This is a genomic window from Microbacterium sp. SORGH_AS_0421 (genome assembly GCF_030818635.1).
Taxonomy (GTDB): domain Bacteria; phylum Actinomycetota; class Actinomycetes; order Actinomycetales; family Microbacteriaceae; genus Microbacterium.
The window spans coordinates 283,079-398,421 of record NZ_JAUTAO010000001.1 but is presented as its reverse complement, the minus strand read 5'-3'; the positions used below and the strand labels follow the sequence as shown (position 1 = coordinate 398,421).

Below are 115,343 nucleotides of genomic sequence, written 5' to 3'. Positions count from 1 at the left end.
CGCGCGTGTGACCCGGGTACTGCTCGGCCACGACGAGGTCGAAGCCGCGCGCGGCCACCTCGAACAGTCCCTCCTCGGGGGCGAGCTCCGCGACCTCGATGCGCAGGTTCGGCTCGCTCCCGGCCAGGGCGTCGAGGGCTCGGGGGAGTAGGCCGTGCGCGGCGGACTGCATGACGGCCACCCGCACGGGCGCCAGCGACGGCCGCATGCGTTCCAGTTCGGCGCGGGCCGCTTCATCGGCGGCCAGCATGCGCGCGGCGTGCGCCGCGAGAGCGGCCCCTTGGGCGGTCAGACGGACGCGCCGTCCGTCCGGTTCGAGCAGCGGCACCGCGGCCTCTTTCTCGAGCAGGGCGAGCTGCTGCGAGATGGTCGACGGGCTGTACGAGAGGGCGTCGGCGACGGCCGCGAGGGTGCCGCGGACCGACAGCTCGTGCAAGAGGCGCAAACGGCGCAGGTCGAACATGGCATCCCTTCGTTTTCATCGATCAGTATGCGTCAGGAATCATCGCTTTTCCCGAACGGATGGCAGCCCCATGCTGAAAACATCCGAGGAAGGATCGCCATGTCGCTCACCGATGTCCCCGACACCACGTCCGGCACCACCCCCGCCGCACTCGTCTCTGCCCACGAGCTCGCCGACGAGGCGATCGCCCTCGTGCGCCGCTGGCTCGCCGAGAGCCGGAACGAGCCCGTCGACGCCGCAGCCCAGCGGCTGGCCGGGGTTCTGCGCGACCCGCACGGCCTCGACTTCACCGTCGGCTTCGTCGACGGCGTCGTGCGCCCCGAAGACGTGCGCGTCGCCGCGCGCAACCTCGCCGCGCTCACCCCGCTCATCCCGGGCTTCCTGCCGCTGCACCTCAAAGCCGCGATCCGCCTCGGTGCGTTCGCCGCGCCCATCCTGCCGCAGATCGTCGTGCCCGCCGCCCGTACGGCACTGCGCTCGATGGTGCGCCACCTGATCGTCGACGCCACCGACCGCAAGCTCGGCGAGGCCATCTCCTCGATCCGCGGTCGGGGAGACGGCATCCGCCTCAATGTGAACCTGCTCGGCGAGGCGATCCTCGGCAAGAAAGAGGCCGCGCGGCGCCTGGCCGGCACCCGAAAGCTCCTCTCGCGCGACGACGTCGACTACGTCTCGATCAAGGTCTCGTCGACCGTCGCCCCGCACACGCCCTGGGCCTTCGACGCCGCCGTCGCCGACGCGGTGGCGGCCCTGCGGCCCCTCTACCGTGTGGCGAAAGAGACCGGCACCTTCCTCAACCTCGACATGGAGGAGTTCAAAGACCTCGACCTCACCCTCGCCGTCTTCGAGACGCTGCTGGCCGAGCCCGAGTTCCACGGCGTCGAGGCCGGCATCGTGCTGCAGGCCTATCTGCCCGACGCGCTCGCCGCGATGATCCGCCTGCAGGAGTGGACCGCCGCGCGCGTGGCATCCGGGGGAGCCCCCATCAAGGTGCGCGTGGTCAAGGGCGCGAACCTGCCGATGGAGCGGGTGGATGCCGACGTGCACGACTGGCCGCTCGCCACCTGGCCCTCGAAGCAGGCGACCGACGCGTCGTACAAGGCCGTCCTCGACTACGCGCTGCGCCCCGAGCACACGACCAACGTGCGGATCGGCGTCGCCGGCCACAACCTGTTCGACGTCGCCCTCGCCTGGCTCCTCGCCGAGCGTCGCGGAGTCACCGGCAGCATCGACGTCGAGATGCTTCTCGGCATGGCGACCGCGCAGCAGGCCGTCGTCCGCCGCACGGTCGGTTCGATCCTGCTCTACACCCCCGTCGTGCACCCGCAGGAGTTCGACGTCGCGATCGCGTACCTGATCCGCCGCCTCGAAGAGGGCGCATCGAGCGAGAACTTCATGTCGGCGGTGTTCGACCTCGACACCCACGAGGCGCTGTTCTCTCGAGAGCGTGACCGCTTCTTGGCATCCCTCGCCGACATGCCCGAGGGCGTTCCCGCCTCGAACCGGGTGCAGGACCGCTCGGCCGAGGCCCCTCTCGCCCCCGCGCACGGCTTCCGCAACACCCCCGACTCCGACCCGGCGATCGAGGCGAACCGCGACTGGTCGCGGGCGATCGTCGCGCGCATGGAGGACTCGACGCTCGGCGCGCGGACCATCGCTGACCACACGGTCACCGACGAAGCCACGCTGAACGCACTGATCCAGGATGCCGCGACGGCTGCCGCGGGCTGGCGCGAGCTCGGAGCCGCGAAGCGCGCGGAGATCCTGCACCGCGCGGGCGACGCGCTCGAGAAGCGTCGCGCCGACCTGCTCGAGGTCATGGGCGCCGAGTGCGGCAAGGTCATCGAGCAGAGCGACCCCGAGGTGTCGGAGGCGATCGACTTCGCCCACTACTACGCCGAGCAGGCGCGCACTCTCGAGGCCGTCGACGGCGCGACCTTCACCCCGGTCGGTGTCACCGTGGTCACCCCGCCGTGGAACTTCCCCGTCGCGATCCCCGCGGGCTCGACCCTCGCCGCGCTCGCCGCCGGTTCCGCCGTGGTCATCAAGCCCGCGGGTCTCGCCGAGCGCTCCGGCGCCGTCATGGTCGAGGCGCTGTGGGAGGCGGGGGTTCCCCGTGAGGTGCTCAAGCTCGTGCAGGTGTCCGAGAACGATCTCGGTCGTCAGCTGCTCACGCACCCCGCCGTCGAGCGGGTCGTGCTCACCGGCGCCTACGAGACGGCGGAGCTCTTCCGCTCGTTCCGCCCCGACCTGCCGCTCTTGGCCGAGACGAGCGGCAAGAACGCCGTGATCGTCACGCCGAGTGCCGACCTCGACCTCGCCGCGAAAGACGTCGCGATGTCGGCCTTCGGCCACGCGGGCCAGAAGTGCTCCGCGGCATCCCTCGTCGTGCTCGTCGGATCGGTGGCGCGCTCGCGGCGCTTCCGCGACCAGCTGGTCGATGCCGTCACCTCGCTCGAGGTCGGTATGCCGTGGGACGAGGCCTCGCGCATCGGACCCCTCATCGAGCCTGCTCAGGGAAAGCTGCTGCGTGCGTTGACGTCGCTCGAGCCCGGCCAGCGCTGGGTGGTCGAGCCGAAGCGCCTCGACGACGGGGGGATGCTGTGGCGGCCCGGCATCCGCGAGGGCGTGCAGCCCGGCAGCGAGTTCCACCGCACCGAGTACTTCGGTCCCGTGCTCGGCATCATGACCGCCGAGACCCTCGACGACGCGATCGAGATCGTCAACGCCATCGAGTACGGCCTCACCTCGGGCCTGCACGCGCTGGATTCGTCCGAGATCGACACCTGGCTCGCGCGCATCGAGGCCGGCAACGTCTACGTCAACCGCGGCACCACCGGCGCCATCGTGCAGCGCCAGCCCTTCGGCGGCTGGAAGAAGTCCGCCGTCGGCGCGGGCACCAAGGCCGGCGGACCGCACTACCTGTTCGGCTTCGGAACGTGGGCGGATGCCGAGACCTCGTCGCCCCGCACGCCCGCCGCCCTCGCCGCCCCGGCGCTGGCGGCCGTGCCCGCCGCGGACCGCGAGTGGGTGGCATCCGCCCTCTCGAGCGATGCCGCCGCGTGGGCCGGGGAGTTCTCGCTCGCCCGTGACGTGACCGGCCTGGAGTCGGAGCAGAACGTGCTCCGCTACGCCGCGGTTCCGGTGACCGTGCGCGTCGAGGACGCGTCGGAGGCTGCGCTCGTGCGCGTGGTCGCCGCGGGTGTCCGCGCCGGGTCGGCCGTGACGGTGAGCACGGCTCGCGAGCTCTCGCCCGCGGTGCGTGCCTGGCTCGAGGGCGTCGGCGTCCGCGCCGCGGTCGAAGACGCCGCCGAGTGGGGTCGCCGCGCTGCGCGGCTGGCCCGGACGGGTGGCCGCATCCGCCTGCTCGGCGGATCGCCCGTGGCGGTGGCCGAGGCGACGAACGGCTCGCCCTCGGTCGCCCTCTACGCAGGCGACGTCACCCGCGCCGCGGCACGTCGAGCTGTTGCCGTTCCTGCGCGAGCAGGCCGTGTCGATCACCGCGCACCGCTTCGGGACGCCGCGCCGGTACGAGGTGCCGCCGCTGGTCGGCTGATCTCTCCCCCCCCCGACGGCGGGGCCGTTCCTTCGGGGCGGCTCCGCCTCTTCGGTGGGCCCGGGACGGTGCCGCGGGCGTACCGTCCGGCGGAGACCGGTGGCGACCCGCCGGGTCGGGGTGGTGTGGGTCGGTGTGTCGGGGTCGGAGTCCGCAGGACGGCGCGCACGACAGGCACGTCGAGGATCCGGGTGGCGGCTACGTCGTTCCCGACGCCGCGGGACCGTGGTCGCCGCGTACGAGATCTTCGCGGGGGAGGGGTACCTGTCGACCCGCCCCGGCGGCCGGTCGTGTTCGGCTACGCCGGGCCGTCGACACTGGCATTGATGGATGCCGTCGCCCAGATCGTCGAGACGCTCCGCGCCCATGGCGGACCGTCGTGCGGAGTTCGGCGGTGACACGCCGGGAACGGTGAGGGCCTGAGCGGTGTGTCGCGCAGAACCTCCGCAGGATGGTGGGAGGCCCCGGCCCCGGCCCTCACCGACCGAGGATCTCCAACGCCGCCATCGCCGCGTTCTGGCCCCCGATGCCGCTCACCGCCCCGCCGCGCTGAGCGCTCGCCCCGCACAGCAAGACCCGCGCGTGCGGCGTCGCCACTCCCCAGCGCGCGGCGGGGGAGTCGGCGGGCGCGTCGAGCCACGGCCACGACAGGGCGCCGTGGAAGATGTCGCCGCCGGCCATGTTGAGCGTGGCTTCAAGGTCGCTGGTCGTGCGGGCCTCGATGCAGAGCCGGCCGTCGGGCGCCCGCAGGATGCAGTCGCGCAGCGGCTCGGCGAGCACCGACTCCAGCGACGCCTGGGCGGCGGCCAGCAGTCGTGCTCCCGCGGCGACCGGGTCGGTGTCGGCGATGAGCCGGTGCGGCACCTGCAGGCCGAACATCGTGAGCGTCTGCGCGCCCGACGCGCGCAGCTCCTCACCGAGGATGGACGGGTCGGTGAGCGAGTGGCAGTAGATCTCGACCGGGAGAGGCTCCGGGATGAGCCCTCCGGATGCCGCCACGTGAGCGGCATCCAACTGGGTCATGGTCTCGTTGACGTGGAAGGTGCCCGAGAAGGCGGCCTCGGGGGTCACCGATTCGTCTCGGAGACGGGGCAGCCGCGAGAGCAGCATGTTGACCTTCACCTGCGCACCCTCCGGCTCCTCCGCCCCCGTCGTGGCGGCGCCGCCCGCAGTCAGCAGGCGGTCGAGGACGGCGCGGCCGACGCCGCTGAGCACGAGGTCGCCGTGGAAGACGTCGGAGCGGTCGGTCATGGTGTGCACGTCGCCGTCGGGCGAGATCGAGATCACCTCGACCCCCGTGACGATCTCGGCCCCCGCTTCGCGAGCGGCGCGTTCGAGTTCGGCCGTGACCGCGCCCATGCCACCCACGGGCACGTCCCAGTCCCCGGTCCCGCCGCCGATCACGTGGTAGAGGAAGCAGCGGTTCTGCGCGAGGGAGGGGTCGTCGGACGAGGCGAAGGTGCCGATGAGCGCGTCGGTGAGGGCGATACCGCGCACCAGATCGCTCTCGAACGAAGAGCGCAGCAGGTCGCCGAGCGGGCGGGTGGTGAGGGCCTCCCACAGCTCGTCGTCGCCCACGCGTTCGCGCAGTTCGTCCGCCGTGGGCAGCGGCTCGGTCATCGTCGGGAAGACCACCCGGGCCACCGGGGTGAGGCGCTCGCCGAACGCCGCGAAACGTTCGGCCTCGTCGGCGTCGCCGAGGGTGCGCGCGAACGAGGCGGCCGTCGCCTCGGCATCCCGCGTATCGACGAGGATCCCGCGCGTGGGATCGGCCGGGTCGGGTGTGTAGGAGGAGTAGCGGCGGCGGCGCAGGTCGACGCGCAGACCCAGGTCGTCGATGACCTTCTGCGGCAGCAGGCTCACCAGGTACGAGTAGCGCGACAGGCGCGCATCGACACCCGCCCACGGGCGCTCCGACACGGCGGCGCCGCCCACGGCATCCGATCTCTCGATCACCACCACGCTGCGCCCTGCCCGGGCGAGATAGGCCGCGGCGACGAGGGCGTTGTGCCCGCCCCCCACGATGACGACGTCGTACCGGCGAGAATCCGAAGCGGTCATGAGCCCACGCTAACGACAGCGGCGAATTCGCCGAAGGGGGTGGCGCACGTAGCCTGGATGCCATGACTTCCGCAGCCGACCTGCTCGAGATCGCCACGCGTATCGCTCGGGAGGCCGGTGAACTCGCCCACCGTCGCCGTCGCGAGGGCGTGACGGTCGCCGCGACCAAATCGGCCGCCGCCGACATCGTCACCGCCGCCGACCGCGAGGTCGAGGCCTTCATTCGCGCGGAGCTCGCGCGAGAGCGTTCGGACGACGGCTTCTTCGGCGAGGAATCCGGCGCCGAAGAGGGAACGAGCGGCATCACGTGGGTCGTCGACCCGATCGACGGCACCGTCAACTACGCCTACGGGATCCCGGCCTGGGCCGTGAGCATCGCCGCTGTCGAGGGCACCGCCGAGACCGCGTCGTGGACCGCGCTCGCCGGGGCGGTCTTCAACCCCGTGACGGGCGAGCTCTTCCGCGCCTCGCGCGGTGGGGGCGCCTGGCTCGGCGACCAGCGCCTGTCGGTCGCCGAGGTGGGCCCCGCCGGGGGACTCGTCGCCACCGGTTTCGGGTACAACCCCGAGACCCACGGTCCGGCCCTGGAGCAGCTGTCGCGTGTCATGCCGATCGCCCGTGACGTGCGCCGTATCGGCGCGGCGTCCCTCGATCTGGCCTCGGTGGCCGCCGGTCGCGTCGACGCGTATTACGAGCGCGGCACGCAGCCGTGGGATCACGCCGCCGGCGCGCTGCTGGTCGCCGAAGCGGGCGGAGTCGTCGGGGGAGCCCCCGGCGGACGCCCCGGCAACGGCATGGTGATCGCCGCGGGGCCGGAGTTCTACCGCCGTCTCGAGCCGCTCCTCGACTACGAGCGGTGACAGAGGTCGCGCCCATGGCATTCTCAGATCAGCCGAGGTAGGGTGTTTACCAGTTCGTTATCTTCCGCAACCCGAACCTGCGGAGATGGCCAAGCCCCCAAGCCCGAAGCCGTCGCGTTCGCGACACGACACGAGAGCCCTTCCGCGTTGCCGTCAGAAGCCTCTGAGACTGAGCCCGCCGTCACCCGACGGTCTCGTCGCCCCCTCCCCACGCCCGCTCCCGAGACGACCCCCCGGCTGACCCGAGCCGAGATGCGCCGTCGCTCCGCGAGCGAGACCCCCGTCGCCACGCTCGAGGCCCCCGCCGCCGAGCCGCAGGGCGCCGACCCCGCCCCGGTCGACGCCGACGCCGCCTCTCAGTCCGAGCTGATCGAGAGCGTCGCCGCTGCCGTCGTCGGCACCGTCATCGCCGCGACCATCGAGCCCACGCTGCCGCCTCGCGCCGCCGCCGCGGCTCCCGCCGAGCAGACTCCGGATGCCGCGGCCTCCGACGCCCTCGACGTCACCGTCGTCGACGAGCAGCGTCGTGCCGACGACGTCGCCGTCATCCTGCAGAGCGCGGACGGCGCCGTCGCCACCACCCCGGTGTCCCTCCCGACCTCGCCCATCACGCTTCCCGTGAGCCGTCGGTCGCGCCGTCGCCCCCAGGCGTCGGTCATCCTCGACTCGACCGCCGACGAGGCTGTAGCCGAGCCGGCCGTCGCTGCCGCCGAGCCGGCCGCGGCGCGCGCGTCGAAGCCGCTCGAACAGGCCGCTATCGAGCAGCCTGCCGCCGCCGCCGCGTTCCCCGCTGACGACACCGTGGCCGATGAATTCACCACCGCCGCGCGCCTGTTCTCGTTCACCGGCGAGACGCCCACGCAGCAGGCGGCTCCCGTCACCCCCGCTCCCGAGCCGGTGTCGGAGGGGCTGCCCGCCGCGGCCGCTCCCCGCACCCGCCGCAACGTCCGCCGCATCGCCGCGACCTCGTTCTCGGTCGGCGTCATGGGCGTTGTCGGACTCCTCACCGTGGGCATGACCATGCCGGTCAGCGCCATCGCCTCGGCGAGCGGCACCGACAGCATCACCGCTCCGGTCGCCGACACCGCGACCACGCGTCTCGCGGTCGGCGGAGACGTCGCCTCGTCCGACGGGGCGATCCAGGCGTACGTCGCCCCGGCCCAGTCGCAGGCCGCGGTCGTCGACCGCGCCGACGGCTACAGCGCCACCACGTACTCCAAGATGGCCGTCGACTCGGGCATCAAGTACCCCACCAACTTCTACGTCAACAACCCGACGTCGCCCATCCAGTGGCCCTTCGCGGTCGGCGTCTCGATCTCGTACGGCTTCGGCATGCGCGACGGCGGCTTCCACGAGGGTGCCGACTTCGTGCCCGGCGAGGGTGCGCCCGTGCAGGCGATCGCCGACGGCACCGTCCGTATCGCGACCGAGCAGGGTGGCGCCTTCGGGGTGACCGTGCTGATCGACCACGTGATCGACGGACAGCTCGTCTCGAGCCGGTACGGCCACATGCAGTACGGCTCGCTCCAGGTCACCCCGGGCGAGAAGGTGCACGTCGGCCAGTTCCTCGGACGCACCGGCAACACGGGTCGATCGTTCGGCGCGCACACGCACGTCGAGATCCTCCAGAACGGCACGACCCCGATCGACCCCATCGCGTGGCTGCGTCAGCACGCCGGCGGCTGAGGCTCGATTCGTAAGAGAGTGTCGAGGTCTGATATTCTCTTCTAGTTGCCCGGAGCGATCCGGGTACGCCCCGATAGCTCAGTGGCAGAGCACTTCCATGGTAAGGAAGGGGTCGTCAGTTCAATCCTGACTCGGGGCTCAAGGCATCCTCATCTGAATCCAGGATGCCGTGCGGCGGGGTAGCTCAGTTGGTGAGAGCGCACGACTCATAATCGTGAGGTCGCGGGTTCAAGCCCCGCTCCCGCTACATGTTCGCCGCAAAGCCGTCCTCCGGGGCGGCTTTCGCTTCTCTCCGACGCGTTCCCGCACGAGGTCCTCACGGCGCCCCGATAGGGTGAGCCGCGTGAGTGATTCGGGAGAGTTCGTCCAATCCCTCGCTCGCGGTCTTGAGGTGATCCGGGCCTTCGACGCCGAGAACCCGGCGCTGACCCTCAGCGACGTCGCCCGCCGCGCCGATCTGACCCGTGCCGCGGCCCGCCGGTTCCTCCAGACGCTCGAGACCCTGGGTTACGTGCGCGCCGACGGTCGGGTCTTCTCGCTGACGCCGCGCGTTCTCGAGCTCGGCTTCAGCTACCTCTCCGCGCTCTCGCTGCCGGTGCTGGCCCAGCCGCATCTCGAGCGTCTGTCGCGCGAGGTGGGGGAGAGCGTCTCGTCGGCCGTGCTCGACGGGGCCGACATCGTCTACGTCGCCCGCGTTCCCACGCGTCGCATCATGAGCGTCGGAATAACGATCGGCACGCGTTTCCCCGCCTACGCGACCAGCATGGGGCGCGTGCTGCTCGCGGCGCTTCCCGACGCGGACGCGCGACGGATCGTGGCCGCTTCGCAGCCCGCTTCTCTCACCCCGCGCACGCGGACGGACGTCGATGCGATCGCCGTCGAGCTCGAGGCGGTGCGTGCTCAGGGGTGGGCTCTCGTGGACGGCGAGCTCGAAGAGGGGCTGCGCTCCCTCGCGGCACCCGTCCACGACCGCTCGGGGGTGGTGGTCGCGGCGGTGAACATCTCGGCCAGTTCCCGCGGTGACGCGGACGAGTGGCGAGAGCGGTGCCTGCCGGCACTGCGGGCCGCCGCGGCCGAGATCGACGCGGACCTCCGCCTGGTCTGAATTCCGGCTGCGGGCCCACGGCGGTCCTCCCTTGCCGTCTTCGCGGTGGTCGGCGTATCCTGTTCGCAGAACGTACGCATGTACGCAGAGCGAACAAGCAAGGATGCTCCGCATGATCGACAAGACCGTCCCCGACCTCGAGGCGGCCGTCGCCGGTATCGCCGATGGCGCGACCGTGATGATCGGCGGCTTCGGCCGCGCGGGTCAGCCCGTCGAGCTGATCGACGCGCTCATCGCGCACGGCGCGCGCGATCTCACCGTCGTCAACAACAACGCGGGCAACGGCGACACCGGCTTGGCCGCCCTGCTCGCGGCCGGGCAGGTGCGCAAGATGATCTGCTCCTTCCCGCGCCAGAGTGACTCGTGGGTCTTCGACGGGCTGTACCGCGACGGCAAGGTCGAGCTCGAGCTCGTGCCGCAGGGCAATCTCGCCGAGCGCATCCGCGCCGCCGGCGCCGGCATCGGCGGGTTCTTCACCCCCACCGGCTTCGGGACGCAACTCGCCGAGGGCAAAGAGACGCGGCGCATCGACGGCCGCGACTACGTGCTCGAATACCCCATCCGTGCGGATGCCGCCCTGATCAGCGCCCGCGCCGCCGACCGCTGGGGCAACCTCGTCTATCGCGAGACCGCACGCAACTTCGGCCCCATCATGGCCGCGGCTGCGGCCACCACGATCGTTCAGGTCGACGAGATCGTCGAGCTCGGCTCGCTCGATCCCGAGTCGGTCGTCACCCCGGGTCTCTACGTCGATCGCGTGGTCGCGGTCGGGGAGCGCGCATGGCTCCGCGACGGCGCGTTCGTCGGCGGCGTCGACATCGAGGGCCGGGCTCTGGCATCCGAGGAGGAGAAATGACAACTCGCATCTCGCGGCGCGATCTCGCCGCCCGCGTGGCATCCGACATTCCCGAGGGCGCGGTCGTCAACCTCGGCATCGGTGCTCCGACCCTGGTCGCCGACTACCTGCCGGCGGGACTCGAGATCGTCCTGCACACCGAGAACGGCATGCTCGGCATGGGTCCCGCTCCCGAGCGCGGGCGCATCGACCCCGACCTCATCAACGCGGGCAAGCAGCCGGTCACCGCGCTCGCGGGGGCTGCGTACTTCCACCACGCCGACTCGTTCGCGATGATGCGCGGCGGGCACCTCGACGTGTGCGTGCTGGGGGCGTTCCAGGTGTCGGCCGGCGGCGATCTCGCCAACTGGTCGACCGGCGAGCCCGGCGCCATCCCCGCGGTGGGCGGCGCCATGGACCTCGCGATCGGCGCGAAAGACGTCTACGTCATGACCGACCTGCTCACCAAGGGCGGCGAGCCCAAGCTCGTCGCCGCCTGCAGCTATCCCCTCACGGGCGTGGGCTGCGTCTCGCGGGTCTACACCGACCACGGCGTCTTCGACGTCACCCCCGACGGCTTCCGCGTGCGGGAGCTTTTCGGCGACAACACGCACGAAGAGATCGAGTCCCTGCTCGGTCTGAGCCTGGAGGCCTGAGACATGCCCGCATCCTTCGTCTACGACGCCGTCCGCACCCCCTTCGCTCGCCACGGCAAGGCCTTCGCCGACGTGCGCCCCGACGACCTCGCGGCCACCGTCATGGCATCCGTCGTCGAGCGCACCGGTATCGACCCCGCGCGCATCGAAGACGTGATCTTCGGCGATGCGAACCAGGCGGGGGAGGACAACCGCAACGTCGCGCGTTTCGGCGCCCTCCTGGCGGGCTTTCCCTCTTCGGTGCCCGGGACGACGATCAACCGGCTGTGCGGATCGTCGCTGGATGCCGTGATCCAGGGCTCCCGCGCGATCGAGGCCGGCGATGCCGACGTCGTCCTCGCCGGCGGCGTCGAGTCGATGACCCGTGCCCCCTTCGTGGTCGAGAAGAGCCCGCGGCCCTTCCCCGCGGCGAACCAGACGATGTGGAACACCTCGATCGGCTGGCGCATGACCAACCCGCGTCTGAGGGCGGACTGGACGATCTCGAACGGCGAGAGCGCCGAGAAGCTCGCCGAGATCTACGACATCTCCCGAGAGCAGCAGGACGCTTTCGCCGCGCGCAGCCACCGTCTCGCTGCCGCGGCGTGGGCAGAGGGACGCTTCGACGATGAGATCGTGCAGGTCGAGGGGCACGCGCTCGCGCGCGACGAGGGCATCCGCGACGATTCGACCGCCGAGGTGCTCGCGGGTCTGCGACCTGCCTTCCGCAAGGACGGCACGGTCACGGCGGGGAACTCTTCGCCCATCAACGACGGGGCCTCGGCAGTGCTGCTGGGAGCGGAGGGGATCCTGGATGCCGAGCCCCTCGCGCGCATCGCGGGTCGGGCCGCATTCGGCAACGACCCCGATGTGTTCGGTGTCGCCCCGGTCGAGGCGGCCAACCGCGCCCTCGCCCGCGCCGGCAAGACCTGGGCCGACGTGTCGTTCGTCGAGCTCAACGAGGCATTCGCGTCGCAGACCCTGGCGTGCGCGAAGCTGTGGACCGAGCTCGACCCCGCCCGCCTCAACGAGAACGGGGGAGCGATCGCGATCGGCCACCCGCTGGGGGCCTCGGGCGGGCGCATCATCGCGCGCGCGGCGCACGAGCTGAAGCGCCGAGGCGGGGGTGTCGCGGTCGCCGCGATCTGCATCGGTGTCGGGCAGGGTCTCGCGGTCGTCCTGGAACGCTGAGGCCGCCGCCGCGGCATCCGCGCCACGAGAACGGGCGCTGCCCTGGGCGCAGGTGGATCCGCACGGAATCGGCCTGCTCTCGTCGCCCACCTGCTCCGGCGACGACACGCGTCGCTCGGGGCTAGGACTCGTCGGCCCAGCGGTCGCGGGGTCGGTCGTCGTCGTCGTCGCGGACGTGCCCCGGGGCGGACCACTCCAGCTGGAACCCGCACTCGCGGCACTCGTCGGCACCGCCGCCCTGCTCGAGAAGCGGGTGCATCGTCACGCCGCACGAGGGGCAGATCGGCTGCGCCGTGTCGTCGTAGGGGTCTCTGTACGTCATCGCGTTCCACTCGTCGGTCGTTGCCGAGGACAACTCCCCGCGTCGCCGCAGTGTTCCCCCGGAGAGGCCGCGGGCCCCGACGTGTCGCCTCGGGCATAGGCTCGGCCCATGCCGATCCCTCGCGTCGCCGCGGGCTCCGCTCCGGTGGCGGAGGCCGCATGACGGCATCCACCCCCGCTCCCGACCCTCGCCGCTGGAGCGCGCTGTCGGTCATGCTCATGGGGCAGTTCGCCGCCCTCCTCGACGTCAGCGTCACTAACGTCGCCCTGCCCTCGATCGGGCGCTCCACCGGGGCGGGTCCGAATGAGCTGCAGTGGATCGTGACCGGTTACGTGCTCGCCTTCGCACTGGTCCCCGTCATCGGGGGACGGCTGGGCGACCAGCGGGGTCGGCGGCGCATCTTCACGATCGCCGTGCTCGGGTTCGTGACCGCCAGTGCGGCTGTCGGTCTGGCGCCGAACGCGGGGCTCCTCATCGCGGCCCGGGTCGTCCAGGGGCTGTTCGGCGGCATGATGGGCCCGCAGGTGTCGGGCTTCATCCAGAACGCCTTCCCCGCGTGGGAGAGAGGGCGGGCCTTCGGCAGGCTCGGCCTCACCGTCGGTGCGGGGACGGCGCTCGGTCCGGTGATCGCGGGTCTGCTCATCTCGGCTGGTGGCCCCGACATCGGCTGGCGGCTGGTCTTCTTCATCAACGTGCCGGTCCGGCATCGCGGCCGTGCTGCTCGCTCGCCGGTGGGTTCCCGCCGATGAGCCGTCTCCCACGGCATCCGCTCGCCAGATCGATCTGCTCGGCGCGCTCCTGCTCGGCGCGGGTGTGCTGTGCCTGCTGTTCCCCATCGTCGAGACGGGCCAGGGTGGCGGCCCCGTGACGCTCCTGCTCCTGCTCCCCGCCGCGGGGTTCCTCTTCGCGCTCGTGCGGCATGAGGCGCGCCTGACGAAGGCGGATGCCGGGCCCCTGCTGGATCTGCGCCTGTTCCGCGTCCGCTCGTTCGTCACGGGTGTCGTCTTCGCCGTCGTCTTCTTCTGCAGCAACACCGGGATCCCCCTCGTGCTCGCGCTGTACTACCAGAACGGCCTCGGTTTCACCGCTCTGCAGTCGGGGCTGGGAGTCACGGCCTACGCCATCGGCTCGGTGGTGGGAGCCCCCGTGGCCGGGCGCTTCGTCTCGCGCGTGGGCCGCCCGCTGCTCGTCGGCGCGGTCGCGGTGTTCACCGGGGTCACGATCGTGCTGGGGCTCCTCGTGCAGTCCGGTGCCGACGCGACCGACCCGGTGGGAGTCATCCTGCGCCTGTGCGTGCCCCTGTTCGTCCTCGGGGTCGCGGGTGGGGCGATCGTCACCCCGAACCAGACGCTGACCCTCGCCGATGTCGACCCCCGCCGAGGCGGCGTCGCCGGCGGAGTCGTCCAGACGGCTCAGCGGGTGGGATCGTCCATCGGACAGACGGTGCTGGGGACGACCTTCGCGCTGGCGGTCGTGGGTGCGGCGCAGGCTACGGGCCCCGGGGATCCGGCGGGGGACCCGGGCGCTTTCGCCCGCGCGCTGACCCTCGCCCTCGCGGTGTCGGTGGTGTTCTCGGGGTCGGCCATCCTGCTCAGCGCGGTCGAGGTGCACCGGCAGCGTCGCCACTGAAGCGGGCGATACGCGCGGACGCTAGCGTCGAGGCATGCACGTCACCTCCGCCCGTCTGGGTCTCGGCCTCGCCGCCGTCGGCCGCCCGGCTTACATCACCACCGCGCGCGACAGCGACCTCGGTGACCCCGCCGAGCGCACTGTCGACGCGATGCGAGAGCGCGCGCACCTGCTGCTCGACGAGGCGTGGGCGCTCGGCATCCGATACGTCGACGCCGCCCGCTCCTACGGTCTGGCCGAGGAGTTCCTGGGATCGTGGCTCGCGGCCCACCCGGGCCGGCGTGAGCACCTCACCGTGGGGTCGAAGTGGGGCTACGCCTACGTCGGGGAATGGAAGATGGATGCCGCCGTGCACGAGCGCAAAGAGCACTCGGTCGCCATGTTCGACCGGCAGTGGCCCGAGACGCTCGAGGCCCTGGGGTCGGCCCCCGACTTCTACCTGATCCACTCCGTGACGCCCGAGAGCACGGCTCTCGCCGACACCGAGCTGCTCGATCGGCTGCGCGGGCTGCGGGCCGGCGGCGTGCGGGTCGGCCTGTCGACCAGCGGCCCGCACCAGGGCGAGGTGATCCGCACCGCCCTCGCGCTCGAGGACTCCCCGTTCTCGGTCGTGCAGTCGACGTGGAACCTCCTCGAGCCCTCGGTCGCCCCCGCGTTGCAGAACGCCCACGACGCCGGGTGGACGATCGTCGTCAAAGAGGCCCTCGCCAACGGCGAGCTCGCCCGCGCCGAATCGGGGAGTCGCCTCGAGGCCCTGGCATCCGGAATGCCGTCCGATGTCTTCGCCCTCGGTGCCGCGTTGGCGCAGCCCTGGGCCGACATCGTGCTCAGCGGTGCGACCACGCTCGCGCACCTGCGCCGAGGCGCGCGTGCACGACCGGTCGACACCGCGGGGAGGCTCGCGACCGACCCCGTCGACTACTGGCAGCGCCGATCGGAGCGCCCCTGGCGCTGACCGGGGGTCAGGGCACGCAGTTCAGCGTCGCGACCGAGCCCGAGACGTTCGCCCATGACGTGGCGATCGCGGTGGCGAGCACCGACCCCGACGAGGAACGGGCCTGCAGGTACCCGGCGGAGCGCGCGTTGGCGATCGAACGCACGGTGATGCTGGGGGAGTACGTGCCGCACGTCGAGTACGACACCCGCGTGCCCGACAGGCTCGACCCGCTGAACGCGCACACGTTCCCGGTGGCGCAGCTGCCGACGGCGTCCTCGTGGTCGGAGGGGACGTCGATGGTCATGCCCAGCTCCGGCCACTCCGCGTGATGGGAGTCGATGACGACCCCGCCGGGGATCTGGGCGAGAGCCGCGGCGATGTCGGGGTGCAGTTCGTCTGTCGAGGTCATTCGGTCTCGGCCTTTCTGTCGAGGACGTCCCAGAGGGTGTAGTCGGTGATCGAGCCCGCGGGTAGTTTGAGGTTCTCGTTGTCGGCGAGCAGTTCGGATTCGAATCCGACGATGCGGCCCGTGTCGGCGGACAGCAGCAGCGTCGCCTCGGAGGTGGTGAGCCCGGACGGTACCGCGGCGAGACCGACGACCGGGCGGCCGAGTCGGTCGAACGCCGTCCCGACGACGCGCAGCCCGGGGGCTTGAGCGACCACCTCGAGCAGAGCGGCCTGCTGGGCACCGGTGAGGGTCCACTCGCCCAGGAGCGCCCGGGCGCCGAGCATCGCGTCGCCCGCCGTCAACTGCTCGCCGGCGCCGGTCGAGGTGAGCACGAGAGCCCGCATCGCCTCGACGGTGGGCTCGGGGGCGTTGCGCGAGAGCGGCGAGAACTGGTTCTGCACGAACTGCAGGTCGCCCACCACGGTTCCGGGCGTCGGATCGCCGGTGGGGACGGTGTCGCCCGCTGCGTTGGTGGCCTCTGCGGCCGTCGTCACGACCGAGCCGGAGAGGTCCTCGTTCCACCGCACGTCGATCCACTCGCGGCGGAACACCGTCGCCTCGGCCTCGTCGGGCGAACCGCTGTAGTACCACCCGAGCGAAAGCGACCGTCGCTCGGGTGAGGAGGGGCCCGACCCGTCGGTCAACCGCTCCTGCGCCTGCGCGATCACCTGGGACGCGTCCTCCGAGATCGAGGTGAACACGAGTGGTTCCGGGGTGAGGGCGGATGCCGGGCTCCCCGGCATCCACAGGACTCCGGTGACGATCGCGAGCACGAGGACGACGACCGCAGCGGCTGAGCCCCAGGCGGCGTAGGCGGGTCGGCGGCGCGGCGGACGCGCGGTGCGGGCGAAAGCGCGAGCCCGGCGCTCGGCGTCGAGGGGGATGGGGGCGTCCAGGGGCGTGCGCGCCGGGTCGAGCCGGCGCACCGCGCGGGTGAGCTCATCGTCGTTCATCGAACACCTCCTCCGCGGACAGGGGCGCTGCGGAAAGGAGCGGGCGGAGTTTGGCGCGCACACGATTCAACCGGGTCCACACGGTACCCGCGCTCGCCCCGACGACGACACCGACGTCGGCGGCCGGCAGGTCTTCCCAGTACGTGAGCCAGAGGATCTCGCGCTCCTTCTCGGAGAGTCCTCGGATCGCGTCCACGAGCCGCTCGATCATCTCGCCCTCCGACTCGTTCGACAGGGTGCGCACCTGGTCCTCGATGTGCGTCCACAGTGCCCCCTCCCGGTCTCGTCGTCGGTACTCGTTCGCGATGAGGTTGCGCGCCGTGCGGTACAGCCACGGAAGACCGAACGGCTCGCGCGGGTCGCGCTTGCGCCACGCGATCTCGAAGCATTCCATCGTGAGGTCGTCGGCGGCCTCGCGGTCCGACACTCGCCGCTCGACGAATCGCCGAACGGCGGTGTAGTGCTCACGGAAGAGCGCCACGAAATCTGCGTCGTCCGTCACCGCTGTCTTTCCTCGTGCGTGTACCGGGGCTGTGTCGGTGAGGCGGCGAACCTTACCGAGGCGCGCGGGAGAAGAATTCTGGGTCGGTGTGTAAGGAACGGCCCACGACCGACACGACATATGCGGGGGTGGGTGCCGACTCCGGCTTCGAGAAGGCACCCATACGCCCGTCGTCCGATGTTCGGGTCTGACGGCGACGGGCGAGGGGTTGCGCCGCTTGGGGGCGGCGCAACCCCTCGGATCTTCTCCATGCGATCCACAATGGCAGAGACGGTGCGCGCCGTGAGACGACAGTCGTCGATCAGGCGGGATCGACCAGCAGGTTGGTGATCCGCGCCGTGGCGATCAGGCGGTCCTCGTCGTCGACCACGCGGACGTCGTAGGTGGCCATGCGTCGACCACGGTGGGCGGGTGTGGCCACGGCGTGGATGCGGCCGTCTTTCGCCCCGCGATGGTGCGTGATGTTCAGGTCGACACCGACGCAGACCATGCCCAGGGTCGAGGCATGGATCATGGCCGCCCACGATCCCACCGCCTCGGACAGTGCGGCCGTCGCGCCGCCGTGCAGACGACCGAGCGATTGCGTGTTTCCTCGGACGGGCATCGATGCGCAGACCCGATCCGCGGACTGTTCGGTCACGATGATGCCGAGACGTTCGTCGAGGGCGCCGGGGGTGATGGTCCAGGGCGTCATGGAGGCTCCTTCCGGCGCCCTCTTGTCGGGGGCGCATCCCTCTGACACTATTACTGAACGCTCGGTCGGTAACGGTGTCGAACGAGTTTTTCACCTGCCCCACAGAACGACGGAGTTCTCATGGCCACGCTGACCTCGGCATCCGCCCCTGCCACCGGGATGAAACGAGAGGAACGGCGTGTGCTCGCCGGGACCCTCGTGGGCACCTCGATCGAGTGGTACGACTTCTTCATCTACGCCCAGGCGGCCGGGCTCGTGCTCGCGCCCCTGTTCCTCGCGCCCCTCGCGCAGAGCGACCCCGCGATCGCCCAGGTGCTCTCGTTCGCCACGATCGGTATCTCGTTCCTCTTCCGCCCGCTCGGCGCCGTCGTCGCCGGATGGCTCGGCGACCGCCTCGGCCGGAAGAAGATGCTCGTGCTGACGCTCGTCATGATGGGCGTGTCGACGGCCCTCATCGGGGTGCTGCCGACCTACGCCGCGATCGGTGTGGCCGCCCCCGTCCTGCTCATCCTGCTGCGGGTGTTGCAGGGCTTCTCGGCCGGCGGCGAGTGGGGTGGTGCGGCGCTGCTCTCGGTCGAGCACGCCCCCGTCCACCGTCGCGGGTACTTCGGGGCGTACCCGCAGATCGGCGTCCCGGTGGGGATGATCCTGGCCACCGCGACCCTGTGGATCCTCACCTCGTCGATGTCGGCCGAGGCCTTCCTCGCCTGGGGGTGGCGTGTGCCGTTCCTGTTCTCGATCGTGCTCATCGTCGTCGGCTACCTCATCCGCCGCGCGGTGGAGGAGAGCCCGGTGTTCGAAGACCTCGTGCGCCGCCGCAAGGAGTCCTCCGCCCCGCTCGGGCAGCTTTTCCGCAAGAACTGGCGCGAGGTCGCCCTGACGGCCTTCGTGTTCATCGGCAACAACGCCGCCGGCTACCTGCTCATCGCGTTCTTCGCCACCTACTCGGTCTCGACCCTCGGGATGGAACGCCCGACCGTGCTGCTGGCGACGACCCTGGCATCCTTCGGCTGGCTCGGTTTCACCCTGTGGGGCGGCCGGCTGTCTGACCGCTTGGGGCGCATCCGCACCTTCCAGCTCGGCTACCTGCTGCTGGCGATCTGGGCCGTACCGATGTGGTTCCTCATCGACACCGCGAACATCTTCTGGTACTTCGTCGCGCTGTTCGTGATGACCCTCGGCCTCGGGCTGTCGTACGGGCCGCAGGCGGCGCTCTACGCCGAGATGTTCCCCGCGAACGTCCGCTACTCGGGCGTCTCGATCGGCTACGCGCTGGGCGCCATCATGGGTGGGGCCTTCGCGCCGATGATCGCCGAGGCGCTGCTGCGCTCCACGGGCGCCTCGTGGACGATCGGCCTCTACATCGCGGTCGCCGCACTCGTCTCTCTCGGTGCTGTCTCGCTCATCAAAGAGACGAAGGGCGTCGACCTGCGGGCGTGATCCCGGATGCCGTGACGGGGCCCTTCGCGTCGGCGAGGGGCCCCGTCACGCGCCGCCGGGAGGAGTTCGTCGGCGTCGGCCGAGGGGACGGTGCGCCGTACCGCGGACTTCGTCGCCCTCCGTCGGCATGCCGGGTCGCCGGTGGCGGCGTGCCGCCACGGTATCCGCAGGACGGACCAGGGATGTGCGCCTGCCGCGGCGCGACCCGGCGGGGCAGAGCACCGGGTCAGGCGGTGCGGAGGCCGTCGAGGGCGATGCGCACGATGTCGGCGCCGAGACGGTCGCCGTCGACGCCGCCGCCGGGGCGGTACCACTCCACGACCGAGTTGATCATGCCGAACAGCAGACGCGCGGCGACCGCCGCGTCGACATCGTCGCGCACGTCGCCCTCGGCCTGCGCTTCGGCGACCAGGGCGGTCACGCGGTGGTCGAAGAGACGCCGCCGCTCGAGGGCGGCCTGCTCGACCTCGCTGTTGCCCCGGACCCGCAGGAGCAGGGTGACCGCGGGAAGCTGCGCCACCAGGACGTCGGTCGCCCCGGTGAGCACGAAGCGGAGGCGATCGGATGCCGCGCCCTCGCGGGCGCCGGGCTCATCGAGCACGGCCTCGAGCCCGCCGAGAGCCGCCTCGAGCGCCACGGCCAGCAACTCCTCTTTCGAGGAGAAGTGATGGTACAGCGCGGACTTCGTCAGCCCGAGTCGGCGGGCGAGGTCGGACACGCTCGTCGCGTCGTACCCCTGCTCGTTGAAGAGCTGCACGGCCACGGCGAGCAGACCCTCGCGGTCGTAGCCCGGACGCCCCCGGCGCGCGGGGGCCTCGGCGGACGCGCCGGAGTCGTCGGCGGTCGCGGGCGTCGTCACGGGATCGGCGGGCACGGATTCAGTGTGTCACTCCAGCAGAGCGGGGGAGTCCGCGTGCAGCAGAGCACGCGCCGCGTTTCCGATCACGGCACTGTACGTCGGGTAGGCGAAGCGCACACCGGCGAGGGTCGAGACGTCGATGCCGGCCGCCATCGCGGTGGTCACCGATTGGATGACCTCTACGGCGTTCTCCCCCACCGCGTGAGCCCCGAGCACGAGCTCGCGGCGACGATCGGAGATGAGCATGAGGAACCCGCGTTCCCGGTCGTCGATCACCGCACGGTCGAGATCGGCGAAACGCGCAGTCGCCACGACGCACGAGGGGTCGCGGTCACGCGCCTGCTCCTCGGTGAGGCCGACGCCCGCGTAGTCGGGGTCGGTGAAACCGCCCGCGGGGAGAAGGTGGTGGGGCGTTCGCCGGTTGGCGCCGAGCACGGCGTTCTCGGCCGCCGCTTCGCCCTCGAACTGCGCCGCCTGCACGAGCATGTCGCGGCCGTTCGCGTCGCCGACGGCGAGGATGTGCGGCACGATCGTGCGGAAGTAGCGGTCGACCGGGATCGCGGAGCGCTCGACCTGGACCCCGGCGTTCTCGAGGCCGAGGTCTTCGACATCGGCGGGCCATCCGGTCGCCATGATGACGACCTCGGCATCGACGGTGCGCGATGCGCCGTCCTCGCGCCAGGCGAGGGTGAGCGAGCCGTCCTCGGCGCGGTCGATGCGCTCGACCGTCTCGATCCCCGTGCGTACGTCGACCCCGTGCTCCGTGAGCGATTCGGCGATCACGCGCGAGATGGAGGCATCGGATGCCATGAGCACCCGAGGCGCGACATCGAGCAGCGTGACCTCCGCGCCGAACGAGCGGAACACCGTCACCAGTTGTGCGCCGGTGTTGCCCGCACCGATGACCACGACGCGCCGGGGCAGCTCGGCGAGAGTGAGCACGTCTTCGGGAACCGTCGCGAGCTCGGCCCCGGGGATCGGCAGGCGACGGGAATGGCCGCCCACGCAGACGAGGATCGAGTCCGCGCGGATTCGTCGACCGCTGTCGAGGACGAGAGTGTGCTCGTCCGCGAAGCGCGCACGTCCCTCTTGCACGAGATCCACCCCGGCTTCGGCGAAGCGTTCGGCCTCTCGTTTGATCGAGCGCACGGCATCCACCCGCTCATGCACCCTGGAGACCACGGCCGACCAATCGACGCGGGGCTCTTCCACCACGATGCCGTAGTCGTCGGCGGAGCGGGGTCTCGCGCATGAGGCGCGCGGCCTTCGCGAGGACGCGCGTGGGTACGCACCCGGTGTTGACGCAGGTGCCGCCGACACGACCGGCCTCGAGGACGACGACGGATGCGCCGAGTTCTGCGGCGCGAAGGGCGGCGGCGGTCCCGGCGGGACCGGCTCCGATCACGGCGATGTCATAGCTGTCGGCGTCGTGGCTCACGGTGGTCCTCCCGGGTCGAGAGCCCCAGTCAATCCCGCGCCGACGACCTGACCTCGGGGCTTGCGCCGCGGGTCAGAACCCCTCGTAGATCTGGGTGGGCGTGAGGCCCGTGCCGCCCAGGGCGTGGACGCCGGGGGCGGGGTGCAGCTCGAAGGAGTGGCCGTCGTGCAGGAGCACGGCCGTGTAGTCCCCTCGCGTATCGAGCTTGAGCTCGAAGCGTCCCGTGTCGATGAGGCGCAGTGTGACCACGGCGCCGCTGCGCGCGACGAAGCTGACTTCTTTCTCTCGCGCGTTCGGCAGGGGGATGACCGGCTCATCCGTCGCGGGCGTCGGCGAAGAAGAGGGAGTGCGTGCGTCGGCGTCCATCCGGTGAGTCTGTCACGCGGGGAGGGGCGCGGGGCCGGGACGAGCCCGGGCGTGCGCCGTCAGCGCCCGTCTCGCCAGGAGTGCCGCGGCTCGTACCCGAGCAGCCGGCGCGCCTTGTCGATCGAGAGAAGCGTCGTGTTCTCGCCCAGGTCGCCGTGGATCGCGACCCCCGGGAACACCTCGGCCACGAGTTGGGCGTTGGGGCGCGTCATGACCGTGTCGGCCGCCGCGATGATGAAGGTGTCGAAGCCGGCCGGGGCGGTCTGGAGAGCGCTCTCCACGGCCTGCGCTCCGTCGCGGGCGTCGATATAGCCCCACAGGTTCCACTTCCGGGTGCGCGCGTCGTCGTCGAAGGGGAATTCGGCGTAGTCCTCGGTTACCATCACGTTCGAGAACCGCAGCGCCGTGATCGACAGGTCGGGGTTCCAGCGCACCAGCTCCACCGCCAAGCGTTCCTCGAGGGTCTTCACGAGGGAGTAGACCGACTCGGGCCTCGGCGCGTACTCCTCGTCGACGGGGATGTACGGAGGCGGCACGTCGAAGGGCAAGCCCAGCACGGTCTCGCTCGAGGCGTAGACGATCTTGTGGATGCCCAGACGCGTGGCCGCCCAGAAGACGTTGAAGGTGCTCGTCATGTTGTTGTGGAAAGTGGCGATGTCGGAGCGGATGCCGGGCGCCGGGATCGCAGCGAGGTGCACGAGGGCGTCGAAGCCGTCGTGCTGGTCGTTCACCGCGGTCAGGGCGTCGACGACCTGGCCGTAGTCGGTGAGGTCGACCTGGACGAAGCCCGGGCCGCGCTCGCCGCGGACATCGAGGCCGATGACGTCGTGGCCGGCGGAACGCAGCTCGCGTGCGACGACGGTGCCGAGCTTTCCGGACGAACCGGTGAGGGCGATGCGCATGAGTGTCCTTCGGGGTCGGGGTGGGATCGACGATATCGGCGCCCACCGACATCGGGCGGGTGGGTTGACCGCCCCGACCGAAGACGCCGCGCGGTCGGCGTGTACCGATCCCGCGGGCGGAACGTCCTGCCACGCGGAAGGTCCATTCGTCAAGATCCCGGCGCCGTGGGGGCCCGGGGTGTTTCGCTATGTGGACGCTGTCGATTCGTGAAATGTCACGGTCCGACGCGAACGATCGCCGACAGGAACCTCGATGCCCTCTTTGTCCTCCGCCACCGACGCGTTTCTCGCGTCGCGTGCGGCTGACGGCGACCAGATCGCCTTCGGGGTGCTGGTGAGACGGCACGCGCCGTTCCTCGTCGCGTTCGCGACCAGGCTGACCGGCTCGCGGGCCGATGCCGACGATTGCGTGCAGGAGGCGCTCATCACGGCGTGGCGACGTCTTCCGGATCTCACCGACCCCGAGAAGGTGCGAAGCTGGCTCACGACGATCGTGTCGCGCAAGGCCACCGACCGCCTCCGCTCCCGCAAGATCTCGGAGGAGATCGACGAGGAGATGGTCTCGGGTCGTGACGACCCGGAGCGCGCCGTTGTGGCATCGTCGCAGATGGACGCGCTCAAGAAGATCCTCGGAGAGCTCCCCGAGGAGCTGCGTGTGGTGTGGGTGCTCCGCGAGGTCGGCGGGCACAGCTACGACGAGATCGCCGTCGAGGTCGGCGAATCCGCCGCCACCGTGCGCGGACGCCTCGCGCGAGCCAGGAAGACGGTGTTGGAACGCATGGAGGAGTGGAGGTGACCCCAGTGAGCGAGCACAACGATGACATCGGGGGGTCGGGCTACTCCCTCGAAGACCTCTCCGCCTACCTCGATCGCGGACGCATCCCCCGCATCCCGGCGATCGAGCGCAACGCGCAGTGCCAGGCGGTTCTGGCGTCGATGGAGCGGATGGGGCGACTCTCCCGCGAGATCGTGGACGAGCAGGCGGCGGAGCCGATCTCGGAGTCCTGGTACGACAGCATCATGCGCGAGGTCATGCGCGAGTTCCGAGCGGGCCGAGACATCCCGCTTGCGCGCGCCGACGACGGCACCGAGCTGGTCGTGACCGAGGGTGCTCTCTACGAGCTCATCCGCACGGTCGGAGACGGAATCGAAGGACTGCTGATGGGACGCGTCCGACTCGATCAGCCGGAACCCGACGCTCCTCTCGACGTCCGCGTGACGGTCAGCGTGCGCTTCGGTCGCGCGATGAGCCCCGCGGTCGAGGAGATGCGCGAAGGCATCCGCTCGGCCATCCAGCGACACGGCGACCTTCGGGTCGGACGCGTGGACGTGACCGTCGGCGACGTCCACCTCGACGAGGGGGAAGATTCATGACGACCATCTCCGCAGCGGAGCTGGCGCCCCGCATCGATCTGGCCGTGACCGCCGTCGAGGGTGTGCGCGAGTGCTATTCGGCGCGTCCGGTCTTAGCCCGCGCCGTCGAGCACGTCACCGACGTCGAGGGTTCTCTCGCCGAGGTCGAGGAATCCGGCGGCACCCGTGCCATCACCGTCTGCATCGGCGTCTCCTCCGACGACGACGCTGCCGTGGTCGCGGCCGCCGTCGCCACCGCGGCGCGCGGCGCCGGCGAGGACGAGACCCCGTCTTCGATCCGGGTCCGCGTAGCGCGCCTGGTCGCCCCGCCTTCCTGAGCGGGTTCCGGCCGAGAAGCGGTCAACCGGCTTACGCTGGAGGAACCGCCCACTCGTCCCCGGAGGCCGAATGTCCACGCCGCCCGTCATCGCCGTCACCGGATCCACCGGAGCCGTAGGGGGCCGGGTCGCGCGAGACCTCGCCGCCCGCGGCATCCCTCAGCGTCTGCTCGTTCGCGACGCTTCTCGGGCTCCCTCGCTCGGAGGAGCCGAGGTGCACGTCGCCCGGTATTCGGACGCGGATGCCACCCGCGCGGCCCTGGAGGGGGTCGACACGCTCTTCATGGTGTCGGCGTCCGAGACAGCCGACCGCGTCGAGCATCACCGCACCTTCGTCGAGGCCGCCGCGGCCGCGGGCGTCCGATCGATCGTCTACACCTCGTTCTTCGCCGCCGCGCCGGACGCCGTCTTCACGCTGGGGCGCGATCACGCAGCGACCGAGGAGATCATCCGCGCCTCGGGCATGCGGCACACCTTCCTGCGCGACAACTTCTACATGGACATGATGGAGCTCTTCGCCGGTGACGACGGGGTCATCCGGGGTCCCGCCGGAGACGGGCGCTGCTCTCTCGTCTCGCGCGCCGATGTGGCGGCCACGGCGGTAGCGGTGCTGCTCGATCCCGATGCGCACGCCGACGTCACCTACGACCTGACCGGCCCCGAGGCCCTGACCCTGACCGAGGTCGCCGAGAAGATCTCGGCGGTGCGCGGTCATCGGGTGCGTTTCGTCGACGAGACGGTCGACGAGGCATATGCCTCGCGAGCGGCGTTCGGGGCCCCGCGGTGGCAGGTCGACGCGTGGGTGAGCACGTACACGTCCATCGCGAGCGGCGATCAAGCCGCCGTCTCGAACGACGTCGAGCGCGTTACCGGCCGCCCCGCGCAGAGTTTCGAGGAGTTTCTCGGCGCCGTGTCATGACCGGGTGTCCCTCGGGTATGCTGGCGGCGTGCTGACCTGTCGCTGTTGTCGCTGAACGCTCCGCGTTCTTTTCGACGACCCCGTCAGCCGCGCCCGTATCGGGTGCATCAACCTCCAGGACTCCATCGTGCGTTACGCCCAGAGCGTCGCCGACCTCGTCGGCAACACCCCCCTCGTCCGTCTTTCTCGCGTCACCGAGGGCATCGCCGCCACGGTCCTCGCGAAGATCGAGTACTTCAACCCCGGCGGCTCCGCCAAGGACCGCATCGCGGCCAACATCGTCGACGCCGCCGAGCGCGACGGCCTGCTCCAGCCGGGCGGAGTGATCGTGGAGCCCACCAGCGGCAACACCGGGGTCGGGCTCGCGCTCATCGCGCAGCAGCGCGGCTACCGCTGCGTCTTCGTGGTGCCCGACAAGGTCGCCGAGGACAAGCGAGCGGTGCTGCGCGCCTACGGCGCCGAGGTCGTCGTGACGCCGACGAACGTCGAGCCCGACGACCCGAACTCTTACTACAGCGTGTCCGACCGTCTCGTGCGTGAGATCCCGGGTGCGTTCAAGCCCAACCAATACGCCAACCCGAACGGCCCGCGCAGTCACTACGAGACCACCGGTCCCGAGATCTGGCGCGACACCGACGGTCGGCTCACGCACTTCGTCGCGGGCGTCGGCACGGGCGGCACGATCAGCGGCACCGGCCGCTACCTCCGCGAGGTCGCGGGCCCGGCCGTTCGTATCGTCGGCGTCGATCCGGTCGGCTCGATCTACTCGGGCGGCGACATCCACGGCTACGACGTCGAGGGCGTCGGCGAGGACTTCTGGCCCCCGGCCTTCGACCCGACTCTCGTGGACGGCTACGAGCGCGTCTCGGATGCCGAGTCCTTCGCCATGACCCGTCGCCTCGCCCGCGAGGAGGGCCTGCTCGTGGGCGGGTCCAGCGGAATGGCCGTCGTCGGAGCCCTCCGGGTCGCGCGGGATCTCCCGGCAGACGCCGTGGTCGTCGTCGTGCTCCCCGACCACGGTCGCGGTTATCTCAGCAAGATCTTCGACGACGACTGGATGATCGAGCGCGGCTACGACGTTGCACCCGTGGCATCCCTTCTTCCGACCCCTTCCGAGGAGCACTCCGCATGAGCACCCACGACGCCGCCCGCGGCTTCGACAGCCTCGCCGTCCACGCCGGACAGGCGCCCGACGAGACCACCGGCGCCGTGATCCCGCCGATCCACGTCTCGACGACGTATGCGCAGGACGGGATCGGCGGCCTCCGCGGCGGCTACGAGTACGGTCGCAGCGGCAATCCCACGCGCACCGCGCTCGAGACGCAGATCGCCGCTCTCGAGGGCGGCCCCCGGGCGCTGTCGTTCGCCTCCGGTCTCGCCGGTGAGGACGCCCTGCTGCGCGCCGCGCTCGTCCCGGGAGACGAGGTCCTCCTCGGCAACGACGTCTACGGCGGCACCTACCGGCTGCTGGCGCGGGTGCTCGGTCCCTGGGGGATCACCCTCCGTGTCGTCGACATGAGCGACCTGGATGCCGTGGCCGCCGCCATCGCGGAGCGCGCACCGCGGATGGTCTGGGTCGAGACCCCCAGCAACCCCATGCTGCGGATCACCGACATCGCCGGTCTCGCCCGGCTCGGGCACGAGGCCGGGGCGATCGTCGTGGTGGACAACACCTTCGCCTCGCCGGCCCTGCAGCGACCGCTGTCGCTCGGCGCCGATGTCGTGGTGCACTCGGCGACCAAGTACCTCGGCGGGCACAGCGACGTCGTGGGCGGGGCGCTGGCCTTCGCCGACGCGGAGCTCGCCGAGAAGGTGCAGTTCCTGCAGTTCGCCGCGGGAGCGGTGTCGGGTCCGTTCGACGCATACCTGACCACGCGCGGCATCAAGACGCTCGCCGTGCGCATGCAGCGCCACAGCTCGAACGCGCAGGCCGTCGCCGAGCACCTCGCCGGCCACGACCGTGTCGCGCAGGTGTACTACCCGGGTCTGCCCTCGCACCCCGGGCACGAGCTGGCGGCGCGCCAGATGAGCGGTTTCGGGGGCATCGTCTCCCTCGCTCTCGCCGACGGCCCGACCGCCCGCCGCTTCGCGGAGTCGACGCGTCTGTTCACGCTCGCCGAGTCGCTCGGCGGCGTCGAGTCGCTCGTCAACTACCCCGATGCCATGACCCACGCCTCCGTGCGCGGTACCGAACTCGCGGTGCCCGACACGATCGTGCGCCTGTCGGTGGGGATCGAGTCGGTCGACGACCTGGTCGCCGACGTCGACCAGGCGCTCGCCTCCCTCTGAGCGGGAACGCTCCAGGCGCGTCTCTTTTCACGCGCCGGCCTTCGCACGCGCCGGCCTCCGCGTGCGCCTGCCGCGGGCGCCGCGCCGGCCCGGTACTCACGCATAAACGCGATCCGCGCCCATAAACGCGTGGAGAGAGCGTTTACGGGCGCGGATCGCGTTTATGGGCGTGCCTCGTCCGGGAGGGAAGCGGGTCAGCGTTCGGCGCGCGCCAGGTTCTGCGTGAGCTCGTCGGCGTTCTGACGGACGACGTACGCCGGCTGGTCGCGCTCGACGCGCCAGCTCTCGCTGAGAGGTCCGACGTTGACGGTGTCGAAACCGAACTCGTCGTAGATGCGGGTCACGAGGGCGACGGCCTCGTCGGAGTCGCTCGAGGTGGCGAGGGCGCGACGGTTCTCGGTGCCGGCGGGGGAGCCGTCGGTGAGGATGTCGGCGGCGGGGATGTGGTTGAACGCCTTGACGACGATCGACTCGGGCAGGTGCTTCTGCAGCATTTGCGACGTGGTCGTCTTCTTCTCGTCGAGTTCGGCGATGTGTCCGTCGCGCTCGAAGTAGTAGTTGTTGGTGTCGAGAACGGTCTTGCCGGCGAGGGGAGCGGCGGGCACGGCGTCGATGGCCTTCAGCGGGACGGTGACCACGACGATGTCGCCGGCCTCCGCGGCATCCTGTGCCGTGGCGGCGCGCGCCTTGTCGCCCACTTCGGCGACGAGGTCGGCGAGGGTCTCCGGTCCACGGGAGTTCGCGATCACGACGTCGTAGCCGTTCTTCGCGAAGCCCCTGGCGAGGGCCGAGCCGATGTGTCCTGCTCCAATGATTCCTACGGTAGTCATGGAGGCTCAGAACCGATTCGGATGCCACCGCATTCCCTGGGCCTCGCTGAACATTCAGCGGCTTAAATAACTAGCAGGGCGAGTTATCAGTGTCAACCGGTCCCCGCCCGGGAACGGCGGGATTTATCGTCATCTTGTCGCACCCTCACGCGAGTGGTCGCAGTCCGGTGTTCGGGTCACCGTCCTGCTTGACCTGTGAGGGCGACGGCCCCCGGTGGACGCGGCTTCGGACCACCGGGGGCCGCTTTCTTCTCCCGCCTCGTCCGGGTGGGGGGGCGCACCGGTGGGACACTGGATGCCGGCGGGATCGGCCCCGCCCCGACCCCGAGGAATCGCTTCGTGACGACCGCCATCCGCCCGCCCCGCACCGCCCGCTTCTACGCCGTCTGCGTCGGCGTGGGTCTGCTCGCGGGACTCATGTCGGGCCTTTTCGGTGTGGGCGGCGGCACGGTCATCGTTCCTCTGCTCGTGCTCCTGCTCGGCTTCGACCAGCGCCTCGGCGCGGGAACCTCTCTCGCCGCGATCGTTCCCACGGCGTCGGTCGGTGTCATCACCTACGCCGTCGACGGGCACGTCGCATGGCTGCCGGCCCTCATCCTCGCAGCGGGGGCCGTGGGGGGAGCGCAGATCGGCACCTGGTTGCTGCCCAAGCTCTCGCAGACGGCCCTGCGCTGGGCCTTCGTGGCCTTCCTCCTCGCGGTGATCGTGAGCCTCTATTTCGTCATCCCCTCTCGCGACGCCGAGCTCGAACTCACCTGGATCACCGGCCCCGGGCTCGCGGTGCTCGGTGTGATCACCGGCATCCTCGCGGGACTCCTCGGCGTCGGCGGCGGGATCATCGTCGTCCCCGCCCTGCTGCTGTTCTTCGGAACCAGCGACCTCGTCGCCAAGGGCACCTCGCTGCTCATGATGATCCCGACCGCGGTGTCGGGGACGATCGGAAACCTCCGCCGCTCGAACGTCGATCTGCCGGCGGCGCTCTGCGTCGGGCTCGCCGCCTGCGCCACGACCGCCGTGGGCGCGCAGATCGCCAAGGCGGTCGACCCCTTCGTCGCCAACGTGCTGTTCTCGATCTTCCTCGTCTTCATCGCCTCGCAGATCGCCGTGAAGGCCGTGCGCGGCCGCCACCAGCGCTGACCCACCCCGGTCCCACGGGCCCGCTCGGTAGACTGGGGGCGTGCCCGTGAACCCCGAACTCGTCGGTCGAGTCTTCCCGCCGACCGCTCCTTACCTGGTCGGCCGCGAGAAGGTGCGCGAGTTCGCCCGCGCCGTCTTCGCCGATGCCCCGCAGCACTCGGACCCCGAGGCCGCCCGTGCCCTCGGGTACGCCGATGTGGTGGCTCCGCCGACCTTCGCGATGGTCGTCCAGGACCTCGCGCTCCAGCAACTGCTCGCCGACCCCGACTCGGGCATCGAGCTGTCGCGTCTCGTGCACGCGGAGCAGCGCTTCCGCTACACGCGACCGATCGTCGCGGGCGACGAACTCGTCGCGACGCAGTCGGTCACCGGCATCCGCACGATGGGCGGCAACGCCATGATCACGAGCGAGGCGGAGATCGTGGATGCCGACGGCGCCCACGTCGTGACCACCATCAGCGTCCTTCTCGCCGGGGAGGCCGGAGCATGAGCGCGTTCACCGTCGGAGACGTCATCGCCGAGCGTTCGGTGCACCTGACCCGTGAGTCGCTCGTTCGCTACGCGGGCGCCTCGGGCGACTTCAACCCCATCCACTACCGTGACGACGTCGCCGCAGCGGTGGGCCTGCCCGGTGTGCTCGCGCACGGCATGCTCACGATGGGGATCGCTGTGGGCACCCTCGCCGAGGCGCTGGGCGACAGCGGACGCATCGCCGAGTACGGCGTGCGTTTCACTCGCCCCGTCGTGGTCGACCCCGAGACCGGAGCCGACCTGCACGTCAGCGCCAAGGTCGCGGCCGTCGACGACGAGACCGCGCGCATCGACCTCACCGTGACGTTCGCCGAGACCACCGTGCTCGGCAAGGCGCAGGTGCGGGTGCGGTTGTCCTGATGCCCGAGGTCGCCCCCGTTCCCCTTTCGCAGTTGACCACCCTCCGCACGGGGGGTGAACCCGCCCGTCTCATCGAGGCCACGACGCCCGACGAACTGGTCGGTGCCCTTCGCGAGGTGTGGATGCAGGGCAAACCGTGGTTCGTCCTCGGCGGCGGGTCGAACCTGTTCGTGGGCGACGAGCCGTTCGAGGGCACCGTGATCCGGGTGCGGACGACCGGCATCGAAGAGCTTCCGGGGTCGAGCGCCCACACGGTGCGCCTCAGGGTGCAGGCCGGCCACGACTGGGACGCCCTGGTCGCCGAGACGGTGGAACGCGGGCTCGCGGGGATCGAGGCGATGTCGGGCATTCCCGGCACGGTCGGCGCCGCGCCCGTGCAGAACGTCGGAGCCTACGGCCAAGAGATCGTGCAGACCCTCGTCGAGGTGGAGCTGATCGACGAGTCGACGGGCGAGGTCTCGACCGTGCCGGCTACGCAGCTCGGCCTGGGTTTTCGCACCTCGGTGCTGAAGCACCACTACGGGTCGGTGCCCGAGCGGCCCGCGGTCATCCTGTCGGTGACGCTCGAGCTCGAGCGGGTCGGCGCAGAGGAGCGGCCCATCGCGGGAGACCAACTGCGCGGTGCCCTGGGCCTCGAGCCCGATCAGGCGGTGTCGCTGCGGTGGATCCGCGACCACGTGCTCGCGACCCGAGCTCGCAAGGGCATGGTGCTCGACGCCGAGGACCCCGACACTTGGAGCGCCGGCTCGTTCTTCCAGAACGCGATCGTGTCGGAGACCTTCGCGCGCACCCTTCCCGCGCAGTGCCCGAAGTGGCCCCTCGCGCCGGTGCTCGACCCGGTGACGGTCATCCCGCTCGCCGCCTTCGACGGCATCCTGCCCCCACCCCCCATCGTCACGCGCGACGTCAAGGTGAGTGCGGCGTGGCTGATCGAGAACGCCGGGCTCCACCGGGGCTTCCGGTTCCCGCGCTCGCGCGCGGGCCTGTCGACCAAGCACACGCTCGCGCTGACGAACCGCGGCGAGGCGACGGCGGCCGAGATCGCCGAGCTCGCCCGCTTCGTGCAGAACCGTGTGGCTTCGGAGTTCGGCCTCGTGCTGCAGCCCGAGCCCGTCCTGGTGAACGTCGAGCTCTAGCCCCCGACCTGCTGGCCCGGTCGTGCTGTGCCGTCCGGCGGAGTTCGTGGGTGACGCGCCGGGTCCGGATGCCGTGGGATCGGCGTGTCCGTCTCGGTCTCCGCAGCACGGTCCGGTCCGCCTCGATTCCTGCTGGCCCGGTCGTGCTGTGCCGTCGGGCGGAGTTCGTGGGTGACGTGCCGGGTCCGGATGCCGTGGGATCGGCGTGTCTGTCTCGGTCTCCGCGGAACGGTCCGGTCCGCCTCGATTCCTGCTGGCCCGGTCGTGCTGTGCCGTCGGGCGGAGTTCGTGGGTGACGTGCCGTGCCGGATGCCGTGGGATCGGTGTGTCTGTCTCGGTCTCCGCGGAACGGTCCGGTCCGCCTCGATTCCTGCTGGCCCGGTCGTGCTGTGCCGTCGGGCGGAGTTCGTGGGTGACGTGCCGTGCCGGATGCCGTGGGATCGGTGTGTCTGTCTCGGTCTCCGCGGAACGGTCCGGTCCGCCCCGGTTCCTGCTGGCCCGGTCGTGCTGTGCCGTCGGGCGGAGTTCGTGGGTGACGTGCCGGGTCCGGATGCCGTGGGATCGGCGTGTCGGCGACGATCTCCGCGCGACGGTTCGGAGTGAGAGCGCCGGCGCGGCGTCCCCCCGAACGCCGCGCGATGGTCGACGAACGGCGGTGCCGGTCACCGCGACGGGCGACCGGCACCGCCGGACGTCAGGACTCAGGCGAACAGGCGCTGGAGGCGCTGGATGCCCTCGAGGAGCTGGTCGTCACCCAGGGCGTACGACAGACGCAGGTAGCCGCTCGGGCCGAAGGCCTCGCCGGGCACCACGGCGACCTCGGCCTGCTCGAGGATGAGGTCGGCGAGCTCGAGCGAGGTGGTGGGGGTGACGCCGCCCCACGAACGGTTCAGCAGGCCGCGCACGTCGGGGTAGGCGTAGAACGCGCCGAGCGGGTTGGGCACCTCGACGCCGTCGATCTTCGCCAACTCCGACACGATCAGCTTCCGACGGCGGTCGAAGGCGAGTCGGAACTGCTCCGCCTCGTCCTGCGGTCCGTCGAGGGCGGCGGCCGCGGCGATCTGGGCGACGTTGTTGACGTTGCTCGACAGGTGCGACTGCAGGTTGCCGGCGAGCTTGATGGCATCCGCCGGTCCCACCATCCAGCCCACGCGCCATCCGGTCATGGCGTACGTCTTCGCGACGCCGTTGACGAGGATGGTCTGCTCGGCGAGCTCGGGGACGGCCTCGACGATCGAGACGGCCCGTGCGCCCTCGTAGGTGAGGTTCTGGTAGATCTCGTCGGTGATGACCCAGATGCCGTGCTCGAGAGCCCAGCGACCGATCTCGGCCGTCTCTTCGGGGGTGTAGACCGAGCCCGTGGGGTTCGAGGGCGACACGAAGACGAGCGTCGTCGTCTTGTCGGTGCGCGCGGCCTCGAGCTGGGCGACCGTGACCTTGTAGTCCTGGTCGGCACCGGCGAAGACCTCGACGGGAGTGCCCTCGGCGAGGGCGATGGCCTCGGGGTAGGTCGTCCAGTAGGGAGCCGGCAGCAGCACCTCGTCGCCGGGGTTCACCACGGTCTGGAACGCCTGGTACACCGACTGCTTGCCGCCGTTGGTGACGATGACCTGCGACGGCGCGACCTCGAGGCCCGAATCGCGCAGCGTCTTGGCGGCGATCGCCTCACGCAGCACCGGAAGACCGGCGGCCGGCGTGTACCGGTAGTTCTTGGGGTCCTGCAACGCCTTCGCCGCGGCGTCGACGATGAAGGACGGGGTGGCGAAATCGGGCTCTCCGGCCGCGTACGAGATGACCGGTCGGCCGGCGGCCTGGAGGGCCTTGGCCTTGGCATCGACCTTCAGGGTCGCGGACTCGGCGATGGCGGACAGCTTGCGGGAGAGCGGGGCGCGGGAAGTCACGGTTCCGAGCCTACTGTTCGCGCTCGCTCCCGCCGAGGGGTATGACCTCGAGCGCTGCGTGCGGAAGACGAAACACGGGTCCACTACCGTGGCGGGGTGATCGCTGAAACCCCCACGTTGTTGCCCTCTCGTCGACGAGGTCTGGGAACTCTCGTCCGCTTGGGGGTGGCGACCCTCATCGTCGGTCTGGCGACCGGTCTCGCGGTGCTGCTCCTGGTCTTCATCGTCCACTCCCTCGAACACCTCGTGTGGGGTCACGAGGAGGGCCCGTTCCTGGACGGTCTCGCATACCCCTCGGTCTGGTGGCTCCCGATCGTGACGGTCGGCGGCGCGGGTGTGGTGGCCGCGCTCGGGTGGTACCTGCTCCGTCGCTTCGGGCGCAAGCTCGCCACCGTCGAGCAGGGGGTGGACGGATCCCGGATGCCGTTCTGGGAGACACTCCTCGACACCGTCATCCAGGTCGGTTCGGTCGCGATGGGAGCCTCGATCGGCAAGGAGGTCGCCCCGCGCGAGCTCTCGGCCATGGCGGGATCGAAGATCGTCCGCTGGTTCCGCCTCGACGCGCGCTGGCGCCGCATCCTCATCGCCTCCGCCGCGGGCGCCGGTCTCGCCGCCGTCTACAACGTGCCGCTGGGGGGCGCCCTGTTCGCGGTCGAGATCCTCCTCGCCCAGTTCAGCGTGGGCGCGGCCGTCGTCGCCCTCAGCGTCAGCACGATCGCGACCCTCGTCGCCCGCCCCCTCGTCGGCGAGGAGTCGCTGTACCATGTGGCATCCCTCGGGGTGAATCCGTCCCTCCTGGTCGCAGCCCTGCTCATCGGGCCGCTGATGGGGTGGGGAGCCTCGAGCTTCGCGGCCGTGACCAAGAAGCTCTCGAGGTTCCGGCCCACGGGCTGGAAGATGCTCGTGGTGCTGCCGCTCACCTTCACCGCGGTGGGAGCACTGGGCGCGGCCTTCCCGCTCATCCTCGGCAACGGCCGGGCACTGGCGACCGCGGGTTTCGACCTGTCGCAACCGGCGCTCCTCCTGCTCGCCCTCGCTGTGCTGAAGTACGTCGCGACCACCGTCTCACTCGGCTCCGGCGCGATCGGCGGCACACTGCAGCCCTCCGTCGCGATCGGCGCGGCACTGGGGGCGGCGGCCGCCGCGGGGTGGGCGGTCATCTGGCCGGGTGCCGACGGCACGGCCCTGGCGATCGTCGCGGCGGCGGCGTTCCTGGCATCCAACATGAGAGCGCCGTTCACACCGCGATCGCGCTGATCATCGAGTTCACCGACACCGGCTTCACGCTGCTGCTGCCGATCTTCCTGGCCGTCGCGGGCTCGCTCGCCGCTTCGCGGCTCACCTCGCGCGAGAGCCTGCGCGGCTTCGCGCCGATGGATCCGGCTCGCCCCTAGAACCGGGCGCCGCGCGGCGGGGGATCGACCGGGTCCTCGCCGAACGGGTGCAGATCGTCCGGCCGTCGTCGCGCCACGCGAGCCCCCTTTTCGAAGCGGGGCGGGGGCTCGCGCGACGCGGCCGGCGTCAGTCGAGGTACTTCGCGTACGCCGGCAGGGTGAGGAACGCCGGGAATTCCGGTCGCAACGCCACCTCGCGGAACACCGCTGCGGCGTCGTCGAAGCGGTCGCCGTTCGAGCGGGGCACCTCGGCCAGCACCTCGTCGAGCAGCCCCTCGACGAACGCTCGGGTGATCGCGGTGCCCTCGGCGGTCTCGCGATCCTGGTGGATCCACTGCCAGATCTGCGAGCGCGAGATCTCGGCGGTCGCGGCATCTTCCATGAGGTCGTCGATCGCCACCGCGCCGAGCCCCCGCAGCCACGCTTCGATGTAGCGGATCGCCACCGAGACGTTGCCGCGTACACCCGCCGTGGTCACCGGCAGGCCGATGCGCAGGTCGAGCAACTGCCGGGGTTCGACCGATACGTCCTCGCGCAGGCGCTCGAGCTGGTTCTCGCGCTCGCCGAGCACCTCGTCGAACTCGGCGCGGGCCACCGGGATGAGGTCGGGGTGCGCGACCCACGTGCCGTCGAAGCCGTCGCCGGCCTCGCGCCGCTTGTCGGCGGCGACCTTCTCGAACGCGGCCTCGGTCACCTCGGGTCGGCGGCGGTTGGGGATGAACGCGCTCATACCGCCGATCGCGTACGCGCCCCGCTTGTGGCAGGTGCGCACGAGCAGCTCGGTGTAGGCCCGCATGAACGGCACCGTCATCGTCACTTCGCTCCGGTCGGGCAGGACGAACCGCGCCCCGCGCCCGCGGTAGGTCTTGATGATCGAGAAGATGTAGTCCCAGCGCCCGGCGTTCAGTCCCGCGCAGTGGTCACGCAGGGCGAAGAGGATCTCCTCCATCTCGAAGGCCGCGGGCAGCGTCTCGATGAGCACGGTCGCGCGGATCGTGCCGTGGGCGAGGCCCAGACGCTCCTCGGTGAACGAGAACACGTCGTCCCAGAGCCGAGCCTCTTCGGCCGACTCGATCTTCGGCAGGTAGAAGTACGGCCCCCGACCCGCGGCGATCAGCGCGTGGGCGTTGTGGAACGCGTACAGCCCGTAGTCGACGAGCGATCCGGATGCCGGCAGCTCGCGGCCCGCGCGATCGACGAACGTCAGATGCTTCTCGGGCAGGTGCCATCCACGCGGGCGCATCACGATGGTCGGCGTGCGCTCGGCGGTCACTTCGTAGCGCTTGCCCTCGGGGCTCGTGAACGACAGCTGCCCGCGGATCGCGTCGAACAGCGAGAGCTGACCGCCGATGACGTTGCGCCAGGTGGGGGAGGTGGCATCCTCCTGGTCGGCCAGCCACACCCGCGCGCCGGAGTTCAGCGCGTTGATGGTCATCTTCGGATCGGTGGGGCCGGTGATCTCGACGCGGCGGTCTTCCAGTCCGGGACCGGCCCCCGCCACACGCCACGACGGGTCATCGCGGATGTGCGCGGTGTCGGCGCGGAAGTGCGGGTCGTCGCCCGTGCCGATCTCGAAGCGGCGGCGCTCGCGCGCAGCGAGCCGGTCGTGCCGGCGTCGGGCGAAACGGTCGTGCAGCTCGATGAGGAAGGCGAGGGCCGCGGGCGTGAGGATCTCGCCGTCGCGCCCTTCGAGCGAGCGCTCGAGACGCAGGTGCGGGGCGGATGCCGGGGTGCTCGGCATCCGTGATCCTTCGGTGGAGGTGGGCGGGGGAGAGGTGATGAGGGTCATGGTCGTGGCTTTCTGTGCGTGGTGCCCGCTCTCCTCGCCCGCTGTCCGGTGCGACCCGTGCTGAGTGTCCAAGAAACCCGGACGAATTCTCGAAAGGTCCGGGTGTTCTGGACACTCAAGCCCGGATCGCGACCAGGGCGGGGCGGGGAAGGGGTGGGGAAGAGAAGAGAGGGTCAGTGAAACTGGGCGGTTTCCGTCGAGCCGGCCAGGGCGAGGGTGGCGCTGTCGGGATTGAGCGCGGTCGAGACGACGTCGAAGTAGCCGGTGCCCGCTTCGCGCTGGTGGCGCGTGGCGGTGTACCCGTGGACTTCGGCGGCGAACTCGGCCTCCTGCAGTTCGACGTACGCGCTCATGGCGCGTTCGGCGTAGCCGCGGGCGAGGTCGAACATCGAGTGGTTGACGGCGTGGAAACCGGCCAGCGTGATGAACTGGAAGGCGTAGCCGACAGCGGCCAGGTCGGCCTGGAACGTGGCGATCTGCTCGTCGTCGAGGTGCCGCTTCCAGTTGAAGCTCGGCGAGCAGTTGTACGCGAGCTTCTTGCCCGGGTAGCGGGCGTGGATCGCCTCGGCGAAGCGGCGGGCGAGCTCGATGTCGGGCTCGCCGGTCTCGACCCACAGCAGGTCGGCGTACGGGGCGAAGGCGAGGCCGCGCGCGATGACCGAGTCCAGCCCAGGACGAACGCGGTAGAAGCCCTCGGTCGTTCGCTCACCGGTCAGGAACTCGGCGTCGCGCGGGTCGACGTCGCTCGTGAGCAGGTCGGCGGCCAGGGCGTCGGTGCGCGCGATGACCACGGTCGGCACTCCGGCGACGTCGGCGGCCAGACGCGCGGCGTTCAGGGTGCGGATGTGCTGCTGGATCGGCACGAGCACCTTGCCGCCGAGGTGACCGCACTTCTTCTCGCTCGCGAGCTGGTCTTCCCAGTGGATGCCGGCAGCTCCCGCCTGGATCAGCGACTGCGCGAGTTCGTAGGCGTTGAGCGGCCCACCGAAGCCCGCCTCGGCGTCGGCGACGATCGGGGCGAGCCAGTCCCGCGTCATCTCGCCCTCGGCGCGCTCGATCTGGTCCTGACGCAGGAGGGCGTTGTTGATGCGGCGGACGACCGCGGGGACCGAGTTCGCGGGGTACAGGCTCTGGTCGGGGTAGGTCTGGCCGGCCAGGTTCCCGTCGGCGGCGACCTGCCAGCCCGACAGGTAGATGGCCTTCAGCCCCGCGCGCACCTGCTGCACGGCCTGGCCGCCGGTGTAGGCACCGAGTGCGCGGACGTACTCCTCGGTGTGGATGAGGTTCCACAGGTTCTCGGCCCCGCGACGGGCGAGGGTGGACTCCTCGCGGACACTGCCGCGGAGGCGGACGACGTCTTCGGCCGAGTAGGTGCGCTCGATACCGTCCCACCGCGGGTCGTTCTCCCACGCGGCACGGATCTCGTCGGCGGTCTCGGTCTGGTCGCCGGGACGCAGGGGCTGCGGGGCGGGGGTGGCCTGGATCGTCATGAGCGTTCTCCTTTCGGATGCCGGGGCGGCGGTGCCCCGTGGAGACCACTGTCGGCGAAGAACGTCGTGTCGAAACAGGATTCGTGGTGTGAAGATCGCGCGATCTTCTGTTTTCGTGAGAACGTGGCGTATGGACACCGGCGTCACCGCTTCTTCGGCATCCCTTCCCTTCGACGATGGGGAGGTGGACACGCTCACCATCGGACGACGCATCCGACAGCTGCGCACGGCGCGGGGGATGACCCTCGACGACCTCGCCGGAGCGGTCGACCGTGCCCCGAGCCAGATGTCGATGATCGAGAACGGCCGCCGCGAGGCCAAGCTCACGCTGCTGCAGGCGATCGCCCGCGCGCTGGAGTGCAAGCTCGATCAGATCCTGGATGCCGAGCCCCTCGACCCCCGCGCCGTCCTCGAGCTGTCGGTGGAGAGGGCCATGCGCGGCCAGACGTTCCAGGCGCTGGGGATCGAGCCGTTCCGTGTGGGCCGAGCGGTGCCCGACGAGGCGCTCGCGGCGATGCTCGCGCTCCAAGCCGAGATCGAACGCCTCCGAGAGGAGCGCTCGGCCACGCCCGAAGAGGCGCGGCGAGCGAACGTGGCGCTGCGACGGCTGATGCGCAGACAGGACAATCATTTCCCGGAGCTCGAGCGAGTGGCATCCGGGATCCTCGATCGGATCGAGCACCCGGGTGGACCGCTCACCCAGCGCGGGGCGAGCGACATCGCCGCCCACCTCGGTTTCACGTTGCACTACGTGCCCGACCTCCCCTCGTCGACGCGCAGCATCGCCGACGTCAAGAACGGGCGGCTGTACCTGTCGACCAAGGTCGCGAAGGGCGATCCGCGAGCGGCGGTCCTGCAGGCGCTGTCGAGTCGGATCCTGGGGCACGGCGAGCCGACGAGCTATGACGAATTCCTCCGCCAGCGGGTGGAGACGAACTACCTCACCGGGGCACTGCTCATGCCCGAGGCCCACGTCGTGTCGGCCCTGAGCGAGGCGAAGGAGCGGCGCACGCTCAGCATCGAAGATCTCCGTGACGCCTACTCGGTGTCGTACGAGACCGCGGCTCACCGCTTCACCAATCTCGCAACCGTGCACCTGGGCATCCCGGTGCACTTCCTCAAGGTGCACGAGTCGGGGACGATCACGAAGGCGTACGAGAACGACGACGTGAACTTCCCCACCGACCGCCTCGGCTCCATCGAGGGGCAGATGTGCTGCCGGCGCTGGACGAGCCGCGTCGTCTTCGACGAGGACGACCTGTTCAACCCGTACTACCAGTACACCGACACCGGGAACGGGACGTACTGGTGCACCGCCCGCGTGGAGCAGTCGAGCGAGGGGGCCCACTCGGTGAGCGTGGGCGTGCGCTTCGACGACACGAAATGGTTCCGGGGGCGAGACACGTCGAACCGCGGTATCTCTCGGCACTCCGTCGAGACGTGCTGCCGCCGCGCCCCGGCGGAGCTCGAGGCGACCTGGCGGGGGCAGGCCTGGCCGAATGTCCGCACGCCGCGGACGTTGCTTGCGACCCTGCCGACCGGGGCGTTCCCCGGGGTCGACACGACCGAGATGTACGAGTTCCTGCAGGCGCACGCGCCGGAGTGACCCCGGCCGCAGCGACCGGGCCCGGGCCCTCCGACACGCTCGGTCGGATGCCACGGAGGCGGCGAAAGCACCCGGTCCCGGTCGCGATGCCCCGGGGCCTGAACGATCAGGGGATCACGGGCGGAAACCGGCAGGGGTGCAGAGTGCACACTCGGGCGGTCAGATCGGGCGACATGCACATAGGCCGGGGTGGGCGCCGGGAATAACGTGTCCAGCACCCGCACCGTCCCTCTTCCGCAAAAGGACACTCCCATGGCACGTATGGCCCACGCCGACGACTTCGCCCTCAGCCGCGTGACACCCGACGCCCAGAAGCACTGGTTCGGCATCGCCGTGCAGCGCTTCGGTCAGGTCTCGGCCCTGTCGCAGTTCCTCCTGGGCGCCACCCTCGGCTACGCGATGACCTTCAGCGAGGCGTTCCTCGCGCTGCTGCTCGGCTCGATCATCCTCGAGGTGATCATGTGCATCGTCGGGATCATCGGACAGAAGGAGGGGCTCAACACCGCGCTGCTGGCTCGCTGGACCGGTTTCGGCGAGATCGGGGCCTCCCTGGTGGGGCTCGCGATCGGTATCAGCCTCATCGGCTGGTTCGGCATCCAGTCGGCCATCTCGGCCGAGTCGCTCGACTCGCTGCTGCCGGGCCTGATGCCGATGTGGGCGTGGAGCCTGCTGTTCGGTCTCGCCGTCACCGCGATCGTGGCCGTCGGCTTCGTCGGCATGCAGTGGCTCGCCAACATCACCGTGCCCCTGTTCCTCGTGCTCGTGGGCTGGTCGATCATCACCGAACTCAGCAACCACTCGATCGGCGACCTGCTCACCTCGCCCGCCCCCGGACCCACCATGTCGGTGTGGCAGGGAACGGCGATCGTCGCCGGAGGTCTCATCGTCGGCGCCATCATCACCGCCGACATGACCCGCTTCAACCGCTCCAAGGCCGACGTCGTCAAGCAGACCGTCGTGGGCGTCTCGCTCGGCGAGTTCGTCATCGGCCTCTCGGGAGTGCTGCTGGCCCACGCCGCGCAGACGGGCAACATCGTCGCGATCGTCACGTCGTCGGTCGGCCTCGTGGGACTCATCATCGTCATCACCGGCACGCTGAAGATCAACGACTGGAACCTGTACTCGTCGACCCTCGGCCTGGTGAACTTCATCTCCACCGCGTTCGGCAAGAACCTGAACCGCGTCAGCACCACCATCGTGCTCGGCGTCGTCGGGTCGATCCTCGCGGCCGCCGGCATCCTGTCGCAGTTCACCGGCTTCCTCATCATCCTCGGCGTCGTCTTCCCGCCCATCGCCGGAATCATGGTCGCCGAATACTTCATCGTGCGTCGCTGGCGCGGCGAGCTCGACGCCTCGCGCGCCGAGGGCCGCCTGCCGCTCACCGCTCCGCGCCTGGTTCCCGTGACCCTGGTGGTCTGGCTCGTCTCGGCCCTCGTCGGCTACTTCGTGACCTGGGGCATTCCGGCGATCTCCTCGCTCGTGCTCTCGATCGTGCTGTACACCGTCGCCGGCAAGCTCGGCTGGGTGCGCGGTGTCGGCGAGGCGACCACCGCGCAGGCTCCCGTGCGCGACGCCGCCCCCGTGGCATCCTGACCCGTCCCCTCCGAACGAAAAGAGCTCCACCCATGCACATCGGCATCGACGTCGGCGGCACCAACACCGACGCAGTGCTCATGGACGGCAAGGACACCCTCGCCGGCGTGAAGAAGTCCACCAGCCCGGATGTCACCACCGGCATCGTCGACGCGATCGCCGCCCTGCGCGCCGAACGCGACTTCGCCGGCTCCGACATCGACGCGGTCATGATCGGCACGACCCACTTCATCAACGCGCTCGTCCAGGCCCAGCGGCTCGCCCCGACCGCCGCGGTGCGGCTCGGTCTTCCCGCCACGAAGGCCCTGCCGCCGCTCGTGGACTGGCCGAGCGTCCTCACCGACGCGATCCAGGCGCGCAGCTACCTCGCCCACGGAGGGTACGAGTTCGACGGGCGGCCGATCTCCCCGCTCGATGAGGACGAGCTGCGCGGCATCGCCGACGACATGAAAGCGAACGGCGTGCGCTCCGTGGCGATCTCGTCGGTGTTCTCGCCGGTCAATCACGACCTCGAGGTGCGCGCGGCCGAGATCCTCGGCGATGTGCTGGGGCCCGACGTGGCCATCTCGCTCTCGCACGAGATCGGCCGGATCGGATTGCTCGAGCGCGAGAACGCGACGATCATCAACGCCGCGCTCCGCGAACTCGCCTCCGAGATCGTCGACGGGCTCACCGCGGCGGTGCGCGCGGAGGGGATCGAGGCCCCGATCTTCCTCAGCCAGAACGACGGCACGCTGATGGACGAGGACTACGTGCGCCTGTATCCCGTCGCCACCTTCGCATCGGGTCCCACCAACTCGATGCGCGGCGCCGCGCTCACCAGCGGCCTGCAGACGTGCGCGGTGGTCGACATCGGCGGCACGACGGCCGACATCGGTCTGCTCAACGCCGGGTTCCCCCGGGAGACGGCGAACGAGGTCAAGGTCGCCGGCATCCGCACCAACTTCCGGATGCCGGACGTGCTGTCGATCGGCATCGGCGGCGGCTCGATCGTCGATGAAGAGACCGCGGAGGTGGGGCCCGCATCCGTCGGTTACCGCCTGACCGAGGAGGCGCTGGTGTTCGGCGGCTCCACGCTCACCGCGACCGACATCGCCGTCGCGGCAGGGCGCGCGAACGTGGGCGACCCCTCGCGCGTCGCGCACCTCGACCCCCACTTCGTCCAGCGCGTGCTCGCACGCATCGCCGATCGCGTGGCCGAGGCCGTCGACCGCATGCGCACCTCGCCCGAGCCGATCCCGGTCGTCGCCGTCGGCGGCGGCAGCATCCTCCTCCCCGAGGAGCTGCCGATGTTCGGCGCTGTGCATCGCCCCCTCAACTACGCGGTCGCCAACGCCATCGGCGCGTCCATCGCCCAAGTGGGCGGCGAGATCGACAAGGTCTACGCGATCGAGCCCGGCCGCCGCGACGAAGGCATCGCCGCGATCCGCGCCGAGGCCGTCGACAAGGCCATCGCCGCGGGCGCGCGACCGTCGTCGGTGTCGATCGTCGACTTCGACGAGGTGCCGATCCCCTACCTGCCGGGTAACGCCACCCGGGTGCGCGTGAAGGCCGTGGGCGATCTCGACATGGGCGTGCGGGCGTGAGCTGGCAGCTCACCCCGTCGGTCGTGGGCGACCTCGCCCGCGGCGCCGCGGTGCTCGGCACCGGCGGCGGGGGAGACCCGTACATCGGCGCGCTGCTCGCCCGCCAGGCACTGGCCGTCCACGGGGCGGTCACGGTCGTGGGCCTCGACGAACTGCCCGACGACGCCCTCGTGCTGACCGTCGCGATGATGGGGGCCCCGACCGTCATGGTCGAGAAGCTCCCGAGCCTCGAAGAGGTCGTCGCACCCGTGCACGCGCTCGGCGCCTCGCTCGGGCGCCCCGTCACCCACATCGCGTGCGCCGAGGCCGGCGGGGTCAACTCGACCATCCCGATCGCCGCCGCAGCAGCCCTGGGCCTGCCGCTGCTCGATGCCGACGGCATGGGCCGCGCGTTTCCCGAGCTGCAGATGGTGCTCCCCACGCTCTACGGCATCACCGCATCGCCCCTCGCCTTCGCCGACGAGAAGGGCAACACCGCCGTGCTGTCCACGATCGACAACACCTGGACCGAACGCATCGCGCGCGTCGCGTGCGTCGAGATGGGGTGCTCGGTCATGCTCGCCGGTTTCGCCATGTCGGGGGCGAGCGCACGCGAGGTGCTCGTGCCCGCATCGCTGTCGGCGTGCCTGTCCATCGGACGCGGCATCGTCGCGGCGCGCGACGCGAAGACCGACCCGGTCGCCGCGGTCGTCGCCGCCCTCGGTGGGCGCGAGGTCTTCGAGGGCAAGGTCGTCGACGTCGAGCGCGGGACCACCGCGGGCTTCGCCCGCGGCAACGCCCGCATCGAGGGCCCGGGCGACACGCTGACGCTGTCGTTCCAGAACGAGCACCTCATCGCGCGCACGACCACCGGCATCCTTGTCACGACCCCCGACCTCATCATCGTGCTCGACGCCGAGAGCGCCGAGCCCATCACCACCGAGGGGCTTCGCTACGGCCAGCGCGTGCGCGTGGTCGCCGCGCCGAGCGACGAGCGCTGGCACGGTGCCGACGCCCTCGCCATGGTCGGACCCGGCTACTTCGGCTACGACCTGCCCTCCCACCGCTTCGACGGAACCATCGAGAACTCGGAGACCGCCGCATGAGCTGGACCCTGACTGCCGCCGACCTCCCCGACCTCGCCCGCGGCGCAACGTTGCTGGGAACCGGGGGCGGCGGCGACCCCTACATCGGGCAGAAGCTCGTGGAGCGCGTGCTCGGCGCGGGGAGCATCACCGTGCTCGACCCCGACGAGATCGCCGACGACCTGTTCGTGATCCCCACCGCGCAGATGGGCGCCCCGACCGTGATGGTCGAGAAGATCCCGGCCGGCACCGAGCCCACGCTTGCGCTGCGCACCCTCGAGAAGCACCTCGGACGCACCGCCGATGCGACCATGCCGATCGAGTGCGGGGGCATCAACTCGATGATCCCGCTTCTCGTCGCCGCCGAAACCGGTCTCCCGGTGGTGGATGCCGACGGCATGGGCCGCGCCTTCCCGGAACTGTCGATGGAGACCTTCGCCGTCTACGGCGTGCACGGTTCGCCCCTCGCCCTCGCGGGGGAGCGCGGCGAGACCGCCGTCATCGACACCGGCGACGACGACCGTCAGATGGAGTGGCTGGCCCGTGGAGTCACGATCCGCCTCGGCGGAGTGTCGCACATCGCCGAGTACGCCATGACCGGGGCCGACGTGCGCCGCACGGCGATCCCGCGGACGCTGTCGATGGCGCTGGCACTGGGTCGTGGCATCCGCGAGGCCCGTGAGCAGCATCGCTCGCCGTTCGAGGCCATCGCCGAGACCCTCTCGACCACCCTCTATCCGCATGTGCGGGAGCTGTTCGTGGGGAAGGTCGCCGACGTCGAGCGGCGCACCACCGACGGCTTCGCGAAGGGACGGGCGACCATCGCCGCCCTCGGGCCCGAGGACGACTCGACCCTCGAGGTGGCGTTCCAGAACGAGAACCTCGTCGCCCACCGTGACGGCGTGCTCGTGGCGATCGTGCCCGACCTCATCTGCATCACCGACATCGAGTCCGCCGAGCCCATCACGACGGAGGGCCTGCGCTACGGCCAGCGCGTGCGCGTGCTCGGCATCTCGACGCCCGACATCATGCGCACCCCCGGCGCGCTCGCCGCATTCGGCCCTTCGGCGTTCGGTCTCGCCGACGCGTTCACCCCGGTCGAGCAGCTCGAGCCGGAGGACGCCCGCGCGCTGATTACCCTGTGAGCATGAGAACCCTCGGGCCCGACCGCCTGCCGGCGCTGGCCCGGGGGTTCTCGCTGCTCGGCTCGGGCGGGGGCCGGGGCCACCACCCTGCTCGAGCTCATGGCCGCCGAACTGCTCGACGGCCCGGTCGAGGTGCATGACGTCGACGACCTCGACCCGCTCACCCCGTGCGTCGCCGTCGGATTCGCCGGGTCGACCTACCTGCTGGGCGAACGCGTGCCCGCTGAAGACGCCTTCGTGCCGCTGCTGGCTGCGGCCGAGCGCTGGACCGGGGTGGCCGCAGTGGCCGTGTGCGCGATGGAGGGGGCCGGCCTGAACGGCCTCACGCCGTTCCTCCTCGCCCGCGACTACACGCTCGTCGACGCCGATCTGATGGGTCGCGCGCTGCCCGGGATCGACCAGCTCTCCCTGGTGGTCGACGCCGTGCCCGGTGTGGTGCTGGTCGCCGACACCGGAGGGGGCGTCATGGTCGTGGAATCCACGCGGCCCGCCGACGTCGAGAGCCTCGTACGCGCGAGTCTCATCCGAGCCGGGGGTGCCGGCGCCGTTCTCGTCGCGGGCTTCACCGTCGGCGACCTGGCGACCCATGGCATCCCGGGCACCTTCGCCCGGGCGGCCGCGCTGGGCGACGCCGATGTCTTCGGCGAGAGCCTCCCCGGTGGGCGGATCCTCGCGGCGGGACGGGTGAGTGCGGTGGACGCCGTTCCCGACGACCCCTTCGTCCGATCGATCGAGCTGACCGGCGACGACGGTGCGCTGCTGCGCCTGGTCGCACGGTCGGAGTTCCTCGCGGTGACCCGCGACGGGCGGACGATCGCGGCATCCCCCGACATCCTCGTGGCGATCGACAGCGTGTCGGGCGACGTGCTCCAGGTCGACGCGGTCACGCTCGCCCGTCACGTGCGCGTGGTGTCGCTTCCGGCGCCGGCGTGGTGGACGGCCGCCGCCGGCCGCCTCGCGCACGTGATGCCCGCCGTCTATGGGTTGCCCGATCTGGAGGTGGAGTCGTGATGACCGCGCTGCGATCCTCGCCCCGCCAACCGAGGAGAGCGCCGTGACGCCCCTGGATCTGCGCGCGCTACTGGCGCACCCCGCGAACGGCCGGGTCCGTGTGCTGGTCGACGCCCCGGGCGTCGAGGCCTTCGCCGGTGTGGTGGTCGCCGCGCGCGAAGCGCTGCTGCCCGAACGGGGAGACGGCGACCTCGCCGCGCTCATCGAGCGACCGCCCTCGGCGCCGTGGCAGCAGGACGCCCTCGTGCGCCGCGTGCGCGACCGCGGCTTTCGCGGTCTCGCCCTCTCCGGGGCGGATGTGCTGGGGGCCGGCAGTCGCGGCCTCGCCGCCCGCCTGGGGCTCACCCTGCTCGCCGTCGACGACCCGATGGCCCTGGCCCGCGCCGGGTGGGAGCTCGTTCAGGGTCGTGACGCCCTGACGCTCGGGTACGTCAGGCGCGTGGCGCAGTCGATCGAGTACTCCGCCGCGCACCTGGCCGACCTGCTGCGCCACCTCTCGGCCAGCGTCGGACACGGTGTCGCGCTCATCGACGCCGAGGGCGTGCTGCTGCAAGCCGGTGGTGACCTGCCCGAGCCGGTGAGAGCGGCGATCGACTTCGGCCTCTGGCAGGACGTGGTCTCGGTCGCCGAAGGAGCGGCCGCGTCGGTGCGCGTCGACAGCCCGAGCCGCGCGGGGCTGCGGCTGGCCGTCTTCGGGACGGGGCTCAGCGCCGCGCAGCTGTCGGCCCTGGCCGTGGCGGCGGAGGTGGCGATGCCGGCGGTGGCCGCGCGCATCCTCATCGACGAGGTGGCGGACGTGAGCGATGCCGCCGTGGCATCCGGTCTGCTCCGGGAGTTCCTCGAGGCCCGCGACGCCCGCGACCCCGATGTCGAGCAGCGCATGAGCGAGCGGGGCTGGCGCACGGGTGGGTACCACCTCGCGTTCCGCATCGCCGGGCGCCGTCGGCTCGAGACACTCGAGCTGCTGCGTTTCGTTCGGCGGATCCTCGCTGCCCTCCCCGTCGACTCGCAGGCCGTGACCAGCGGCCGCGGCGTGACCGGCTGGCTGAGCTTCGCCGAGCCGCCGGCACCGGACCGCCTCGACGAGCACGTCGCCGCCGTGCGCGCCCTGCACGACCAGGTGCGACGCTCGTTCGACGTCGCAACCGGCGTCGGGTCGCTCGACAGTGGCGCGAGCGGGCTGTTGCGCAGCATCGACGGCGCGGTCGACGGCGCGCGCATCGCCGCCGGACGCGCCGCGACGGGCTGGTTCGTGCGCGTCGACGCCCTGGGCATCGAGCAGGTGCTGCTGTCGTGGGCCGGGTCCGACACCTTCGTGCCCGCCGCCGAGTCGCTCCTCGCTCCTCTCGCCTCGCAGGGCCCGGAACTGCTCGAGACGTTGACGGCTTACCTCGACCACGAGTCCGGCGTCTCGGCCACGGCGACCGCCCTGGGCCTGCATCGCAATACCGTGGCGATGCGCATCGCTCGCGCGCAGGAGTTGCTCGGCGTCGACCTCACCGACACCGACGCCCGTCTCGCCCTGCACCTCGCCTGCCGCGCGCTGCGCTGAGGCCGTCGCGGGGGCGGCTGGCGGCTGGCGGCGCGCCGTCCTGCGGAGTGTGGGCCGGACACGCCGTTCGGGATGCCGATGTATCGGCGTGTCTCGGACGAACTCCGCACGACGGTTCACGCCGCGAGCACCGACCCCGCGGGGCGACGGGGGGAGGGTTGCGTGAATACCTTTCGCGTGTAAGGTTTTAGAGCAGTGAGCTCCGTCCCCCCGGAGCGCTTTCGATGAGGAGAGCCAGTCATGAAGCACACCCTCGCGGCATCCACCGCGGTCGTCGGACTCGTCCTGGGCGGTCTCGCCGCGGCATCCCCCGCCGTCGCCGCACCGGCAGAGAAGCCCGGTCCGCCGGGGCACGCCGGTCCGCCCGCGCATGCCGGCCCCGGCGCACGTGACCTCGAGCGCTATGCCGCCGACACCTGGGCCTCGCTCGCGGCGATGGCCCACGAGAACACCGGCCTTCCCGACGACAACATCGGGGGTGCGCTGGATGAGTCCACGGCATCCGGCTACACCTCGCCGACCAACATCGGCGGGTACCTGTGGTCGACGGTGACCGCGCGCGACCTCGGCATCATCGACGCCGACGAAGCGCGGGATCGCTTGACCGCGACGGTGTCGACGCTCGAGAGGATGGAGCGCAACGACGCCAGCGGTATGTACTACAACTGGTACGCGCCCGACACCGGCGCCAAGCTCGAGATCTTCCCGACCTCGGGCGAGGTCATCCACCCGTTCCTCAGCACCGTCGACAACGGCTGGCTCGCGGCGGGGCTGAGGATCGTCCGCGAGGCCGAGCCGACCCTCGCCGATCGAGCCGACACGCTCTACCGGTCGATGGACTTCTCGGCGTTCTTCGACGCGGCGGGGGCGGCGGGACTCCCGGCCGGCACGAACCGCGGCGGCTTCTGGGAGGCCCCTCCCGGCGACGGCTGTGCGGTCGAGGCGCCGATGTACAACGGCAGCGGTGAGACCGCGTTCTACACGTGCCACCACTACGACACGACCGTGAGCGAGAGCCGCATCGCGACCTACCTCGGCATCTCGGAGGGGGCGATCCCGGCGACGGGGCTGTACGGCACCCACCGCACCATGCCCGCCGGCTGCGACTGGGCGTGGCAGGAGCAGCTGCCCACCGGCGAGACTCGCACCTATGACGGCGTCGACGTCTATGAGGGCGTGTATTCCTACGACGGCATGTCGTTCGCCCCGAGCTGGGGCGGGAGCATGTTCGAGGCGCTCATGCCCGATCTGCTGATCCCCGAGACCGAATGGGGCCCTCGCTCGTGGGGCGTGAACCACCCGATCACCGTCGAGGTGCAGAAGCGTCACGGGCTGAAAGAGGCCGGGTACGGGTACTGGGGCTTCTCGCCCGCCAGCAACCCCTTCGGCGGCTACGCCGAGTACGGCGTCGACATCGCCGGCATGCGCTCCGACGGATACACCTCGGATGCCGAGAAGACCGACGTCGACATCGACCGCCCGGGCTGCGCCGAGGGGACGAACCCCGACCCCACCTTCGGTGACGGCGTCGTCACGCCGCATGCCGCGTTCCTCGCGTTGCCGTACGACCGCGCCGGTGTGCTGAAGAACCTGCGGGGCCTGGAGAAGAAGCTCGGCGCCTATGGGCCCGGCGGGTTCTACGACGCCGTCGCGGTGAAGAGCGGCACGATCGCCGAGCGATACCTGTCGCTCGACCAGTCGATGATCATGGCGGCGATCGGCAACGCGCTGACGGGTGACTCCCTGAAGGACTACATGGTCGATGACAGGATGGAGCAGAACCTCCGGCCCGCCATCGAACAGCAGGTCTTCGGCTCGTCGTGGGGCGCCTCGCGTCCCTGACGGATCGACCGCTAGATGCCCGGTGCCTCGCGGAGGTGCCGGGCATCGGTGTGTCCGGACGGGGAGGGGATGCCGATGACCGACGCACCAGCACAGCGCGGGCGTCGCGGCAGCTATGCGAAGGGGCAGCAGACGCGCCAACGCATCGTCGACGAGGCGGTCGTCGTCTTCGGGCGGTCGGGCGTGACGGCAGGGTCGCTCCGCGAGGTCGCCGCCCGAGTCGGCCTCACCCCCGCGGGGCTCCTGCACCACTTCGCCTCGAAGGAGGAGCTGTTCGCCGAGGTGTTGCGCCAGCGCGACGAGCGCGTCCGCGCGGCCGCCGGCGACCCGGACGAGCACACCCTCGTCGAGCAGATGCGCAAAGTGGTCGCGCACAACGCCACCACGCGCGGCCTCACGTCTTTGTACACACTGGTCGTCGCCGAGGCCGGCGACCCCGCCCACCCCTCGCACGAGGCTTTCGCCGAGCGGTATCGCCGCAGCGCCGAGACGGCCGCGGAGCTGCTGCGGGCCGGGCAGGCCGCGGGGGAGGTGCGCGCCGACGTCGATCCGGAGCGCGCCGCGCGGCTGCTGAGCGCCGTGATGGACGGCCTGCAGCAGCAGTGGCTCCTCGACGAGTCGGTGGACATGCCCGCGCTTTTCGCCGAGTTCGTGCGGGGTTATCTCGAACCTCACGGCTGAGGTGGCGGCATCCGTTCCGTCCGTGGGCTGGTGGTGCTCGTGGGCCGTGCGGCGGAGATCGTGCGGGTCGCCTGGGCCGTCCGGCGGAGTTGGTGGTGAAACGCCGGTTCTGGCTGCCGATGGCTCGGCGTGTTGGCGGTCGATTCCGCCGGAGGGTACGTGTGAGGTCTGGCAGTGGTGGGGGCGTTCGTGGGGGTCGCCTGGGCCGTCCGGCGGAGTTGGTGGTGAAACGCCGGTTCTGGCTGCCGGTGGCCCGGCTTGTCGGGCGTGAATTCCGCCGGACGGTACGGGTCGTGCGGGGCCGTGCGGCGATCACGCCCGGTGCAGACCTCGGTCGAGGTGAGCACGGATGGCGAGCTCGACCGTCGGCCAGTCGTGCACGACCATCGCGTAGTCGAAGCGGAGGGTGACGAAGCCCCACGCCGCGGCGTGGGCGTCGCGCACGAGATCGCGGTGCCGGTGGTCGGGGCTCGCATGGTTGTCTGCGCCGTCGACCTCGACGATCAAGCGTTCACCGAGCAAGAGGTCGACGCGTCCCACCGACACGACGCCGTGCTGTGTCCTCACCTCGACGCCCCAGTCTCGGAGACGCCATCGGACCAGGGTTTCCAACCCGCTCTCGGCGTCGCTCCGTGCGAACGCGATCGCCTCGCGGCCCGTGTCGTTCGTGTGTGCCGCGAGCCACGACAGCTCGGTGGGCCCGATCTTGCTCTGATGGAGTGCGGATTCCAAGGCGACGACGAAGTCCTCGACCCCGCGGCAACGGAGGATCTGCCGCAGGGTCTGAGCCACTGCGGGAACGCCGAAGGTGTCGGCGACATCGTGGTCCCAGTGCGGCACTGATCCGGTCCCACGCCGGTGCCCGCGTGGCCTCAGACCGACGTGCAGCGGCTCCGGGGCGGCCATGGTCCACAGGCCGTGATGTCGCGCGGCGCTGACGCACGCCGGTGGACCGCCGAGCAGGGCGGCGCTCATGACGGGCTCGCACGCATCGGCATCCGCGTATATCCCTCGCCGCAGGCGTACGAGCCTCCCGGCCTGCAGAGCGCTCTCGATCGCGCGACGGGTCATCCCCGCGGCGAACAGCTCGGTGCGGGTGTGTATCGACGAGCCGCTGCACATCGCCCCAGGCTTGCGGACTCTGCGGCGTCCGCAGTGCGGTTCGGTCCCCATCTGTGGATGCCGTGGGGAATTCGTCATCTGGGGAGGAGCCGCGGCGGCCGCCAGGTGGGGTGGGCCGGGTGCGGGAGTGGGGATCGGGGGACGTGCCGCCGGGCGGAGTTTGCGCAGGACACGCGGGGGCGATCGCCCCTTGAGCGGTGTGTCCTCGTGAATCTCCGCGAGACGGCACACTGGCCGGGGTTGTCCGCCGTGCCGTCGAGTGGAGTCGAAGCCCGACGCGCCGACAGAGGAGGGCGCCGGGTGGTGTGTCGCCGCCGAACTCCACGAGACGGCACACTGGCCGGCGTTGTCCGCCGTGCCGTCGAGTGGAGTCCATGCCCGACGCGCCGGCAGAGGAGGGCGCCGGGTGGCGTGTCGCTGCCGAGTTCCGCGAGACGGCACGCTGGCCGGCGTTGTCTGCCGTGCCGTCGGGCGGAGTTCAAGCCCGACGGGCCGGCAGAGGAGGGCGCCGGGTGGCGTGTCGCTGCCGAGTTCCGCGAGACGGCACGCTGGCCGGCGTTGTTCGCCGTGCCGTCGAGCGGAGTCCATGCCCGACGCGCCGGCAGAGGAGGGCGCCGGGCGGCGTGTCGCCGACGAGCTCCGCCTGACGGCGCGCGGCGCCGGTCGACGGGCCTACGGGCCTACGGGCCTACGGGCCTACGGGCCTACGGGCCTACGGGCCTACGGGCCTACGGGCCTACGGGCCCACGGGCCGACGGGCCCACGGGCCCACGGCATCCGGCCCACGGGTTGCACCGCGAAGGTTATGCGCTTAAACTCAACCGCGACGTGCAAGCGGCACCCGACGGCGGGTGCCTCGTTCGAGGAGGAACAATGAAGATCACCCGATGGAGCGCGGTGGCCGTGGTCGCCGCGGCCGCGATCGCCCTCACCGGTTGCGGGCGCACCTCCGACACCGGCTCCGGTCCCGCCGAAGCCTCGACGATCGGTGACGCCAAGGCCGAGGGCACGCTCACGATGTGGGCGATGGGTGCCGAGGGCGAGGCGCTGCCGGAGTTCGTGAAGCAGTTCGAGGATGCCAACCCGGGTGTCACGGTCGACGTCACCCCCGTGCCGTGGGATGCCGCGTACAGCAAGTTCCAGACGGCGATCGCCGGCGGCAACACCCCCGACCTCGCCATGGTCGGCTCGACGTGGATGGCCGACTTCGGTGACGCGCTGCAGACGGTTCCCACCGACCTCTCGACCGACGGCATCTTCCCCGGAGCGATCGACTCGACGATGATCGACGACCGCGCGACCGGGGTGCCCTGGTACGTCGACACGCGCGTGCTGTACTACCGCACCGACATCGCGGCCCAGGCCGGATGGACGAAGGCCCCCGCCACCTGGGATGAGCTGAAGCAGATGGCCGCCGACATGCAGTCCAAGGGTGGGGCCGACTACGGCATCCGCTTCCCCGCCGGCAACGATTCGTTCCAGGGCAACCTGTGGATGCCGTGGTCCAACGGTGCTCAGCTCGAGGACGGGTCGAAATGGACCCTCGACACTCCCGAGACCGCCGAGGCGTTCCAGTACTACCAGAGCTTCTACACCGACGGCATCGCCAACCCGGCCGCCGATCGCTCGGCCGGGGCGCAGGAGGCGGACTTCGTCTCGGGCAAGACCCCGATGCTCATCGACGGCCCCTTCCTCATCGGTCAGCTCGAGACGCTCGGCGGCGCCGGCTTCAGCGACAAGTTCACCACCGCGGTGCTGCCGGCCAAGGAGTCGTCGACGTCGTTCAGCGGTGGCGCCAACCTCGCCGTGTTCGACAACTCGAAGAACGCCGCCAGCGCGTGGAAGCTCGTCCAGTGGCTCACGCAGCCCGACACGCAGGCCGCGTGGTACGACGCGACCGGTGACCTCCCCGCTGTTCAGGATGCCTGGAAGGCCGACGCCCTCGCCTCGTCCAAGACGCTCGCCGCGTTCGGCACGCAGCTCGAGACCGCCAAGTCGGTGCCCGCCGTCACGACGTGGGTGCAGGTCGCCGCGGCCGGCGACGCGATGCTCGAGAAGATCCGTCTCGGCCAGCAGTCCCCGGCCGACGGGTTGAAGGAGCTCCAGGCCACCGCCGACCAGCTGGGTCTGGGCTGAGGCCGTGACGCAGGCAGTCGTGGGCGCGACCGGGACGCGTCGTGCGCCCGGTCGCGCCCGCGCCGGCGGGGCGTCGAGCCGCCGTCGGCGCCAGGGATGGGTCGCGTGGGGCTTCGCCCTGCCGTTCGTCGCGGTCTTCGCGGTCTTCATGGTCGTGCCGATCGTGGGCTCGTTCGCGATGTCGTTCACGGACTTCACGGCCCGCGACATCCGCTCGCCGTTCTCGGTGAACTTCGTGGGACTCCAGCAGTACGCCGGGGTCCTCGGCGACCCGGTCTTCCTGACCTCGCTGGGCGTGACCGCGACGTTCGTCGTCGTCGGCATCCCGGTGACGATGGCTCTCGCTTTGGCTCTCGCCCTCGCGCTCAACGCCAGCAACGGCCGCATCGTCTCGGTGCTGCGGGTGGGCTTCTACGCCCCGGTCGTCACGAGCATCGTGGCCGTCGCGGTGGTGTGGCGCTACATCCTCCAGCCGGAGGGGCTGCTGAACTCGGCACTGGCCATCATCGGCATCCAGGGTCCGGACTGGCTCAACGACACCCGCACGGCGCTGCCGTCGCTCATCGCGATGGCGGTCTGGCGCAACGTCGGCACCCTCATGGTGATCTTCCTCGCCGGGCTCCAGGCCATCCCCACCGACGTGAAGGAGGCCGCCCTCATGGACGGCGCCTCGTCGTGGCGGCGCCTGACCTCGGTGACCCTGCCGCTGCTGCGTCCGACGCTGCTGCTGGGCGCGGTGCTCATCTCGGTCGGGTTCCTGCAGTTCTTCGAGGAGGCCTTCGTGATGACCCAGGGCGGCCCGCTCAACTCCACCCTCTCGGTGGCGTACTACACGTTCAAGCAGTTCGGTTTCGGGCAGTACGGCGCGGCCTCGGCTGCGAGCTACCTGCTCTTCCTCGCGATCGCGCTGCTCAGCCTGGTGCAGTTCCGCGTGCTGCGCTCGAAGGATTGAGGGAGGATGCCATGACACTCACGTCTCCCGCGGCTCCCGCCGCCGCCGCCCAGACCGTCGAGCCGCCGCGCCGGCGCCGGTCGCCCGACCGCATGGCCCCGGGCCGGTTGCTCACCTACATCGTGCTCGTCGTCGGCCTGCTCGTGTGGATCCTGCCCTTCGCCTGGATGCTGCTGGGCTCGGTCAAGACGCAGCGCGAGATCCTGCAGCGTCCGCCGACGTGGTGGCCGCAGCAGTTCACCTGGGACAACTTCGGCGCCTGGTTCGGGCAGCTGAACTTCGGTCAGTTCTTCGGCAACAGCGTCGTCGTGGCCCTGTTCACGGTCCTCGGCAACCTCGTGTTCTGCTCGATGGTCGGCTACGCGCTGGCGAAGATGGACTTCCCCGGCAAGAAGGCGCTGTTCGTCGTCGTGATGGTGACCCTGATGGTCCCCGGCGTGGTCACGTTCGTGCCGCTGTTCGTGATGGTGTCGTCGCTGGGTCTCGTCGACAGCTACGCCGCGCTCATCCTGCCGTTCGTCACGACCCCGCTGGGCGTCTTCCTCATGCGGCAGTTCATGCTCGGCATCCCGGACCCGCTGCTGGAGGCCGCGCGCATCGACGGTGCCGGGGAGCTGCGGATCTTCGCCCGGATCGTCATGCCGCTGTGCGGGCCGCCGCTGGCGACCCTCGGCATCCTGACCTTCCTCGCCTCGTGGAACAACTTCCTCTGGCCGCTCGTGGCGGCGCAGACCGAGGCGAAGTACACCCTGCCGGTCGCGCTGTCGCTGTACTCGACGGGGCAGAACGCCACCGACTACGGCCTGCTGCTGGCCGGTTCGGTGCTGGTCATCGCGCCGATCATCCTGCTGTTCGTCTTCTTGCAGCGCTACTTCATCCAGGGCATCGCCTCGACCGGCCTGAAGTGAGGCGCGGGCGGGCCCCTGTCACGGCGGCCCGCCCGGCCCCGTGTCGGCCCGCCCCCCGAGCTCCGCCGCCGGCTCCTGCACCGGCGGCCTCGAAAGGACCCCCATGACCTCCGCCCGCTTTCTCACCGCGCCCGACGGCACGCGCTTTCGCGACCTCAACGGCAACGGTGTGATGGACCCGTATGAGAACCCGACGCTCGGCGTCGACGAGCGCACCGACGACCTCCTCCAGCGCCTCAGCCTCGAAGAGAAGGTCGGTCTGATGTTCCAGACCGTCATCGAGGTCGGTGACGAGGGCGAGCTCCTGGAGACCCCGGGCAAGATCTCGAAGTCGCCCACGACCACGGTCGTGGTGCACAAGAGCATGAACCACTTCAACGTGCACGCGATCCGCACCGCACGCCAGGCGGCGACCTGGAACAACAACCTCCAGGCGCTCGCCGAGACCACACCTCACGGCATCCCGGTCACGATCAGCACCGACCCGCGTCACGCGTTCGTCGAGAACACGGGCGTCGCCTTCTCGGCCGGTCCCTTCTCGCAGTGGCCCGAAGGGCTGGGGCTCGCCGCCCTCGACGACGTCGACACCGTGCGCGAGTTCGCCGAGGTCGCGCGGCGCGAGTACGTCGCCGTCGGCATCCGCGCCGCTCTGCACCCGCAGATCGACCTCGCCACCGAACCGCGCTGGGGTCGACAGGCTCAGACCCTCGGACAGGATGCCGAGCGGGTCACCGCCTTCACCGCGGCGTACCTGCAGGGCTTCCAGGGCGACGAACTCGGACCCCACAGCGTCGCCTGCACGACGAAGCACTTCCCGGGCGGTGGACCCCAGCAGGGCGGTGAGGACGCGCACTTCCCCTACGGGCGCGAGCAGGTGTACCCCGGCGGTATGTTCGACTACCACCTCGCGCCGTTCCGCGAGGCGATTCGCCGCGGCACCGCCGCGATGATGCCGTACTACGGGATGCCGGTCGGCCTCGAGGTCGACGGGGAGCCCATTGAAGAGGTCGGGTTCGGGTACAACCGCCAGATCGTCACGGGCCTGCTGCGCGAACAGCTCGGCTACGACGGCGTCGTGGTGACCGACTGGGAACTCGTCAACGACAACCACGTCGGCGACCAGGTGCTGCCCGCCCGGGCGTGGGGCGTCGAGCACCTCACCGCCGTGGAGCGCATGGAGAAGATCCTGGATGCCGGGAGCGACCAGTTCGGCGGAGAGGAATGCGTCGAGATGCTCGTCGATCTCGTGCGCTCGGGCCGGGTGTCCGAGGAGCGCATCGACGCGTCGGTGCGGCGGTTGCTGCGGGTGAAGTTCCAGCTCGGTCTTTTCGACGACCCGTACGTCGACGTCGACGAGGCCGAGCGGGTCGTGGGCAATGCCGAGTTCCGCGCCCTCGGCGAGCGGGCGCAGGCGCGTTCGCTCACCGTGCTGGTGAACGAGGGGTCGATTCTGCCCCTCCGTCCCGCGGGGAACGTCTACGTCGAGGGCTTCTCGGTCGACGACGTGGCCGAGCTCGGGCGCGTGGTGGCCGACCCGGCCGAGGCCGACCTCGCCCTGGTCCGCATCGGCGCGCCGTTCGAGCCTCGCGACGACCTCTTCCTCGAGGCCTGGTTCCACCAGGGGTCGCTCGAGTTCGCGCCGGGCCTGGTCTACCGGTTGAACCAGATCGCGGCATCCTGCCCCCTCGTCATCGTGGTGAACCTCGACCGTCCCGCGATCCTCACACCGTTCGTGGGGCATGCCGCGGCCATCGTCGCCGACTACGGCAGCTCGGCGGCGGCGGTGCTCGATGCGCTCACGGGTCGTGTCGCTCCGCGGGGTCGGTTGCCGATCGAGATCCCCCGGTCGATGGATGCCGTGCGTTCCTCGCGCGAGGATGTACCGTCGGACAGCGGCGACCCCGTCTTCCCCGTGCATCACGGGCTGGAGCTCGAGGGCGCGATGGCGACGGTGTCGCAGAGGGGTTAGGGCCGATCCGATGACGGAGGAGCAGACGACGCGTCGACCGACCGTGTACGACGTCGCGCAGGAGGCGAGAGTCTCGATCGCGTCGGTGTCGTTCGCCTTCCGCCGCCCCGACAAGCTCAGCGACGCGACGCGCCAGCGGGTGCTCGACGCCGCTCGGCGGCTGGGATACGCCCCGAGCGGCGCCGCCCGCGGGCTCGCGCGCGGGCGCACCGGGATCCTCGGTCTGCACGCCTTCGACCTGCTGCTCGAGCGGGCCGACCCGCGGGCGCAACCCCTCAGCGGGATGCAGTCGCCGGCGCTCGACACCGGGGGAGTGATCCCCTGGGACCAGACCGACGACGACGTGCTGTCGGACCCCCGCGCCTTCCCGCTGTACGTCGACGAGGTCCAGCGCGGTTTCGAGCTGGAGTGCTGGGCGCTGGGACGACCGGTCATGCTCAGCAGCGGATCGGATGCCGATGTCTCGGTCGCCGACACCGTCGGCCGCGTCGATGGACTGGCGATCTTCCCGTCCCCCCAGACCGCCCCGACCCTGGCGCGGCACACACCGAGCATTCCGATCGTGCTCTTCAGCGCCGCCCCGGCCGACGATCCCCACCACCGCGTGCGGGTCGACAATGCGCGAGGGATGCGCGACCTCGTCGCCCACCTCGTCGAGGAGCACGCCGCGACCGATATCGCCTTCGTCGGGCGCCTCGAGGCGACGGATGCCGTGGAGCGTCGGGACGCGATGATCGCGGAGCTCGAGGCCCGCGGCATCCGCCCTCGTCTCGACTCCATCGACGCGACCGTGCGCGGCGAGGACGAGCTCGTGCCGCAGGTGCGCGCGCTCCTCGCCGAGGGGCGGATGCCGCGGGCCTTCGCCTGCGCGACCGATCAGAACGCCTTCACCCTTCTCGACGTCCTGGCGGCGGAGGGGGTGCGGGTGCCGGACGACGTGATCGTGACCGGGTTCGACGGCACGCTCGGATCGCGCCTGACCACCCCGCCGCTGACGACGGTCCGCCAGCCGATGGAGGCAATGGGACGAGCCGCCGCGCGGATCCTCGCCGGAACGGCGGGCTCGCCGCCGGAGGGCGGGGCGTTCGACGTCGTTTTCGAGCCGCAGGTGCTGGTGCGTCGCAGCTGCGGCTGCTGAGGTTCCATCCGTCGTCGACGGGCCGGTGGTGTGCCGTTGGGCGGAGTTCGTGGGTGACAGGCCGGTTCGGGATGCCGTGGCTGGGCGTGTCGGCGGGGGGTTCCGCGGGACGGTTTGGGGGCGGTGGGGTGTGCCGTTGGGCGGAGTTCGTGGGTGACACGCCGGTCCGGGATGCCGTGGCTGGGCGTGTCGGCGGGGGTTTCCGCGGGACGGTTTGGGGGCGGTGGGGTGTGCCGTCGGGCGGAGTTCGTGGGTGACACGCCGGTCCGGGATGCCGTGGCCGGGCGTGTCCGCCCGGGACTCCGCGGGACGGTTCGCGACCGTTCGGCTCAGGCCGCGTTCCACCGCAGCCGCGGGGCGCCCAGATCCGCCCGTAATGCTGAGGGATCGGCGACCGGGAACATCGTGATGAGGAGTCCGTCGACCGCGTAGGCCAGAGCCGCGGTGCCCTCGGGCAGCGGGGCGCCGAGAGCGATGCGCGCGGTGCGGCCCTCGGCCTGCTCGGTCAGGGCATCTGGGCGGGCCAGCAACGCCGACGCGGCCGCGGCGGCGCGCGATAGGAGCGTCTGCGCGCCGGCCCACGGGGTGAACGCCCCGGCCTCGAGTCCGCACGCGCGTTCCAAGTCGCTCGTCACCCACCGCTCGCGTTTCAGGCCGTAGGGGGTGGGGGTGGTCGAGAGCAGGTAGCCGTAGACGTGCAGGACCCCGGCGTTGCCGATCGGCCACGTCGCCGCCAGGCCCGCACGGCGGTGCAGCTCGTCGAACAGGGCGCGGGGGAGCACCGCCGCCCCGACGTTCTCGTCGATCACCGTCGAGTGTCCCCACGCGGCGAAGCGGCCGGCCGCGCGATCCTCGGCGAGCGCGGCGGAGAGCCAGGGGAGGGAGTCGATTGCGGCGACGGGGTCGGTGACCGCGAGGTGCGCGGCGGCGTCGAGGGTGTGCACCGCTCCACGCTAGGGCGGGCGCGGGGGCGCACAGGCGCCGTTCATCCATCGTTTACACGATGTGGACATTACGTCCACATATGACATGCATCATGGACGCAACGTCCACGACAGGAGTTCACCCGTGCCCCGCCCCGTCCTCATCTTCGACTTCGACGGCACCGTCGCCCTCGGCGACGGCCCCCTGTTGGCCTACGCCCGCGCGGTCGCCGTGCACACGGCATCCGCCGACGATTTCGTCTCGGCCGTCGCCGCTCAGCTGGCCGCTCCCGCCGACGGCGTCATCGACGGCTACGACGCCGTCCGTCGCCTCGCGCTCGAGGCCGATGTCGACGACACCGCTCTCGCCGCGGCGTACACGCGCAGCCGAACTCAGCTCGGCGGGCCCGACGCGCCGGTTTCGGCGGCCCCGGGGCTGGCGGACTTCCTCGCGCGGGTGGATGCCGAGCGCCTCCTCGTCACGAACGCCCCCTCCACCCGCCTCGACGAGGCGCTCTCCGCGATGGGCCTGGACGCACTGTTCGACCGCATCGTCACCGACGCCGCCAAGCCCGCAGGGCTCGAGGCCCTGCTCGACGATCTCGGCGACGGTGTCCCGGTGCTCACGGTCGGTGACGTGTGGCGCAACGACCTCGCGCCCGCCCACGCCCGCGGCCTCGATACCGCCCTGGTCGGCGGGTACCTCGATCCATCCGCCACTCCGACCTTCCGAGCCGACACCCTCGACGAGCTGCTTCCCGCGCTCGCCGCGTGGGTCGAGGCCGCCTCCGTCGACGCTCCCCCCGCCGCACACCTGTCGTCCCACGCCTGAATCCCACCCGAACCGCAGAGGAATCATGAACACTCGTCGCACCCGTCTCGCCGCGGCCTTCGCCACCGCCGCCCTCGCCTCGATCGCCCTGGCCGGCTGTTCCGGCACCGCGGGCGCCGCCTCCGGTCCCGCCGCCGACCCGAGCTCGCTCGTGCTCGCGCTCGTCCCGTCGCAGGACCAGGCGAACCTCGTCGACACCGCGAAGCCCCTCACCGACATGCTCACCGAGAAGCTCGGCATCCCGGTCACCGGAGTCGTCTCGAAGGACTACCAGGCCGCCGTCGAGGCGATGGGCGCCGGTCAGGCGCAGATCGGGTTCCTGCCCTCGCTGCAGCTGTGGCAGGCGAACGACCGCTACGGCGCCTCGGTCGTGCTGCAGACCGAACGCAACGGCAACATCACCTACCCGGGCCAGTTCATGACGAACAACCCTGACAAGTACTGCGAGACCCCGATCGTCGAGCGCGACGGCATGTCGTTCTGCAACGGTGCCGACGCCCTGCACGGCCCCGCGGGTCTGGACAGCATCTCGAAGATCGCCGGTGCGAAGGTCGCCGTCCTCGGGCCCGGCTCGCCCGCGGGCTACATCTACCCGATGCTCGCGCTCAAGGAGGCCGGCGTCGACATCGACAGCGGCTTCCAGAAGGTTCCCGTCACGGCCAACGACGCCTCGGTGCTCGCGGTCTACAACGGCGACGCCGAGGTCGGCTTCAGCTTCTGGGACGCCCGCACCCTGGTGAAGAAGGACAAGTCGGACGTGGGCCAGAAGGTCGTCGTCTTCGGCCTGACCAACGAGATCCCCAACGACGGCGTGGCCGTGTCGAAGGACCTCTCGCCCGAGCTGCAGCAGAAGATCTCGACGGCGCTCGCCGACTACTCCGCGACCGACGAGGGCTCCGCCGCCCTCAAGGCCGTGTACTCGATCACCAAGCTCGCCCCGGCCGACCCCTCGTCGCTCGACGTGGTCGCTCGCGCCGCCCAGCAGCTCGGACTCCAGTGACGACCGGATCGCTCACCCCGGGCGTCGAGGCACTGGCCTCGGCGCCCTGGGGCATCCGTCTCGACGGCGTCTCGGTGCGATACCCCAACGGCACGGTGGGGCTCAAGGATGTCTCTCTCGAGATCGCGCCCGGCGAGCTGATCGCCGTCGTGGGGCTCTCGGGTTCGGGCAAGTCCACGCTGATCCGCACGATCAACGGGCTCGTACCCGCGACCTCGGGCGTGGTCGAGGTCGGCGGTCGACGTGTCGACGGCGCTTCGGGGCGCCGGCTGCGCGAGCTCCGCGGGCATATCGGCATGGTGTTCCAGAGCTTCAACCTCGCCGGGCGCACCACGGTGCTCAACAACGTGCTGGTCGGTCGTCTCGCGCACACCCCGCTGTGGCGCACGCTGTTCGGGGCGTATCGCGAGGACGACCGCCGCTTGGCGTTCGAGGCCCTCGACCGCGTGGGACTGCTGCCCAAGGTCTGGGACCGCGCGTCGGCCCTCTCCGGTGGGCAACAGCAGCGCGTGGCCATCGCCCGCGCGCTGACGCAGCAGCCGCGGATCGTCCTCGCCGACGAACCCGTCGCGAGCCTCGACCCGCCCACGGCCCGCGGCGTCATGGACGACCTGCGTCGCATCAACGAAGACCTCGGCATCACGGTGCTCGTCAACCTGCATCTTCTCGACCTCGCACGCGAGTACGGCACGCGCATGATCGGCATGCGCGCCGGCGAAGTCGTCTACGACGGCCCCGCGGCATCCGCCACCGACGCCGACTTCGCGCAGATCTACGGCCGCTCGGTGACCGCAGCCGACAGGCTCGAGCGATGACGGTCCTCACCGTCCCCCCTCGTCCGAAGGGGAGATGGATGCCGTGGACCGCCGCGGCGATCGTCGTCGCGGTGACCGTCTTCATGTGCCTGCCGGGGGTCGGAGTGGGTCTCGACGTCGCCGCCATCGCGCGCAACTGGCAGCAGGGCGCGCTCCGGATCGGCGAACTGCTGACCCCGGACTGGTCGTTCTTCCCGCGCACCGTCGGTCCGATCCTCGAGACGCTGCAGATGGCCGTGATCGGCACGGCGGTGGGGGCGGCGATCTCTCTGCCGGTGAGCTTCTGGGCTGCCCGGCCGACGAACCCCTTCACGCCGACGCGGGCGGTGGTGCGCGGCATCCTGAACGTCATCCGCGCCGTGCCCGAGCTCGTGTACGCGGCGGTGCTCGTCGCGATGGTCGGGGTGGGGGCTCTTCCCGGCATCCTGGCGCTCGTGCTGTTCAACGTCGGCATCATCGTCAAGCTCGTCTCGGAGTCCATCGACGCGACCGACCTCGGCCCCCTCGAGGCGGGGCGGGCCGCGGGGGCGACGCAGACGCAGATCAATCGTGCGATCGCCCTCCCCGACACCTGGCCCGCGTTCGTGTCGCAGACGCTCTACGTGTTCGAGCTGAACGTGCGCGCCTCGACCGTGCTGGGCCTGGTCGGCGCGGGCGGTATCGGTCTGCTCATCGACGCCGTCCGCACGTTCTACCGCTACGACCAGCTGTCGCTCGTCATCGTCGAGATCCTCGTGATCGTCGTCGTGCTCGACACCGTCAGCGACGCGATCCGCCGGAGGCTCGTATGACCGCCCTCGCCCCCGCACGCCCCGCGGCGCTCCTCGTGCCGCCCCGCCGACGGCGCCCCCTGCGCACCCTGTCGTGGGTCGTCGTGAGCGTCATCGTGATCGCCGCGTTCTGGTCCGCCGACATCGCGTGGTCGAGGCTGGGCGAGCTGCCCGCCGAGATCGCGCGCTACCTCGGGCTGATGTTCGCCTCGCCGAACTGGGCGAAGCTCCCCGAGGCGCTCTGGCAGACCTGGCGTAGCGTCGAGATGGCGTGGATCGGTACGGTCCTCGGCATCCTGATCGCCACCCCCCTCTCGCTGATCTCGGCGCGCGGCTTCGGACCGGCGCCCGTGCGCGCGGTGCTGCGCTTCGTCTTCTCGCTCGTTCGGGCGGTGCCCGAGCTCGTGTTCGCGATCATCATCCTGTCGGTGACCGGCCTCACCCCGCTGACCGGGGCGCTCGCTCTGGCGATCGGCGGCGTCGGCACGCTCGGCAAGTGGGGCTACGAGGCCGTCGAGAACGTCTCGCCCGGTCCCATCGAGGCCGCTCGCGCCGCGGGAGGCTCGACCGCGCAGGTGCTCCGCTGGGGTGTCTGGCCCCAGGCCTCGCCGACGTTCCTGTCGTTCTGGCTGTACCGCTTCGAGATCAACGTGCGCGCCTCGGCCGTGCTCGGTCTGATCGGGGTCGGCGGGATCGGCGACATGCTCACCTCGTACACCCAGTACCGTGAGTGGTCGACGGTCGGGATGCTCCTGATCGTCGTGGTGATCGTCACCGTCGCCATCGACGCGGTCTCGGGCCGCATCCGCCGCCGCATCATGGAGGGTCCGCGTGTCCGCTGAGGTCCCCGTGACCGCCCGCATCGCGGCCGTCCGCAACTCGCTGCAGCCGAGCGAGCGCCGCGTCGCCGACCTCATCGTCGACGATCCGGATGCCGTGATCGAACTCACCGCGCAGCAGATCGCCGACCGTGTCGGGGTGGGTCGATCCACCGTCGTGCGTGCCTGCCAGACCTTCGGCTACCGCGGCTACCCGCAGTTGCGCGTGGCGCTCGCCGCGGAACGCGGACGCCGCGCGGTGCCCCCGGTCGCCGAGGACGGCGCGCTCGGCGGCATCCGTTCGGCGATCGATCGCATCGCCGACGACCTCCGCACCGCCACGAGCCTGCTGGACGCCGACGGGGTCGACGCCGCGGTGGATGCGGTGGTGGGCGCTCGACGCCTGCTCGTCGTGGCGAGTGGGCTGTCTGCTCCGGTCGCCACCGATCTCGCGATGCGCCTGACCGCCGTGGGGCGCCCGGCCGAGACGCTCGGCGACCCGATCGGCCAGCAGATCGCGGCTCGCCACCTCTCGACCGACGACGTCTGCGTCGTGATCAGCGGTTCGGGCGCCAACGAGGCGAGCCTGCGGGCGGCGTCGGCGGCGCGCGCGGCCGGGGCGCGCGTGATCGCGCTGACCTCGTTCGTCGCGTCCCCCTTGACCGAGCGCGCCGACCTGTCGCTCGTGCTCGCCTCGGGCGGGACGTTCCGCGACGAGCTCGAGCACACCTCGCGCATCGCCCACGCGGTCTTCGCCGAGGCGTTCGTCGACGCCGTCGCTCGCGCGCGGGCGGGCGATGCCGACCTCGCTCGCGAGCGCGTGCTCGAGATCCTCTCGGACAACCTCGGCGACGCCGGCTGAGGCCCGGGCCCCGCGGCATCCTGTTCCGCCGTGGGCTTTCCGTGCCGTCGCGCGGAGACGGCGGTCGACACGCCGATTCGGGATGCCGGCGCCCGGCGTGTCGGGCACGGACTCCGCCTGACGGCTCGGGCCCGATACCGCTACTGCGCGAGCCGCAGCGCCGTCCAGACCTCCGCCCGGACGGCGAACGACGACAGATCGCGGCCGAGTACGCGCTCGGCCTGCGCGATGCGCGCGCGGACGGGTATGGCGATGGATGCCGAGGGCGTGGGCCGTCGCCTCGTGCGAGCAGTCGTGGGCGAGCCATGCGTCCAGGGTCTCGAGCAGCGCGGAGCCCTGTGCCTCGTCGTGTGCGCGCAGGGGAGTCAGGGCGCCTGCCGCGACGCTGCGCGCGGCCTCGGAGTCGAGGGCGGCGAGCAGTCCCGCCCGTGCCGTGTCGGCGAAGTCGGCGACCCCGGGGGTCGAGAGGCGCTCGCGCGCCGTGCGCGCCTGCGCGAGGGCGCTCGAGAACGCGTCGTATCCGGTGGGGGCGGAGCACCCCACGACGATCTCGAAGCGGTCGGCGATCTCATCGAGCAGAGCTCGTCCCGCGGTGGGCACGACGATGACGAGTCCGTCGTCTCCGCGGCCGAAGAACACCTCGCCGCGTCCCTCTTGGGTCCGCGTCTCGAGCCACTCGCCGAGGGCGGCGGAACGCGAGGCCGCGGTCGGGGTCAGCGCGACGAGCACCGGGGCCGAGGGGAGGGGGCCGAACAGATCGCGCGACGCGCGACGCGCCAGGGTCGGATCGTCTGCGCCGAGCGACTGCACGAGTCCCGCACGGAAGGTGCCGATCGCGCGGCCCAGTCCGTCCTGCTGCTCGAGGGCGAGGGCAGCCATCGCCACGACGGCCGTGACGACGCTTCGCGCCTCGTGGTCGAGATCGTCGGCGGCGATCACGAGGGCTCCGCGCAGGTGCCCGCCCCGGCCGAGGGTCTGCACGCTCACCGGGGTGTCGGCGACCCGGAGGGCGGAGGCCGCTCGCGTGCCGCGGCGCAGCATCGTGGTCACCTCGGCCGTCACGGCCTCGATCACCGGGGCGGCGAGGGATCCGGCGGGGTGGGCGGTGCGCAAGGCTCCCGCGGCGTCGAAGAGTGCGACCCAGCAGCCGAGTTGCCGCGAGAGCTCCGCCAGCGTGGCGGTGAGCCCGTCGGGGCGGAGGGCGGCGAGCGAGACGGCGCGCTGGGCGGCGAGCGACCAACTGCGCCGGGCGTAGGCGTCGGCGGCGATGGCTTCGGCTCCGGCTCGGGCCACGGCGATGAAGGGGGTGCGGTAGGGCACCTCGAACAACGGCATGCCCGCGGACAGGCACGCCGCCGCCAGCCCCGCCGGGATGCCGTCGCGCACCACCTCGGTGCCGAACCCCAGAGCCCGTACACCGCGGGCGAGCAGGCGGCCCACGTACGCCGGGTAATCGGCCGTGTCGACGAACTGCGTCCCCGTCGTCAGCAACACGAGACCCTCGCTGAGGAACGGCGTCGGATCGATGAGATCGCTGGAGTGCACCCACCGCACCGGGCGGTCGATGCTCCCGGGTGCGAGCTCGTCCTCACCGGTGACGAGGCGCAACCGCAGATCGCGTCGAGAGAGAAGGGCCCGCAGGCTCGGCGGGGCGGCGGCGGTGTCGACCATGGCGGCTCCTGTACGGCTCGTATACGGCGCTGCCTGCGACTGTACATGGAGGAGAGTGCGGGCTCTGTCGCGGCGTCCGTAGCATCGCGCCATGAGCCTCGACACCCTCCCCCTCGTCGGCGGTCCGTCCCTCGCCCAGGAGCGCCGCCTCGTCACCGCCATCCCCGGCCCCCGCTCGCAGCAGCTGCTGGACCGCAAGGCCGCCGCCGTGGCATCCGGTGTCGGTCACACCGTCCCGATCCAGGCCGTCGCCGCGGGTGGGGGAGTCGTCGTCGACGTCGACGGCAATTCGCTCATCGACCTCGGCTCGGGCATCGCCGTCACCAGCGTCGGCAATGCCCACCCGGCCGTGGTCAAGGCCGTGCAGGAGCAGGTCGCGGCCTTCACCCACACGTGCTTCATGATCTCGCCGTACGAGTCCTACGTCGCCGTCGCCGAGGCCCTCAACCGCCTCACCCCCGGCGACCACGAGAAGAAGAGCGCCCTGTTCAACTCCGGAGCCGAAGCGGTCGAGAACGCGGTGAAGATTGCCCGCAAGTTCACCGGTCGCCAGGCCGTCGTCGCCTTCGATCACGCCTATCACGGCCGCACCAACCTGACGATGGCGCTGACGGCCAAGAACATGCCGTACAAGAGCGGCTTCGGCCCCTTCGCCGCCGAGGTGTACCGCGCACCCCTGTCGTACCCCTTCCGCGACGGGCTCTCCGGCCCCGAGGCCGCGGCCAAGGCCATCTCGCTGATCGAGAAGCAGGTCGGCGCCGACAACCTCGCCGCCGTCATCATCGAGCCCATCCAGGGCGAGGGCGGCTTCATCGTCCCCGCCGACGGATTCCTCAACGCGATCGTGGACTGGTGCCGCGACAACGGCGTCGTCTTCATCGCCGACGAGGTGCAGTCGGGTTTCGCGCGCACCGGCGCGATGTTCGCCAGCGAGCTGTTCGGCATCGTCCCCGACCTCGTCACCACCGCCAAGGGCATTGCCGCGGGTCTCCCGCTCGCGGCCGTCACCGGTCGCGCCGACATCATGGATGCCACCCACACGGGCGGACTGGGAGGCACCTACGGCGGTAACCCGATCGCGTGCGCCGCGGCTCTGGCATCCATCGACGCTTTCGAGAACGAGGGGCTCATCGAGCGCGCTCAACAGATCGGCGAGCTCCTGAAGGGGCGCCTGCACGAGCTGCAGCAGAACGACCCGCGCATCGGCGACGTGCGTGGACACGGCGCGATGATCGCCGCCGAGTTCGTCGACCCCGTCACGGGCGCACCCGACGCCTCCCTCACCGCGGCCGTGGCGAAGGCCGCGATCGCCGAGGGCGTCATCGTGCTCACCTGCGGCACCTACGGCAACGTGATCCGCTTCCTCCCGCCGCTGTCGATCGGCGACGACCTGCTCGACGAGGGCCTCGACGTCGTCGCGGCCGCCCTCGCGCGCAACTGACGAACGCCCCGACGTCGGCGTCGACGCGAACGCCGCCGTCGGGGCCACACCTCCGACTCCGCACGACAAGTAAGGACGTTTTCATGGACGAGATCACCCGAGACGTGGTCGTCATCGGAGCCGGCGCCGCCGGTCTCACCGCCGCCAACGATCTTCGCAAGGCCGGACTCTCGGTCACCGTGCTCGAGGCGCGCGACCGCGTCGGCGGGCGTCTGTGGACCGACGTGGTCGACGGAGCGATGCTCGAACTGGGCGGCCAGTGGGTCTCGCCCGACCAGCAGGCGCTCATCGACACCGTCGCCGACCTGGGACTGTCGACCTACAGCCGCTACCGCGAGGGCGACAGCGTCTACGTCGGCCCCGACGGTCGGGCCAAGCGCTTCACCGGCGAGATGTTCCCCGTCGCGCCCGAGACCGAGAAGGCCATCGACGAGGTGACCGCGCTCCTCGATGAGATGGTGGCCGAGATCGACCCGGACCGGCCGTGGGATCACCCCCGGGCCGCCGAGTGGGACCGGATCTCGTGGGACGCCTGGCTGCGCGAGCAGACCGACGACGACGAGGCCGTCCGCAACCTGGCGTTCGCCACGGGCTCCGCGATGCTCACCAAGCCCACGCACACCTTCTCGCTGCTGCAGTCGCTGCACATGGCGGCATCCGCGGGCTCGTACTCGAACCTCGTCGACGCCGACTTCATCCTCGACAAGCGCGTCGTCGGCGGCCTCCAGCAGGTGCCCGAGCTGCTGGCCGAGCGCCTCGGCGACGACGTGCTGCTGAACCAGCCGGTGCGCCGCGTCATCTGGGGCGACGTCGCCGCGACAGCGGAGCGCCCCGCCGACTCGGCGACGGGACAGCGGGTCGACGACCTGCGCGCGTTGACCGCTCGCGTCGAGGCCGCGAAGACCTCCTCTTCTGGGGTCACGGTGATCGCGGACGGCGTCACCGTCCGTGCCCGCTTCGCCATCTTGGCGCTGGCGCCCGTGCTGTACTCGCGCATCTCGTTCGAGCCTCCGCTGCCGCGCCTGCAGCACCAGATGCACCAGCACCTCTCGATGGGCTTCGTCATCAAGGTCCACGCCGTGTACGAGACCCCGTTCTGGCGCGAGGACGGCCTGTCGGGCACCGCCTTCAGCCCGTACGAACTGGCACACGAGGCCTACGACAACACCAACCACGGTGACGAGCGCGGAACCCTCGTGGGCTTCGTCTCGGACCACAACGCCGACGATCTGTTCCGCCTCAGCCCCGAGGAGCGCAAGGAGCGCATCCTCGACTCGCTCTCGCGCTACTACGGTCCCCGGGCGAAGGACCCCGTCGTCTACTACGAGAGCGACTGGGGCACCGAGGAATGGACCCGCGGCGCGTACGCCGCGAGCTTCGACATGGGCGGCCTGCACCGCTACGGCGCCGAGCTGCGCGAGAGCGTCGGACCCCTCCACCTCGCGTGCAGCGACATGGCCGGGGCCGGCTTCCAGCACGTCGACGGAGCGATCCGTCAGGGCCACCGTGCGGCCGACGAGATCCTCGATCGGACGCGCGGATGAGCGCCCGCCGCGTGGTGGTCGGCTACACCGCGACCGACGCCGGTGCCGACGCCCTCGCGCTCGGCGCGCGGCTGGGTGCCGCACTCGACGCCCCGGTGCACGCGGTCGTCGTGCTGCCGTCGGCGGAGAACAACGTCTCCATCCCGACGGATGCCGGGTACGAGCGCCTCGTGCAGGACACCGCCCGCGGCTGGCTGCGCGAGGCCGTGGCGCCCTATCCGGGCATCCGGGGCCACGTCCGCCTCGCCCAGGCGGTGTCGGACGGACTCGTCGCGGCGGCCGAGGAATTCGATGCCGAAGTCATCGTCGTCGGCACCGGCGGGGGAGGACCCCGCGGCCGTCACCGCCTCGGCACGACCGCCGAAGAGCTCGTCCACTCGGCGCCCGTCCCCGTCGCCCTCGCCGCCGAGGGCGCGCGCAAGGTCGACCCGTCCGTCGGGCTGCCGCGTATCACCGCCGCGATCGGCACGCGACCCGGAGCCGACGTCCTGCTCGACACCGCGGCATCCTTCTCCCGCCGGGCGAAGGCGCCCCTGCGGCTCCTCTCTCTCGCGGGCGTCGACCTGCCCGCTCGCGTCGACGCGTCGCTGACGCGGCTCACCGGCCAGGCGCACGCAGAGAGTGTGCTCGAGTCCGTTCGCTCGGCCCTTCCCGCCGAGATCGAGGCCGAGGCCGTCGTCGGCGCGGGCTCCGACATCGAAGACGCCGTCTCGCGCATCGACTGGCAGCCCGGCGAAGTGGCCCTCGTGGGCTCGAGCCGGCTCGCGCAGCCCCGCCGCCTGTTCCTCGGTTCCACCGCGGGGCGCATCCTCCGCGCCCTTCCCGTCCCCATGATCGTCGTGCCGCGCACCTCGGAGGCTTCCTCATGACCAGTTCTCCCAGCGGCGCGAGCCCGGCGCCCGACAGCGCCGTCACCACCGGCATCTCGAACAAGGGTCTCCGGGTCGGCTCGATCGGCATGATCGGCGCCGTCGTCATCGGGATCTCGACCATCGCCCCCGCCTACACGCTGACCGGTGCCCTCGGCCCGACCGTCTCGGCCGTCGGCTTCCAGGTGCCGGCGATCATCCTCGTCGGCTTCATCCCCATGCTTCTCGTCGCGCTCGGCTACCGCGAATTGAACTCGAAGATGCCGGATGCCGGCACCTCCTTCACCTGGGCAGCCCGCGCCTTCGGGCCGTGGGTCGGGTGGATGGCGGGCTGGGGCCTGATCGCCGCCACCGTCATCGTGCTGTCGAACCTCGCCGGTATCGCGGTGGACTTCCTGTTCCTGCTGATCGCGCAGGTCACCGGCAACGCCGAGATCGCCGAGCTGACCCGGGTCGTCCCGATCAACGTCGCGGTCTGCCTGATCTTCATGCTGCTGGCCACGATCGTGTCGTATCGCGACCTGCAGACCACCCAGCGCCTGCAGTACGGCCTGGTCGGGTTCCAGATCCTCGTGCTGCTGGTCTTCGCGGCCGCAGCCGTCGTCGAGATGCTCAACGGGAACGCTTTCGACGCGAGCCCCGTCCAGGCGTCCTGGTTCAACCCCTTCGAGGTCCCGTCCTTCAGCGCCTTCGCCGCCGGGCTCTCCCTGTCGATCTTCATCTTCTGGGGGTGGGACGTCATCCTCACGATGAACGAGGAGACGAAGGACCCCGACAAGACACCGGGTCGCGCCGCCACCGTGACGGTGTTCCTCATCGTCGCCCTGTACCTGCTGATCGCCGTCGCCCTGCTGATGTTCGCGGGCAACGGCACGGGGGAGTTGGGCCTCGGCAACGAGGACATCCAGGAGAACGTCTTCTTCCACCTGTCGGGCCCGATCCTCGGACCCCTCGCGTTCCTGGTCTCGCTCGCGGTGCTCACCAGCTCGGCATCCTCGCTGCAGGCGACCTTCGTCGGCCCCGCCCGCACGCTCCTGGCGATGGCCCACTACGACGCCCTGCCGAAGAAGTTCGCGAAGGTCAGCCCGCGCTTCTTCACCCCGGGCTACGCCACCATCGTCTCGGCGGTCGTCGCCTCCGTGTTCTACGCGGTCATGCGCGTGCTGAGCGAGAACGTGCTCACCGACACCATCACGGCCCTCGGCGCGATGATCTGCTTCTACTACGGTCTGACCGCGTTCGCGTGCGTCTGGTACTTCCGAAAGCAGTGGTTCGACTCGGTGCGCAACGTCTTCCTGACGCTGCTCGCCCCCCTCGTCGGCGGGCTGATCCTCGCGGTGCTGTTCGTCACCACCCTCATCGACAGCGCGAGCCCCGACTACGGCTCGGGCTCCGAGATCGGCGGTGTCGGCCTCGTGTTCGTGATCACCGTGGTGATCATCGTGGTCGGAATCGTGCTCATGATCGCCCAGCGCATCGCGAGCCCCGGCTTCTTCCGGGGTGAGACCCTGGGTCGAGAAGCCCCCGCCAGCGCCCGCCGCCGCATCAGGTCCTGACAACGAAACGAAAAGGAGCACCATGAGCGACTACGCCGTCGTCAATCCCGCCACCGGTGAGACCCTCGCCGAGTACGACACGTTGAGCGATGCCGGGGTCGATGCCGCCATCGCCTCCGCGCACGACGGGTACCGCGTCTGGTCGCGCACCGCTCCGGCCGAGCGCGCCGAGGGCCTGCGTCGCGTCGCCCAGCTGCACCGCGAACGCCGCGACGACCTCGCCGCGATCATCGTCCGCGAGATGGGCAAGCCCCTCGAGGCGGCGCTCGGCGAGGTCGACTTCGCCGCCGACATCACCGAGTACTACGCCGACAACATCGACAAGATCACCGGTGACAGCCCGCTGGACATCCTGGGCGAGGGATCCGCCGTGATCCGCCGCTCGCCGCTGGGCGTGCTGCTCGGCATCATGCCGTGGAACTTCCCGTACTACCAGGTCGCCCGTTTCGCGGCTCCGAACCTGGCTGTCGGCAACACGATCCTGCTTAAGCACGCACCCCAGTGCCCCGAGTCGGCCGAGGCCCTGCAGGCGATCTACCGCGACGCGGGCCTGCCCGAGGGCGCCTACGTGAACATCCGCGCCACCAACGAGCAGGCGGCGACCATCATCGCCGACCGTCGTGTGCAGGGCGTTTCGGTCACCGGGTCCGAGCGTGCGGGTGCCGCCGTGGCCGAGATCGCCGGTCGCAACCTCAAGAAGGTCGCGCTCGAACTCGGCGGGTCCGACCCGTTCATCCTCCTCTCCACGGATGACCTGGATGCCGCGGTCCAGGCGGCCGTCGATGCGCGCCTCGACAACAACGGGCAGTCGTGCAACGGCGCCAAGCGCTTCATCGTGATCGACGAGCTGTACGACGCCTTCCTCGAGAAGTTCACGGCGGCGCTGGGCGAAGCCAAGGTCGGCGACCCCTTCGCCGACGACACGGTGCTCGGGCCCCTGTCGTCGCTGGCCGCGGCCGAGCGCCTCGACGAGCAGGTCCAGCGCGCCCTCGCCCAAGGTGCGACCGTCGAGGTCGGCGGAACCCGCGACGGAGCGTTCTACCCGGGCACCGTGCTCACGGGAGTGACGCGCGAGATGGACGCCTACGGTGAGGAGTTCTTCGGCCCCGTCGGCACCGTCTATCGCGTCTCGAGCGAAGACGAGGCCGTCGACCTCGCGAACGACACCGGTTACGGTCTCGGCTCGTACGTCTTCACCACGGATGCCGAGCAGGCTCAGCGCATCGCCGATCGCATCGAGGCCGGCATGGTCTACGTCAACGTCGTGCTAGCCGACTCGCCCGAGCTGCCGTTCGGTGGTGTCAAGCGCAGTGGCACGTCGCGAGAGATGGGTCTGCTGGCGGCCGATGAGTTCGTGAACAAGAAGCTCATCCGCACGGCTTGAGGGGCTTTACGACGACGGCGGCATCCCGCGGGATGCCGCCGTCGTCGTGAAGGAAACTGCGGTCAGCTCCGCAGGGTGCCGCGCACCTCGGCCGCCTCGCCGTGGCGGCCGAGCGCCTCGAGGGCGTCGCCGAGGTCGATGGCGATCGCCTGACGCAGCTGCTCCTGGCCGGCGGCGTGCTCGTGAGCCGAACGCAGTACCGCGGCGGCCTCCTCCGTGCGCTCCGCATCCCGCAGGATCCGGGCAGCGAGGAGTTCGGACGCGCCCGCCTGCGGGACGCCCCCGGCGGCGAGGAACCCGTCGGCGGCCTGGAGCGCATTCGCGACGGCGTCGTCGGTTCGCCCGGTGCCGGCGAGGATCCGCGCGCGCGTGTCGAGGAGGTCGGCCACGAGCCACTCCGCCTCGTCGGTCCGACCGATCTCGAGCGCCTCGTCGAGGACTGCGATCGCGTCGTCGTCCCCCCGATGTGCCTTGGCCTGCGCGAGGGAATGGAGGGCGTCGGCGAGCATGCCGCGGTTGTCGGGGTCGGTTCGAGCAGCCGCGACCGCCGTCGTGAGAGTGTCGACCGCTTCGTCCCCGCCGCCGAGCCGGCCGAGCAGGTGCGCGCGCGCCACGAGTGCCGATGCGCGGCGAGCCGGTTCCCCGGCCTCGACGTGCAGGTCGGCCGTGATCTCCCACGCACGCAGGGCGTTGTCCCATTCCTCGGCCTGTTCGAAGGCCCGCGCGAGCAGCCCCACCGTGATGGCTCGTGATCCCGGTGCCTCGTTTGCCGCTGTCTCCCGTTCGAGCACGTCGTCGATCACCTCGATGGCCTCGTGGGCCGCGCCGGCGGCCACGAGGGCACGGCCGAGACCGTAGAGCAGTCCGGTCGTCGGCTCGCCCGTCGTCTCGAGGCGTTGCAGGGCGACTCGGTAGCCGGCGACGGCCCGGTCGTTCTCGCCCGCGCGTTCCGCGAGCTGCGCGCCCAGCGACATCGCGCTCGCGACGACATGATCGTCGGCGTCCCACGCCAGGAGCAGCCGCGTAGCCTCGTCGGCGTCGTCGGCTCCCTGAAGGGGCTCGCCCAGCGCGTCGCGGATCGTCGCCCGATCCATCAGCAGGCGCACGCGTCGTCCGGGAGCGACCGCGTCCTGGGACAGCAGCGCGTCGAGCGACTCGAGCGCGCCCTCCGGGTCGTCCGCCGCCCGCCGCACGTCCGCTTCGAGGTGTGCCAGAGCGTGGGCCCGCTCGACATCGCCCTCCGCCGCGTACAGCTCCCGGGCGCGACGGCTCGCGTCGAGGGCCTCGTCGAGCCGCCGTTCGACGAGGTGGCGGTAGGCGACGATCGTCAACAGGTGGGCCGTCAGATCGGCGGGGGCGTCGGGGTGGGTGTCGAGAGCCCGGTGCGCTGCGTCGTCGTCGACACCGAACAGGGCGAGGCCGAACTCGGCCTCGATGCTGGCGCGGGCGTCTCGCCCCATCGCGCGCAGAGCCTCTTCTCGCGCCGTGAGCACGGCTGCGGCGTCGTCGAGGCGGTCCTCGGCGACGAGCGCGCGCAACAGCGCGAAGGTCAGGGGCACGCGATCGGCGGCCTCGGCGTCGTCGAGCACATCGGCGAGGGCGTCGATCGCGCTCGGGGTGCCGACGGCGGCGAGCACCTGGGCGCGCTCGATGCGTTCGGCGAGATTGCGCTCGCGAGGGACGGTGGCCGCAGCGGAGAAACCCGACGACGACAGCGGCACGTCGTAGTGCTCCTGCGCGAGCGCGCGCGTGCGCTCCAGCCTGCGCGCGTGCGCGTCGGTGCCGTTGCGGCGATCGAACGCCGCCGCGATCTCGTCGGCGCGCGCCCAGCACAGGGAGGCGAGCTCGGATGCCGTCAGCATGTGCCCGCGCCCATCGAGCAGCGGCGCGAGCTCCGCGGCATCCGAGCCTCGTACGGGGGTGCCGCCGTGGCCGGCGCGGGTCACGGCGTCCAGAGCCAGCGCGAAAGCGGCCAAGGCCTCCTGGTGCGCCTCGGCGTTCAGGCCATCGTGAGCCAGCCACCGCAGGTGCTTTTCGACGAGGGTCAGGGCGCGCGCCTCGTTGCCGGTCAGGGCGCAGAACACGACGTTGTCGGCGATGATCGTGAGGTTGTCGGGGTTCTCCCTCGCCAGACGGTAGCTGCGCAGATGGAACGCGCGGGCCTGATCGAGGCGGCCCGCCCGCAACAGCGGGAGAAGGGCCAGAGCGAGAGCGCGCTCGGGCTCCTCTCCGCAGGTGAAGCCGCCCTCGACCATCTCCTCGACCAGGCGGATGGCCTCGTCCTCTCGACCTGTCTCGGCGAAGAACCCGGCGAACTGGCTGCGGACGCAGGCGTCGCAGTGGCTGTAGTCGTCACGCGGTGTCGCCTCGAGGCGTTCGCGCAGCGCGGCGGCCTCGTCGATGCGCCCGGCCGCCCACGCGTCCTCGAATCGCGCCATCACCGCACCGCTCATGCCCACACCGGCGCGGTGGTAGTGCTCTTCCATGTCATCGAGGACGGCGTCGATCTGCTCGCTCGAGAACTCCGGCGAGCCGCGCAGGGCGCCGGCCATCCACTTGTACTGCCAGAGCAGGTCGCCGGCCGGCTCCAGCTCGGCGGGGAAGCGCTCGGGATCCGCGTCGTGCTGCGCGAGGCACCACGCGAAAGACGTGAGCATGAGATCGGTGTCGCCGATCATGTTGGCGCTCGAGGTCTGACGCAGGCGCGCTTCGTACTCGAGGCGCGCGTCACCGCTGTCCTGCGCGCGGGCCACCGCCTCGGCGACGAGGGCTCGCTCCCGGGGGGCCCCACGGCGTCCGGTCGATCTCGTCGAACAGGGCACGGATGCTCTCGGCGGCGGCGGTCATGCGGGTCCTTTCGTCGTGGGGTCGGAAGAAGAGGCGGCGAGTTCGACCAGATCGGCCAGGGCCGACGACATCAGCGCCCGGTCGCCGCCTCCGAGGGGGTGGTGGCCGGCGAGCAGCGCCTGGACGTAGAGCAGCTGCACGCCCGCCGTGAAGGCGCGCCCCTCCGGGGCGTGTGCGAGGCGTTGCACGGTCGGGTTCGTCCAGTTCAGGCACAGGCGAGAGGCGGGCGGGTCCTGCGCGTGGTCGCGCCCGCGCGCGCCGGCCCGCTCGGCACGGTCGAGGACCCCCGCCCACAGCGAGCCTCCCGCGCTGCGCGCGCGACCGCGGTCGAGCGCGCGCAGCACGTCGGGGTCGGCGACGAACAGTGCTGGTGCTTCCCCGCGCTCGAAGGAGCGCGTCACCACGTCGACGGTGCCCAGGGCGTCGCGAGCGCGCTCCTCGAGCGCGAGAGCGAGCGTGCGCTGGTCCCACGGCGCAGGGGCGAGGCGATCGATCTCGTCCACGACGTCGACGGCTTCGACGCGGACGTCCGGGAACACCTCGGGCAGCAGCCGGATGAGTTCGTCGTCGTACAGGTAGCCGCCGTTGACGAGGACCGAACCGGTCGATGCGACGCTCGCGACCTGTCGGAACGCCTCGACGGTCTCGGTGAACCGCACGGGGGAGGAGCGCCCGACGAGGTCGTCGATACGAAGACGCCCGACGTTCGTCTCGACCGAGAGCCAGGGCACGATGAACCGGGCCAGTTCGTCGTCGTGTCGGACCAGCGACTTCAACGCCACTTCGTGGACGCTCACGACCTGCGCGAGGCGGAGGGGGTCGCTGAGGGCGAGATCGAGGATCCACCGGCGAATGGCATCCCCCAGCTCGGTCCGGGTCTGCTCGAGCGCGTCGTCCGCCACGAGCGCCTCACGGCTCGCCGTGGGGTGCAGTCCCGCCGAGTCGATCACCGCGCGCACGAAGAACGCCCAGTCCGGCAGGAGGTCGTCGGCGCGTTCGGTGAGCAGCATGCGCTGCAGGTACACCCGGGTGCTCTGGCGAGCGGTGGATGCCGGGGCGAACGGCAGCACGAAGGCCAGGCCGCGAGTCTGAGTGGCGGGGACCGAGAGCGGGATGATCGCGAGCGGTTCCGCGCCCAGCAGCTCGCGCCCGTAGGCGGCCTGCTCCTCCCGGTCATCGCCGAGGAACGGGGGAGCCGCGGTGATGGTCGTCTCGCCGCCGGCGGGAAGGTCGACGCTCACCGAGATCGGGAGGTACCGCCCGAAGGTCTCGGCGAGCTCGACGACGGTGGCGGTGCTCAGCAGCGCCCGGCTGTCACTGCGCGAGCGCAGGTGCACGCTCGTGCCCACCGGGGTGTCCTCGGGGCCCGGGCCGACCTCGAAGGTCCCGTCCGTGTACCCCCTCCACTGCACGGGCGCGGTGCCGCGAGCACTGCGGGAGCGGATGACGATGTCGTCGCACACCATGAAGCACGAGAGCATGCCGATGCCGAACTGCCCGAGGAAGTCGGAGCGCGGCAGATCGAACACGTCGCGCTTGGAGCTGCGGCCCACCGTTCCGAGCAGGTCGGCCACCTCGTCGGGCGTCAGCCCCACCCCGTCGTCGCGGAGGACGAACTCGTCGGACGAGGCGCTGATCGGGGTGATCCGAACGCGACCGCCGCCGCCGTCGACCTCTCGTCGGGCGGCGATCGCGTCGACGGCGTTCTGCAGGAGCTCGCGCAGGAACACGCGGGGACCGGAGTAGATGTGGCGGCTCAACAGGTCGATGACGCCGCGCAGATCGACCTGGAACTGCTGGGCGGGCGCGTGCGAACTCATCGGGGTGCTCCTGAACTCTCGCCGGTCGCCGATGTGTCGGGGGCCAGGATGGCGACCGTCTTCCAGCCTATCCATGAGCCCTCGGCGACGGCCGCACGGGGGCTCCGTTCGTCGGCGGTGCGCCCGATGCCGTACACTTGCAGTGCAGTCGAAATCTGCATTCTTTCGCCATGCCCCCGGGCGTGCGGCATCCCTCCTCGAGGAATTCCGGGCGGAAGCGCGTCGATTTCGCATCCTGGATCCCGCGGGATCTTAGGGCGGTAGCTCAATTGGCAGAGCAGCGGTCTCCAAAACCGCAGGTTGCAGGTTCGATTCCTGTCCGCCCTGCGCACAGCGCACGCTGGCACAGACACAGACCTAGGTGGTTCGATGACGCAGGACGAGGCGAAGGGCGAGATCGTCGCCGAGCGCGGCGCGCCCCGCGAGAAGAAGCTCAACTTCTTCGCGCGGATCGCCCTGTTTATTCGTCAGGTCTTCGCGGAACTGCGCAAGGTCGTCACGCCGACGCGGCAGGAGCTCTTCAAGTTCACCGCCGTCGTCCTCGGGTTCGTCGTCGTCATGATGGCGATCGTCTACGGCCTCGACGTGTTGTTCGTGTGGATCACCACCGCCGTCTTCGGCGTCCCCGGTACCGCCGGCGCCTGACCGGCGTCTGGGCGGACGCGCGGCCCCACGAGCGGCCGCCTCTGAACGGAAGAGATCACAGTGTCTGAAAGATATGTCGACGACGCCGACTGGGCGACGGCCGCTGAGCAGTCCAGCGAGGACGACGAAGCCCAGGAGGGCAACGTGCTCGCGTCTCAGGAGCGTGCCTCCGACTCGGCCGAGCACACCGCGGTCCACATCGTCGATGACGAGACCGACACCGACGACGCCGACCTCGGCGACATCGACATCACCGACCCGGAGGCGGACGCGATCGTGAACGACGCTCTCGAGATCGACGAGACCAGCGAGGCCGAAGCCGCCGCCGAGGTCCTGAACGACTCCCTCGCGGAGGAGCAGGCGGAAGAGGCCGCCGAAGCCGCTGACGAGGTCACCCCCTACGACGGTCCCGACGTGAACGGAGAGCCCGACGCTCCCGTCCTCGACGAGGACTTCGTCGACGAGGTCTCCGCCGCTGCGGGCGAGGTCGACGCGGCCGAGGCCGCCGAGTCGCCCGCCGATGCCGCCAGCGACGTCGACGGCATCGATGTCGATGTCGACGCCGACGAGGACGCCGACCCGTACGAGGCGTTCCGCGCCGAGCTGCGTTCGCTCCCCGGTAAGTGGTTCGTCATCCACTCCTACGCCGGGTTCGAGCGCAAGGTGAAGGCCAACATCGAGCAGCGCAAGTCGACGCTCGAGGTCGAGGACGACATCTACCAGGTCGAGGTCCCCATGGAGGACGTCGTCGAGATCAAGAACGGCCAGCGCAAGATGGTCAACCGCGTGCGCATCCCCGGCTACGTGCTGGTGCGCATGGACCTCAACGAAGACACCTGGTCGGTCGTTCGCCACACCCCCGGTGTCACCGGCTTCGTGGGCAACGCCCACAACCCGACCCCGCTGCGCTTCGAAGAGGCCTTCAACATGCTGAAGAGCCTCGTCGAGGTCAAGGAGGCCGCCCCCGTCAAGGGCGCCGCCGCCAAGGGCTCGGCCACCACGGCTCGCGTCATCCCCGCCGAGGTCGACTTCGAGACCGGCGAGACGATCACCATCAAGGAAGGCTCGTTCGCGGGTCTGCCCGGCACGATCAGCGAGATCAAGCCCGAGAGCGGCAAGCTCACGGTGCTCGTGTCGCTCTTCGAGCGCGAGACCCCGGTCGAGCTGTCGTTCGATCAGGTCACCAAGATGATCTGACGCCCCCGCGTCTTCGCGAACGCCCCGCTCGGCTCGGTCCGGCGGGGCGTTCGCCGTCTCCGGCGCCGCGCTGCGCGGTGCTGTGCCGCGCTGCGCTGCGCCGTGCCGCGCTGCGCCGTGCCGCGCTGTGCCGTACCGCGCCGCGCCGGCGCGGGCACCTCGGCGGGTGGGCGGGCGGAGCCCTGGTTCCCACGCAGAAACGCTCTGCGCGCGCATAAACGCGTGGTCATCGCGTTTCTGCGCGCGGATCGCGTTTGCGCGGATCACTTCGAGCGGACATTCCTGCCCACCGACGCCAGCGCGGCCACCTCGGCGCGGCGCACCTGTCGCAGTCCCGCTGCCGTCAGGGCGTTTCGCAGCGCAGTCACCCCCACTGCGCCTGGGTAGTCCCATCGAGCGATCTGCCACCCCTCTCGGCGGAGCGCGTCCTCGCGTCGCTTCTCCGCACGGACTGCCTCGGCTGCTGCGACGGGATCCTCCCCGCCGTACTTCAGCCACCCGTCGCACTCGCCGATGATGTTCTGCTCCGGCCAGCAGAAGTCTGATCGGAATATCCGTCCATCGACGTCGTGCTCGACCTGCAGCCCGGGCGAGGGAAAGCCGCACCACTCGATGACCGCGCGGCTGATCGACTCCGCCGGGGACTCGGCCAGCGGCGTGGCATGGGTCAGCGCCCATCGCATGCGCCGTGCTCCGTACGCGTTGCGCTGCAGAGCAGCGCGCTCGAGTAACCGCTCGCTCTCGAGGCCGAAAGCTCGTAACGCCGCGTCGGCGACCGCGACGCCGAACGCGGGAGGCAGCGCACGGCAGAGATCGATGACCACGTCTTCGACCGCGGTGAGGCCGATGCCGACGACCGTGCATGTGGGACGCGTATCGAGGCTGGTGTGTACGGTGACGTCGCCGTACCTGACCGACTTCGCGCGGCGTGCGTCGAAGATGTGGATGGTGCGGGGGTGACCGAAGATGGGGAGCCCGAGCAGCGCCGCAGCCGATTCGTGCGAGAAGACGGCATCCGGTCGCGTCAGTGCGAAGGCGTGGACCCGGGCGAGATAGCGATCCCACGGTGGTAGTGCGTCCCACGCGGCGCGGACGGCGTAGATGCCGGTTCGCACGCGCACCAGGGATTCGTCGCGCCAGAGCGGTGGTCCGGGCCGTGGCGTGTCCGAGGTGAACATCAAGGGAGTCGGTGACGCGCGCAGCGTGCGGGGAACGGCATCCATTCGGCGAGGGTGCCAGGTTCGCGGACAGCATGTGTGCGAGCTGTGGACAACCCCCGTGCGACCCCGGTGTAGGCGGGGCCGTGCGGGGGTCGGGGGCACCGTGATCGCCGCGGGGTGCGGGCGCAGGGTCACGCACGCGCATAAACACCGTTGGCGCGCAGAAACGCGCGGTCATCGTGTTTCTGCGCGCGGATCGCGTTTATGCGTGGTGCCGGCACCGGTGCTGCCACCGGTGCTGGTGCTGCCGCTGGTACTGGCGTTGGCGTTGGCGCTGGTGCTGGTGCTGCCACCGGTGTTGGTGTTGGTGTTGGTGTTGGTGTTGGTGTTGGTGTTGGTGTTGGTGTTGGTGTTGGTGTTGGTGCTGGTGCTGGTGCTGGTGCTGGTGCTGGTGCTGGCACTGGTGCTGGCGCTGCCGCTTGCGGTGGTCGTGGGCGGAAGTTGGCGCGCAGGTCGAGGGGGAGCGGGCCCGGGCGGGCGACCCGCTCGCAGAAACGCTCGCAGCCCGCAGAAACGCGCGGTCATCGTGTTTCTGCGGGCGGATCGCGTTTCTGCGTGCCGGGAGGCGAGTGCGCGGGCGTGGCGCGGGTGCGCGCAGGCGGGCGGGGGCGAGGCGGGATCCGCTCGGGGGGCGTGGCGCGGTGCGAGGCGAGGACGGGAAGAGCCGCGGATGCCGAAACGCCCGGCGTCGCGTACAATGGCAAGGTTGCGTGCGTCAGTGCGCTACGACCGCTGCCCGGAACCGCCGGGCGTGCGGGAGAGAGGGAGCCGCGAGGCCCCCGCTCGAGAGAGGAAAAGGATATGGCACCCAAGAAAAAGGTGACCGGCCTGATCAAGCTCCAGATCAAGGCAGGCGCGGCCAACCCCGCACCGCCGATCGGTCCGGCGCTCGGTCAGCACGGCGTCAACATCATGGAGTTCTGCAAGGCCTACAACGCGGCGACCGAGGCCCAGCGCGGCAACGTCATCCCCGTTGAGATCACGGTCTACGAAGACCGCAGCTTCACCTTCATCCTGAAGACCCCGCCGGCGGCGGAGCTCATCAAGAAGGCGGCTGGACTGGCCAAGGGTTCGTCCACGCCCCACACGGTCAAGGTGGGCAAGCTCACCAAGGACCAGGTTCGCGAGATCGCCACCACGAAGCAGCCCGACCTGAACGCGAACGACATCGAGGCCGCCTCGAAGATCATCGCCGGCACCGCCCGTTCCATGGGCATCACGGTCGAGGACTGAGGGAGATAACAATGGCTACCAAGTCCAAGGCATTCCGCGCCGCAGCTGAGAAGATCGCGGCCGACACGTTCTACACCCCGACCGAGGCCGTCGCCCTCGCGAAGGAGACCGGCTCGAAGAAGTTCGACTCGACCGTCGAGGTCGCGCTGAAGCTCTCGGTCGACCCCCGTAAGGCAGACCAGATGGTCCGCGGCACGGTCATCCTCCCCCACGGCACGGGTAAGACCGCGCGCGTCATCGTCTTCGCCAACGGCCCCGCGGCCGAGGCGGCTCTGGCCGCCGGCGCCGACGAGGTCGGTGGCACCGAGCTCATCGAGAAGGTCGCGGCCGGCTACACGTCGTTCGACGCCGCCGTCTCGACGCCCGAGCTCATGGGCCAGGTCGGTCGCCTCGGTAAGGTCCTCGGACCCCGCGGCCTCATGCCGAACCCCAAGACCGGCACCGTGACCCCCAACCCGGCCAAGGCCGTCGAGGAGATCAAGGGCGGAAAGATCGAGTTCCGCGTCGACAAGCACGCCAACGTGCACTTCGTCGTCGGCAAGGCATCGTTCTCGGCCGAGCAGCTCGACGAGAACCTCAAGGCCGCTCTCGAGGAGATCGTCCGCCTCAAGCCCTCGAGCTCGAAGGGTCGTTACATCCAGAAGGGCGCCGTCTCGACCACCTTCGGTCCCGGCATCCCGCTGGACGTCAACGTCATCGTCTGACATCCGTCACCGAAAGCCCCGCCGCGCCTCGTGCCGGCGGGGCTTTCGCGTTCCCGAGGCGTGTCGCGGGTGCACGATCGTGCAATACGGCGTCATGCGGGAAGACGTACGTGCCCGCGCGTGTTCTGCTGGAGGGTACGCCTGCACCGCGTACCCCCCCACCACTCACCCATGTCAGGAACAGCTATGCCCCGTCGCCGTTTGACCGTCCTCGCCGCCACCCTGGGCCTGAGCGCCCTCGCGCTGACCGCCTGCAGCGGCGGCTCCACCGCGGCCGACCCCGACGCGGGATCCGGCCTCGGCCTCGTCTCGGGCGGCACGCTGACGGTGGCGACCGAGGGCACCTACCGCCCCTTCTCGTACCACGAGGGCGCGGGCGAGCTCACCGGATTCGACGTCGAGATCGCGAAGGCCGTCGCCGACAAGCTCGGTCTGCAGGTGAAGTTCCAGGAGACCCAGTGGGACGCCATCTTCGCGGGCCTGGATGCCGGTCGCTTCGACGTCATCGCCAACCAGGTCTCGATCAACCCCGAGCGCCAGGAGAAGTACGCCTTCAGCTCGCCGTACACCGTCTCTCGCGGCGTCATCGTGACGACCGACAGCGACAACGCCATCTCGAGCTTCGCCGACCTGTCGGGCAAGACCACCGCCCAGTCGCTCACGAGCAACTGGTACGAGCTCGCGACCTCGAGCAGCGCCCAGGTCGAGGCCGTCGAGGGCTGGGCACAGGCGGTCGCCCTGCTCAAGCAGGGGCGTGTGGACGCCACGGTCAACGACCAGCTCACCTACCTCGATTACGAGAAGACCAACAGCCCCACCGGCCTGAAGATCGCCGCGACCACGGAGGACTCCTCCGAGAGCGCGTTCGCTTTCAAGAAGGGTCAGGACAAGCTGGCGGATGCCGTGGACGGAGCTCTCGACGAACTCCGCGCCGACGGAACTCTCGCCTCGATCAGCGACAAGTACTTCGGCGCCGACGTCACGAAGTAACCAGCTGGTGTAAACCCCCGCGGATCATCCGCCTCCCCGCTCTAACGTGGGGGGCGGATGATCCGCTCGCGTGTGAGGAAGGAGGCTCATGAACGACATCTGGACCCTGCTCGTCGATTCGTTCTGGCCGATGGTTCTGGCCGGAATCACCGGTACGATCCCGCTGTCCCTGGCCTCGTTCGCGATCGGTCTCGTGATCGCGCTGGCGATGGCGCTGTTGCGGCTGTCGCGGAACGTGCTGCTGTCGGGCGTCGCCCGGTTCTACATCTCGATCATCCGCGGAACGCCTCTGCTGGTGCAGCTGTTCGTGATCTTCTACGGTCTGCCGTCGCTGGGACTGACGATCGATCCCTTCCCCGCAGCCGTCATCGCGTTCTCGCTGAACGTCGGCGGGTACGCGGCAGAGGTCATCCGTGCGGCGATCCTGTCGGTTCCTCGCGGGCAGTGGGAGGCGGCGCACACGGTGGGGCTCTCTCCCCGCAAGACGCTGACCCGCATCATCCTTCCTCAGGCGGCTCGCGTCTCGGTGCCGCCGCTGTCGAACACGTTCATCTCGCTCGTGAAGGACAGCTCGCTGGCATCCCTCATCCTCGTGACCGAGCTGTTCCGCCAGGCACAGGCCATCGCGGCCTTCTCGTACGAGTTCATGGCGGTGTATCTCGAGGCCGCGCTCATCTACTGGCTGTTCTGCCTCGTGCTGTCGTTCGGCCAGAACGCCCTGGAAAAGAGGCTGGACCGCCATGTCGCCCACTGACGCCGCTCCGCTGCTCGCCGTCTCGGGACTGCAGAAGAATTTCGGCACCAATCGCGTCCTCGACGGTGTCGACCTCGAGGTACGTCGCGGCGACGTGCTCGTGCTGATCGGTCCCTCCGGGTCGGGCAAGACCACGGTGCTGCGCTGCCTGAACGGCCTCGAGACCCCGGATGCCGGGGTGGTGGCGTTCGACGGGGGTCCGGTCGTGGACTTCTCGCAGAAGGTCTCGAAGGCCGACCGTGTCGGGCTGCGCGATCGCTCGGCGATGGTGTTCCAGCATCACAATCTCTTCCCTCATCTCACCGTCCTCCAGAACGTCGTCGAGGGGCCGATCCAGGCGCACGGCGTCCCTCGAGCCGAGGCCGTCGCTCGTGCCGAGACCCTGCTCGCCCGCGTCGGGCTGTCGGAGAAGCGCGACGCGTATCCGTCCGAGCTCTCCGGCGGCCAACAGCAGCGTGTGGGCATCGTCCGTGCGCTGGCCCTGCAGCCGGCGCTCCTGCTGTTCGACGAGCCGACCAGCGCGCTCGACCCCGAGCTCGTGGGCGAGGTGCTCACCGTCTTGCGCGAGCTCGCGAACGAGGGCTGGACGATGGTGATCGTCACGCACGAGCTCGGCTTCGCGCGCGAGGTCGCCGACGAGGTGCTGTTCTTCGACGAGGGGGTCATCGTCGAGCGCGGTGCGCCGTCCGAGCTGTTGCGTCAGCCGAAGAAGGAGCGCACTCGGCGCTTCCTCGACCGTCTGCTGCGCCCGCTCGACGGCCCCGACCCCTCGGACACCCCGACGTAGCCCCACGCGCAGTAGCGTCGAGGCATGGGCCGCCTCGAGGATCTGTTCGGCATCGATGTCCCGATCGTGCTCGGCCCCTTCGGCGGGCTCTCCTCCGTCGCCCTGACGGCGGCGGTGAGCACGGGCGGCGGGCTCGGCTCGTTCGGCCTCTACGGCTACACGCCCGAGCGCATCCTCGACACGGTGTCGCAGCTGCGCGGCGCCACCGCGCGACCGGTGGCCGTGAACCTCTGGCTGCCGCGCGGCGACGAGGTGAGCCCCGCCGACCTGGACGTGCAGCCGTTCCTCGATGCGGCGGCGCCGCTCTTCGCCGCAGCGGGTGTCGAGGTCCCCGCCCCGCCGGCGGCGTTCCTCCCGTCCGTCGCCGACCAGCTCGGCGCCGTGCTCGAGGCCCGGCCCGAGGTGCTGAGCGTCGTCTTCGGGATCCCGGATGCCGCTACCCTCGCCGCCGCGAGAGGCCGCGGCATCCGTGTGATCGGCACCGCCACCTCGGTCGCCGAGGCCGTCGCGCTCGAGGCGGCGGGGGTCGACGCCGTCGTCGCCACCGGATCGGAGGCCGGCGGGCATCGGGTGTCGTTCCTCCGCGAAGCGTCGGCGTCGCTCGTCGGGACCTTCGCTCTCGTGCCGCAGGTCGTCGATGCCGTCGGCATCCCGGTCATCGCCGCGGGTGGGATCGCCGACCGGCGCGGGGTGGCGGCCGCCCTGGCTCTCGGGGCCGACGGTGTGCAGGTCGGAACGGCGTTCCTGCGCACCCGCCAGTCGGCGGCGACCGGGGACCACCGCGACGCCATCGCGCGATCGGTCGACACCGAGACCGTGCTCACCCGAGCCATGAGCGGGCGGCTGGCACGCGGCATCCCGAATCGTGCGATGCGCGAGCTCGAGGCCGCGGGGATGATCGCCCCGTTCCCGGCGCAGAACTGGCTGACCGGGGTGTTCCGTGCCGCCGCGACGGCGAACGGCGACGGCGAGCTGGTGTCGCTGTGGGCGGGTCAGGCGGCGGCGCTGTCTCGTCTCGACGACGCCGCCGAGGTGCTCGACGAGTTGAAGGCCGGTCTCCCGACCTGACTCAGGCGGTGGCTCGGATCTCGAATCCGGAGGCGGACTCCCCGGTCCCCTCGACGACGTCGACATCGTCGACGCGGGCACCGGCCGGGCCGTCGTGCGCCCAGGCGATCACGCCCTCGACCGCATCGGGGTCCCCTGCGAGGAACGCCTCCACCGACCCGTCGAGGCGGTTGCGTACCCAGCCGTCGACGCCGAGGCGCTGGGCCTCGGCCTGCATCGTGTAGCGGAAGCCGACGCCCTGGACGCGGCCGCTCACCGTCATCGTCACCGTTCGCATCGGGCCATTCTTGCGGACGACGGGACGCGGGGTCGTGGGTCAGTGCGGCAGCACGAGCGAAAGGGCGATCGCGAACATCACCACGGCGATGATCCCGTCGAGCAGGCGCCACGCGCGCGGGGTATCGAGCCAGCGGCCGAGGAAGCGTGCGCCGTAGCCGAGGGCCGAGAACCACAACAGGCTCGCCGCGCACGCGCCCGTCGCGAACGCCCAGCGTCCGTCGCCGTGCGTCGAGGCCACCGACCCGAGGAGGAACACCGTGTCGAGGTACACGTGCGGATTGAGCCAGGTGAGGGCCAGACACGTCAGTACCGTCGCCGCGAGCGTCGTGCGTGCCGGACGGGTCTGCACCGTCGTGGTCCCGGCGAGCGGTGCGGGCGAGGATCCCGAGGCGTCGAGGTGCAGCGTCGCGCCGCTCGGGCGCAGGGCGCGGCGCGCGGCGAGCAAACCGTAGCCGACGAGGAACGCCGCCCCCGCCCACCTCACGACGACGATGAGCCACGGCACCGCCTGCAGGACCAGACCGATACCGGATACCCCGAGCAGGATCAGGACCGCGTCCGATAGCGCGCAGACCGCCACGACGGCCAGCAGATGCTCACGGCGCACGCCCTGACGCAGAACGAAGAGGTTCTGCGCGCCGATGGCGACGATCAGGGAGAAGCCGAGGCCGAGACCGGCGAGGAGGGAGGGGAGCACGAACTCGACGTTAGGGGGTGGTCGAGGCGTAGACCAGCTCAGGATTCTGGCGCACCATTAGCATTCCTTCATGTCGATCCCGCTCGATCTCGCTCGCACCCTCGCCGTCGTCGTCGACGAGGGAACCCTCGATGCCGCCTCCCGTCGCCTGCACATCACACCGTCCGCGGTGAGCCAGCGCATCCGGGCGCTCGAGGATCAGCTCGGCCGCGTCGTGCTCGTGCGCAGCAAGCCCGTCAGCGCCACAGAAGCCGGCGACGCCGTGGTGCGCCTGGCGCGTCAGCTCGCTCTGCTCGAACACGACGCGCTCGCCGCGATCGGGGCGGAGGGCGGGACGGTGGCATCCGTCCCTCTCGCCGTGAACGCGGACTCGCTCGCGACGTGGTTCCTGCCTCCTCTGGCCCGGGTCGCGCAGCGCCGGGCCGTCGTCTTCGACCTCCATCGCGACGATCAGGACTTCACGGCGGGACTGCTCGAATCCGGGACGGTGATGGCCGCCGTCACCTCGCGCGAGGCCCCGGTGGCCGGGTGCCGCGTGCGCCGTCTCGGCGTCCTCCGGTACGAGGCGGTGGCGACCGCCTCGTTCGCCGATCGATGGTTCGCCGACGGGGTCGATGCCGAAGCGCTCGGCTCAGCGCCGGTGGTCGACTTCGACCGGCGCGACGACTTGCAGACCCAGTGGCTGACGCGCCGCGGGGTGGCCGCAGCGGCTCCGCCGCGGCATCGGGTTCCGGCCTCCCAGGACTTTGCCACGGCCGTCGCACTGGGTCTGGGGTGGGGATTGCTCCCGGGGTTCCAATCGGCCGAAGCCCTGCGCGCGGGGGAGCTCGTGCGCCTCGGCGACGATCCGATCGATGTTCCCCTCTACTGGCAGCAGTGGAACCTCACCTCGCCGCTGCTCGATGAGGTCGCCGACGAGATCGTCGACGAGGGGCGCCGGATGCTGGCGGTCGGTTGAGGTCAGTCGTCGCTGACGCTCAGCACGATCTTTCCTCGCGTGTGCCCGCGCTCGAGCGCGGTGTGCGCGGCGGCGGCGTCGTCGAGTTCGAAGACGTGCTCGACGTACACGCGCACGGCTCCCGACTCGAGCAGCCGGGTGATCGTGGCGAGAGCTCCGCCGTCGGGGATCGTCTTGTAATCGGTGGAGCGGATGCCGCGCTCCGCGGCGGCCTCGCGGAAGCCGGGCCACGCCCCGGTGGGCACCTCGATGAGCAATCCCCCCGGGCGCAGCACCTCGAGCGAGCGCGTGCCGGTGTCGTCGGAGACGTTGCCGATGAGGTCGATGACCACATCGACGTCGGACACCACCTCTTCGAACCGGGTCGAGGTGTAGTCGACCACCTCGGCGGCGCCGAGCTCGCGAAGCCACTCCAGGTTGCGGGGAGATCCGGTCGCGATCACGTGAGCGCCGAAGTACGCGGCGAACTGCACCGCGAAGTGCCCGACACCCCCGCTGCCCGCGTGCACGAGGATGCGCTGGCCCTGATGCGCGAGGGCCGTCTCGACCACGATTCCCCAGGCCGTGAGGGCCGCCACGGGTACGCCGGCCGCCTCGACATGCGACAGAGACGAAGGCTTGCGGGCGAGGGAGAGGGTCGGCACGACGACGTATTCGGCGTACGAGCCGCTCGTGCGCGGCACGGTGGCCATGCCGTAGACCTCGGTGCCGACGGGGAACGGGTGCGCGTCGAAGGGCGCCCGTACGACGACGCCGCTCACGTCGAGACCGAGCACGGCCGGCCACGCCGAGATGGCGCCGGAGAGGCCGCGCCCCGCACGCGTCTTCGCGTCGATCGGGTTGACGCCCGCGGCGACCACCCGCACGAGCACCTCGCTCAGCACGGGAGTGGGAACCTCGACGTCGGCGAGGTGCAGGACGTCGGCGTCTCCGGGGCCGTCGAACACCACCGCCCGCATCGTGTCCGGCACCGGGGGAGCGGGCTGAAGGGCGGTCTCGGGACGCGTCGATCGGAATCTCATCGGGCGCTCACTCTCACTGCGGTCGGTCCGCGGCGACCTCGCCGCGATCCCCTCAGTCAACCCCGCCATTGTCTCGGCGGTGTTACGCCTCGGTCACCGTGTCGCGAAGCCCGCTCCTGCCCGGCCCCGGGGAGCGATCAGTCGCGGGCGGGGACTTCGCCGACGGCCAGAGCGTGCAGCAGCGTCGACAGATGGCGGATGTCGTCGATGGTCCAATCGGCGATCGCATCGAACAGGCGGCTCTCGTGCGGAGCACGTGCCTCCGCGAGGCGCGCGTGGCCCACCTCGGTGACGGCGATCAGCCGTGAGCGGCGGTCGTTCGGATCGGGCGTCCGCGTGACCAGGCCGAGATCTTCGAGCTCGGTGATCGAGCGGCTGAGAAAGCCCTTGTCGGCGGCCAGCCGCTCGGCCAGGGCCGACAGGGTCAGCGGGCCGAAGCGGCTCACCACCGAGAGGGCCTTGAACGTCGCCGGCAGCATTCCCGGACTCACGCGTTCCGCCGCCTCGGAGACGAAGCGGCGGAATACGGTCATGAGTTCCGAGAACGACGACTCCAGGGCCTGCACGGCCACGCGGCGTTCGTCGTCCTGTTCGCTCGTCACGTCAGCCATCCTCTCCCATCTCGGCCGCTCGGCGTGCGCGGCGCGGGGAGCCGGCATCCTGTGTCGGGATGGTACCGGTGGCCGAGAGCGTGGCCATGGCCTCGGGAACGGACACGGTGGCGAAGTCGGCCTCGCTCGCCGCGACGCGCTCGGAGGTCGTCATGCGGGTCAGCGGGCGGTTGGGCAGGAACAGGATCGCGATGAGGCTCACCACCGCGACGGGCACGGCAATGAGGAACGAGTGGGCGATCGACTGCGCATAGATGTCCTCGACGATCACGCGGACGCTCTCGGGGAGGGTCGACACCTGCGGGATGGCTCCCGACTGCAGGCTCTGCGCGACCGAGGCCCCATCGGCGCCGAGGCCGATGATGGCGGCCTTGAGGTCGGCCGCGCGGTCGGTGAACAGGCTCGTCGCCATGCTCGCGAGAGCGGCACCCATCACCGAGACGCCGATCGTGCCGCCCAGGCTGCGGAAGAACGTCACGCCCGAACTCGCCGCGCCCATCTGCGTGGGGTTGGCGGTGTTCTGCACCACGAGGACGAGGTTCTGCATCGTCATGCCGACACCGGCGCCGAGCAGCGCCATGTAGATCGAGACGAGGGTGAAGTTCGTGTCGTAGTGGATGGTCGACAGCAGGAAGGAACCCGCGATCAACAGCACGCCACCGGCGATGAGGAACGGCTTCCAGCGACCGAAGCGCGAGATCAGGGCGCCGACGACGATCGACGAGACGAGCAGGCCGCCGATCATCGGGATCGTCATGACGCCCGCCTCGGTCGGCGTGGCGCCGCGGGCCATCTGCATGTACTGGCTGAGGAACACCGAGGTGCCGAACATCGCGAGTCCTGTGGCGATCGAGGCGATCGTGGCGAGGGTGAACGTCGCGTCGCGGAACAGGGTGAGCGGCACGAGGGGTTCGGAGGAGCGCAGCTCGACCACGACGAACAGGATCGCGGCGAGGACCGCGCCGCCGACCATGAGCAGCGTCTCGGTGCTGGCCCACTCGAAGGTGCTGCCGGCGTTGGTGACCCAGATGAGCAGCAACGACACGGCGGCCGAGAGCAGGACGATGCCGACGTAGTCGATCTTCACCGCGCGCTTCGCCCGTGCCGGAAGGTGCAGCGTGCGCTGCTGGATCAGCAGGGCTGCGACGGCGAAGGGGAGGGCGACGAAGAAGTTCCAGCGCCAGCCGAACGCGTCGGTGATGACACCGCCGAGCAGAGGGCCGCCGACGGTGGCGACGGCCATGACCGCGCCGAACAGGCCCATGTAGCGACCGCGCTCGCGGGGGCTGATGATGTCGGCCATGATCACCTGGCTGAGGGCGGCGAGGCCGCCGGCGCCGAGACCCTGGACCGCGCGGAAGGCGATCAGCATGTTCGTGTCCTGCGAGAAGCCGGCGGCCGCCGTCGCGAGCACGAAGATGGCGATGGCGATCTGGATGAGCACCTTGCGGTTGAACAGGTCGGCCAGCTTGCCCCAGATGGGGGTCGAGATCGCGGTGGTGAGCAGGGTCGCGGTGATGACCCAGGTGTAGGCGTTCTGGTCGCCGGACAGATCGTGCACGATGACGGGCAGCGAGGTCGAGACGACGGTCGAGGCGAGCATCGACACGAAGGTGCCGAGCAAGAGGCCGATCAGAGCCGGCAGGACGCGCCGCTGTGCGGGCGCGTCGGAAGAAGTTGCTGTCATGCGGGAACTCCACGAAAGGGGGACGGATGCCGCGACGACACTGGCGCGATTGGTTGACTGATGTCAACGATACGCCTATTGCTTGACTTCCGTCAACTATTAATCGAGGAGGGCGAGAGCCCGATACCTGTCCGTGGGTTCCTTCTGCGCCGGCACCGGCCGGCGTGCTTCCATGGTGCGGCGGTAGAGCTCGTCGATCAGCGAAGTCGCGAGCCCCACGAGCTTGGCGATCTCGCGCTCGTCGCGGTCGATCCATTGGCATCGCGGTTCGTCGTGAAGGGGGACGAAGCCGTCGTGCTGCTCCCAGGCGACGAGGGTGCGCTCGGCGCCGAGCACGTGCTGCTGCCACCAGATCTGGCGCATGTAGGTCTTGGGGATCGAGCGCCACGCCTTGTTGGTGGTCTTGATCTCGGCGAGGACGATGCGGCCCTCGCCGTCGACGACCACTCCGTCGGGGGTCGCGAGGTGGCGCTTCTCGACGACGGCGTGGTAGAGCGCGGACGACGGTCGGATGCCATGGGTGGCCGCCACCCATGCGGCGATCTCGGGCTCGCGACGACGACCGTGGGCGGTGAAGGCGTTGCCCGAGAAGTTCGAGCCCATGAGCTTGGCATCCGCCGCCCGGGAGATCGCATTGGCGCTCGTGAGTGCGGCCACGTCGGTGGCGGTGATGCCCCGGGAGCGCGCGCGAATCCACGAGACGCGATCGCGCGAGTCGGCCACGATCCGGGCGTCGAGGTCGGCGCTGCGAGAGGCGACGAGCTCGGGCGACATGGTTTCGACCCTAACCCCGCCCGCCCGTGGAGCGCATGCGAGCAGCGGCGCGTCGGCATCCGGGGTCTTGTGGGCGAAGTAAGGGTGACCTAAGTTGTGTGCATGAGTTCGGTTGACCCCTCGCTGCGTCGCCCCGACGGCGGTCGCTGGTGCGACCTGGAAGGCGCGGTGCTGCTCGGCGGCGACGCGCGCAACACCCCCGAGATGCGTCGGATCGCCGCGGCTCTCTCGCCCGGAGCGCACGCGACCGTGCTGGTCGAGATCTGCGGCGCGGGCGAGATCGAGGCGTTCGACGCCCCGGCGGCGCGGGTGAGCTGGCTCGACCGCACGATCGACGGCGAGTTGCGCCCGCGCGGCGAGAGGCTCGCGACGGCGATCCACGCGTGGTGCGCCGAGTGGGCCTGCGGAGAGGCGCCCGTGTGCACGGTGTGGCTCGGCGCGCGCACGCCCTCGCGCATCGTGCGCATGACTCGGGCAATGCTGCCGGCGGCGCGCGTCTCCTGACCCGCGGCGGGTGGGGCGGCGGTGAGCGCCCAAATCACGTGAACTGGGCCAACGGACACGCAATGACGTGTGGTGCGGGCGAGGTCGCGTGATGTCGAGGCCTGGGGGCGTTGCGTGGCCTCGGCGGGGGAGGCGGGGCGAGACGGGGCGAGAGGCTTCTCCCCAGTGGCGCGAGGCCGACCGATGCCCACGGATTGGGGTGCTGACAAGCCGGACAGGACGGAGAAGTGGGCAGGGTCGGAGGATGTCGAACGACCTCACAATCACCGACGCCCGACGCGCCATTCACACGCGCTCGCAGCTCGTCGACCGTGACGTCGCGTTGAGCGAGATCCGGCGGGCGAACGGGGCGGGCGCGCTTGAGCGTCTGCAACGCAACGCCTACGTCGCACGAGCGCCGTTCGCGGAGTTGCTCCCGTCGGCGCAACACCGGCTCAGGGTCGTCGCGGCCGCAGAGCAGATGCGGGGCGGGTCAGCGGTCGTCTCCCACCTGTCGGCTGCGGTGCTCCACGGTCTGCCTTTGTACCGCTTCGTCGAGCAACCGATCCAGATGACCTTGGCTGGCGGCCGCCGCGCGTCGAGCCGTCCTGGCCTGCAGCGTCATCAGGGCCGGCTCGACGACGACGACATCGTCGAGGTCGACGGCATTCTGTGCACATCCGTGGAGCGCACGGTCTTCGACGTGGCGCGCACCAGCCCGTTCGAGACGGCGGTCGCGTGCGCCGATGGGGCTCTGCGCGGCAAGTCGGTCGAAGGTCGCATTTTCGACCCGGATGCTCAAGAGGAGTGGCGTGATCTCATGTCGGAACGGACGCGGAATGCGCCGGGAGCTCGGGGGGTCGTTCAGGCTCGGAGGGTGATCGCGTCTGCCGACGGTCGGGCCGAGTCCGTCGGGGAGAGCGTGAGCCGGGTGCAGCTCGTTCGGCTGGGATACACCGTCGAGCCTCAGGCGGCGGTGGCCGGACCACAAGGAACCACCTACTTCGCGGACATCGCTCTGCCAACTCAACACGTCTTCTGGGAGTTCGACGGCGCGGGCAAATACACCGACCCGGTGATGCGTGGCAAAAAGTCCGCCGACGAAGTTCTGCTGCAGGAGAAACGACGTGAAGATTGGATCCGCGCGGTCACGGGCTGGAAAGTCTGCCGGGGCGGCTTTCGGGACATCGCCACGCCGGAGGCGCTGGCTGCGCGCCTCGCGTCGTTCGGCGTCGATCTGCCGCGTTGAGCATGCGACGGTCCTCCCGCTCTTCGCTCGCGAAATCACGCGACGTGGTCGAACGCACATCGCCGTACATGTGCTTTCGTCCGCGTCACGTGATGTGGACGCGGGGTTGTCCGGGGATGGAGGGCTGGTTTGGCGGGGGAGCGGGGCATCGGGTACAGTAGTGACCAAGCCAAAGACCGTCGGTTATCGGAGTGCTCGCATTCCGATCGAAGCGTCTGCTGAAAAGCAGGGGACCTACGCAGGTAAACGAACTCTCCTTCGGGAATCCGAGCTCCGTGCGCCTGCGCCGGAGCTCTTCTTTTTGTCCGGACCCGGTGTCTTCGGCCGGCGCCCCGCCATCGCGGAGCGCCTCGTTCACACAAGGAGTGGCCATGGCGCAGAAGGATGCATCGGTCGCCGAGCTCACGAAGAACTTCGAGAGCTCGACCGCCGTTCTGCTGACCGAGTACCGCGGTCTGACGGTTGCCCAGCTCAAGCAGCTGCGCAACGACATCCGTCAGGACGCGGATTACGCCGTGGTGAAGAACACGCTGACCAAGATCGCCGCGGCTAACGCGGGGGTCACGGGACTGGACGACGAGCTCAAGGGCCCGTCTGCCATCGCGTTCGTGCACGGTGACCCTGTCGCCGTCGCGAAGAGCCTGCGTGCCTTTGCCAAGGCTAACCCTCAGCTCGTGGTGAAGGGCGGCTACTTCGATGGCGCCGCTCTGACCGCGGATGAGGTCAACAAGCTCGCCGATCTCGAAAGCCGTGAAGTCCTGCTGGCGAAGCTCGCCGGTGCGATGAAGGCGACGATGACCAAGGCGGCATACGTCTTCCAGGCGCTTCCGTCGAAGGCCGTTCGCACGGTCGACGCGCTGCGCGAGAAGCAGGACACCGCGGCCTGACTCGGCCCCGGATGATTAACCCGATCAAGGAGATACAACATGGCTAAGCTCAGCACCGAAGAGCTGCTCGACGCGTTCAAGGAGCTCACGCTCATCGAGCTGTCGGAGTTCGTCAAGGCGTTCGAGGAGACCTTCGACGTCACCGCTGCCGCCCCCGTGGCCGTTGCCGGCCCCGCCGCCGGTGGCGCTGCCCCCGCCGAAGAGGCCGAGGAGAAGGACTCGTTCGACGTCGTCCTCGAGGCCGCCGGTGACAAGAAGATCCAGGTCATCAAGGTCGTCCGCGAGCTCACCTCGCTCGGCCTCGGCGAGGCCAAGGCCGTCGTCGATGGCGCTCCCAAGGCCGTGCTCGAGGGCGCGAACAAGGAGACCGCCGAGAAGGCCAAGGCTGCCCTCGAGGAGGCCGGCGCTTCGGTGACCCTGAAGTAATCACGCTTCTCGGTCGCTTCAACGCGATACACGAAGGCCCGGATGCCAATGGCATCCGGGCCTTCGTCGTTCCACCCGGGAGGTGAGAGACGTCGGCCGTCCGAGGGTGATCTCACCTTCGATTCTGTGAGACGCGGTTTCACCCGTTGAGGAACCGATGTTCACCAGATCGAAATAAAGAAGTCTGGGAAAAGGGTATGTGGATCATTTACAGTCGTTGAGACCCCCCGTCGATCCCCCCACCTCCGACGTCGCCTTGTGCACGCCGGTACTTGGAGACCCATGCCTTCCGTTGCTTCGCGCGTGTCCGCACGCCGTTTCTCCACCGCACTGAGCGCCGCTCTCGGCGTCGCCCTGCTCGGTTCCGCGATTGTTCCGCTGCCGGCGTCGGCGGCCGTCGGCTCCAAGGTGGTGATCAACGAGGCCTACCTGAAGGGCGGAAGCGCCGGCGCCTTCTTCAACCAGAAGTTCGTCGAGCTCTACAACGCGGGCGACACGGCGCAGGACCTCAGCGGGTGGTCGCTGCAGTACCGCAAGGACTCCAGTGTCGCGAAGGCCTCGGCTTCCAACACCCAGCAGCTCAGCGGCCTGATCGAACCCGGCGGGTACTTCCTGATCGGGCTGCCCGGCAACGGCACCACCGGTGCGGTACTCCCGGAGACCGACCTCACGAGCACGCTCAACCCCGGCGGGACGTCCGGCCAGCTCTTCCTCGCCAATGTCGCCGAGGCACTCGAGCTCCCGGGCGGATCCATCGCGGACTCGCGCGTCGTCGACTTCCTCGGATACGGCTCGGCGGTCAGCTTCGAGACGGCGCCCGCGACGGTCGCGGGCGGCACCACCACCCCGAATGCGCTCGTCCGCACGGATTTCGCCGACACCAACGACAACTCGAAGGATTTCACCAACACCACCACGGTGACGCCGCAGGGCTCGGGGACGGCAGCGCCGAACCCCGACCCGTCGGGTTCGGCGTCGCCGTCCCCCTCGCCGTCCGCCACGGCGACGCAGGCGCCGCCGGTCACACCGGGCACGGTGATCCCGATCCGTGACATCCAGGGCACGGGTGCCACCACGCCCCTGGCCGATCAGACCGTCACCACGCGCGGCATCGTGACCGCGGCGTACCCGACCGGCGGCTACAACGGCTTCTTCATCCAGACGCCAGGCACCGGTGGTGAGCTCGACGTCGCCGCGCACCGGGCGTCGGATGCGATCTTCGTCTACGGATCGGCCGCGACGGCGAAGGTCGCCGTCGGCCAGCACGTCGAGGTGACCGGCACGGCCAAGGAGTTCTCGGGCCAGACGCAGATCACCGCCGAGGCCTCCGGGGTGAGCGTGCTCACCGAGCAGGTCGCCGCCGTGCAGCCCGCGAAGATCACGTGGCCGAAGACCGACGAAGAGCGCGAGCGCTTCGAGGGCATGCTCCTCGCTCCGCAGGGTGACTTCACCGTCACGAACTCGTACTCGACCAACCAGTACGCCGAGGTGGGTCTCGCCGCCGGCACCACGCCCCTGCGCACGCCCACCGACGTGGCCGTTCCCGACAGCCCCGAGTACGTCGCCGCCGTCGCCGACAACAAGGCCCGAGCCGTCGTGCTCGACGACGGAGCGTCGATCAACTTCCTGAGCGACGCCAACAAGGGCATCCCCTTGCCGTACGTGTCGCTGACGACCCCGGTGCGCGTCGGCGCCCCGGTGACGTTCACGAAGCCGGTGGTCCTCGATTACCGCAACAACGCCTGGAAGTTCCAGCCGACGCAGCAGCTGACGGTCGACAACGCAAAGGACGTGCAGCCCGCGACCTTCGCGAACACCCGCACGAAGGCGCCCGCACCGGTCGGCGGCGACCTGAAGATCTCGAGCTTCAACGTGCTGAACTACTTCACCACCACCGCCGAGAGCGTCGGATGCACCTCGGTCTACAGGGACCGCGAGGGAAACCCGATCACGGCGGACACGTGCCCTGCCCCCGGCCCCCGCGGTGCGGCGAACGCGGAGAACCTTCAGCGCCAGCAGGACAAGATCGTCGCGGCGATCAACGGCCTCGGCGCCGACGTGGTCTCGCTCGAGGAGATCGAGAACTCGGCGAAGTTCGGCAAGAACCGCGACGCGGCGCTGTCGACCCTCGTCGGAGCCCTCAACGCGGCGCTCGGCTCCGAGCAGTGGGCGTTCGTCCCCTCGCCCGCGGCCCTGCCCGCGACGGAGGACGTCATCCGCACGGCCTTCATCTACAAGAAGGCCGTCGCCGCTCCCGTGGGAGAGAGCGTCATCCTCGACGACGCCGCCTTCCGCAACGCACGGCAGCCGCTCGCTCAGGCGTTCGCTCCGGTCGCGTTCCCGGATGCCAAGATCCTCGCGATCGTGAACCACTTCAAGTCGAAGGGCGACAGCAACCCCAAGGCGACGGGTGACAACGCCAACGGCATCCAGGGTGCTTTCAACGGCGACCGTGTGCGTCAGGCGGAGGCCCTCGGAAACTTCGCGAAGTCCCGCTCGGCCGCCGTCGGCACCGACGACGTGTTCCTGCTCGGTGACTTCAACTCCTACTCGCAGGAAGACCCGGTCCAGAAGCTGCGCGACTTCGGCTTCGAGACGCTCGAGGCGGGTACGGGCAAGTACTCGTACTCCTTCAGCGGCCAGTCGGGCTCGCTCGACCACGTTCTGGCCTCGCCCTCGGCGCGTGAGCTGGTCACCGGCGCCGACATCTGGAACATCAATGCGGTGGAGGCCCTGGCCCTGGAGTACAGCCGTTTCAACTACAACGCGCTGAACTTCTACGACTCCTCGCCCTACCGTTCCAGCGACCACGATCCCGTGATCGTCGGCCTCGACCTGTCGCCGACCACCCAGGTCAACCTCATCGGCATCAATGACTTCCACGGTCGCATCGACGCCAACACGGTGCGGTTCGCCGGAACCGTGGAGCAGGTCCGCGCGCAGTACGGCGAGAAGAACTCGCTGTTCATCTCGAACGGCGACAACATCGGCGCCTCGGTGTTCGCCTCGTCGTACTTCGGAGACAAGCCGACGATCGACGTCTTGAACGCGCTCGACCTGAAGGCTTCGGCCACGGGTAATCACGAGTTCGACAAGGGCGCCGACGACCTCACGGGGCGCGTCGAGGGTCTCGCGGACTTCCCCTACCTGGCCGCGAACGTCTTCAAAGACGGCAAGCCGCTCCTGCAGGAATACGCGATCTTCGAGGTCGACGGCGTACGCGTCGGCGTGATCGGAGCCATCACGCAGTCGACTCCGACGCTGGTCACGCCCAGCGGCATCCAGGGAATCGAGTTCCGGGAGCCGGTCGCCGAGGTCAACCGCGTCGTCGCCGAGATCGACGACCAGGTCGATGTGATCGTCGCCCAGTACCACGAGGGTTCCGGCGCAGGCGAGAAGACGACGACGCTCGAGCAGGCCGTCGCGGCCGGTGGACCGTTCGCGAAGATCGTGACCGAGACCTCGCCCGAGGTGGATGCCATCTTCACCGGCCACACGCACCAGCTCTACGCATGGAACGCGCCGATTCCGGGCCGCGAGGGCACCCGCCCGATCGTCCAGACCGGCAATTACGGGGAGAACGTCGGTCAGATCGTGTTGAACGTCGACGCCGACGGTGACGTCGTCACCTCCTCCGCCCGCAACGTCGCTCGACTCGGGGGCAAGGACGCGGCCGTCAACACGGCGCTGGACGCGGAGCTCATCCGGACGTATCCGCACGTCGCCGAGGTGAACGCGATCGTGACCGCGGCGCGTGCCGAGGCCGACGTGGTCGGACAGAAGGCGGTGGGGTCGGTGGGCGCAGACATCACGACGGCGTTCAGCGGTGGCTCGTACGTCGACGGTGTCTACACCGGCGGCACGCGCGGCGATCGTACGAAGCAATCGGCGCTCGGCGGTCTGGTCGCCGACGCTCTGCTCGACTCGCTCGATGATCCCGACCGCGGCGGTGCGGAGGTCTCGTTCGTCAACGCCGGTGGACTGCGCGACGAGCTGCTCTACGGCTCGGACGGCGTCGTCACGCTCGCCGAGGCGAACGCTGTCCTCCCGTTCCTGAACAACCTGTGGACGACCACCCTCACCGGTGATCAGCTGCGGCAGGTGCTCGAGCAGCAGTGGGGTGACTTCTCGCGGCGCACGGACAACGCCAACCTATCGCTCGGCGTCTCCGAGAATCTCCGGTACACGTACGACGCGTCGCTCCCGGCCGGCCAGCGCATCACCGGTCTCTGGATCGACGGTGTGGCGGTCGACCCCACGAAGGGATATCGCGTCGGTTCGTTCAACTTCCTGCTCGGCGGCGGCGACAGCTTCTCGGTCTTCGCGCAGGGCACGGACACCCGTGACTCCGGCCTGATCGACCGCGACGCGTGGATCCGGTATCTCACCGACAACCCCGGCCTGACCCCGGACTTCACCGCCCGTGGTGTGCAGGTGTCGGGCTCCACGACGGCCGCCCCGGGTACCGACCTCACGGTGACGGTGTCGAACCTCAACCTCACGTCGCTGGGTGCGCCGGAGAACACGACCCTCGAGGCCTCCTTCGGGGCCGAGGTCGCGTCGACCCGCCTCGCCCTGTTCGCCGCTCCGACGGCGCGGGTCGCGGCTCTCGCGGCTCCGTCGGCGACGAGCGTCCCGGTTGTGAACGGGTCCGCGACCCTCACCGTGGGCGTGCCCGCGGACGCCGCCGGAACCCTGCAGCTGCGCCTGACGGCGCAGCCCACCGGCACCGAGGTCGTCGTCCCCGTGACGGTCGCTGCCGCCGGTGACGGCGTCGGCACCCCCGGCGACGGTGCGGGCCAGGGCCAGGGCCAGGGCCAGGGCCAGGGCCAGGGCGGTTCCGGTTCGGGCGCCCTGCCGACCACCGGCACCGACACGGCGTGGATGGGTGCGGGCGTGCTCGCCGCCCTCGCGCTGCTGGGTCTGGGTCTGGTGGCCCGCCGACGGGCGACGCGCCAGGCCGACTGACGAGTGAGAAAGACGGGACCCCGGATGCCACGGCATCCGGGGTCCCGTCTTTTCACGTGGAGCGCGGGGGAGCGGTCGAGGCGCGGACGACCAGGCGCGTATCCGCCTCGGTACGCCACGCGGGTTGATCGTCCGTTCCCTCGATCATCGAGAGCAGCATGCGGGTCGCTTCGACGCCCTGTGCCTGCGGGAACTGCTCGATCGTGGTGAGCGAGAACATCTCGGCGTAGTCGTGACCGTCGATCCCGACGACGCTGAGCTCGGTGGGCACCGAGATGCCCATGCGGCGCGCGGCGATGATGACGCCGATGGCGACCTCGTCGCAGGCGGCGACGACGCCCGTCGGACGCGATGCCGCATCGGCCAGGAACGACGCCGCGGCCGCGTAGGCATCGGTGATCGTGAGGGTGGAGGGGACGCTTCGGATACGCACGGCGAGGCCGTGGTCGTTCATCGCGTTGCGGTACCCGATCGAGCGTTCGTCGACGTCTTTCGCGGGGGCGTCGCTGCGAGGGGTACTGCCGACGAAAGCGATATCGGTGTGACCGAGCGCGATGAGGTGCTGCGTGATGATTCGCGTGATGGCGACGTTGTCGAGGCCGAGGGTGGGCACTCCGCTCAGAGCGTTGCCGATGCTCACCACGGGCTTGCCGATGTTCGCCAGGCGCTCGAGGTCGGCGTCGTCGGGCTCGAGGGCGACGGCGATGATGCCGTCGAAGCGCTTTCGGGCGAGGTACGTGGAGTACAGACTCTCGCGGTCGTTCGAGCCCGGCTCGGCGACGTACAGGGTGACGTCGTAGCCGAGGGGGATCAGGGTGCGTTCCACGCCCTCGACGATCGAGCCGAAGTACCAGCGGTTGACCTTCGGGACGATCAGGGCAATCGTGCGCGTGCGCCCGGTCGCGAGGCTCACCGCGCTCGTCGAGGGCACATAGCCGAGTGATGCCGCGGCGTCGGTGACGCGTTGGCGCGTTCCGTCGGAGACGTAGCCGCCGCCCGTGAGAGCGCGGCTCGCCGTCGACTTGGACACGCCTGCCAGGCGTGCCACATCGGCGATTCCGCTCATGCCCTGATCTCCTCGTGATGCGTCGACGTCCGTGTCGACGTCGGAAAGAGTATCCGAGAATCCCACAAAGTGGAACCGGTCCCGGCCCGATATGCCGGGCGAGAGCCGCGTCTTTCCGCTAGTTATCGGTTCGTGACCTGAGGCTGGTTGCAAGTCTTCGGGATTGCCTCTACGGTTGCGTGGAATCGGTTCCCGACGGGACCCGGTGCACCAAGACACTCAAAGAGGAGAGACCACATGGGTATGTCACAGCGGTATCGGCTGCTTGCGCCCGTCGGACTGTTGGCGGTCGGTGCGATCGCTCTCGCTGGATGCGCGGAGGGCGACAGCGGCGGCTCCGGAGCTTCGGGAGAAACGACCGTCCGCATCTCCGGTGGCATCACCGGTAGCGAGGCCGACCTGCTGAACCAGTCGTTCGACCAGTTCACCAAGGACACCGGCATCAAGGTCGTCTACACCGGCGACAAGAGCTTCGAGGGGAACATCGTCACCAAGGTGACCGGTGGCGACGCCCCCGACATCGCTATCGTTCCCCAGCCGGGTCTGCTCAAGACCCTCATCGGCACGGGCGACGTGAAGAAGGCGTCCGACACCGTGTCGTCGAACGTCGACCAGTACTGGGGCGAGGACTGGAAGTCCTACGGCAGCGAGGACGGCACCTTCTACGCCGCCCCGATGCTCGCCAACCTCAAGGGCTACGTCTGGTACTCGCCGGCGAAGTTCAAGGAGTGGGGCGTCGAGGTCCCCAAGACCCTCGACGAGCTCATGACCCTCACGGCGACGATCCAGCAGAAGACGGGCGCAGCCCCCTGGTGCGCAGGCTTCGCCTCGGGCGATGCGTCGGGGTGGCCCGGAACCGACTGGATCGAGGACATGGTCCTTCGCCAGTCCGGCGCCGACGTCTACGACAAGTGGGTCGCGAACGAGGTCAAGTTCACCGACGCCCCGATCAAGGAGGCCTTCGAGGCCACCGGCAAGATCCTCCTGAACCCGTCGTACGTCAACGCCGGCTTCGGCGACGTCAAGAGCATCAACTCGGTCGCCTTCGCCGACGTGGCCGCCAAGGTCGCCGACGGCAGCTGCCCGATGACGCACCAGGCCTCGTTCCTGTCGTCGAACTTCCTCACGGTCAAGAACGCCGCCGGCCAGACGCCGACGGTCGCTCCCGACGGTGACGTCTACGCGTTCCTGCTCCCCGGCGTGACCGAGGGCAACCTCGCGGTCGAGGGCGGCGGCGAGTTCGTCACCACCTTCTCCGACGACGCGAACGTCCAGAAGGTCGCCGAGTTCATGTCGACGCCCGACTTCGCCAACGCCCGCGTCAAGCTCGGCGGCGTGATCTCGGCCAACAAGGGCGCTGACCCCTCGCTCGCTTCGAGCGAGTTCCTGCAGGAGGCCATGAAGGTCGTGCAGGACCCGAGCACCACGCTGCGTTTCGACGCGTCGGACCTCATGCCGGCCACCGTCGGTTCGGGCTCGTTCTGGAAGGGCATGGTCAGCTGGATCGACGGTACGCCGACGGACCAGGTGCTGAGCGACATCCAGACCGGTTACAACAACTAACGCACTACCGCACCACCGATGGGCCGCCCGCCACGCGGGTGGCCCATCCGGGGTCCATACTTCTATTCCGCCCGCACGCACCACACGGGCACTCATTGATGAGCACGAAGGCGTGTTCGGGAGGGACGTCATGACCGATATCAAGAACGCGGAGAAGGCGCCGACGGCGTCACCTCCGCCGGGCGGACGAGCCGAGCGTCGCACGCGCGGCTCCGGCGCACGCAATCGGACCACGCTGCTCGTGGTCCTCGTAGGGCTCATCCTGGCGGTGGCGCTCTTCCTCTTCATGGTCACGCGGGCACCCGCCGAGACCAAGCCGACCACCCTGGGCTTCAGCCTGAACAGCTTCTTCATCTGGCTCGGCGGACTCAGCCCCCTCGTCCAGATCCCGCTCGTCGTCGTCGCTTTCGGTGCCGTGGTGGGACTGCTGCTGCTCCTCATCGAGTACGCGCCGCGCTCCGGCAAGGGCTACTTCTGGCTGCGGCTCATCGCGTGCTTCGGCATCCCGGTGCTGGCCTTCATGCTGCTGCGCCCGTACCAGAACGCCGTCGTCTACGTCCTCGGTATCGCGATCCTGCTCGGCGCGGTCCTGTTCTACGCCGACTACCGCTCACGCCAGGGTGCGGGATACCTCTTCCAGCTGATCCTCTTCGCGGCCCCCGCATCGATCCTCCTGCTGATCGGCCTCGTCTACCCGGCCATCACCACCTTCTTCCAGTCGTTCTTCGACAAGACCGGTGACAACTTCGTCGGTCTCGAGAACTACATCTGGACCTTCACGAACCCCGAGGGGTTCTGGTCGGTGATCAACACGCTCATCTGGGTGCTCCTGGCCCCGACCATCGCCACGGCCATCGGTCTGGCGTACGCCGTCTTCATCGACCGCGCGGCGGGGGAGAAGTACCTGAAGGTGCTCATCTTCATGCCGTTCGCGATCTCGTTCGTCGGCGCCGGCATCATCTGGAAGTTCGTCTACGACTTCCGTCAGGGCGACCAGATCGGTGTGCTGAACGCGGTGGTCACGGCCTTCGGCGGGCAACCGGTCTCGTGGCTCGCGGCGTCGCCGTTGATCAACACGCTGTTGCTCGTCGTCGTCTTCATCTGGAGCCAGACGGGGCTGGCGATGGTCATCCTGTCGGCTGCCATCAAGGCCGTGCCGCCGGAGCAGAACGAAGCGGCCGAGCTCGACGGAGCCAGCGCCTGGGAGCGTTTCATCAACGTCACCGTTCCCGGCATCCGCTCCTCGCTGATCGTGGTGCTCACCACGATCGCCATCGGCGCGCTGAAGATCTACGACATCGTCGCCGTCATGACGGGCGGACGAAACGACTCGACGGTGCTCGCCTTCGAGATGGTCAACCAGCAGCAGCGTTTCCAGAGCTACGGGCACTCTGCGGCGTTGGCCGTGGTGCTGTTCATCTTCGTGCTGCCGTTGATCATCTTCAACGTGCGCCAGATCCGGAAGCAGAGGGAAGTGCGATGACCACCTCGACCGTGGTGATCGAACCCACCACCGACACCCGTTCCGCACGCCAGGTCGCTCGCGACACGCGTAAGCACGAGGCCATGGCGCGCAAGCGCCTGACGTCGAAGGGCGCCACGATCGCGGCCATCGTGATCGCCTTTTTCTGGACGATTCCGACGTTCGGTCTGTTCATCACCTCGTTCCGACCGGGTTCCGACACCCAGTCGTCCGGGTGGTGGACGGTGTTCACCGACCCGTCGTTCACGCTGGAGAACTACCGCCTCGCGCTGACCTCGGGCGGGACCGCGTTGACGTTGGCGCAGTCCTTCCTCAACTCGCTCGCGATCACCATCCCGGTGGTGCTGTTCGCCCTCGCCGTCGACCTCGCTCATCGCCTATGCGTTCGCGTGGATCGACTTCAAGGGACGCAACTTCTTCTTCATCTTCATCTTCGCGCTGCAGATCGTGCCGCTGCAGATGGCCCTCGTGCCGCTGCTCAGCCTGTTCTCGCGCGGACTGACCATCAACGAGGTCACGATCTTCCCGGGCTTCGACCTGCGCGGCGTGGAGCACAGCTTCGCGACCGTGTGGATCGCGCACGTGATCTTCGCGATGCCGCTGGCGATCTTCCTGCTGCACAACTTCATCGCCGAGATCCCCGCCGAGGTCATCGAGGCGGCGCGCGTGGACGGTGCCGGCCACGGGCAGATCTTCTTCCGACTGATCCTGCCGCTGGCCGCTCCCGCTCTCGCCTCGTTCGCGGTGCTCGAGTTCATCTGGGTGTGGAACGACCTGCTCGTGGCGACGATCTTCGCACCGTCGTCCTCGTTGCCGCTGACCCAATCGTTGAACTCGTTGTCGGGGACCTGGGGCGACCAGTGGTTCCTGCAGTCCGCGGGAACGTTCATCTCGATCCTGGTTCCGCTCATCGTGTTCTTCCTGCTGCAGCGCTTCTTCGTGCGCGGTCTGCTGGCCGGAGCCACGAAGGGCTGAGCCCGTCTCGACCGAGGGGGGCGCGGCATCCGAAAGGGTGTCGCGCCCCTTCGCCGTTCCCCGGTTCGCGCGCCGGTACCCACGCATAAACGCGATCCACACGTGGAAACGCGAGGAGGGCGCGTTTGTGCGTGCAGAGCGCGTTTCTGCGTGAGGGGCGGGGAGCGGATGCCGGGCGGCGGACGGCCGTGGGCGAGGGGCGTGGCGGGCGGGCCGGCGCGCGAGCGCGGAGGGGGAACGGCGACCGCGGGGGCGGATGAACGCACTCCCTACGCATAAACGCGATCCACACGCGGAAACGCGAGGAGAGCGCGTTTCTGCGTGCAGAGCGCGTTTCTGCGTGGGGGCGGGAGCGGATGCCGTGCGGCGGACGGGCGTGGGCGAGGGGCGTGGCGGGCGGGCCGGCGCGCGACCGCGGAGGGGGAACGGCGACCGCGGGGGCGGATGACCGCACTCCCTACGCATAAACGCGATCCACACGTGGAAACGCGAGGAGCGCGCGTTTGTGCGTGCAGATCGCGTTTCTGCGTGAGGGGTGGGGGGCGGATGCCGTGCGGCGGACGGGCGTGGGCGAGGGGCCGCGGGGGTCAGGCGCTGCACGCGAGACGCGACTGGATGTCGCGCATCGCGTCGAGCTCGGCCGACTGGCCTGTCACGATCGCACCGGCGACCTCCTTGACGCGGGCATCGGTGCCGAGCTCGATGACGGCCTGCGCCATGGGGATCGCTCCCTCGTGGTGGCGGATCATCAGGTCGAGGAACAGACAGTCCGCGGGGCGCCCCTCGTCGCTGCGCAGCTCGTCGAGCTGGGCGTCGGTGGCCATGCCCATCTCGGCGAGCAACTGCTCCTGCGTGAGCGCGGCGGTGTCGCCGTGGCTGTGTTCGCCCGACTTCTCCATCCACGTCATCAGCGGCTGACTCGAAGACTGGGGCAGGCCCCACTGCACCAGCCACCCGTACATCTCGCCGCGCTGACCCGACTGGGCGGTGGCGATGTCGTACGAGAGGGTGCGCAGCTCGTCGTCGTCGGTCTTGCGGTAGATCTCCATCGCCATGAGCACGGCCTGCGTGTGGTGCACCTGCATGTCGCGCGCGAAACCGGCCTCGGCCGAGTTCTCACCCGGGTGCGCGGGCGCTGCCGTCGCGCCGAACGCGGTGAAGCGGCCGACCGCGAAGGCGACGGCGATCACCGCGACGGCGACGAGGGCGACGACGACCCAGCGGACCGTGGGGCGAGCGACCGGGGCGTCGTCGGTCATCAGGCCTTGCCCGGACCGTTGACGCCTCCCGAGCACGCGGCGTTCGGCTCGGGGGCGTTCTGGCTGCGCCAGAACTCGGTGAAGAACTCCGCGATGCGCGGGTCGGTCGGGTCATCGAGCTTCAACTGGTGGTTCCACGCGCTGACCGCGACCGGGGTGTCCATGCCGGGGTAGGGCGAGAGAAGGGCGTAGCTCGAGGGCATGACGGCCTTGAGGGCGTCAATGCCGGCCTGGTCGACACGCTCCGGGTCGTAGGTGATCCACACGGCGCCGTGCTCCATCGAGTGCACCGCGTTCTCGTTCTGCTGCGGCTCGGTGTAGATGCCGCAGTTGAGCCAGATCGGGTTGTGCGGGCCGCCGGCGGGCGGGTTCTGCTCGTAGGTCACGGCACCCTGCACGTGATCGGAGCGGTTCTCGAACGTCTGCACACCGCTGATCTCGCGGCCGGTGCTGTTGCCCGCCTGGTAGCTGGTGGGGGGAGCGGGGGCGAAGGCGAAGGATGCCACGACGAGGCCGATCACCGCGACGGCGGCCGTGGAACCCACGACCCACCACACGAGCTTGCCGCGCTTACGCTTCGCGACCTGCTTCTGGTACTCGGCCAGCTTCTCTTGACGCTTCTGCTCACGCTGCTGCTTGACGGTGAGGTCGATCTGGGCCTGCTTGGCGGGGTTGCCGCTGGCTCGCTTGTCGGAGGGGGAGGTCATGCGCTGTGTTCTGTCTCTCTTCGGGGCGGGACACATCGGCAGCCGCCGACGTCCCCAGCCTATGCGGGTGAATGGGCCGATGGCCTGGGAGGAACCCGCGAGCCCGGGATGGTGGCGTGCGGGTGGTCACGGTAGTATGACGATGTCGAATCGATTCGAGGTTCGACGATCCCCCCTCATTTCTCAGCCCGATTCCATCGGGCTGTCCGTGTTGCGAAACGAAATCAAACGCGTGCTCGATACTGCCTCCCACCCCGTCATCCCCTCGTCGCCCCGCTCGCCGCAGACGAACACCGGCGCCATCCGCGCGATCGGCAAGAACCCCGCCACCGCCCCGATCGTGCTCCACCCGGGCGACGCCATCCCCGCCTCCCGCCGCCTGCTGTACATCCTGGTGCTCGGCGCGCTCACAGCCCTCGGCCCGTTCACGATCGACCTCTACCTGCCGGCGTTCCCCGTGCTCGAGGCCGACTTCCAGACGACCGCGGCGGCGATCCAGCTCACGCTCACCGGCACCATGATCGGCTTCGCGCTGGGCCAGCTCATCGTGGGCCCGCTCAGCGACAAGGTCGGCCGTCGCCTTCCCCTGCTCTCGGTCACCGCTCTGCACGTGGCCGCGAGCATCTTCGCCGCTTCGGCGCCGACGCTCGAGACCCTCTCGATCGCGCGCGTGCTCATGGGTGCGGGTGCCGCCGCCGGTGGTGTCGTGGCCGCGGCCATCATCCGCGATCTGTTCGGCGGTCGCCGGCTCGTCGTGATGCTCTCGCGCATGGCGATGGTCTCGGGCGTCGCGCCCGTGCTGGCGCCCCTCGCCGGCTCCGCTCTGCTGCTGGTGATGAACTGGCGCGGCATCTTCGTCGTCCTCGCCGTCTACGGCGCCGTCATGCTCGTCTCGGCGATCCTGTTCGTACCCGAGACCCTTCCGCCGGCTCGCCGCGGCGGACCCGGTGCCACGACCGTCTGGCAGCGCTACGCGAGCGTGTTCCGCGACCGCGTCTTCATCGGGGTGCTCATCATCGGTGCGATGACCTTCAGCGGGCTGTTCTCGTACCTGTCGGCATCCTCGTTCCTCTTCCAGGTGACCTACCAGTTCAGCGCGCAGGGCTACGGCGTGCTGTTCGCCGCGAACTCCATCGGCGTCGTCGTCGGCGTGCAGGTGGCTTCGCGCCTCGCCGCCCGGTTCGGGCCGCAGTGGGTGCTGGCCGTCTCGACCGCGGTGCTCGTGCTCGCGGGCGGTGCCATCGTGCTGACCGACCAGCTGGGCCTCGGACTGTGGGGCACGATCGTGCCGCTGTTCTTCTTCATGACCGCGTGCGGATTCACGTTCCCGTGCGCCCAGGTGCTCGCCCTCGACCGCCACGGCAAGGCCGCGGGAACCGCGCAGTCGATCATCGGTGCGGCGAACTTCGGCGTGGCCGGGATCATCTCGCCGCTGGTCGGTCTGCTCGCCACCGGTTCGGGAATCACCGCGACGACCATGGCGTCGGTCATGCTCGGCTGCGCGGTCATCGGCGTGCTGTCGCTGTGGCTGCTCGTGCGCCCGCGCACGGTGGAGCGCCTCGCGCCCTGACCAGCCTCGCCAGCCGGTCGGCGGCGCGCACATTACCAGGTCGGTCCCGGGGGTTCGCTCCCGGGACCGACCCATTCCCCCGTCGCCGCCGAGGCGGCATCATGAGGCGATGGATGCCTCCGCGATCGACGACGTGCTGGACACGCGCCCGCAGCGATTCCGTGCGACGGTGGGCGTGGTGTGCATCGCCCTCGCGTGCGCGCTCGGCGCATGGGTGTTCTTCCGCGGGCCGAGTCCGTTCGCGCTCGACGTGTGGTGGAACCAGCTCTTCGCATCGTCGCCGTCCCAGCCGCTGCTGATCTTCTCGATCGTGATGGACACGGTCGGGGGTCATCTCACCGCCGTCGTGATCGTGCCGGTCCTGGGCGCTCTGGCACTCTTCCTCTCGCGTAGGCGATGGTCGGCGCTGTACTTCCTGACCGCCTCGGTGGGCAGCGCTCTGCTCGTGCAGGTCGTCAAGCACACGTTCGGCCGCGCGCGACCGGAAGACATCCTCATCATCAGCGATTACGGATCGTTCCCCTCGGGGCACACGGCCAACGCGGCGACCATCGCGGTGGTCGCCGCCGTGCTCTTTCCCGCGTTCTGGGTGCGGATCGTGGGGGTGGCGTGGGTGGTGCTGATGGCGTTCAGCCGCACGTACCTGCACGCGCACTGGCTATCGGACACCGCGGGTGGAGCGCTCATCGGCGCCGGTGCCGCCCTCGTCCTGGCGGCGGCGTTCTCGCGTCTGCGCGCCCGCGACGAAGACCGACTGGCGATTCGCAAGACACGCGAATCGGATGCCAGAGCATCGGCCCAGTCGTAGGCTGTCGCGCATGAGCGAGCCCGGCGACGCGCCCTCCGTTTCCGTCGAAGATCCATCGGCGGCCGATGCTGAGGTCGCGCGTCTGCGCGCCGAGGCCGACGCGGCCGAAGCCGAGCTCCGGCTGGCACGCGCTCGCGCTGACCTCGCCGCGGCGGAGGCGGCCGCTGCGGCAGCGCGTGCTCGTGCGGCGGGTGCGGCAGCGCCCGGCCCCGCGCCGGTCGTGCCGCCGGAGGAGAGATCGGCGACGCCCCCCGCGTCGACCGAACCCGCCGCGGCGTCGACGCCCCCCGACACGGCCCCGGCCCCGGCCCCCGTCTCGTCCGTCGACGGCCCCCTCTCCGCCGCGCAGGTCGACGCGATTGCCACCGGATACGCCGCCACCGGCGCAACCCTCGACCTGGGCGTGCTCGTGAACGGCGGGCCGGTGGCATCCGTACCCGTACGTATTCCCCTCGCGATGACGAACCGCCACGGTCTCGTGGCCGGCGCGACGGGAACGGGTAAGACACGCACGCTGCAGCTGCTCGCGGAGCAGCTGTCCGAGAACGGCGTGCCGGTGTTCGCCGCCGACATCAAGGGCGATCTGTCGGGGTTGGCCGCCGAGGGCGTCTCGAGCGAGAAGCTCCTCGCGCGCACCGCCGCTCTCGGCCAGGACTGGTCGGCGCGATCGTTCCCGACGGAGTTCTTCGCCCTCGGCGACGACGTGGGGTCGGGCATTCCGGTGCGAGCGACGGTGTCGGGTTTCGGCCCCCTGCTGCTGAGCCGCGTGCTCGGTCTCAACCCGACCCAGGAGTCGAGCCTCGGCCTCGTCTTCCACTACGCCGACGAGAAGGGACTGGCGCTCGTCGACCTGTCCGACCTGCGCACGGTGCTGACCTACCTCACGAGCGAAGAGGGCAAGCCGGAGCTGAAGGGCATCGGCGGGCTCTCGGCCGCGACGGCGGGCGTCATCCTCCGGGAGCTGGTGGCTTTCGCCGCCATCGGCGCCGACACCTTCTTCGGCGAGCCCGAGCTCGACGTCTCGGTGTTCTTGAGGACGGATGCCGCGGGCGCGGGCATCGTGAGCTTGCTCGAGGTGCCCAACGTCGCGGCGCGACCCCAGCTGTACTCCACGTTCCTCATGTACCTGCTCGCGGAGCTGTACGAGGCCCTCCCCGAGGTGGGCGATCTCGACAAGCCCAAGCTCGTGTTCTTCTTCGACGAGGCGCACCTGCTGTTCCGGGACGCGTCGAAGGCGTTTCTCGAGGCGATCACCCAGACCGTGCGGCTGATCCGCTCGAAGGGCGTCGGCGTCTTCTTCGTCACTCAGACGCCGAAGGACGTCCCCGGCGACGTGCTCGCGCAGCTCGGCTCGCGGGTGCAGCACGCTCTGCGTGCTTTCACCCCCGACGACGCCACGGCCCTGCGAGCCTCTGTGCGCACCTACCCCGACTCGGGTTACGACCTCGAGCGGGTCCTTCAGGAGCTCGGGACGGGCGAGGCGATCATCACCGTGATGAGCGAACGCGGGGCGCCCACCCCGGTCGCGTGGACGCGGATCTTCGCGCCGCGTGCGTCGATGTCGCCCCTCCCCGCCGAGGCGATGGCGTCGGCGGTGTCGGCATCCCCCCTCTTCTCCGCCTACGGAACACCGATCGATCGCGAGTCGGCACGCGAGATCCTCGGTGCGCGCATGCAGGCGGCGACCGAGGCGAAGGACGCGGCGGAGCGGGCGAAGAAAGAGGCCGCGGACGCCGCCGAGTATGCCAAGCAGAAAGCGGCGATCGACAAGGCCAACGCCGAAGCGCAGAAGAAGGCGCAGCGCGAGTACGAGCGGATACTCAAGAGCGCCGCGGCTCCGCGCTCTCGCACCGCGTCGCCGACCGCCGGACTGGACGGCCTGCTCGGGCGCGGGGCGACCAAGAGCATCGTCAACGGGGTCATTCGCGGACTGTTCGGCAACGGGCGGCGCCGCTAGCTCCCCATCGACGACGAGACGGGACCGGATGCCGGTCACCCGGCATCCGATCCCGTCGTCGTGGTCGCGGCTTAGGGGCGGTGCAGCTCGAGCGGCATGGTGGACGTGTCGATGAGCGGGTCGTCGTCCTGGCGCGCCACCAGGGCCTTCGCCTCGCCGGGAGTCTCGACCGTGGGGACCGAGCCGAGCAGCGGCCGCTTGGCCGTCTCGGGCATCGCGATGAGGGCGACCAGACCCATGGCGGCGAAGAACATGATGTAGAACGCCGGCATGAGGGTGTTGCCCGTCCAGTCGATCAGCGCCTGGCTGAACAGCGGGGTCGTGCCGCCGAACAGCGAGACCGACACGTTGTAGGCGATCGCCATCGCCCCGAAGCGCGAGGCGGTGGGAAAGAGCGCGGGAAGAGTGGATGCCGCGATGCTCGCGTAGAACGCCACGGGTACCGCCGCGAGGACGAGGGCGATCATCACGGCCCACAGCTCGCCGATCTGCATGATGAGGAAGGCAGGCACGAGCAGCACGAGAGCGGAGCCGGCCGCCATGACGTAGATGGGCTTGCGGCCGACCTTGTCGCTCAGTCGTCCGAAGATCGGGAGCATGGCGGACATCAACAGCAGGACGGGGACGGTGGCGACCGCCGACCCGACGTTCGAGATGCCGACCTCTTTCTCGAGGTACACCGGCATGTAGCTGGTGAGCGCGTAACCGGCGGTGTTGGTCGCGGCGACCAGGGCGATCGCGATGAGCAGCGGCTTCCAGTGATGGCGCACGATGCCGGTGAGACCCTGTCGCGACATCGGGTCGTCCTTGTCGATCTCGTTCTGGGCCTCGGCCGCGTGCGTCTGCTCGAACGAGGGGGTCTCGGGGATCTTGAGCCGGAACCAGATCGCGACGATACCGAGGGGCACCGCGAGAAGGAACGGGATGCGCCAGCCGTACTCGGTCATCGCGTCGGGGCCCGAGACGCTCGTGACGACCGCCGTGGTGATGGCCACGGCGCCGGCGCCCGCGGCGAAGCCGACGTAGGAGCCCACGTCGAGCCACGACGACCAGAAGCCGCGGCGCTTGTCGGGGGAGAACTCCGACACATAGGTGGTCGCACCGGCGTACTCGCCGCCGGTGGAGAAGCCTTGGACCATCTTCAGCAGGTACAGCGGGACGATGGCCCAGAGTCCGATCTGAGCGGAGGTCGGCAGGATGCCGATGAGGGCGGTGGCCGTGGCCATCATCGCCATCGTGAGGAAGAGCACCTTCTGTCGGCCGATGCGGTCGCCGAGCGGGCCGAGGACGAAGCCGCCGAAGGGGCGGACGAGGAAGGAGATGGCGAATCCGAGGAGGGTGACCAGCAGACCCCACGGGTCGGGCAGATCGGAGGCGAAGACGGCGGTGAGCGTCACGGCGAGGTATCCGTAGATACCGAAGTCGAACCACTCCATGAAGTTGCCGACGACGGTGCCGCCGATGGCGGTGCGCACGCGCTTCTTGTCGACGACGATGACGTCGTCGACCTCGAGCCGGGGGGCTTCCGATGTCGAGGGGGGTTTCTCGTTCATCCTTCTACCGTTACCCGCATCAGTCCTTCGTTTCCAGTCCGGCCGGTGCGTGGGGGCGGTGTGATAGCCAGGCGGGAGTGCTGCCACGTCAAGCCCCCGAGGATGTCGGGGGTCCGGCGTACCGTGACGGGCATGCCCGAGCTCTCCGCCCCCACCGGTCGCGAACCGGCGCTCATCGCCCAGCCCCGCCCCGACGGATCGGCGCCGCGCGCGCTGGTGCTCGGAGCCACCGGTTACCTGGGGGGAAGGCTCGTGCCGCGGCTGCTGTCGGCCGGCTACCGGGTGCGCGTCCTCGCGCGCGATGCGCGCCGGGTCGAGGCCTTCCCCTGGGGTGACGACGTCGAGACCGCCACCGGCGACGCGACCGACGCCGATGCCGTCCGCGCCGCGGTCGAGGGCGTCGACGTGCTCTACTACCTGATTCACTCGATGGGCAGCGGCCGGGATTTCGAGGCGACCGATCGCGTGGCGGCCCAGACCGTCGCCGACGCCGCCTCGGCGGCATCCGTCTCGCGCATCGTCTACCTCGGCGGCCTGCACCCCGACGACGCCACCCTGTCGGCGCACCTGCGCTCGCGCGTGGAAGTGGGCGAGATCCTGCTGCACAGCGGCGTGCCCACCCTGGTCTTGCAGGCCGGTGTCGTGATCGGCTCGGGCTCGGCGTCGTTCGAGATGGTTCGCCACCTCACCGATGTGCTGCCGTACATGCCCGCGCCCAAATGGGTGCGCAACCACATCCAGCCGATCGCCGTGCGCGACGTGTTGCACTACCTGCTGGGGGCGGCGCGTGTGGCCCCGAACGTCAACCGCGCCGTCGACATCGGCGGGCCCGACGTGCTGCGCTACGGGCAGATGATGAACGGCTACGCGATGGAGGCCGGGCTGCCGCAGCGCGCGATCGCCCCGCTGCCGGTGCTCACCCCGCGCCTCGCCTCGCACTGGGTGAACCTCGTCACCCCGATTCCCCGGGCCATCGCCCGGCCGCTCGTGGAGTCGTTGCAGAACGACTGCGTGGTCAAGGACCGCGCGATCGACGATCTGGTCCCGCGACCCGAGGGCGGCCTGCTGCCCTACCGCGAGGCCGTGCGCCGGGCCCTGGGCCGCGTGAACGATGACGCGATCGAGACGAGCTGGCAGGACTCCGAGGTCTCGGGCGCCCCGAGCGACCCCCTGCCGAGCGACCCCGAGTGGTCGGGACGATTGGTCTACACCGACGTGCGCTCGATGACCACGAAGGCGAGTTCGGCGCAGCTATGGTCGGTGATCGAGGGGATCGGCGGAGAGAACGGCTGGTACTCCTCGCCGGTGCTCTGGGCGATCCGCGGTTGGATGGACCGACTTGTCGGCGGGGTGGGCCTGGCCCGCGGTCGTCGGAGCCGGTCAGTGGTGACGGTGGGCGACGCCCTCGACTTCTGGCGCGTCGAGGCGATCGAGCCCGGCCATCTGCTGCGCCTGCGCGCCGAGATGAAGGTGCCGGGCGGGGCGTGGCTCGAGCTGCGGGCGACGCCCGACGGCGAGGGGGCGCGCTTCGACCAGCGGGCGCTGTTCTTTCCCACGGGCCTCGCCGGCCGTCTGTACTGGCTCGCGGTGCTGCCCTTCCACGGACTGATCTTCAGCGGCATGGCCCGACGCATCACCGCCGCGGCCGAGCACGTGCAGCGCGACGATCTCGAGCCGAAGTCGAAGGCGGGCCGTATCGCGCCCGAGATCGCCGAGGTCGAGACGACCGCCGCGCCCTCGTCCGAGGACGTCCCCTCGGCTCGGGCGACAGCCCGCCGCCCCGGCGGCCGCAGCGCCTAGGCTGATCGGCGTGCCCCATGTCGCCCGCGTCCTGACCGTCTCCGATCGCTCGGCCGCGGGCCTGCGAGAGGACCGCGGGGGTCCGCTCGCCGTCGCGCTGTTGCGCGAGGCGGGCTTCGTCTGCGCCGACCCGGTGGTCGTGCCCGACGGTGCCGAC

At 70.3% G+C, this 115,343-nt stretch carries 99 protein-coding genes, 3 tRNA genes and 3 pseudogenes (2 of these 105 running past the window's edge); 72 read left to right on the top strand and 33 right to left on the bottom strand.

All coding sequences use genetic code 11. The annotated features are described in order from the left end of the window. Positions 1–463 carry the 5' portion of a LysR family transcriptional regulator gene (locus QE416_RS01940; protein ID WP_307313048.1) on the bottom strand. The gene continues 425 nt to the left of window position 1, outside the view, so only the first 463 of its 888 coding nucleotides appear in the window; it begins with the start codon at positions 461–463; its stop codon lies beyond the left edge, outside the window. 99 nt (positions 464–562) lie between these two features. Here QE416_RS01940 and QE416_RS01935 point away from each other — a divergent pair. Beyond that, positions 563–4,019 (top strand): annotated as a pseudogene (locus QE416_RS01935) (bifunctional proline dehydrogenase/L-glutamate gamma-semialdehyde dehydrogenase). 477 nt (positions 4,020–4,496) lie between these two features. Here the strand turns inward: QE416_RS01935 and QE416_RS01930 are convergent. Beyond that, positions 4,497–6,080 carry an NAD(P)/FAD-dependent oxidoreductase gene (locus tag QE416_RS01930; protein WP_307313047.1) on the bottom strand — a complete coding sequence of 528 codons (1,584 nt, stop codon included), beginning with the start codon at positions 6,078–6,080 and terminating at the stop codon, positions 4,497–4,499. A gap of 62 nt (positions 6,081–6,142) precedes the next feature. Between QE416_RS01930 and QE416_RS01925 the strand changes: the two genes are divergently transcribed. The 8 genes from QE416_RS01925 (at position 6,143) to QE416_RS01890 (ending at position 12,392) form a co-directional block, all read left to right on the top strand. Then, positions 6,143–6,940, top strand: coding sequence for an inositol monophosphatase family protein (locus QE416_RS01925; protein ID WP_307313046.1), 798 nt, complete (start codon positions 6,143–6,145; stop codon positions 6,938–6,940). 252 nt (positions 6,941–7,192) lie between these two features. Further along, positions 7,193–8,626: a M23 family metallopeptidase gene (locus tag QE416_RS01920; protein WP_307313045.1), complete on the top strand. Its 1,434-nt coding sequence runs from the start codon at positions 7,193–7,195 to the stop codon at positions 8,624–8,626. Between the two features lie 67 nt (positions 8,627–8,693). Then, positions 8,694–8,765: transfer RNA gene (locus QE416_RS01915), tRNA-Thr, on the top strand. 34 nt (positions 8,766–8,799) lie between these two features. Further along, positions 8,800–8,873 (top strand) — tRNA-Met (locus QE416_RS01910). A 96-nt stretch (positions 8,874–8,969) separates the two neighbouring features. Continuing rightward, positions 8,970–9,731, top strand: a complete 762-nt coding sequence (locus tag QE416_RS01905; RefSeq protein WP_307313044.1) for an IclR family transcriptional regulator C-terminal domain-containing protein — start codon at positions 8,970–8,972, stop codon at positions 9,729–9,731. 112 nt (positions 9,732–9,843) lie between these two features. Further along, a complete protein-coding gene (locus QE416_RS01900) occupies positions 9,844–10,587 on the top strand; it encodes a 3-oxoacid CoA-transferase subunit A (RefSeq protein ID WP_307313043.1) in 744 nt (247 codons plus the stop codon). Continuing rightward, on the top strand, positions 10,584–11,222 hold the full coding sequence (locus QE416_RS01895) for a 3-oxoacid CoA-transferase subunit B (protein ID WP_210073215.1): 639 nt from the start codon (positions 10,584–10,586) through the stop codon (positions 11,220–11,222). The genes QE416_RS01900 and QE416_RS01895 overlap by 4 nt, the downstream gene beginning before the upstream one ends. 3 nt (positions 11,223–11,225) lie before the next feature. Further along, the gene (locus QE416_RS01890; RefSeq protein ID WP_307313042.1) at positions 11,226–12,392 is read left to right on the top strand and encodes a thiolase family protein; all 1,167 of its coding nucleotides are present in this window, start codon (positions 11,226–11,228) and stop codon (positions 12,390–12,392) included. 121 nt (positions 12,393–12,513) lie between these two features. On the opposite strand, the gene QE416_RS01885 is transcribed toward QE416_RS01890, so the two are convergent. Beyond that, on the bottom strand, positions 12,514–12,714 hold the full coding sequence (locus QE416_RS01885; protein ID WP_307313041.1) for a zf-TFIIB domain-containing protein: 201 nt from the start codon (positions 12,712–12,714) through the stop codon (positions 12,514–12,516). A 158-nt stretch (positions 12,715–12,872) separates the two neighbouring features. Here QE416_RS01885 and QE416_RS01880 point away from each other — a divergent pair, with 158 nt between their 5' ends. Genes QE416_RS01880 through QE416_RS01870 form a run of 3 tightly spaced genes read left to right on the top strand, consistent with a single transcriptional unit; the run spans position 12,873 to position 15,298 of the window. Further along, the gene (locus tag QE416_RS01880; protein WP_307313040.1) at positions 12,873–13,463 is read left to right on the top strand and encodes an MFS transporter; all 591 of its coding nucleotides are present in this window, start codon (positions 12,873–12,875) and stop codon (positions 13,461–13,463) included. Further along, positions 13,429–14,343, top strand: a complete 915-nt coding sequence (locus QE416_RS01875) for an MFS transporter (protein WP_307313039.1) — start codon at positions 13,429–13,431, stop codon at positions 14,341–14,343. Before QE416_RS01880 ends, QE416_RS01875 begins: the two co-directional genes overlap by 35 nt. Before the next feature lie 34 nt (positions 14,344–14,377). After that, a complete protein-coding gene (locus QE416_RS01870; protein ID WP_307313037.1) occupies positions 14,378–15,298 on the top strand; it encodes an aldo/keto reductase in 921 nt (306 codons plus the stop codon). Between the two features lie 7 nt (positions 15,299–15,305). On the opposite strand, the gene QE416_RS01865 is transcribed toward QE416_RS01870, so the two are convergent. The 4 genes from QE416_RS01865 to QE416_RS01850 all read right to left on the bottom strand — a co-directional run bounded on the left by QE416_RS01865 (position 15,306) and on the right by QE416_RS01850 (position 17,877). Then, positions 15,306–15,689 (bottom strand): hypothetical protein, encoded by a 384-nt coding sequence (locus QE416_RS01865; protein ID WP_267787973.1) that lies wholly within the window; start codon positions 15,687–15,689, stop codon positions 15,306–15,308. After that, positions 15,686–16,681 carry a hypothetical protein gene (locus QE416_RS01860; protein WP_307313036.1) on the bottom strand — a complete coding sequence of 332 codons (996 nt, stop codon included), beginning with the start codon at positions 16,679–16,681 and terminating at the stop codon, positions 15,686–15,688. Before QE416_RS01860 ends, QE416_RS01865 begins: the two co-directional genes overlap by 4 nt. Beyond that, positions 16,668–17,183 (bottom strand): RNA polymerase sigma factor, encoded by a 516-nt coding sequence (locus QE416_RS01855; RefSeq protein WP_210073230.1) that lies wholly within the window; start codon positions 17,181–17,183, stop codon positions 16,668–16,670. Before QE416_RS01855 ends, QE416_RS01860 begins: the two co-directional genes overlap by 14 nt. Before the next feature lie 301 nt (positions 17,184–17,484). After that, positions 17,485–17,877, bottom strand: a complete 393-nt coding sequence (locus QE416_RS01850) for a PaaI family thioesterase (protein ID WP_267787970.1) — start codon at positions 17,875–17,877, stop codon at positions 17,485–17,487. Between the two features lie 120 nt (positions 17,878–17,997). Between QE416_RS01850 and QE416_RS01845 the strand changes: the two genes are divergently transcribed. Then, entirely contained in the window at positions 17,998–19,317 is a 1,320-nt protein-coding gene (locus QE416_RS01845; RefSeq protein ID WP_267787969.1) for an MFS transporter, read from the top strand. Between the two features lie 226 nt (positions 19,318–19,543). On the opposite strand, the gene QE416_RS01840 is transcribed toward QE416_RS01845, so the two are convergent. From QE416_RS01840 to QE416_RS01820, 5 genes are all read right to left on the bottom strand, one after another. Beyond that, positions 19,544–20,191 carry a TetR/AcrR family transcriptional regulator gene (locus QE416_RS01840; RefSeq protein WP_267787968.1) on the bottom strand — a complete coding sequence of 216 codons (648 nt, stop codon included), beginning with the start codon at positions 20,189–20,191 and terminating at the stop codon, positions 19,544–19,546. A 12-nt stretch (positions 20,192–20,203) separates the two neighbouring features. Next, positions 20,204–21,358 carry an NAD(P)/FAD-dependent oxidoreductase gene (locus tag QE416_RS01835; protein ID WP_307313033.1) on the bottom strand — a complete coding sequence of 385 codons (1,155 nt, stop codon included), beginning with the start codon at positions 21,356–21,358 and terminating at the stop codon, positions 20,204–20,206. Continuing rightward, complete coding sequence (locus QE416_RS01830) at positions 21,339–21,614, bottom strand: FAD-dependent oxidoreductase (RefSeq protein WP_307313032.1); 276 nt, start codon at positions 21,612–21,614, stop codon at positions 21,339–21,341. Before QE416_RS01830 ends, QE416_RS01835 begins: the two co-directional genes overlap by 20 nt. Before the next feature lie 72 nt (positions 21,615–21,686). Then, entirely contained in the window at positions 21,687–21,980 is a 294-nt protein-coding gene (locus QE416_RS01825; protein WP_307313031.1) for a hypothetical protein, read from the bottom strand. 59 nt (positions 21,981–22,039) lie between these two features. After that, entirely contained in the window at positions 22,040–22,882 is an 843-nt protein-coding gene (locus tag QE416_RS01820) for an NAD(P)-dependent oxidoreductase (protein ID WP_307313030.1), read from the bottom strand. A gap of 253 nt (positions 22,883–23,135) precedes the next feature. On the opposite strand from QE416_RS01820, the gene QE416_RS01815 reads away from it, so the two are divergent. The 6 genes from QE416_RS01815 (at position 23,136) to QE416_RS01790 (ending at position 27,781) form a co-directional block, all read left to right on the top strand. After that, positions 23,136–23,678, top strand: a complete 543-nt coding sequence (locus QE416_RS01815) for an RNA polymerase sigma factor (RefSeq protein WP_267787961.1) — start codon at positions 23,136–23,138, stop codon at positions 23,676–23,678. A gap of 5 nt (positions 23,679–23,683) precedes the next feature. Then, positions 23,684–24,256 (top strand): hypothetical protein, encoded by a 573-nt coding sequence (locus tag QE416_RS01810; protein WP_267787959.1) that lies wholly within the window; start codon positions 23,684–23,686, stop codon positions 24,254–24,256. Next, positions 24,253–24,573, top strand: coding sequence for a hypothetical protein (locus tag QE416_RS01805; protein WP_267787957.1), 321 nt, complete (start codon positions 24,253–24,255; stop codon positions 24,571–24,573). Before QE416_RS01810 ends, QE416_RS01805 begins: the two co-directional genes overlap by 4 nt. A gap of 70 nt (positions 24,574–24,643) precedes the next feature. Then, complete coding sequence (locus tag QE416_RS01800) at positions 24,644–25,492, top strand: SDR family oxidoreductase (protein ID WP_307313027.1); 849 nt, start codon at positions 24,644–24,646, stop codon at positions 25,490–25,492. Between the two features lie 127 nt (positions 25,493–25,619). After that, positions 25,620–26,624 carry a pyridoxal-phosphate dependent enzyme gene (locus QE416_RS01795; protein WP_210073249.1) on the top strand — a complete coding sequence of 335 codons (1,005 nt, stop codon included), beginning with the start codon at positions 25,620–25,622 and terminating at the stop codon, positions 26,622–26,624. Then, entirely contained in the window at positions 26,621–27,781 is a 1,161-nt protein-coding gene (locus QE416_RS01790) for a cystathionine gamma-synthase (RefSeq protein ID WP_307313025.1), read from the top strand. Before QE416_RS01795 ends, QE416_RS01790 begins: the two co-directional genes overlap by 4 nt. A gap of 194 nt (positions 27,782–27,975) precedes the next feature. Here the strand turns inward: QE416_RS01790 and QE416_RS01785 are convergent, their stop codons facing one another. Further along, the gene (locus tag QE416_RS01785) at positions 27,976–28,611 is read right to left on the bottom strand and encodes an NADPH-dependent F420 reductase (protein WP_307313023.1); all 636 of its coding nucleotides are present in this window, start codon (positions 28,609–28,611) and stop codon (positions 27,976–27,978) included. Positions 28,612–28,950: 339 nt separating this feature from the next. Between QE416_RS01785 and QE416_RS01780 the strand changes: the two genes are divergently transcribed. From QE416_RS01780 to QE416_RS01765, 4 genes are read left to right on the top strand one after another with little or no spacing between them, the layout of a single operon-like run. Then, positions 28,951–29,748 carry a sulfite exporter TauE/SafE family protein gene (locus QE416_RS01780; RefSeq protein WP_307313022.1) on the top strand — a complete coding sequence of 266 codons (798 nt, stop codon included), beginning with the start codon at positions 28,951–28,953 and terminating at the stop codon, positions 29,746–29,748. Positions 29,749–29,788: 40 nt separating this feature from the next. Further along, positions 29,789–30,238 (top strand): MaoC family dehydratase N-terminal domain-containing protein, encoded by a 450-nt coding sequence (locus tag QE416_RS01775; protein WP_307313021.1) that lies wholly within the window; start codon positions 29,789–29,791, stop codon positions 30,236–30,238. After that, positions 30,235–30,639, top strand: coding sequence for a MaoC/PaaZ C-terminal domain-containing protein (locus QE416_RS01770; RefSeq protein WP_210073257.1), 405 nt, complete (start codon positions 30,235–30,237; stop codon positions 30,637–30,639). The genes QE416_RS01775 and QE416_RS01770 overlap by 4 nt, the downstream gene beginning before the upstream one ends. Next, entirely contained in the window at positions 30,639–31,775 is a 1,137-nt protein-coding gene (locus QE416_RS01765; protein WP_307313020.1) for a UDP-N-acetylmuramate dehydrogenase, read from the top strand. The genes QE416_RS01770 and QE416_RS01765 overlap by 1 nt, the downstream gene beginning before the upstream one ends. Before the next feature lie 701 nt (positions 31,776–32,476). Here QE416_RS01765 and QE416_RS01760 read toward each other — a convergent pair. After that, the gene (locus QE416_RS01760) at positions 32,477–33,676 is read right to left on the bottom strand and encodes a pyridoxal phosphate-dependent aminotransferase (protein WP_267787948.1); all 1,200 of its coding nucleotides are present in this window, start codon (positions 33,674–33,676) and stop codon (positions 32,477–32,479) included. Between the two features lie 96 nt (positions 33,677–33,772). Between QE416_RS01760 and QE416_RS01755 the strand changes: the two genes are divergently transcribed. Then, entirely contained in the window at positions 33,773–34,933 is a 1,161-nt protein-coding gene (locus QE416_RS01755; protein ID WP_307313018.1) for a chloride channel protein, read from the top strand. Between the two features lie 264 nt (positions 34,934–35,197). Here QE416_RS01755 and aceB read toward each other — a convergent pair whose 3' ends face one another. Further along, complete coding sequence (gene aceB, locus QE416_RS01750; protein ID WP_373458875.1) at positions 35,198–36,811, bottom strand: malate synthase A; 1,614 nt, start codon at positions 36,809–36,811, stop codon at positions 35,198–35,200. A 221-nt stretch (positions 36,812–37,032) separates the two neighbouring features. Next, complete coding sequence (gene aceA / locus QE416_RS01745; RefSeq protein ID WP_307313014.1) at positions 37,033–38,349, bottom strand: isocitrate lyase; 1,317 nt, start codon at positions 38,347–38,349, stop codon at positions 37,033–37,035. A 130-nt stretch (positions 38,350–38,479) separates the two neighbouring features. Between aceA and QE416_RS01740 the strand changes: the two genes are divergently transcribed. From QE416_RS01740 to QE416_RS01700, 9 genes are all read left to right on the top strand, one after another. Continuing rightward, positions 38,480–39,955 (top strand): helix-turn-helix domain-containing protein, encoded by a 1,476-nt coding sequence (locus QE416_RS01740; protein ID WP_373458874.1) that lies wholly within the window; start codon positions 38,480–38,482, stop codon positions 39,953–39,955. Between the two features lie 252 nt (positions 39,956–40,207). Then, positions 40,208–41,548, top strand: coding sequence for a cytosine permease (locus QE416_RS01735; RefSeq protein WP_210073267.1), 1,341 nt, complete (start codon positions 40,208–40,210; stop codon positions 41,546–41,548). 32 nt (positions 41,549–41,580) lie between these two features. Beyond that, positions 41,581–43,134, top strand: a complete 1,554-nt coding sequence (locus QE416_RS01730; protein WP_307313011.1) for a hydantoinase/oxoprolinase family protein — start codon at positions 41,581–41,583, stop codon at positions 43,132–43,134. Further along, positions 43,131–44,219, top strand: a complete 1,089-nt coding sequence (locus tag QE416_RS01725) for a DUF917 domain-containing protein (RefSeq protein ID WP_307313010.1) — start codon at positions 43,131–43,133, stop codon at positions 44,217–44,219. Before QE416_RS01730 ends, QE416_RS01725 begins: the two co-directional genes overlap by 4 nt. After that, entirely contained in the window at positions 44,216–45,343 is a 1,128-nt protein-coding gene (locus QE416_RS01720) for a DUF917 domain-containing protein (protein WP_267787934.1), read from the top strand. The genes QE416_RS01725 and QE416_RS01720 overlap by 4 nt, the downstream gene beginning before the upstream one ends. A 99-nt stretch (positions 45,344–45,442) precedes the next feature. Further along, on the top strand, positions 45,443–46,354 hold the full coding sequence (locus QE416_RS01715; protein ID WP_307313008.1) for a DUF917 family protein: 912 nt from the start codon (positions 45,443–45,445) through the stop codon (positions 46,352–46,354). A gap of 43 nt (positions 46,355–46,397) precedes the next feature. After that, complete coding sequence (locus QE416_RS01710) at positions 46,398–47,906, top strand: helix-turn-helix domain-containing protein (RefSeq protein WP_307313007.1); 1,509 nt, start codon at positions 46,398–46,400, stop codon at positions 47,904–47,906. A gap of 240 nt (positions 47,907–48,146) precedes the next feature. Beyond that, positions 48,147–49,748: a glucoamylase family protein gene (locus QE416_RS01705; RefSeq protein ID WP_307313005.1), complete on the top strand. Its 1,602-nt coding sequence runs from the start codon at positions 48,147–48,149 to the stop codon at positions 49,746–49,748. A 75-nt stretch (positions 49,749–49,823) separates the two neighbouring features. Beyond that, complete coding sequence (locus QE416_RS01700) at positions 49,824–50,429, top strand: TetR/AcrR family transcriptional regulator (RefSeq protein ID WP_307313004.1); 606 nt, start codon at positions 49,824–49,826, stop codon at positions 50,427–50,429. Positions 50,430–50,741: 312 nt separating this feature from the next. On the opposite strand, the gene QE416_RS01695 is transcribed toward QE416_RS01700, so the two are convergent. After that, positions 50,742–51,551, bottom strand: a complete 810-nt coding sequence (locus QE416_RS01695) for a type IV toxin-antitoxin system AbiEi family antitoxin domain-containing protein (RefSeq protein WP_307313003.1) — start codon at positions 51,549–51,551, stop codon at positions 50,742–50,744. An 873-nt stretch (positions 51,552–52,424) separates the two neighbouring features. On the opposite strand from QE416_RS01695, the gene QE416_RS01690 reads away from it, so the two are divergent. From QE416_RS01690 to QE416_RS01670, 5 genes are all read left to right on the top strand, one after another. After that, positions 52,425–53,687: an extracellular solute-binding protein gene (locus tag QE416_RS01690; protein WP_307313002.1), complete on the top strand. Its 1,263-nt coding sequence runs from the start codon at positions 52,425–52,427 to the stop codon at positions 53,685–53,687. Between the two features lie 4 nt (positions 53,688–53,691). Then, the gene (locus QE416_RS01685; protein ID WP_210073286.1) at positions 53,692–54,639 is read left to right on the top strand and encodes a carbohydrate ABC transporter permease; all 948 of its coding nucleotides are present in this window, start codon (positions 53,692–53,694) and stop codon (positions 54,637–54,639) included. A gap of 11 nt (positions 54,640–54,650) precedes the next feature. Continuing rightward, positions 54,651–55,547 (top strand): carbohydrate ABC transporter permease, encoded by an 897-nt coding sequence (locus QE416_RS01680; protein WP_210073288.1) that lies wholly within the window; start codon positions 54,651–54,653, stop codon positions 55,545–55,547. 103 nt (positions 55,548–55,650) lie between these two features. Next, positions 55,651–57,516 carry a glycoside hydrolase family 3 protein gene (locus QE416_RS01675; protein WP_307312999.1) on the top strand — a complete coding sequence of 622 codons (1,866 nt, stop codon included), beginning with the start codon at positions 55,651–55,653 and terminating at the stop codon, positions 57,514–57,516. A 10-nt stretch (positions 57,517–57,526) separates the two neighbouring features. Next, positions 57,527–58,654: a LacI family DNA-binding transcriptional regulator gene (locus QE416_RS01670; protein WP_307312998.1), complete on the top strand. Its 1,128-nt coding sequence runs from the start codon at positions 57,527–57,529 to the stop codon at positions 58,652–58,654. A gap of 329 nt (positions 58,655–58,983) precedes the next feature. Here the strand turns inward: QE416_RS01670 and QE416_RS01665 are convergent, their stop codons facing one another. Continuing rightward, on the bottom strand, positions 58,984–59,598 hold the full coding sequence (locus QE416_RS01665; RefSeq protein WP_307312997.1) for an amino acid deaminase: 615 nt from the start codon (positions 59,596–59,598) through the stop codon (positions 58,984–58,986). Between the two features lie 124 nt (positions 59,599–59,722). On the opposite strand from QE416_RS01665, the gene QE416_RS01660 reads away from it, so the two are divergent. From QE416_RS01660 to QE416_RS01635, 6 genes are read left to right on the top strand one after another with little or no spacing between them, the layout of a single operon-like run. Next, positions 59,723–60,409 carry an HAD family hydrolase gene (locus tag QE416_RS01660; protein WP_307312996.1) on the top strand — a complete coding sequence of 229 codons (687 nt, stop codon included), beginning with the start codon at positions 59,723–59,725 and terminating at the stop codon, positions 60,407–60,409. A gap of 25 nt (positions 60,410–60,434) precedes the next feature. Then, positions 60,435–61,409 carry a phosphate/phosphite/phosphonate ABC transporter substrate-binding protein gene (locus QE416_RS01655; RefSeq protein ID WP_267787916.1) on the top strand — a complete coding sequence of 325 codons (975 nt, stop codon included), beginning with the start codon at positions 60,435–60,437 and terminating at the stop codon, positions 61,407–61,409. After that, positions 61,406–62,224 (top strand): phosphonate ABC transporter ATP-binding protein, encoded by an 819-nt coding sequence (phnC, locus tag QE416_RS01650; protein ID WP_210073300.1) that lies wholly within the window; start codon positions 61,406–61,408, stop codon positions 62,222–62,224. The genes QE416_RS01655 and phnC overlap by 4 nt, the downstream gene beginning before the upstream one ends. A 38-nt stretch (positions 62,225–62,262) precedes the next feature. Continuing rightward, the gene (phnE, locus tag QE416_RS01645; RefSeq protein ID WP_210073302.1) at positions 62,263–63,015 is read left to right on the top strand and encodes a phosphonate ABC transporter, permease protein PhnE; all 753 of its coding nucleotides are present in this window, start codon (positions 62,263–62,265) and stop codon (positions 63,013–63,015) included. Next, positions 63,012–63,836, top strand: a complete 825-nt coding sequence (gene phnE / locus QE416_RS01640; RefSeq protein WP_267787914.1) for a phosphonate ABC transporter, permease protein PhnE — start codon at positions 63,012–63,014, stop codon at positions 63,834–63,836. The genes phnE (QE416_RS01645) and phnE (QE416_RS01640) overlap by 4 nt, the downstream gene beginning before the upstream one ends. Next, entirely contained in the window at positions 63,826–64,674 is an 849-nt protein-coding gene (locus QE416_RS01635) for a MurR/RpiR family transcriptional regulator (RefSeq protein WP_210073306.1), read from the top strand. The genes phnE (QE416_RS01640) and QE416_RS01635 overlap by 11 nt, the downstream gene beginning before the upstream one ends. A 282-nt stretch (positions 64,675–64,956) precedes the next feature. Here the strand turns inward: QE416_RS01635 and QE416_RS01630 are convergent. Then, positions 64,957–66,345, bottom strand: a pseudogene (locus QE416_RS01630) (PucR family transcriptional regulator ligand-binding domain-containing protein); the annotation flags it as partial. Positions 66,346–66,436: 91 nt separating this feature from the next. On the opposite strand from QE416_RS01630, the gene gabT reads away from it, so the two are divergent. From gabT to QE416_RS01605, 5 genes are all read left to right on the top strand, one after another. Further along, positions 66,437–67,786 (top strand): 4-aminobutyrate--2-oxoglutarate transaminase, encoded by a 1,350-nt coding sequence (gene gabT / locus QE416_RS01625; RefSeq protein WP_307312995.1) that lies wholly within the window; start codon positions 66,437–66,439, stop codon positions 67,784–67,786. A gap of 83 nt (positions 67,787–67,869) precedes the next feature. Further along, positions 67,870–69,330, top strand: a complete 1,461-nt coding sequence (locus tag QE416_RS01620) for an NAD(P)/FAD-dependent oxidoreductase (RefSeq protein ID WP_267787907.1) — start codon at positions 67,870–67,872, stop codon at positions 69,328–69,330. After that, positions 69,327–70,199, top strand: a complete 873-nt coding sequence (locus tag QE416_RS01615; protein WP_307312994.1) for a universal stress protein — start codon at positions 69,327–69,329, stop codon at positions 70,197–70,199. Before QE416_RS01620 ends, QE416_RS01615 begins: the two co-directional genes overlap by 4 nt. Beyond that, on the top strand, positions 70,196–71,755 hold the full coding sequence (locus QE416_RS01610) for an APC family permease (protein WP_307312993.1): 1,560 nt from the start codon (positions 70,196–70,198) through the stop codon (positions 71,753–71,755). Before QE416_RS01615 ends, QE416_RS01610 begins: the two co-directional genes overlap by 4 nt. Before the next feature lie 22 nt (positions 71,756–71,777). Beyond that, positions 71,778–73,139: an NAD-dependent succinate-semialdehyde dehydrogenase gene (locus QE416_RS01605; protein WP_267787903.1), complete on the top strand. Its 1,362-nt coding sequence runs from the start codon at positions 71,778–71,780 to the stop codon at positions 73,137–73,139. A 62-nt stretch (positions 73,140–73,201) separates the two neighbouring features. Here QE416_RS01605 and QE416_RS01600 read toward each other — a convergent pair whose 3' ends face one another. Continuing rightward, positions 73,202–75,892: a hypothetical protein gene (locus QE416_RS01600; protein WP_307312992.1), complete on the bottom strand. Its 2,691-nt coding sequence runs from the start codon at positions 75,890–75,892 to the stop codon at positions 73,202–73,204. 90 nt (positions 75,893–75,982) lie between these two features. Then, a complete protein-coding gene (locus QE416_RS01595; RefSeq protein WP_307312991.1) occupies positions 75,983–77,806 on the bottom strand; it encodes an HSP90 family protein in 1,824 nt (607 codons plus the stop codon). Between the two features lie 254 nt (positions 77,807–78,060). On the opposite strand from QE416_RS01595, the gene QE416_RS01590 reads away from it, so the two are divergent. The 3 genes from QE416_RS01590 (at position 78,061) to nusG (ending at position 79,648) form a co-directional block, all read left to right on the top strand. Next, positions 78,061–78,133, top strand: a tRNA-Trp gene (locus QE416_RS01590). Between the two features lie 42 nt (positions 78,134–78,175). Next, positions 78,176–78,451: a preprotein translocase subunit SecE gene (gene secE, locus QE416_RS01585; protein ID WP_210073325.1), complete on the top strand. Its 276-nt coding sequence runs from the start codon at positions 78,176–78,178 to the stop codon at positions 78,449–78,451. A 60-nt stretch (positions 78,452–78,511) separates the two neighbouring features. Next, positions 78,512–79,648 (top strand): transcription termination/antitermination protein NusG, encoded by a 1,137-nt coding sequence (gene nusG, locus QE416_RS01580; protein WP_307312988.1) that lies wholly within the window; start codon positions 78,512–78,514, stop codon positions 79,646–79,648. Positions 79,649–79,911: 263 nt separating this feature from the next. On the opposite strand, the gene QE416_RS01575 is transcribed toward nusG, so the two are convergent. Next, on the bottom strand, positions 79,912–80,871 hold the full coding sequence (locus QE416_RS01575) for a hypothetical protein (protein ID WP_307312986.1): 960 nt from the start codon (positions 80,869–80,871) through the stop codon (positions 79,912–79,914). Positions 80,872–81,042: 171 nt separating this feature from the next. Next, positions 81,043–81,393, bottom strand: coding sequence for a hypothetical protein (locus QE416_RS01570; protein WP_307312984.1), 351 nt, complete (start codon positions 81,391–81,393; stop codon positions 81,043–81,045). A 276-nt stretch (positions 81,394–81,669) separates the two neighbouring features. On the opposite strand from QE416_RS01570, the gene rplK reads away from it, so the two are divergent. From rplK to QE416_RS01540, 6 genes are all read left to right on the top strand, one after another. Beyond that, positions 81,670–82,101: a 50S ribosomal protein L11 gene (rplK, locus tag QE416_RS01565; protein ID WP_013585556.1), complete on the top strand. Its 432-nt coding sequence runs from the start codon at positions 81,670–81,672 to the stop codon at positions 82,099–82,101. An 11-nt stretch (positions 82,102–82,112) separates the two neighbouring features. Beyond that, the gene (gene rplA, locus QE416_RS01560) at positions 82,113–82,805 is read left to right on the top strand and encodes a 50S ribosomal protein L1 (RefSeq protein WP_094734955.1); all 693 of its coding nucleotides are present in this window, start codon (positions 82,113–82,115) and stop codon (positions 82,803–82,805) included. 186 nt (positions 82,806–82,991) lie between these two features. After that, positions 82,992–83,795, top strand: coding sequence for an amino acid ABC transporter substrate-binding protein (locus QE416_RS01555; RefSeq protein WP_307312982.1), 804 nt, complete (start codon positions 82,992–82,994; stop codon positions 83,793–83,795). Positions 83,796–83,883: 88 nt separating this feature from the next. After that, positions 83,884–84,549: an amino acid ABC transporter permease gene (locus tag QE416_RS01550; RefSeq protein WP_307312980.1), complete on the top strand. Its 666-nt coding sequence runs from the start codon at positions 83,884–83,886 to the stop codon at positions 84,547–84,549. Further along, positions 84,536–85,336 carry an amino acid ABC transporter ATP-binding protein gene (locus QE416_RS01545; protein WP_307312978.1) on the top strand — a complete coding sequence of 267 codons (801 nt, stop codon included), beginning with the start codon at positions 84,536–84,538 and terminating at the stop codon, positions 85,334–85,336. Before QE416_RS01550 ends, QE416_RS01545 begins: the two co-directional genes overlap by 14 nt. Before the next feature lie 24 nt (positions 85,337–85,360). Beyond that, positions 85,361–86,404: a nitronate monooxygenase family protein gene (locus QE416_RS01540; RefSeq protein ID WP_307312976.1), complete on the top strand. Its 1,044-nt coding sequence runs from the start codon at positions 85,361–85,363 to the stop codon at positions 86,402–86,404. Between the two features lies 1 nt (position 86,405). Here QE416_RS01540 and QE416_RS01535 read toward each other — a convergent pair whose 3' ends face one another. Both QE416_RS01535 and QE416_RS01530 read right to left on the bottom strand, forming a co-directional pair. Beyond that, entirely contained in the window at positions 86,406–86,681 is a 276-nt protein-coding gene (locus tag QE416_RS01535) for an acylphosphatase (RefSeq protein ID WP_267787885.1), read from the bottom strand. A gap of 39 nt (positions 86,682–86,720) precedes the next feature. Next, positions 86,721–87,380, bottom strand: a complete 660-nt coding sequence (locus QE416_RS01530) for a LysE/ArgO family amino acid transporter (protein ID WP_307312974.1) — start codon at positions 87,378–87,380, stop codon at positions 86,721–86,723. A gap of 70 nt (positions 87,381–87,450) precedes the next feature. Here QE416_RS01530 and QE416_RS01525 point away from each other — a divergent pair, with 70 nt between their 5' ends. Beyond that, positions 87,451–88,338, top strand: coding sequence for a LysR family transcriptional regulator ArgP (locus tag QE416_RS01525; RefSeq protein WP_307312972.1), 888 nt, complete (start codon positions 87,451–87,453; stop codon positions 88,336–88,338). Positions 88,339–88,340: 2 nt separating this feature from the next. On the opposite strand, the gene QE416_RS01520 is transcribed toward QE416_RS01525, so the two are convergent. The 4 genes from QE416_RS01520 to QE416_RS01505 form a co-directional block, all read right to left on the bottom strand. Continuing rightward, positions 88,341–89,360, bottom strand: coding sequence for an NADP-dependent oxidoreductase (locus tag QE416_RS01520; protein ID WP_373458830.1), 1,020 nt, complete (start codon positions 89,358–89,360; stop codon positions 88,341–88,343). Between the two features lie 137 nt (positions 89,361–89,497). Then, positions 89,498–89,971, bottom strand: coding sequence for a MarR family winged helix-turn-helix transcriptional regulator (locus QE416_RS01515; RefSeq protein ID WP_267787878.1), 474 nt, complete (start codon positions 89,969–89,971; stop codon positions 89,498–89,500). Beyond that, entirely contained in the window at positions 89,964–91,658 is a 1,695-nt protein-coding gene (locus tag QE416_RS01510; protein ID WP_267787876.1) for an MDR family MFS transporter, read from the bottom strand. The genes QE416_RS01515 and QE416_RS01510 overlap by 8 nt, the downstream gene beginning before the upstream one ends. Positions 91,659–91,757: 99 nt before the next feature. After that, on the bottom strand, positions 91,758–92,432 hold the full coding sequence (locus QE416_RS01505) for a YqaJ viral recombinase family protein (protein WP_307312970.1): 675 nt from the start codon (positions 92,430–92,432) through the stop codon (positions 91,758–91,760). A 102-nt stretch (positions 92,433–92,534) separates the two neighbouring features. Here QE416_RS01505 and QE416_RS01500 point away from each other — a divergent pair, with 102 nt between their 5' ends. The 5 genes from QE416_RS01500 (at position 92,535) to QE416_RS01480 (ending at position 100,445) form a co-directional block, all read left to right on the top strand. Further along, positions 92,535–92,936, top strand: a complete 402-nt coding sequence (locus QE416_RS01500; RefSeq protein WP_210073353.1) for an SIP domain-containing protein — start codon at positions 92,535–92,537, stop codon at positions 92,934–92,936. 244 nt (positions 92,937–93,180) lie between these two features. Next, on the top strand, positions 93,181–94,164 hold the full coding sequence (locus QE416_RS01495) for a hypothetical protein (RefSeq protein WP_307312969.1): 984 nt from the start codon (positions 93,181–93,183) through the stop codon (positions 94,162–94,164). Positions 94,165–94,535: 371 nt separating this feature from the next. After that, complete coding sequence (gene rplJ / locus QE416_RS01490; protein WP_094735742.1) at positions 94,536–95,051, top strand: 50S ribosomal protein L10; 516 nt, start codon at positions 94,536–94,538, stop codon at positions 95,049–95,051. Between the two features lie 39 nt (positions 95,052–95,090). Next, positions 95,091–95,477, top strand: coding sequence for a 50S ribosomal protein L7/L12 (rplL, locus tag QE416_RS01485; protein WP_013585572.1), 387 nt, complete (start codon positions 95,091–95,093; stop codon positions 95,475–95,477). A 282-nt stretch (positions 95,478–95,759) separates the two neighbouring features. Then, positions 95,760–100,445 (top strand): ExeM/NucH family extracellular endonuclease, encoded by a 4,686-nt coding sequence (locus QE416_RS01480; protein WP_307312968.1) that lies wholly within the window; start codon positions 95,760–95,762, stop codon positions 100,443–100,445. Positions 100,446–100,497: 52 nt separating this feature from the next. Here QE416_RS01480 and QE416_RS01475 read toward each other — a convergent pair whose 3' ends face one another. Continuing rightward, positions 100,498–101,511, bottom strand: coding sequence for a LacI family DNA-binding transcriptional regulator (locus tag QE416_RS01475; protein WP_267787864.1), 1,014 nt, complete (start codon positions 101,509–101,511; stop codon positions 100,498–100,500). Positions 101,512–101,748: 237 nt separating this feature from the next. Between QE416_RS01475 and QE416_RS01470 the strand changes: the two genes are divergently transcribed. The 3 genes and pseudogenes from QE416_RS01470 (at position 101,749) to QE416_RS01460 (ending at position 105,532) form a co-directional block, all read left to right on the top strand. Beyond that, positions 101,749–103,074, top strand: a complete 1,326-nt coding sequence (locus QE416_RS01470) for an ABC transporter substrate-binding protein (RefSeq protein WP_210073361.1) — start codon at positions 101,749–101,751, stop codon at positions 103,072–103,074. Between the two features lie 130 nt (positions 103,075–103,204). Beyond that, the gene (locus QE416_RS01465; RefSeq protein WP_307312966.1) at positions 103,205–104,557 is read left to right on the top strand and encodes a carbohydrate ABC transporter permease; all 1,353 of its coding nucleotides are present in this window, start codon (positions 103,205–103,207) and stop codon (positions 104,555–104,557) included. Beyond that, a pseudogene (locus QE416_RS01460) lies at positions 104,554–105,532 on the top strand (carbohydrate ABC transporter permease). Before QE416_RS01465 ends, QE416_RS01460 begins: the two are co-directional and overlap by 4 nt. Before the next feature lie 587 nt (positions 105,533–106,119). On the opposite strand, the gene QE416_RS01455 reads toward QE416_RS01460, so the two are convergent. Next, the gene (locus tag QE416_RS01455) at positions 106,120–106,791 is read right to left on the bottom strand and encodes a DUF305 domain-containing protein (RefSeq protein ID WP_307312964.1); all 672 of its coding nucleotides are present in this window, start codon (positions 106,789–106,791) and stop codon (positions 106,120–106,122) included. Next, positions 106,791–107,498, bottom strand: a complete 708-nt coding sequence (locus QE416_RS01450) for a DUF3105 domain-containing protein (RefSeq protein ID WP_307312963.1) — start codon at positions 107,496–107,498, stop codon at positions 106,791–106,793. The genes QE416_RS01455 and QE416_RS01450 overlap by 1 nt, the downstream gene beginning before the upstream one ends. A 232-nt stretch (positions 107,499–107,730) precedes the next feature. Here QE416_RS01450 and QE416_RS01445 point away from each other — a divergent pair, with 232 nt between their 5' ends. The 3 genes from QE416_RS01445 to QE416_RS01435 all read left to right on the top strand — a co-directional run bounded on the left by QE416_RS01445 (position 107,731) and on the right by QE416_RS01435 (position 111,833). Further along, positions 107,731–109,068 (top strand): multidrug effflux MFS transporter, encoded by a 1,338-nt coding sequence (locus tag QE416_RS01445; protein WP_210073369.1) that lies wholly within the window; start codon positions 107,731–107,733, stop codon positions 109,066–109,068. Between the two features lie 109 nt (positions 109,069–109,177). Then, positions 109,178–109,876, top strand: coding sequence for a phosphatase PAP2 family protein (locus tag QE416_RS01440; protein WP_307312962.1), 699 nt, complete (start codon positions 109,178–109,180; stop codon positions 109,874–109,876). A 10-nt stretch (positions 109,877–109,886) separates the two neighbouring features. Beyond that, entirely contained in the window at positions 109,887–111,833 is a 1,947-nt protein-coding gene (locus QE416_RS01435; protein ID WP_307312960.1) for a helicase HerA-like domain-containing protein, read from the top strand. Positions 111,834–111,904: 71 nt separating this feature from the next. On the opposite strand, the gene QE416_RS01430 is transcribed toward QE416_RS01435, so the two are convergent. Beyond that, entirely contained in the window at positions 111,905–113,386 is a 1,482-nt protein-coding gene (locus tag QE416_RS01430) for an MFS transporter (RefSeq protein ID WP_307312958.1), read from the bottom strand. A gap of 132 nt (positions 113,387–113,518) precedes the next feature. Between QE416_RS01430 and QE416_RS01425 the strand changes: the two genes are divergently transcribed. Continuing rightward, a complete protein-coding gene (locus QE416_RS01425; RefSeq protein WP_307312957.1) occupies positions 113,519–115,186 on the top strand; it encodes an SDR family oxidoreductase in 1,668 nt (555 codons plus the stop codon). Positions 115,187–115,196: 10 nt separating this feature from the next. Then, positions 115,197–115,343 carry the 5' end (the start) of a molybdenum cofactor biosynthesis protein B gene (locus QE416_RS01420; protein WP_210073379.1) on the top strand. The gene runs 336 nt beyond the window's last position, so only the first 147 of its 483 coding nucleotides appear in the window; the start codon lies at positions 115,197–115,199; its stop codon lies off the right edge, out of view.

Bases quoted from the DNA above. Each gene is read 5' to 3' on its own strand.
- QE416_RS01930 (WP_307313047.1), bottom strand. From the start codon at position 6,080: ATGACCGCTTCGGATTCTCGCCGGTACGACGTCGTCATCGTGGGGGGC.
- QE416_RS01870 (WP_307313037.1), top strand. From the start codon at position 14,378: ATGCACGTCACCTCCGCCCGTCTGGGTCTCGGCCTCGCCGCCGTCGGC.
- rplK (WP_013585556.1), top strand. From the start codon at position 81,670: ATGGCACCCAAGAAAAAGGTGACCGGCCTGATCAAGCTCCAGATCAAG.
- QE416_RS01540 (WP_307312976.1), top strand. From the start codon at position 85,361: ATGGGCCGCCTCGAGGATCTGTTCGGCATCGATGTCCCGATCGTGCTC.
- QE416_RS01920 (WP_307313045.1), top strand. From the start codon at position 7,193: ATGCGCCGTCGCTCCGCGAGCGAGACCCCCGTCGCCACGCTCGAGGCC.
- QE416_RS01525 (WP_307312972.1), top strand. From the start codon at position 87,451: ATGTCGATCCCGCTCGATCTCGCTCGCACCCTCGCCGTCGTCGTCGAC.
- QE416_RS01535 (WP_267787885.1), bottom strand. From the start codon at position 86,681: ATGCGAACGGTGACGATGACGGTGAGCGGCCGCGTCCAGGGCGTCGGC.
- QE416_RS01505 (WP_307312970.1), bottom strand. From the start codon at position 92,432: ATGTCGCCCGAGCTCGTCGCCTCTCGCAGCGCCGACCTCGACGCCCGG.
- QE416_RS01735 (WP_210073267.1), top strand. From the start codon at position 40,208: ATGGCACGTATGGCCCACGCCGACGACTTCGCCCTCAGCCGCGTGACA.
- QE416_RS01890 (WP_307313042.1), top strand. From the start codon at position 11,226: ATGCCCGCATCCTTCGTCTACGACGCCGTCCGCACCCCCTTCGCTCGC.
- QE416_RS01815 (WP_267787961.1), top strand. From the start codon at position 23,136: ATGCCCTCTTTGTCCTCCGCCACCGACGCGTTTCTCGCGTCGCGTGCG.
- QE416_RS01615 (WP_307312994.1), top strand. From the start codon at position 69,327: ATGAGCGCCCGCCGCGTGGTGGTCGGCTACACCGCGACCGACGCCGGT.
- QE416_RS01690 (WP_307313002.1), top strand. From the start codon at position 52,425: ATGAAGATCACCCGATGGAGCGCGGTGGCCGTGGTCGCCGCGGCCGCG.
- rplL (WP_013585572.1), top strand. From the start codon at position 95,091: ATGGCTAAGCTCAGCACCGAAGAGCTGCTCGACGCGTTCAAGGAGCTC.
- QE416_RS01555 (WP_307312982.1), top strand. From the start codon at position 82,992: ATGCCCCGTCGCCGTTTGACCGTCCTCGCCGCCACCCTGGGCCTGAGC.
- QE416_RS01480 (WP_307312968.1), top strand. From the start codon at position 95,760: ATGCCTTCCGTTGCTTCGCGCGTGTCCGCACGCCGTTTCTCCACCGCA.
- QE416_RS01715 (WP_307313008.1), top strand. From the start codon at position 45,443: ATGGCCGCCGAACTGCTCGACGGCCCGGTCGAGGTGCATGACGTCGAC.
- QE416_RS01470 (WP_210073361.1), top strand. From the start codon at position 101,749: ATGGGTATGTCACAGCGGTATCGGCTGCTTGCGCCCGTCGGACTGTTG.
- QE416_RS01500 (WP_210073353.1), top strand. From the start codon at position 92,535: ATGAGTTCGGTTGACCCCTCGCTGCGTCGCCCCGACGGCGGTCGCTGG.
- QE416_RS01820 (WP_307313030.1), bottom strand. From the start codon at position 22,882: ATGCGCATCGCCCTCACCGGTTCGTCCGGAAAGCTCGGCACCGTCGTC.
- QE416_RS01790 (WP_307313025.1), top strand. From the start codon at position 26,621: ATGAGCACCCACGACGCCGCCCGCGGCTTCGACAGCCTCGCCGTCCAC.
- QE416_RS01730 (WP_307313011.1), top strand. From the start codon at position 41,581: ATGCACATCGGCATCGACGTCGGCGGCACCAACACCGACGCAGTGCTC.
- QE416_RS01900 (WP_307313043.1), top strand. From the start codon at position 9,844: ATGATCGACAAGACCGTCCCCGACCTCGAGGCGGCCGTCGCCGGTATC.
- QE416_RS01605 (WP_267787903.1), top strand. From the start codon at position 71,778: ATGAGCGACTACGCCGTCGTCAATCCCGCCACCGGTGAGACCCTCGCC.
- QE416_RS01570 (WP_307312984.1), bottom strand. From the start codon at position 81,393: ATGACCGCGCGTTTCTGCGGGCTGCGAGCGTTTCTGCGAGCGGGTCGC.
- QE416_RS01575 (WP_307312986.1), bottom strand. From the start codon at position 80,871: ATGGATGCCGTTCCCCGCACGCTGCGCGCGTCACCGACTCCCTTGATG.
- QE416_RS01700 (WP_307313004.1), top strand. From the start codon at position 49,824: ATGACCGACGCACCAGCACAGCGCGGGCGTCGCGGCAGCTATGCGAAG.
- QE416_RS01465 (WP_307312966.1), top strand. From the start codon at position 103,205: ATGACCGATATCAAGAACGCGGAGAAGGCGCCGACGGCGTCACCTCCG.
- QE416_RS01705 (WP_307313005.1), top strand. From the start codon at position 48,147: ATGAAGCACACCCTCGCGGCATCCACCGCGGTCGTCGGACTCGTCCTG.
- QE416_RS01430 (WP_307312958.1), bottom strand. From the start codon at position 113,386: ATGAACGAGAAACCCCCCTCGACATCGGAAGCCCCCCGGCTCGAGGTC.
- QE416_RS01720 (WP_267787934.1), top strand. From the start codon at position 44,216: ATGAGCTGGACCCTGACTGCCGCCGACCTCCCCGACCTCGCCCGCGGC.
- QE416_RS01770 (WP_210073257.1), top strand. From the start codon at position 30,235: ATGAGCGCGTTCACCGTCGGAGACGTCATCGCCGAGCGTTCGGTGCAC.
- QE416_RS01455 (WP_307312964.1), bottom strand. From the start codon at position 106,791: ATGACCGACGACGCCCCGGTCGCTCGCCCCACGGTCCGCTGGGTCGTC.
- QE416_RS01785 (WP_307313023.1), bottom strand. From the start codon at position 28,611: ATGACTACCGTAGGAATCATTGGAGCAGGACACATCGGCTCGGCCCTC.
- QE416_RS01765 (WP_307313020.1), top strand. From the start codon at position 30,639: ATGCCCGAGGTCGCCCCCGTTCCCCTTTCGCAGTTGACCACCCTCCGC.
- secE (WP_210073325.1), top strand. From the start codon at position 78,176: ATGACGCAGGACGAGGCGAAGGGCGAGATCGTCGCCGAGCGCGGCGCG.
- rplA (WP_094734955.1), top strand. From the start codon at position 82,113: ATGGCTACCAAGTCCAAGGCATTCCGCGCCGCAGCTGAGAAGATCGCG.
- QE416_RS01880 (WP_307313040.1), top strand. From the start codon at position 12,873: ATGACGGCATCCACCCCCGCTCCCGACCCTCGCCGCTGGAGCGCGCTG.
- aceA (WP_307313014.1), bottom strand. From the start codon at position 38,349: ATGACGATCCAGGCCACCCCCGCCCCGCAGCCCCTGCGTCCCGGCGAC.
- QE416_RS01440 (WP_307312962.1), top strand. From the start codon at position 109,178: ATGGATGCCTCCGCGATCGACGACGTGCTGGACACGCGCCCGCAGCGA.
- phnE (WP_267787914.1), top strand. From the start codon at position 63,012: ATGACCGCCCTCGCCCCCGCACGCCCCGCGGCGCTCCTCGTGCCGCCC.
- QE416_RS01825 (WP_307313031.1), bottom strand. From the start codon at position 21,980: ATGGACGCCGACGCACGCACTCCCTCTTCTTCGCCGACGCCCGCGACG.
- QE416_RS01550 (WP_307312980.1), top strand. From the start codon at position 83,884: ATGAACGACATCTGGACCCTGCTCGTCGATTCGTTCTGGCCGATGGTT.
- QE416_RS01435 (WP_307312960.1), top strand. From the start codon at position 109,887: ATGAGCGAGCCCGGCGACGCGCCCTCCGTTTCCGTCGAAGATCCATCG.
- QE416_RS01510 (WP_267787876.1), bottom strand. From the start codon at position 91,658: ATGACAGCAACTTCTTCCGACGCGCCCGCACAGCGGCGCGTCCTGCCG.
- QE416_RS01620 (WP_267787907.1), top strand. From the start codon at position 67,870: ATGGACGAGATCACCCGAGACGTGGTCGTCATCGGAGCCGGCGCCGCC.
- QE416_RS01680 (WP_210073288.1), top strand. From the start codon at position 54,651: ATGACACTCACGTCTCCCGCGGCTCCCGCCGCCGCCGCCCAGACCGTC.
- QE416_RS01545 (WP_307312978.1), top strand. From the start codon at position 84,536: ATGTCGCCCACTGACGCCGCTCCGCTGCTCGCCGTCTCGGGACTGCAG.
- QE416_RS01865 (WP_267787973.1), bottom strand. From the start codon at position 15,689: ATGACCTCGACAGACGAACTGCACCCCGACATCGCCGCGGCTCTCGCC.
- QE416_RS01425 (WP_307312957.1), top strand. From the start codon at position 113,519: ATGCCCGAGCTCTCCGCCCCCACCGGTCGCGAACCGGCGCTCATCGCC.
- QE416_RS01610 (WP_307312993.1), top strand. From the start codon at position 70,196: ATGACCAGTTCTCCCAGCGGCGCGAGCCCGGCGCCCGACAGCGCCGTC.
- phnE (WP_210073302.1), top strand. From the start codon at position 62,263: ATGCCGTGGACCGCCGCGGCGATCGTCGTCGCGGTGACCGTCTTCATG.
- QE416_RS01595 (WP_307312991.1), bottom strand. From the start codon at position 77,806: ATGAGTTCGCACGCGCCCGCCCAGCAGTTCCAGGTCGATCTGCGCGGC.
- QE416_RS01850 (WP_267787970.1), bottom strand. From the start codon at position 17,877: ATGACGCCCTGGACCATCACCCCCGGCGCCCTCGACGAACGTCTCGGC.
- QE416_RS01895 (WP_210073215.1), top strand. From the start codon at position 10,584: ATGACAACTCGCATCTCGCGGCGCGATCTCGCCGCCCGCGTGGCATCC.
- QE416_RS01845 (WP_267787969.1), top strand. From the start codon at position 17,998: ATGGCCACGCTGACCTCGGCATCCGCCCCTGCCACCGGGATGAAACGA.
- QE416_RS01675 (WP_307312999.1), top strand. From the start codon at position 55,651: ATGACCTCCGCCCGCTTTCTCACCGCGCCCGACGGCACGCGCTTTCGC.
- QE416_RS01740 (WP_373458874.1), top strand. From the start codon at position 38,480: ATGGACACCGGCGTCACCGCTTCTTCGGCATCCCTTCCCTTCGACGAT.
- QE416_RS01515 (WP_267787878.1), bottom strand. From the start codon at position 89,971: ATGGCTGACGTGACGAGCGAACAGGACGACGAACGCCGCGTGGCCGTG.
- QE416_RS01885 (WP_307313041.1), bottom strand. From the start codon at position 12,714: ATGACGTACAGAGACCCCTACGACGACACGGCGCAGCCGATCTGCCCC.
- QE416_RS01655 (WP_267787916.1), top strand. From the start codon at position 60,435: ATGAACACTCGTCGCACCCGTCTCGCCGCGGCCTTCGCCACCGCCGCC.
- aceB (WP_373458875.1), bottom strand. From the start codon at position 36,811: ATGCCGAGCACCCCGGCATCCGCCCCGCACCTGCGTCTCGAGCGCTCG.
- QE416_RS01860 (WP_307313036.1), bottom strand. From the start codon at position 16,681: ATGAACGACGATGAGCTCACCCGCGCGGTGCGCCGGCTCGACCCGGCG.
- QE416_RS01800 (WP_307313027.1), top strand. From the start codon at position 24,644: ATGTCCACGCCGCCCGTCATCGCCGTCACCGGATCCACCGGAGCCGTA.
- QE416_RS01495 (WP_307312969.1), top strand. From the start codon at position 93,181: ATGTCGAACGACCTCACAATCACCGACGCCCGACGCGCCATTCACACG.
- QE416_RS01925 (WP_307313046.1), top strand. From the start codon at position 6,143: ATGACTTCCGCAGCCGACCTGCTCGAGATCGCCACGCGTATCGCTCGG.
- gabT (WP_307312995.1), top strand. From the start codon at position 66,437: ATGAGCCTCGACACCCTCCCCCTCGTCGGCGGTCCGTCCCTCGCCCAG.
- QE416_RS01450 (WP_307312963.1), bottom strand. From the start codon at position 107,498: ATGACCTCCCCCTCCGACAAGCGAGCCAGCGGCAACCCCGCCAAGCAG.
- QE416_RS01475 (WP_267787864.1), bottom strand. From the start codon at position 101,511: ATGAGCGGAATCGCCGATGTGGCACGCCTGGCAGGCGTGTCCAAGTCG.
- rplJ (WP_094735742.1), top strand. From the start codon at position 94,536: ATGGCGCAGAAGGATGCATCGGTCGCCGAGCTCACGAAGAACTTCGAG.
- QE416_RS01520 (WP_373458830.1), bottom strand. From the start codon at position 89,360: ATGAGATTCCGATCGACGCGTCCCGAGACCGCCCTTCAGCCCGCTCCC.
- QE416_RS01670 (WP_307312998.1), top strand. From the start codon at position 57,527: ATGACGGAGGAGCAGACGACGCGTCGACCGACCGTGTACGACGTCGCG.
- QE416_RS01805 (WP_267787957.1), top strand. From the start codon at position 24,253: ATGACGACCATCTCCGCAGCGGAGCTGGCGCCCCGCATCGATCTGGCC.
- QE416_RS01695 (WP_307313003.1), bottom strand. From the start codon at position 51,551: ATGTGCAGCGGCTCGTCGATACACACCCGCACCGAGCTGTTCGCCGCG.